The sequence below is a fragment of the Actinorhabdospora filicis genome (genome assembly GCF_030269765.1).
Classification (GTDB): Bacteria; Actinomycetota; Actinomycetes; order Mycobacteriales; family Micromonosporaceae; genus Actinorhabdospora; species Actinorhabdospora filicis.
Genome location: NZ_BSTX01000005.1, coordinates 1 through 111,365, shown reverse-complemented (window position 1 = coordinate 111,365; position 111,365 = coordinate 1). Strand labels below are relative to the sequence as shown.

General features: G+C 71.2%; 115 protein-coding genes, 2 tRNA genes and 3 pseudogenes (1 of these 120 running past the window's edge). 62 read left to right on the top strand and 58 right to left on the bottom strand.

Features of this window, described 5'->3' with window-relative positions; genetic code table 11:
• The 3 genes from QSK10_RS29620 to QSK10_RS29610 all read right to left on the bottom strand — a co-directional run.
• Positions 1–81 carry the 5' portion of a macro domain-containing protein gene (locus tag QSK10_RS29620; protein WP_285666629.1) on the bottom strand. The gene continues 537 nt to the left of window position 1, outside the view, so only the first 81 of its 618 coding nucleotides appear in the window; the start codon lies at positions 79–81; the stop codon falls past the left edge of the window.
• Between the two features lie 120 nt (positions 82–201).
• Positions 202–2,589: a phosphoketolase family protein gene (locus QSK10_RS29615; RefSeq protein ID WP_285666627.1), complete on the bottom strand. Its 2,388-nt coding sequence runs from the start codon at positions 2,587–2,589 to the stop codon at positions 202–204.
• A 1,489-nt stretch (positions 2,590–4,078) separates the two neighbouring features.
• Positions 4,079–4,480, bottom strand: coding sequence for a hypothetical protein (locus QSK10_RS29610; RefSeq protein WP_285666625.1), 402 nt, complete (start codon positions 4,478–4,480; stop codon positions 4,079–4,081).
• A gap of 201 nt (positions 4,481–4,681) precedes the next feature.
• Here QSK10_RS29610 and QSK10_RS29605 point away from each other — a divergent pair, with 201 nt between their 5' ends.
• Together QSK10_RS29605 and QSK10_RS29600 are read left to right on the top strand one after the other, a co-directional pair.
• Positions 4,682–4,963 (top strand): hypothetical protein, encoded by a 282-nt coding sequence (locus QSK10_RS29605; protein WP_285666623.1) that lies wholly within the window; start codon positions 4,682–4,684, stop codon positions 4,961–4,963.
• Positions 4,960–5,769 (top strand): SAM-dependent methyltransferase, encoded by an 810-nt coding sequence (locus tag QSK10_RS29600; RefSeq protein ID WP_285666622.1) that lies wholly within the window; start codon positions 4,960–4,962, stop codon positions 5,767–5,769. Before QSK10_RS29605 ends, QSK10_RS29600 begins: the two co-directional genes overlap by 4 nt.
• Before the next feature lies 1 nt (position 5,770).
• Here QSK10_RS29600 and QSK10_RS29595 read toward each other — a convergent pair whose 3' ends face one another.
• Positions 5,771–6,424 (bottom strand): class I SAM-dependent methyltransferase, encoded by a 654-nt coding sequence (locus QSK10_RS29595; protein ID WP_285666619.1) that lies wholly within the window; start codon positions 6,422–6,424, stop codon positions 5,771–5,773.
• A gap of 144 nt (positions 6,425–6,568) precedes the next feature.
• On the opposite strand from QSK10_RS29595, the gene QSK10_RS29590 reads away from it, so the two are divergent.
• Positions 6,569–6,694 (top strand): hypothetical protein, encoded by a 126-nt coding sequence (locus QSK10_RS29590; protein ID WP_285666617.1) that lies wholly within the window; start codon positions 6,569–6,571, stop codon positions 6,692–6,694.
• Here the strand turns inward: QSK10_RS29590 and QSK10_RS29585 are convergent.
• The gene (locus QSK10_RS29585; protein WP_285666613.1) at positions 6,676–7,041 is read right to left on the bottom strand and encodes a VOC family protein; all 366 of its coding nucleotides are present in this window, start codon (positions 7,039–7,041) and stop codon (positions 6,676–6,678) included. The genes QSK10_RS29590 and QSK10_RS29585 overlap by 19 nt on opposite strands.
• Before the next feature lie 80 nt (positions 7,042–7,121).
• Between QSK10_RS29585 and QSK10_RS29580 the strand changes: the two genes are divergently transcribed.
• Both QSK10_RS29580 and QSK10_RS29575 read left to right on the top strand, forming a co-directional pair.
• Complete coding sequence (locus tag QSK10_RS29580; protein WP_285666611.1) at positions 7,122–8,321, top strand: DUF4253 domain-containing protein; 1,200 nt, start codon at positions 7,122–7,124, stop codon at positions 8,319–8,321.
• A gap of 27 nt (positions 8,322–8,348) precedes the next feature.
• Positions 8,349–9,785, top strand: a complete 1,437-nt coding sequence (locus QSK10_RS29575) for a nucleotidyl transferase AbiEii/AbiGii toxin family protein (protein ID WP_285666610.1) — start codon at positions 8,349–8,351, stop codon at positions 9,783–9,785.
• A gap of 162 nt (positions 9,786–9,947) precedes the next feature.
• Here the strand turns inward: QSK10_RS29575 and QSK10_RS29570 are convergent, their stop codons facing one another.
• Entirely contained in the window at positions 9,948–10,388 is a 441-nt protein-coding gene (locus QSK10_RS29570; RefSeq protein WP_285666609.1) for a polymorphic toxin-type HINT domain-containing protein, read from the bottom strand.
• Between the two features lie 349 nt (positions 10,389–10,737).
• On the opposite strand from QSK10_RS29570, the gene QSK10_RS29565 reads away from it, so the two are divergent.
• Entirely contained in the window at positions 10,738–12,267 is a 1,530-nt protein-coding gene (locus QSK10_RS29565; RefSeq protein ID WP_285666608.1) for a sensor histidine kinase, read from the top strand.
• A 12-nt stretch (positions 12,268–12,279) separates the two neighbouring features.
• Here the strand turns inward: QSK10_RS29565 and QSK10_RS29560 are convergent, their stop codons facing one another.
• Together QSK10_RS29560 and QSK10_RS29555 are read right to left on the bottom strand one after the other, a co-directional pair.
• Positions 12,280–12,594 carry a DMT family transporter gene (locus QSK10_RS29560; RefSeq protein ID WP_285666606.1) on the bottom strand — a complete coding sequence of 105 codons (315 nt, stop codon included), beginning with the start codon at positions 12,592–12,594 and terminating at the stop codon, positions 12,280–12,282.
• 29 nt (positions 12,595–12,623) lie between these two features.
• Positions 12,624–13,007: a DMT family transporter gene (locus tag QSK10_RS29555; protein WP_285666604.1), complete on the bottom strand. Its 384-nt coding sequence runs from the start codon at positions 13,005–13,007 to the stop codon at positions 12,624–12,626.
• A gap of 92 nt (positions 13,008–13,099) precedes the next feature.
• Here QSK10_RS29555 and QSK10_RS29550 point away from each other — a divergent pair, with 92 nt between their 5' ends.
• Complete coding sequence (locus QSK10_RS29550) at positions 13,100–13,531, top strand: MarR family winged helix-turn-helix transcriptional regulator (RefSeq protein ID WP_285666603.1); 432 nt, start codon at positions 13,100–13,102, stop codon at positions 13,529–13,531.
• Between the two features lie 162 nt (positions 13,532–13,693).
• Here the strand turns inward: QSK10_RS29550 and QSK10_RS29545 are convergent, their stop codons facing one another.
• A complete protein-coding gene (locus QSK10_RS29545; RefSeq protein WP_285666602.1) occupies positions 13,694–14,287 on the bottom strand; it encodes a hypothetical protein in 594 nt (197 codons plus the stop codon).
• A 180-nt stretch (positions 14,288–14,467) separates the two neighbouring features.
• On the opposite strand from QSK10_RS29545, the gene QSK10_RS29540 reads away from it, so the two are divergent.
• The gene (locus QSK10_RS29540; RefSeq protein WP_285666601.1) at positions 14,468–15,241 is read left to right on the top strand and encodes an SGNH/GDSL hydrolase family protein; all 774 of its coding nucleotides are present in this window, start codon (positions 14,468–14,470) and stop codon (positions 15,239–15,241) included.
• A gap of 112 nt (positions 15,242–15,353) precedes the next feature.
• The gene (locus QSK10_RS29535; protein WP_285666600.1) at positions 15,354–15,845 is read left to right on the top strand and encodes a pyridoxamine 5'-phosphate oxidase family protein; all 492 of its coding nucleotides are present in this window, start codon (positions 15,354–15,356) and stop codon (positions 15,843–15,845) included.
• On the opposite strand, the gene QSK10_RS29530 is transcribed toward QSK10_RS29535, so the two are convergent.
• Positions 15,835–17,232 carry a type VII secretion protein EccB gene (locus QSK10_RS29530; RefSeq protein WP_285666599.1) on the bottom strand — a complete coding sequence of 466 codons (1,398 nt, stop codon included), beginning with the start codon at positions 17,230–17,232 and terminating at the stop codon, positions 15,835–15,837. The two genes, QSK10_RS29535 and QSK10_RS29530, sit on opposite strands and share 11 nt — an antisense overlap.
• A gap of 100 nt (positions 17,233–17,332) precedes the next feature.
• Between QSK10_RS29530 and QSK10_RS29525 the strand changes: the two genes are divergently transcribed.
• The 5 genes from QSK10_RS29525 to QSK10_RS29505 are packed head-to-tail and all read left to right on the top strand — an operon-like array spanning position 17,333 to position 25,968.
• Positions 17,333–20,713 carry a hypothetical protein gene (locus QSK10_RS29525; protein ID WP_285666597.1) on the top strand — a complete coding sequence of 1,127 codons (3,381 nt, stop codon included), beginning with the start codon at positions 17,333–17,335 and terminating at the stop codon, positions 20,711–20,713.
• Between the two features lie 10 nt (positions 20,714–20,723).
• On the top strand, positions 20,724–21,053 hold the full coding sequence (locus tag QSK10_RS29520) for a WXG100 family type VII secretion target (RefSeq protein ID WP_285666595.1): 330 nt from the start codon (positions 20,724–20,726) through the stop codon (positions 21,051–21,053).
• 46 nt (positions 21,054–21,099) lie between these two features.
• The gene (locus QSK10_RS29515) at positions 21,100–21,408 is read left to right on the top strand and encodes a WXG100 family type VII secretion target (RefSeq protein WP_285666593.1); all 309 of its coding nucleotides are present in this window, start codon (positions 21,100–21,102) and stop codon (positions 21,406–21,408) included.
• A gap of 15 nt (positions 21,409–21,423) precedes the next feature.
• Positions 21,424–21,714, top strand: a complete 291-nt coding sequence (locus tag QSK10_RS29510; RefSeq protein ID WP_285666591.1) for a WXG100 family type VII secretion target — start codon at positions 21,424–21,426, stop codon at positions 21,712–21,714.
• 9 nt (positions 21,715–21,723) lie between these two features.
• Entirely contained in the window at positions 21,724–25,968 is a 4,245-nt protein-coding gene (locus QSK10_RS29505; protein ID WP_285666589.1) for an FtsK/SpoIIIE domain-containing protein, read from the top strand.
• Here QSK10_RS29505 and QSK10_RS29500 read toward each other — a convergent pair.
• The 8 genes from QSK10_RS29500 to QSK10_RS29465 form a co-directional block, all read right to left on the bottom strand.
• A complete protein-coding gene (locus tag QSK10_RS29500) occupies positions 25,949–28,156 on the bottom strand; it encodes a hypothetical protein (protein ID WP_285666586.1) in 2,208 nt (735 codons plus the stop codon). The two genes, QSK10_RS29505 and QSK10_RS29500, sit on opposite strands and share 20 nt — an antisense overlap.
• A complete protein-coding gene (locus tag QSK10_RS29495; RefSeq protein WP_285666584.1) occupies positions 28,153–28,476 on the bottom strand; it encodes a hypothetical protein in 324 nt (107 codons plus the stop codon). Before QSK10_RS29495 ends, QSK10_RS29500 begins: the two co-directional genes overlap by 4 nt.
• A gap of 17 nt (positions 28,477–28,493) precedes the next feature.
• The gene (locus QSK10_RS29490) at positions 28,494–29,069 is read right to left on the bottom strand and encodes a hypothetical protein (protein WP_285666582.1); all 576 of its coding nucleotides are present in this window, start codon (positions 29,067–29,069) and stop codon (positions 28,494–28,496) included.
• Positions 29,069–29,362: a hypothetical protein gene (locus tag QSK10_RS29485; protein WP_285666580.1), complete on the bottom strand. Its 294-nt coding sequence runs from the start codon at positions 29,360–29,362 to the stop codon at positions 29,069–29,071. The genes QSK10_RS29490 and QSK10_RS29485 overlap by 1 nt, the downstream gene beginning before the upstream one ends.
• 123 nt (positions 29,363–29,485) lie before the next feature.
• Complete coding sequence (locus QSK10_RS29480; protein WP_285666578.1) at positions 29,486–30,208, bottom strand: TetR/AcrR family transcriptional regulator; 723 nt, start codon at positions 30,206–30,208, stop codon at positions 29,486–29,488.
• Positions 30,209–32,116: 1,908 nt separating this feature from the next.
• Positions 32,117–32,374 carry a hypothetical protein gene (locus tag QSK10_RS29475; RefSeq protein ID WP_285666576.1) on the bottom strand — a complete coding sequence of 86 codons (258 nt, stop codon included), beginning with the start codon at positions 32,372–32,374 and terminating at the stop codon, positions 32,117–32,119.
• Positions 32,375–32,559: 185 nt separating this feature from the next.
• A tRNA-Ala gene (locus tag QSK10_RS29470) sits at positions 32,560–32,632 on the bottom strand.
• 16 nt (positions 32,633–32,648) lie between these two features.
• Entirely contained in the window at positions 32,649–32,780 is a 132-nt protein-coding gene (locus tag QSK10_RS29465; RefSeq protein WP_285666574.1) for a DLW-39 family protein, read from the bottom strand.
• A 174-nt stretch (positions 32,781–32,954) separates the two neighbouring features.
• Here QSK10_RS29465 and QSK10_RS29460 point away from each other — a divergent pair, with 174 nt between their 5' ends.
• The gene (locus tag QSK10_RS29460) at positions 32,955–33,203 is read left to right on the top strand and encodes a hypothetical protein (RefSeq protein WP_285666572.1); all 249 of its coding nucleotides are present in this window, start codon (positions 32,955–32,957) and stop codon (positions 33,201–33,203) included.
• On the opposite strand, the gene QSK10_RS29455 is transcribed toward QSK10_RS29460, so the two are convergent.
• The 4 genes from QSK10_RS29455 to QSK10_RS29440 form a co-directional block, all read right to left on the bottom strand.
• Positions 33,190–33,894, bottom strand: coding sequence for a hypothetical protein (locus tag QSK10_RS29455; protein WP_285666570.1), 705 nt, complete (start codon positions 33,892–33,894; stop codon positions 33,190–33,192). The genes QSK10_RS29460 and QSK10_RS29455 overlap by 14 nt on opposite strands.
• 264 nt (positions 33,895–34,158) lie before the next feature.
• The gene (locus QSK10_RS29450) at positions 34,159–34,962 is read right to left on the bottom strand and encodes a HEAT repeat domain-containing protein (RefSeq protein ID WP_285666568.1); all 804 of its coding nucleotides are present in this window, start codon (positions 34,960–34,962) and stop codon (positions 34,159–34,161) included.
• 1 nt (position 34,963) lies between these two features.
• Complete coding sequence (locus tag QSK10_RS29445) at positions 34,964–35,698, bottom strand: SecDF P1 head subdomain-containing protein (RefSeq protein ID WP_285666566.1); 735 nt, start codon at positions 35,696–35,698, stop codon at positions 34,964–34,966.
• A gap of 68 nt (positions 35,699–35,766) precedes the next feature.
• Positions 35,767–36,165, bottom strand: coding sequence for a winged helix-turn-helix transcriptional regulator (locus QSK10_RS29440; RefSeq protein ID WP_285666562.1), 399 nt, complete (start codon positions 36,163–36,165; stop codon positions 35,767–35,769).
• Between the two features lie 81 nt (positions 36,166–36,246).
• Between QSK10_RS29440 and QSK10_RS29435 the strand changes: the two genes are divergently transcribed.
• A complete protein-coding gene (locus QSK10_RS29435; protein WP_285666561.1) occupies positions 36,247–37,053 on the top strand; it encodes an NmrA family NAD(P)-binding protein in 807 nt (268 codons plus the stop codon).
• Here QSK10_RS29435 and QSK10_RS29430 read toward each other — a convergent pair.
• Positions 37,050–37,415 carry a DUF6228 family protein gene (locus QSK10_RS29430; RefSeq protein WP_285666559.1) on the bottom strand — a complete coding sequence of 122 codons (366 nt, stop codon included), beginning with the start codon at positions 37,413–37,415 and terminating at the stop codon, positions 37,050–37,052. The genes QSK10_RS29435 and QSK10_RS29430 overlap by 4 nt on opposite strands.
• Before the next feature lie 75 nt (positions 37,416–37,490).
• Here QSK10_RS29430 and QSK10_RS29425 point away from each other — a divergent pair, with 75 nt between their 5' ends.
• Together QSK10_RS29425 and QSK10_RS34220 are read left to right on the top strand one after the other, a co-directional pair.
• The gene (locus QSK10_RS29425) at positions 37,491–37,643 is read left to right on the top strand and encodes a DinB family protein (RefSeq protein WP_285666557.1); all 153 of its coding nucleotides are present in this window, start codon (positions 37,491–37,493) and stop codon (positions 37,641–37,643) included.
• A pseudogene (locus QSK10_RS34220) lies at positions 37,631–37,678 on the top strand (hypothetical protein); the annotation flags it as partial. The gene QSK10_RS29425 and the pseudogene QSK10_RS34220, both read left to right, overlap by 13 nt.
• Here the strand turns inward: QSK10_RS34220 and QSK10_RS29420 are convergent.
• The 10 genes and pseudogenes from QSK10_RS29420 to dnaA form a co-directional block, all read right to left on the bottom strand.
• Entirely contained in the window at positions 37,675–38,184 is a 510-nt protein-coding gene (locus QSK10_RS29420; RefSeq protein ID WP_285666555.1) for an SHOCT domain-containing protein, read from the bottom strand. The pseudogene QSK10_RS34220 and the gene QSK10_RS29420 sit on opposite strands and share 4 nt — an antisense overlap.
• Positions 38,185–38,294: 110 nt before the next feature.
• Positions 38,295–38,371, bottom strand: a tRNA-Ile gene (locus tag QSK10_RS29415).
• 55 nt (positions 38,372–38,426) lie between these two features.
• Positions 38,427–39,020, bottom strand: a complete 594-nt coding sequence (locus QSK10_RS29410) for a DUF3566 domain-containing protein (protein ID WP_285666553.1) — start codon at positions 39,018–39,020, stop codon at positions 38,427–38,429.
• 7 nt (positions 39,021–39,027) lie between these two features.
• Positions 39,028–41,508, bottom strand: a pseudogene (gene gyrA, locus QSK10_RS29405) (DNA gyrase subunit A); the annotation flags it as partial.
• Between the two features lie 66 nt (positions 41,509–41,574).
• Positions 41,575–43,539 (bottom strand): DNA topoisomerase (ATP-hydrolyzing) subunit B, encoded by a 1,965-nt coding sequence (gyrB, locus tag QSK10_RS29400; RefSeq protein ID WP_285666551.1) that lies wholly within the window; start codon positions 43,537–43,539, stop codon positions 41,575–41,577.
• A gap of 228 nt (positions 43,540–43,767) precedes the next feature.
• The gene (locus tag QSK10_RS29395) at positions 43,768–44,196 is read right to left on the bottom strand and encodes a DciA family protein (RefSeq protein WP_285666549.1); all 429 of its coding nucleotides are present in this window, start codon (positions 44,194–44,196) and stop codon (positions 43,768–43,770) included.
• On the bottom strand, positions 44,186–45,337 hold the full coding sequence (gene recF, locus QSK10_RS29390; RefSeq protein ID WP_285666548.1) for a DNA replication/repair protein RecF: 1,152 nt from the start codon (positions 45,335–45,337) through the stop codon (positions 44,186–44,188). The genes QSK10_RS29395 and recF overlap by 11 nt, the downstream gene beginning before the upstream one ends.
• A 55-nt stretch (positions 45,338–45,392) precedes the next feature.
• Positions 45,393–46,271: a phosphogluconate dehydrogenase (NAD(+)-dependent, decarboxylating) gene (gnd, locus tag QSK10_RS29385; RefSeq protein ID WP_285666547.1), complete on the bottom strand. Its 879-nt coding sequence runs from the start codon at positions 46,269–46,271 to the stop codon at positions 45,393–45,395.
• Positions 46,272–46,288: 17 nt separating this feature from the next.
• Positions 46,289–47,431: a DNA polymerase III subunit beta gene (gene dnaN / locus QSK10_RS29380; protein ID WP_285666546.1), complete on the bottom strand. Its 1,143-nt coding sequence runs from the start codon at positions 47,429–47,431 to the stop codon at positions 46,289–46,291.
• 504 nt (positions 47,432–47,935) lie between these two features.
• Positions 47,936–49,480 carry a chromosomal replication initiator protein DnaA gene (gene dnaA / locus QSK10_RS29375; RefSeq protein ID WP_285666545.1) on the bottom strand — a complete coding sequence of 515 codons (1,545 nt, stop codon included), beginning with the start codon at positions 49,478–49,480 and terminating at the stop codon, positions 47,936–47,938.
• A gap of 491 nt (positions 49,481–49,971) precedes the next feature.
• Here dnaA and rpmH point away from each other — a divergent pair, with 491 nt between their 5' ends.
• From rpmH to rsmG, 6 genes are read left to right on the top strand one after another with little or no spacing between them, the layout of a single operon-like run.
• Positions 49,972–50,109 (top strand): 50S ribosomal protein L34, encoded by a 138-nt coding sequence (gene rpmH / locus QSK10_RS29370; protein ID WP_184791248.1) that lies wholly within the window; start codon positions 49,972–49,974, stop codon positions 50,107–50,109.
• A 38-nt stretch (positions 50,110–50,147) separates the two neighbouring features.
• Positions 50,148–50,498, top strand: a complete 351-nt coding sequence (gene rnpA, locus QSK10_RS29365) for a ribonuclease P protein component (RefSeq protein ID WP_285666544.1) — start codon at positions 50,148–50,150, stop codon at positions 50,496–50,498.
• A complete protein-coding gene (gene yidD / locus QSK10_RS29360; protein WP_285666542.1) occupies positions 50,495–50,755 on the top strand; it encodes a membrane protein insertion efficiency factor YidD in 261 nt (86 codons plus the stop codon). Before rnpA ends, yidD begins: the two co-directional genes overlap by 4 nt.
• 9 nt (positions 50,756–50,764) lie before the next feature.
• A complete protein-coding gene (yidC, locus tag QSK10_RS29355) occupies positions 50,765–51,718 on the top strand; it encodes a membrane protein insertase YidC (protein WP_285666898.1) in 954 nt (317 codons plus the stop codon).
• Positions 51,719–51,732: 14 nt separating this feature from the next.
• Complete coding sequence (locus tag QSK10_RS29350) at positions 51,733–52,239, top strand: Jag family protein (protein WP_285666541.1); 507 nt, start codon at positions 51,733–51,735, stop codon at positions 52,237–52,239.
• 56 nt (positions 52,240–52,295) lie between these two features.
• Positions 52,296–52,895 carry a 16S rRNA (guanine(527)-N(7))-methyltransferase RsmG gene (gene rsmG, locus QSK10_RS29345; protein ID WP_349497714.1) on the top strand — a complete coding sequence of 200 codons (600 nt, stop codon included), beginning with the start codon at positions 52,296–52,298 and terminating at the stop codon, positions 52,893–52,895.
• Positions 52,896–52,970: 75 nt separating this feature from the next.
• On the opposite strand, the gene QSK10_RS29340 is transcribed toward rsmG, so the two are convergent.
• Positions 52,971–53,687 carry a DUF4253 domain-containing protein gene (locus QSK10_RS29340; protein ID WP_285666537.1) on the bottom strand — a complete coding sequence of 239 codons (717 nt, stop codon included), beginning with the start codon at positions 53,685–53,687 and terminating at the stop codon, positions 52,971–52,973.
• A gap of 364 nt (positions 53,688–54,051) precedes the next feature.
• Between QSK10_RS29340 and QSK10_RS29335 the strand changes: the two genes are divergently transcribed.
• The 5 genes from QSK10_RS29335 to QSK10_RS29315 all read left to right on the top strand — a co-directional run bounded on the left by QSK10_RS29335 (position 54,052) and on the right by QSK10_RS29315 (position 59,017).
• A complete protein-coding gene (locus QSK10_RS29335; RefSeq protein ID WP_432705380.1) occupies positions 54,052–55,182 on the top strand; it encodes a ParA family protein in 1,131 nt (376 codons plus the stop codon).
• Positions 55,182–56,249, top strand: coding sequence for a ParB/RepB/Spo0J family partition protein (locus QSK10_RS29330; protein ID WP_285666534.1), 1,068 nt, complete (start codon positions 55,182–55,184; stop codon positions 56,247–56,249). Before QSK10_RS29335 ends, QSK10_RS29330 begins: the two co-directional genes overlap by 1 nt.
• Positions 56,250–56,493: 244 nt before the next feature.
• On the top strand, positions 56,494–57,000 hold the full coding sequence (locus QSK10_RS29325; protein ID WP_285666532.1) for a GNAT family N-acetyltransferase: 507 nt from the start codon (positions 56,494–56,496) through the stop codon (positions 56,998–57,000).
• 599 nt (positions 57,001–57,599) lie between these two features.
• Complete coding sequence (locus QSK10_RS29320) at positions 57,600–58,142, top strand: GNAT family N-acetyltransferase (protein WP_285666531.1); 543 nt, start codon at positions 57,600–57,602, stop codon at positions 58,140–58,142.
• A 332-nt stretch (positions 58,143–58,474) separates the two neighbouring features.
• A complete protein-coding gene (locus tag QSK10_RS29315) occupies positions 58,475–59,017 on the top strand; it encodes a hypothetical protein (protein ID WP_285666529.1) in 543 nt (180 codons plus the stop codon).
• Here QSK10_RS29315 and QSK10_RS29310 read toward each other — a convergent pair.
• Positions 59,004–59,975 (bottom strand): D-alanine--D-alanine ligase family protein, encoded by a 972-nt coding sequence (locus tag QSK10_RS29310; RefSeq protein ID WP_285666527.1) that lies wholly within the window; start codon positions 59,973–59,975, stop codon positions 59,004–59,006. The two genes, QSK10_RS29315 and QSK10_RS29310, sit on opposite strands and share 14 nt — an antisense overlap.
• Positions 59,972–61,246 (bottom strand): aminotransferase-like domain-containing protein, encoded by a 1,275-nt coding sequence (locus tag QSK10_RS29305; RefSeq protein ID WP_285666526.1) that lies wholly within the window; start codon positions 61,244–61,246, stop codon positions 59,972–59,974. The genes QSK10_RS29310 and QSK10_RS29305 overlap by 4 nt, the downstream gene beginning before the upstream one ends.
• Positions 61,247–61,313: 67 nt before the next feature.
• On the opposite strand from QSK10_RS29305, the gene QSK10_RS29300 reads away from it, so the two are divergent.
• Positions 61,314–61,964 (top strand): GNAT family N-acetyltransferase, encoded by a 651-nt coding sequence (locus QSK10_RS29300; RefSeq protein WP_285666523.1) that lies wholly within the window; start codon positions 61,314–61,316, stop codon positions 61,962–61,964.
• A 32-nt stretch (positions 61,965–61,996) separates the two neighbouring features.
• Positions 61,997–62,290, top strand: coding sequence for a 4a-hydroxytetrahydrobiopterin dehydratase (locus QSK10_RS29295; RefSeq protein ID WP_285666521.1), 294 nt, complete (start codon positions 61,997–61,999; stop codon positions 62,288–62,290).
• A 310-nt stretch (positions 62,291–62,600) separates the two neighbouring features.
• Here QSK10_RS29295 and QSK10_RS29290 read toward each other — a convergent pair whose 3' ends face one another.
• The gene (locus tag QSK10_RS29290) at positions 62,601–63,125 is read right to left on the bottom strand and encodes a PadR family transcriptional regulator (protein WP_285666520.1); all 525 of its coding nucleotides are present in this window, start codon (positions 63,123–63,125) and stop codon (positions 62,601–62,603) included.
• A gap of 80 nt (positions 63,126–63,205) precedes the next feature.
• Between QSK10_RS29290 and QSK10_RS29285 the strand changes: the two genes are divergently transcribed.
• On the top strand, positions 63,206–63,967 hold the full coding sequence (locus QSK10_RS29285) for an alpha/beta fold hydrolase (RefSeq protein WP_285666518.1): 762 nt from the start codon (positions 63,206–63,208) through the stop codon (positions 63,965–63,967).
• Positions 63,968–63,999: 32 nt separating this feature from the next.
• On the opposite strand, the gene QSK10_RS29280 is transcribed toward QSK10_RS29285, so the two are convergent.
• The 8 genes from QSK10_RS29280 to murJ all read right to left on the bottom strand — a co-directional run bounded on the left by QSK10_RS29280 (position 64,000) and on the right by murJ (position 71,948).
• On the bottom strand, positions 64,000–64,638 hold the full coding sequence (locus QSK10_RS29280; protein ID WP_285666517.1) for a class I SAM-dependent methyltransferase: 639 nt from the start codon (positions 64,636–64,638) through the stop codon (positions 64,000–64,002).
• A 72-nt stretch (positions 64,639–64,710) separates the two neighbouring features.
• Positions 64,711–65,034: a thioredoxin gene (trxA, locus tag QSK10_RS29275; RefSeq protein WP_285666897.1), complete on the bottom strand. Its 324-nt coding sequence runs from the start codon at positions 65,032–65,034 to the stop codon at positions 64,711–64,713.
• Between the two features lie 53 nt (positions 65,035–65,087).
• A complete protein-coding gene (trxB, locus tag QSK10_RS29270; protein ID WP_285666516.1) occupies positions 65,088–66,026 on the bottom strand; it encodes a thioredoxin-disulfide reductase in 939 nt (312 codons plus the stop codon).
• A 737-nt stretch (positions 66,027–66,763) separates the two neighbouring features.
• Positions 66,764–67,150, bottom strand: a complete 387-nt coding sequence (locus QSK10_RS29265; protein ID WP_285666515.1) for a hypothetical protein — start codon at positions 67,148–67,150, stop codon at positions 66,764–66,766.
• 313 nt (positions 67,151–67,463) lie between these two features.
• Positions 67,464–68,171, bottom strand: coding sequence for an RsmA family anti-sigma factor (locus tag QSK10_RS29260; RefSeq protein WP_285666514.1), 708 nt, complete (start codon positions 68,169–68,171; stop codon positions 67,464–67,466).
• Entirely contained in the window at positions 68,168–68,776 is a 609-nt protein-coding gene (sigM, locus tag QSK10_RS29255; RefSeq protein WP_285666512.1) for an RNA polymerase sigma factor SigM, read from the bottom strand. Before sigM ends, QSK10_RS29260 begins: the two co-directional genes overlap by 4 nt.
• Before the next feature lies 1 nt (position 68,777).
• Positions 68,778–70,214, bottom strand: coding sequence for a protein kinase family protein (locus tag QSK10_RS29250; RefSeq protein WP_285666510.1), 1,437 nt, complete (start codon positions 70,212–70,214; stop codon positions 68,778–68,780).
• Between the two features lie 111 nt (positions 70,215–70,325).
• Positions 70,326–71,948, bottom strand: a complete 1,623-nt coding sequence (gene murJ, locus QSK10_RS29245; protein ID WP_285666509.1) for a murein biosynthesis integral membrane protein MurJ — start codon at positions 71,946–71,948, stop codon at positions 70,326–70,328.
• 65 nt (positions 71,949–72,013) lie between these two features.
• Between murJ and QSK10_RS29240 the strand changes: the two genes are divergently transcribed.
• On the top strand, positions 72,014–73,414 hold the full coding sequence (locus QSK10_RS29240; protein ID WP_285666508.1) for a CCA tRNA nucleotidyltransferase: 1,401 nt from the start codon (positions 72,014–72,016) through the stop codon (positions 73,412–73,414).
• Positions 73,415–73,471: 57 nt separating this feature from the next.
• Positions 73,472–73,855 (top strand): hypothetical protein, encoded by a 384-nt coding sequence (locus QSK10_RS29235; protein ID WP_285666507.1) that lies wholly within the window; start codon positions 73,472–73,474, stop codon positions 73,853–73,855.
• A 134-nt stretch (positions 73,856–73,989) separates the two neighbouring features.
• Here QSK10_RS29235 and QSK10_RS29230 read toward each other — a convergent pair whose 3' ends face one another.
• Positions 73,990–75,321, bottom strand: coding sequence for an FAD-dependent oxidoreductase (locus QSK10_RS29230; protein WP_285666506.1), 1,332 nt, complete (start codon positions 75,319–75,321; stop codon positions 73,990–73,992).
• 10 nt (positions 75,322–75,331) lie between these two features.
• Positions 75,332–75,766 (bottom strand): hypothetical protein, encoded by a 435-nt coding sequence (locus QSK10_RS29225; RefSeq protein WP_285666505.1) that lies wholly within the window; start codon positions 75,764–75,766, stop codon positions 75,332–75,334.
• A gap of 102 nt (positions 75,767–75,868) precedes the next feature.
• Here QSK10_RS29225 and QSK10_RS29220 point away from each other — a divergent pair, with 102 nt between their 5' ends.
• A complete protein-coding gene (locus QSK10_RS29220; protein ID WP_285666504.1) occupies positions 75,869–76,345 on the top strand; it encodes a MarR family winged helix-turn-helix transcriptional regulator in 477 nt (158 codons plus the stop codon).
• Here QSK10_RS29220 and QSK10_RS29215 read toward each other — a convergent pair.
• Positions 76,342–76,614 carry a hypothetical protein gene (locus tag QSK10_RS29215; RefSeq protein WP_285666503.1) on the bottom strand — a complete coding sequence of 91 codons (273 nt, stop codon included), beginning with the start codon at positions 76,612–76,614 and terminating at the stop codon, positions 76,342–76,344. The genes QSK10_RS29220 and QSK10_RS29215 overlap by 4 nt on opposite strands.
• Before the next feature lie 98 nt (positions 76,615–76,712).
• Here QSK10_RS29215 and QSK10_RS29210 point away from each other — a divergent pair, with 98 nt between their 5' ends.
• A complete protein-coding gene (locus tag QSK10_RS29210; RefSeq protein ID WP_285666502.1) occupies positions 76,713–77,837 on the top strand; it encodes an MFS transporter in 1,125 nt (374 codons plus the stop codon).
• Between the two features lie 42 nt (positions 77,838–77,879).
• Here QSK10_RS29210 and QSK10_RS29205 read toward each other — a convergent pair whose 3' ends face one another.
• Both QSK10_RS29205 and QSK10_RS29200 read right to left on the bottom strand, forming a co-directional pair.
• Entirely contained in the window at positions 77,880–79,058 is a 1,179-nt protein-coding gene (locus tag QSK10_RS29205) for a peptidylprolyl isomerase (protein WP_285666500.1), read from the bottom strand.
• A complete protein-coding gene (locus QSK10_RS29200) occupies positions 79,043–80,359 on the bottom strand; it encodes an MFS transporter (protein WP_285666499.1) in 1,317 nt (438 codons plus the stop codon). Before QSK10_RS29200 ends, QSK10_RS29205 begins: the two co-directional genes overlap by 16 nt.
• Before the next feature lie 108 nt (positions 80,360–80,467).
• Here QSK10_RS29200 and QSK10_RS29195 point away from each other — a divergent pair, with 108 nt between their 5' ends.
• From QSK10_RS29195 to QSK10_RS29185, 3 genes are all read left to right on the top strand, one after another.
• A complete protein-coding gene (locus QSK10_RS29195) occupies positions 80,468–80,947 on the top strand; it encodes a methylated-DNA--[protein]-cysteine S-methyltransferase (protein ID WP_285666498.1) in 480 nt (159 codons plus the stop codon).
• A 56-nt stretch (positions 80,948–81,003) separates the two neighbouring features.
• Positions 81,004–81,498 carry an SDR family NAD(P)-dependent oxidoreductase gene (locus tag QSK10_RS29190; protein WP_285666497.1) on the top strand — a complete coding sequence of 165 codons (495 nt, stop codon included), beginning with the start codon at positions 81,004–81,006 and terminating at the stop codon, positions 81,496–81,498.
• A gap of 176 nt (positions 81,499–81,674) precedes the next feature.
• On the top strand, positions 81,675–85,217 hold the full coding sequence (locus QSK10_RS29185; RefSeq protein ID WP_285666496.1) for a hydantoinase B/oxoprolinase family protein: 3,543 nt from the start codon (positions 81,675–81,677) through the stop codon (positions 85,215–85,217).
• 66 nt (positions 85,218–85,283) lie between these two features.
• Here the strand turns inward: QSK10_RS29185 and QSK10_RS29180 are convergent, their stop codons facing one another.
• Positions 85,284–86,249: a helix-turn-helix transcriptional regulator gene (locus QSK10_RS29180; protein WP_285666495.1), complete on the bottom strand. Its 966-nt coding sequence runs from the start codon at positions 86,247–86,249 to the stop codon at positions 85,284–85,286.
• Between the two features lie 123 nt (positions 86,250–86,372).
• On the opposite strand from QSK10_RS29180, the gene QSK10_RS29175 reads away from it, so the two are divergent.
• From QSK10_RS29175 to QSK10_RS29130, 10 genes and pseudogenes are all read left to right on the top strand, one after another.
• Positions 86,373–86,642, top strand: a complete 270-nt coding sequence (locus QSK10_RS29175) for a DUF2630 family protein (protein WP_285666494.1) — start codon at positions 86,373–86,375, stop codon at positions 86,640–86,642.
• 45 nt (positions 86,643–86,687) lie between these two features.
• Positions 86,688–87,158, top strand: coding sequence for a hypothetical protein (locus tag QSK10_RS29170; protein ID WP_285666493.1), 471 nt, complete (start codon positions 86,688–86,690; stop codon positions 87,156–87,158).
• Positions 87,159–87,206: 48 nt separating this feature from the next.
• On the top strand, positions 87,207–87,983 hold the full coding sequence (locus tag QSK10_RS29165) for an MOSC domain-containing protein (protein ID WP_285666492.1): 777 nt from the start codon (positions 87,207–87,209) through the stop codon (positions 87,981–87,983).
• A complete protein-coding gene (locus QSK10_RS29160; RefSeq protein WP_285666491.1) occupies positions 87,980–88,507 on the top strand; it encodes a DinB family protein in 528 nt (175 codons plus the stop codon). The genes QSK10_RS29165 and QSK10_RS29160 overlap by 4 nt, the downstream gene beginning before the upstream one ends.
• 139 nt (positions 88,508–88,646) lie before the next feature.
• Positions 88,647–88,928 carry a hypothetical protein gene (locus tag QSK10_RS29155; protein ID WP_285666489.1) on the top strand — a complete coding sequence of 94 codons (282 nt, stop codon included), beginning with the start codon at positions 88,647–88,649 and terminating at the stop codon, positions 88,926–88,928.
• 80 nt (positions 88,929–89,008) lie between these two features.
• Positions 89,009–90,862, top strand: a complete 1,854-nt coding sequence (gene dnaK / locus QSK10_RS29150; protein ID WP_285666488.1) for a molecular chaperone DnaK — start codon at positions 89,009–89,011, stop codon at positions 90,860–90,862.
• Positions 90,859–91,368 (top strand): annotated as a pseudogene (grpE, locus tag QSK10_RS29145) (nucleotide exchange factor GrpE); the annotation flags it as partial. The gene dnaK and the pseudogene grpE, both read left to right, overlap by 4 nt.
• 211 nt (positions 91,369–91,579) lie before the next feature.
• Entirely contained in the window at positions 91,580–92,743 is a 1,164-nt protein-coding gene (gene dnaJ / locus QSK10_RS29140; RefSeq protein WP_285666487.1) for a molecular chaperone DnaJ, read from the top strand.
• Positions 92,744–92,763: 20 nt separating this feature from the next.
• Entirely contained in the window at positions 92,764–93,165 is a 402-nt protein-coding gene (locus QSK10_RS29135; protein WP_285666485.1) for a heat shock protein transcriptional repressor HspR, read from the top strand.
• 258 nt (positions 93,166–93,423) lie between these two features.
• Positions 93,424–93,930 (top strand): hypothetical protein, encoded by a 507-nt coding sequence (locus QSK10_RS29130; RefSeq protein WP_285666484.1) that lies wholly within the window; start codon positions 93,424–93,426, stop codon positions 93,928–93,930.
• Between the two features lie 744 nt (positions 93,931–94,674).
• Here the strand turns inward: QSK10_RS29130 and QSK10_RS29125 are convergent.
• The 3 genes from QSK10_RS29125 to QSK10_RS29115 form a co-directional block, all read right to left on the bottom strand.
• The gene (locus tag QSK10_RS29125) at positions 94,675–95,340 is read right to left on the bottom strand and encodes a hypothetical protein (protein WP_285666482.1); all 666 of its coding nucleotides are present in this window, start codon (positions 95,338–95,340) and stop codon (positions 94,675–94,677) included.
• A 146-nt stretch (positions 95,341–95,486) separates the two neighbouring features.
• A complete protein-coding gene (locus QSK10_RS29120) occupies positions 95,487–95,888 on the bottom strand; it encodes a VOC family protein (protein ID WP_285666480.1) in 402 nt (133 codons plus the stop codon).
• Positions 95,889–95,944: 56 nt separating this feature from the next.
• Positions 95,945–97,414 carry an alkaline phosphatase family protein gene (locus QSK10_RS29115; RefSeq protein ID WP_285666479.1) on the bottom strand — a complete coding sequence of 490 codons (1,470 nt, stop codon included), beginning with the start codon at positions 97,412–97,414 and terminating at the stop codon, positions 95,945–95,947.
• Between the two features lie 304 nt (positions 97,415–97,718).
• On the opposite strand from QSK10_RS29115, the gene QSK10_RS29110 reads away from it, so the two are divergent.
• From QSK10_RS29110 to QSK10_RS29055, 12 genes are all read left to right on the top strand, one after another.
• Complete coding sequence (locus QSK10_RS29110; protein ID WP_285666896.1) at positions 97,719–98,435, top strand: GntR family transcriptional regulator; 717 nt, start codon at positions 97,719–97,721, stop codon at positions 98,433–98,435.
• A 152-nt stretch (positions 98,436–98,587) separates the two neighbouring features.
• Positions 98,588–99,700 carry a TIGR03364 family FAD-dependent oxidoreductase gene (locus QSK10_RS29105; RefSeq protein WP_285666478.1) on the top strand — a complete coding sequence of 371 codons (1,113 nt, stop codon included), beginning with the start codon at positions 98,588–98,590 and terminating at the stop codon, positions 99,698–99,700.
• The gene (locus tag QSK10_RS29100) at positions 99,694–100,338 is read left to right on the top strand and encodes an HAD family hydrolase (protein WP_285666476.1); all 645 of its coding nucleotides are present in this window, start codon (positions 99,694–99,696) and stop codon (positions 100,336–100,338) included. Before QSK10_RS29105 ends, QSK10_RS29100 begins: the two co-directional genes overlap by 7 nt.
• 9 nt (positions 100,339–100,347) lie before the next feature.
• Positions 100,348–101,379, top strand: coding sequence for a 2-aminoethylphosphonate ABC transporter substrate-binding protein (locus tag QSK10_RS29095; protein WP_285666474.1), 1,032 nt, complete (start codon positions 100,348–100,350; stop codon positions 101,377–101,379).
• Entirely contained in the window at positions 101,376–102,374 is a 999-nt protein-coding gene (locus QSK10_RS29090) for an ABC transporter ATP-binding protein (RefSeq protein ID WP_285666472.1), read from the top strand. Before QSK10_RS29095 ends, QSK10_RS29090 begins: the two co-directional genes overlap by 4 nt.
• On the top strand, positions 102,367–103,146 hold the full coding sequence (locus tag QSK10_RS29085; RefSeq protein WP_285666470.1) for a 2-aminoethylphosphonate ABC transporter permease subunit: 780 nt from the start codon (positions 102,367–102,369) through the stop codon (positions 103,144–103,146). The genes QSK10_RS29090 and QSK10_RS29085 overlap by 8 nt, the downstream gene beginning before the upstream one ends.
• Positions 103,146–103,949, top strand: a complete 804-nt coding sequence (locus tag QSK10_RS29080) for an ABC transporter permease subunit (protein ID WP_285666469.1) — start codon at positions 103,146–103,148, stop codon at positions 103,947–103,949. Before QSK10_RS29085 ends, QSK10_RS29080 begins: the two co-directional genes overlap by 1 nt.
• Before the next feature lie 26 nt (positions 103,950–103,975).
• Positions 103,976–104,470: a GNAT family N-acetyltransferase gene (locus tag QSK10_RS29075; protein ID WP_285666467.1), complete on the top strand. Its 495-nt coding sequence runs from the start codon at positions 103,976–103,978 to the stop codon at positions 104,468–104,470.
• On the top strand, positions 104,467–105,240 hold the full coding sequence (locus tag QSK10_RS29070; RefSeq protein WP_285666466.1) for a pentapeptide repeat-containing protein: 774 nt from the start codon (positions 104,467–104,469) through the stop codon (positions 105,238–105,240). The genes QSK10_RS29075 and QSK10_RS29070 overlap by 4 nt, the downstream gene beginning before the upstream one ends.
• Before the next feature lie 30 nt (positions 105,241–105,270).
• Entirely contained in the window at positions 105,271–105,828 is a 558-nt protein-coding gene (locus QSK10_RS29065; RefSeq protein ID WP_285666465.1) for an EF-hand domain-containing protein, read from the top strand.
• 105 nt (positions 105,829–105,933) lie between these two features.
• Complete coding sequence (locus QSK10_RS29060; protein ID WP_285666464.1) at positions 105,934–106,590, top strand: TetR/AcrR family transcriptional regulator; 657 nt, start codon at positions 105,934–105,936, stop codon at positions 106,588–106,590.
• Positions 106,587–107,033 carry an acyl-CoA thioesterase gene (locus QSK10_RS29055; protein WP_285666463.1) on the top strand — a complete coding sequence of 149 codons (447 nt, stop codon included), beginning with the start codon at positions 106,587–106,589 and terminating at the stop codon, positions 107,031–107,033. Before QSK10_RS29060 ends, QSK10_RS29055 begins: the two co-directional genes overlap by 4 nt.
• On the opposite strand, the gene QSK10_RS29050 is transcribed toward QSK10_RS29055, so the two are convergent.
• Entirely contained in the window at positions 107,011–108,054 is a 1,044-nt protein-coding gene (locus tag QSK10_RS29050; RefSeq protein WP_285666462.1) for a hypothetical protein, read from the bottom strand. The genes QSK10_RS29055 and QSK10_RS29050 overlap by 23 nt on opposite strands.
• A gap of 68 nt (positions 108,055–108,122) precedes the next feature.
• The gene (locus tag QSK10_RS29045; protein ID WP_285666461.1) at positions 108,123–109,091 is read right to left on the bottom strand and encodes an ArsR/SmtB family transcription factor; all 969 of its coding nucleotides are present in this window, start codon (positions 109,089–109,091) and stop codon (positions 108,123–108,125) included.
• A 56-nt stretch (positions 109,092–109,147) separates the two neighbouring features.
• Between QSK10_RS29045 and QSK10_RS29040 the strand changes: the two genes are divergently transcribed.
• On the top strand, positions 109,148–109,861 hold the full coding sequence (locus QSK10_RS29040) for a M50 family metallopeptidase (RefSeq protein WP_285666460.1): 714 nt from the start codon (positions 109,148–109,150) through the stop codon (positions 109,859–109,861).
• 9 nt (positions 109,862–109,870) lie between these two features.
• On the opposite strand, the gene QSK10_RS29035 is transcribed toward QSK10_RS29040, so the two are convergent.
• Both QSK10_RS29035 and QSK10_RS29030 read right to left on the bottom strand, forming a co-directional pair.
• Entirely contained in the window at positions 109,871–110,287 is a 417-nt protein-coding gene (locus QSK10_RS29035) for a hypothetical protein (RefSeq protein ID WP_285666459.1), read from the bottom strand.
• A gap of 17 nt (positions 110,288–110,304) precedes the next feature.
• Positions 110,305–111,365 (bottom strand): hypothetical protein (locus QSK10_RS29030; protein WP_285666457.1); only part of this gene is annotated, 1,061 nt, incomplete at its 5' end.

Sequence of the window (111,365 nt, the reverse complement as noted above, 5' to 3'; positions counted from 1 at the left end):
CGCGGCCCGGGTCCAGGCTTCGGCGGTGCGGTCGTCGACGGCGACGAGGATGACATCGGGGCGGGTCTGGGCACGGGACATCGGACGACCGTACCTCCCCGTCCCGCGCCGCCGTCTCATCGCCGGAAGCGCCGCGGGGCGGCCCGAAGGCCGCCCCGTAACCCTTTCGCACATCCGTTCGTTATCCGAGGTGAGGGCCGATCACCGCGCAGGCCACACCCAGTCCCGGATCTCGGGTGCGTCCTCGCCGTACTCCCTCGTGTACTGCCTCGCCCTCTGGCGGGCGTCGTACATGCGTTGCCGTAGCGCGGCTTCCCTGACGGCCAGGCCCGGTACGCGGTCGATGACGTCCATGACCAGATGGAACCGGTCGAGGTCATTGAGCATGACCATGTCGAAGGGCGTGGTCGTGGTGCCCTCCTCCTTGTAACCACGCACGTGGATGTTGTCGTGGTTGGTCCGGCGGTAGGTCAGCCGGTGGATCAGCCACGGGTAGCCGTGGTAGGCGAAGACCACCGGCTTGTCGGTGGTGAACAGCGCGTCGAACTGCGCATCCGGCATCCCATGCGGATGCTCCTTCTCGTCCTGAAGGCGCATCAGGTCCACGACATTGACCACCCGCACGCGCAGCGAAGGGAGGTTCTGCCGCAGCAGGTCCACCGCGGCCATCGTCTCCAGGGTGGGGACGTCACCCGCGCAGGCCATCACGACGTCGGGCTCGCCCTCGTCGTTGCCGGCCCACTCCCAGATGCCGATGCCCCGGCGGCAGTGGGCCATGGCCTCGTCCATGTCCAGCCACACCGGCTGCGGCTGCTTGCCGGCGACCACCACGTTCACGTAGTGGCGTGAGGCCAGGCAGTGGTCCATGGTCGACAGGAGGGTGTTGGCGTCCGGTGGCAGGTAGACGCGGATGACCTCGGCCTTCTTGTTGACCACGTGGTCGATGAAGCCGGGGTCTTGATGGGAGAAGCCATTGTGGTCCTGGCGCCACACGTGCGATGACAGGAGGTAGTTCAGCGACGCGATCGGGCGCCGCCACGGGATGTCCAGGGTGGACTTGAGCCACTTGGCGTGCTGGTTGAACATCGAGTCCACGATGTGGATGAACGCCTCGTAGCTGGTGAACAGCCCGTGCCGGCCGGTCAGGAGATAGCCCTCCAGCCAGCCCTGGCACAGGTGCTCGCTCAGGACCTCCATCACCCGGCCGTCGGGCGCGAGGTGATCGTCTCCGGGGACGATCTCGGCGACGAAGGCGCGGTCGGTGACCTCGAAGACCGCGCCGAGGCGGTTGGAGGCCACCTCGTCGGGCCCGAAGAGGCGGAAGCGGTCGGTGTTGGCCCGCATGACCTCGCGCAGCCATTCGCCGAGGACCTTGGTGGACTCCGCCGAGGTCCCACCGGGCGCGGGCGCGGCCACGCCGAACTTGCGGTAGTCGGGCAGCACCAGCGGGCGCAGCAGCACGCCGCCGTTCGCGTGCGGGTTGTCGCTCATCCGGCGATGGCCCGCGGGCACGGCCGTGCCGACGCGTTCGACGGGAGCGCCCGAGGCGTCGAAGAGCTGCTCGGGACGGTAGGAGCGCAGCCACGCCTCCAGTTGCGCCAGGTGCGCGGGGTTCGTCCGCACGCCCGAGAGCGGGACCTGGTGGGCGCGGAAGGTGCCCTCGACCTGAATCCCGTCGACGGTGTTCGGGCCGGTCCAGCCCTTCGGGGTGCGCAGGATGATCATCGGCCAGCGCGGCCGGGTCACCGTCGGCGTCGTCCGCGCGTGGTGCTGGATGACCGAGATGTGGTCCAGGCACAGGTCCAGGACCGTCGCCAACCGCTGGTGCACCGTGGCGTGGTCCTCGCCGATCTCGGCGCGCACCAGGTGCGGCTCGTAGCCGTAGCCGCGCATGAGCGACATCAGGTCCTGCTCGGGGATCCGCGCCAGCAGCGTCGGGTTGGCGATCTTGTACCCGTTCAGGTGCAGGACCGGCAGCACCGCCCCGTCCCGCGCCGGGTTCAGCAGTGTGTTCGACAGCCAGGACGCGGCCAGCGGCCCGGTCTCGGCCTCACCGTCGCCGACCACGCACAGCGCCAGCAGGTCCGGGTTGTCGTAGACGGCCCCGTAGGCGTGCATGAGGGAGTAGCCCAGCTCGCCGCCCTCGTTGATCGAGCCCGGCACCTCCGGCGCCACGTGGCTGGGGATCCCGCCCGGGAACGAGAACTGCCGGAACAGCTTCCGCATGCCCTCGGTGTCGCGGGTGATCGCCGGATACCGCTCGGTGTAGGTGCCCTCCAGCCACGTGTTCGCCACGATCGCTGGCCCACCGTGCCCCGGCCCGGTCACATAGATCGCGTTCAGGTCCCGCGCCTGGATCACCCGGTTCATGTGCGCGTAGAGCAGGCTCAGGCCCGGGCTCGTCCCCCAGTGCCCGAGCAGCCGCGGCTTGATGTGCTCCGGCCGCAACGGCTCGTGCAGCAACGGATTGTCGAGCAGGTAGATCTGCCCCACCGTCAGGTAGTTCGCCGCGCGCCACAACGCGTCGACCCGCGCGAGCTCATCGGCGGTCAGCGGCGTGGCGGAGCGCGACGCGTCGGTCGTGGTCATGCGGACGGGTCCCTTCGTGCGGCCATATGCCGTCACTCTTACCCAGGGCGGGCGAGTTTGAGAGCTTTTCGCCCGAACTCGGGAACCGGCCCGGAGATCGACCCGACGGCCAGCCCGACGGACGCCCCGACGGCCCCGCCCTCTGATCGGCCCGCCAGCGCGGCCCGGCGGGCACAGGGGCGGGCTGGGCGGGGGGCCGGGCAGGCGGGCACGGTTCGCCGCCGAGCGGAGACATGCGGCCGACGGACCACGGCCCCGGCTGAGGAGGTGGGGTGCGGGGTGGCGGGCTGGCGGGTGGCGCGGGTGGCGCGGGTGGCGCGGGTGGCGCGGGTGGCGCGGGTGGCGGGCACAACTCGCCGCCGGACGACCGCGATACGGCCGACAAGACGGATCACAGCGGCACGGGCGGAGCGCGTGGGACTGACGGTGGGACTGGCGGTGGCGGTGGCGGTGGCGGTGGCGGTGGCGGTGGCGGTGGCGGGCACAACTTGCCGCCGGGTGGCGGCGATATGGCCGACGGCGGGGCGGGCGAAGTGGGTGCGGGCAGGCGGGCAGGCGGGCAGGCGGGCAGGCGGGCAGGCGGGCAGGCGGGCAGGCGGGCAGGCGGGCAGGCGGGCAGGCGGGCAGGCACAACTCGCCGCCGATCGGCGGGGATACGGCCGAGGGGCCACGATGGCATGGGCAGGTCGCTGGAGCGTGGGCACGTGTGGGCAGACGAGCAGCGGCGGGTGAGCCGGGCGAAGCGCGCATGACCTGCCGCCGGGCGACCCGAGAAGCGGCGAGCGGTGACCGCCATCGGTGCGTGGTCTCGTCGTGCCTCCGGCCTCTCACTCCCGCAGGCCTGCCACGGCCCGCTCGGCCGCAGGGACAGCACGCGCGAGGCGAACCGGCTCACGATGCGGGGTGTACGTGCCGCGCTCAGCTCGCGGTACTTGCGAGCGACGCCGGTGAGGAACGTGAGATGAGTCGGGGACGGCGCGCTCGGGCCTCAGGCCATGTTCAGCGCTCGGCTCATGCCCGTGACGCCCTGGGAGAACCCCGAAGTGGGTGTGGCACGGACCCGGCCCCGCCAGCGCGAGCAACAGCGCGCACGCGAACGGCAATCGTCCGGCGACCATCCCATCGCCGCCCGCACCGGCCGGGACCGTTGGCGCACATGATGCGGCAGGGATCCGGCGGCGAGGCGGGGTTGTGGGTCGGCACGCCGCCCACCGCACCACCTCGGGATCGCCGCTCGACCTTGGGGCCATCGATGCGCTCGGCGATCCGGAGCGCCCACGCATGTGCGACGTAAAGCCCACCTCGCGGCCCGGGCCGCCAACACCGGGCGACACGGGCAGCTCCCGCGCTCGCGCCGCCTCGGCGAGCGCCGTGGGCAGGTGCTCACCGCACAGTGAGGGTGCGGCCGGGGCCCGCGAACGTGTTTCGCCCCCGTGCCGTTCGGCACGGGGGCGTGGTCGCTCACTCGATCACCCGGTCGCGGGAGGCCTTACTCTCCCGCGTCCAGGGCCGCGTTGATCTTGCCGATCATCGACTCCAGCGGCGCGGTCACCCGGCCGGCGGTGGCCGCGTCGATGGCGGTCCGCAGGATGGCGCGGAATTCGGCGGCCTGGGTGGGGTCCTGGGCCTTGAGCAGGCGCACGGCTCCGGTCAGGGCGGGGAGGACCTGCTCGGCGTAGGCGGCGACGGACTTGCCCTCGGGCTTGGCGGCGCGGCGCTTCTCGGCGAGCACGTGGCCGATGGGGCCGGTGGTGGAGAAGAGGGCCAGGTAGCCGTCGGCGGCGATCTTGCCGGGGCCGGATCCGATGCTCGCGGCGGCGAGGAGGTCGATGGCGCCGTAGGCGGCGGTCTGGACGGTGGTCTTGTCCTGGGCGGTGAGGTTGATGCTCATGTCGTTCGCTCCTTGGAAGGTGTTGCCGTTCGTTGGTATGCGGCAACTATCGGAGGCGCTGCTGACACGGGACGGTCGTCGCGCTGACACCGCGTCTGACACGGAACCGCCACGGGAGGGCACGCCGAAATCGGCTGGACCATCCGCCGATTCCGCCGTTACCTTGGGACCAAGGTCCCAAGAACCCCTGAGGAGACGGTCGTGGACGACATCGAGATCGAGCGCGTGCAACTGGGCGTCCGGATGGAGAAACGCCTGGTCAAGGTGCTCAAGGGCCTCGCCGAGTTCGAGGAGATCGGGCTCGGCCAGCTGCTGGAGAAGATCGTCCTGCACTCCTTCGAGCCGGTCCCCGGCCAGGAGGGCGAGGCCTCGGCCAGTCCGCACGGCAAGCGGGCGCTGGCCGCCATCGCCGATCTGCGCCGGGTCTACGGCCTGGACGCCGACGTGCACCAGTCGCGCCGCTACCGCGAGGACCGGGCGTGAGCGGCGCGCGGAACATCGGCGCGCTCACCCGCGTGTACAGCGACGTGACGTGGCGGGTCTACGAGGAGCTCGACCGCTCCCTCGGCCCGCGCGGCCCGGACTGGCTGTTCGAGCTGGCGGGCCGGTACCTGCATCCCGGGGCGGTGATCATGGACGCCGGCTGCCGCGACGCCGGGCACCTCATCCGGCTGGTCACCGAACACGGCGCGACCGGCGTCGGCGTCGAGCCGGTCGCCGTGCACGCCGAGTGGGCCCGCGCCGCCGTGCGGGACGCGGGGCTGGCGGAGCGGATCGACATCCGGCACACCACGATGGACGCCACCGGGCAGCCCGACGGCAGCGTGGACCTGATCTGGTGCCGCGACGTGCTCCCGCAGGTGGACCCGCTCGTCCCGGCGCTGCGCGGGCTGGCCCGGGCGCTGCGGCCCGGTGGGCACCTCATCGTCCACACCACCGTCACCACCGCCCTGCTGCGCCCGGACGACGCGGCCATGCTCGCCCGGCACATGGGGGTGGTGCCGGCCAACCTGTCCGAGGACACCCTGACCGCCGGGTTCACCGCCTCCGGCCTCGCCGTCGCCGAACGGGACGAGATCGGCTCGGAGTGGCGTGAGCACGCCGAGGAGCGGCACCGTCCCGCCTCGACCGCGCTGCTGCGCCTGGCCCGGCTGCGCAGGCGGCGGGAGGCGATCGCGGCCGAGCACGGCGAGGACGTCTACCGCCACGTCGAGGCCAACCTGCACTGGGACGTCCTCCAGCTCCTGGGGAGGCTGTCCCAGGTCGTCTACGTCCTGCGCGCGGCCTGACCTACCTCTTGCGCGCCCGCACGGCGAAGGTCGCCGGAGTGGGCTCGCCGCCCTCGGAGAACTCCTCCACCGTCAGCCCTGCCGCCACGAACGCGCGCAGCAGCCCCGGCATCGTCAGGTGCGTGGCGCCGACCTTGTCGCGGACGCCCTCGCTCGTCCACGACTTCTTCGTCCACGCCCCGTCGAGGTAACCGGGCTCGATCACCACCGCGGCGGGGTCCTTCCGGTCGGCGAAGGCGCCGCAGAAGCACGGGTGCACGCCCACGTGCACGAACACGCCACCGGGGCGCAGGACGCGGGACGCCTCGCGCAGGACGGCCGGGTAGTCCGGCACATCGGTGTGGATCATGACCGCCACGGCGGCGGGCAGGCTCCCGGACGCGAAGGGCAGGCGCGTGGCGTCGCCGCGCGCCGCCGGGAGGCGTCCGGGCGTGTACCGCAGCATGCCCGCCGAGAGGTCCACGCCGACCGGCGTCCAGCCCAGGCCGCGCGTGACCGCCGCGCGGGCGCCCGTCCCGCAGCCGATCTCCAGGCACGGCCCCTCACCCGGTCCGAGCAGGCGCCCGAGCTGGTCGTTCACACCGATGAGATCGGGTCCGGCGAGGAACTCCGTCTCGTACCAATCCGCCACGTCGTCGTAAAGCGCGCTCGTCATGGCGCGACGCTACCCGCGCCCGGTTCATGCCCGCCAAGGTCAACTTCGCGGTTTCCGGTGATCATGGCCGGTTTCGTATACTTTGTCGGCGGTGAACGTGAAGCAGCCACCGACACGAAGAGCCGTTAACGAAGGGAGTGCCACATGACCTGGAAACGCGTGCTCCGGCTGGCCGTCATCGCGCTCGCCGGTGGACTGCTCGCCGGGCTCGTCACAGGCGTCCTCGTCACGCGAACCCACCCGGAGTCGGTCTACTCGGTCGTCCCGTGAAGCACGTCGATCACGCAGAACCGGTTGCCCTCGGTGTCGGCCAGGACGGTGAAGTCGGGGTCGGGTGGGTACTTGCCCCAGTCCACCGTGGACGCGCCGAGCTCCAGCAGCCGCGCGATGTCCTCTTGCGGCGTCTCGGAGTAGATGTCGAGGTGGACGCGCGGGTACGCCTGCACGGGCGTGTCGCTGAGCCCGATGGCCAGCTGATGCCCCTCGCCCGCACGCGGCTTGAGGACCGCCCACGTCTCGTCCGGTTCGTCCCTGGGAACATAATCGAGCGCGGCGGCCCAGAAGGCCGTCGCCCGGGACACGTCCTGCGCGCCGATCACGACGGATCCGATGTGCATGGCCCCAGACTCGCACGACGGTGTCCAATTCGGAGGCCCATGTTGCGTCCCGTCACACCCAGCGGGCAAGATTCGACATTGTGGGACTCCTACAGAGGCTCTTCGGGCGACAAGAGGACGGTGACAAACCCGCCGCGGCGGAGGACACCGCTCCGATCGCCGCGGACGACGCCACCGCCCGCCCCGCCCCCGACGGCGGCGTCCTCGGCGACGCCGCTCCACTGCCCGAGCCCGCCGACGAACCACCACCGGCCGAACCCGTCGACGAGCCCCGCGAACCGATCGAAGAGGAAGCGGAGGAGGAGCCCGTGCTCCTGACCGCACCACCCGAGGGCGACGAGGAAGACGTCCCCCTCGCCACCGTCCTGCCCTTCCGCGGCACGACCGTGGACGAGGACGAGCCCGCCGACGAGACGCCCGCCCCCGAAGCGCCCGTCGTCCCCGAGTTCCCCGACCTGTTCACCCCCTCGCGTCCCCGCCGCGAGCTCCTCGGCATCGAGAAGCCCGCCGCGCCCGAACCCGAGCCGGACGAGACCCCCGCCCCTCCTCCGGAGGTCCTGCCCGCCGACACCTCCGGCTCACCCCGCGCGGCCCTCCGCGCCGCCGGTGTCGCCGTCCCCCCGATGCACCTCGTCACCACCCGCGGCGACGCCCGCCTCTGGGCGTTCCCCGTGTCCGACACCGAGGCCCTGGGCTGGTGGCTGGAGATCCGCCGCGTCCACGACCGCACCGGCTGGCTGCCCGTCCTCCTCGGCGCAGCCGAAGGCTGGCTCGACGACGCCGAGAGCGTCCTCCACGAAGGCGATGACGAACTCGCCCGCCTCGCCGAGATCGACGTGGAGGAACTCCTCCGCACCAAGGCCGCCGAGGCCGGCGAACCACCCCGCGGCGTGGCGACCCTCCCGACGCGCGGCGACTCCGTCTTCACCGTCGCCAAGGCCCCCGGTCTCCTCGGCCTCGTCCAGGCCGAACACGGCTGGCAGGTCCCGGCGCTGCTGCCCTGGGCCGGCTCGACCAACTGGGAGATCTTCGGCGCCGAACACGCCGCGATCCTCCGCCGCTGGGACGAGTACGTGGACGTCGAGGTCGTCGCCATGTCCTGGGACGTGCTGGAGCTCTACGTCGCCGAACCGCCCACCGACCCGCAGGAGGCCCTCGCGCTGGCCGGTGAGGTCTACGCGTACTGCCCCGACCTGCTCGCGGCGGGCGTGCCCACATTGGACGACCTGGCGCAGCACATGGTGAAGAGCAAGGCCTGGTACTTCAGGTGGAACGACTGAGGTAGACGGGTGGGTAGCTTTGGGGAGGTGCCCGAACACCTCCTCGAACTCGCCGTCGACTCCTGGCACGGCGAGACCCGCGCCTTCGCCGCCGAACGCGGGCTCACCGCCGTCCACATCGAGCTCGACCGCGCCTTCCGCGCCGAGCACCTGGTCGTCCGCGAGACGATGACCGGCGGCCTCGCCGACGCCTCCGCGCGCCTCGGAGAGCTGGCGGCCGCGCTGTCCCCCATCACCTACGGCGGTGTGAGCAGCCGCCTGTTCACCACGTCCACCGGCGACGGCCCCGGCGACTGGGAGCACCGCCTCGCCGTGGCCCTGCCCGACGAGAGCGTCGCGACCATCCTCGACCTCACCGACATCGCCGCGCGCCACGACGCCCGCCTCTGGCGCGAGGACGGCGTCGCCGGACGCGTGGTCGTCGCCCGCCACACCCGCATCGGCCGCGCCGAATCCCACCGCCGGTTCACCGCGCTGCTCGCCGATCTGGGCGCCCACGACGTCCTCGACGCCCGCGCCTGGCACGTCAGCCGCCCGCAGTCGCTGATCGGCACCCACCTGCGCTGGCACGTGCCCACCGGCGACCGTCCCCGCATTCCGGCCACGAGCGTCGCCGCCGGCACTCCCGGTGTCCCCGCCACCTACCTGCCCATCCCCGGGGTGGAGCACCGGGCGGTCTTCGACCCCGCCCTCAAGCAGTTCCCGGAGGCTTACCGCCACGGCGAACCCGGCTTCACCGACCCGGACCTCGCCGGACGATGGCGCGCCCACCGCCGGGCCGCGCTGGCCCACGTCCTGGGCCTGGTGGCCACGAGCGACCTGGCGGACTCCCTGGTCCTGCGCGGCAGCGCCGCCATGCGCGCCTGGTTCCCCGAAACGGCGCGCGAACCCGGCGACCTCGACTTCGTGGTGATGCCCGCGTCCCGCGAGGCCGGACCCGAGCTGCTGGACGCGCTGCGCGAGGCCGTCCGCGCGAACCCCGGTCCCGGCCTGGACGGCTCCCACGCGCCGATGGAGGACATCTGGACCTACGAACGCGCCGAGGGAAGGCGCGTGGTCTTCCCGGTTCGCGCGGAGGGGCTGCCGGAATCGCGCGTCCAGGTCGACGTGGTCTTCGGCGAGAACCTCCCCATCCCGCCCGAACCCCTCACCGTGGACGGCGAGACCCTCTGGGCGGCGACGGCCGAACTCTCGCTGGCCTGGAAACTCCAGTGGCTGCACACCGACATGTGGCCGCAGGGCAAGGACCTCTACGACGCGGTTCTCCTGGCCGAGCACACCACCGTGGACCACGGGCTCGTGCGCGACCTGCTGCGTCCGGAGCTCGGCGAGCGCGCCGACGCGTGGACGCCGGTGTCGGTCCTGGGGCTCATGCCGGACTGGCCGAACCTGCGCGACGAGGATCCGTCGGTGCCGGGTGAACTGGACGGCTGGCTGCGGCGGCTGGCGCGGGCGCTGGCCTAGCCTCCCACCACGCGGTCTTCCCTCTCCCCGCAGGAGCAGACCCAGGTCTGCACCAGCGGTCCCTGCACGACGCGTTCCCCCATCGGGCTCTTCACCCGCTGCGGTTTCCGGTGCACCGCACCGGCCTTCTCCATGTGCCCGCCGCAGGCCGGGCAAACAACGTCATCCCCCATCCCCCGATGTTCCCCCGAAAAACGGTGTGTTGTGTACCAAAACCCCCGGTACGCCCGCGAAAAAGGTCGCGGTCCCGGCCACGGTGAGGTTCCGGACGCGAAATCGCCCGCGGGAGGCCACCGCCGAGGTCACCGCGACGGCCTCGCCGTCGGAGGTGAGCAGCACCGATCCGGCGGCGAGCCAGCGGGCGGCCACGAAGCCGTCGGAGACCGTCCAGAAGGGGTGCTCCAGTGAGACGGACACCGTGCGCCCGGCCAGTTCCAGCGTGACCAGCCGGGTCACCGTCCGGTCCACGACCGTGCGCACCGCCTGCGGTCCGTGCGTTCCGCGCCAGGGGTCGTAGCCGATGACGGTGTCGCCGACGGCGAGGGCCCGCAGGGGTGCCGTGCCCGAGGGGGTCTGCACGGTCGTGGAGAGGGTGAAGCACATACCCGCACTCTGGCGGACGGGCGTTCCGGCGCGAAAACCAGGGAGGTGCGATAGAAAGGACCCAGAAAGCGGTGTGGCCCCTCTACCCCGGCACGGTAGAGGGACCACACCTCCGCGTCCACGCCATAGACGGGCACGGAACGCCCTCGGCCGAGGGCGTGCGAGTGGGCAAAGATCGCGGAGACTCTTGCCTTGTCTCTGCTCAAAAGCATCCCCTGTTAACAGTGCAGCCGGGAGGTACTTTCGTCCGGTCCCCCCGGCCCGAATGTCTTGAGTGGACCAAGCCCGGAGAGTATCCTCCCGATCACGCAGGTGGCACAAGGCCTTCATTCTCCGTAACATCGAGACCGTGGACGCGGCTGCGCTTTCCCTCGACGTGCTGCTGGAGGAGTTACTGCGGCGCGTCCGTGAGGTCACCTACGGCAGAGAGCGGCTCTCGGGTCTCCTGGACGCCGTGGTCGCCGTCGGCGCCGACCTCGAACTCCCCGCGATGCTCGACCGCATCGTCACCTCCGCCTGCAAGCTCGTGGACGCCGGTTTCGGCAGTCTCACCGTCGACGGGCCGGACGGGACGGTCGCGGCGGTGCACACCTGCGGCCAGGACACCGGGCGCGGCGGCAGGGGCACCGGTGGGCGGCTGGAGGTGCCCGTCAGTGTCCGGGAGCGCGCGTTCGGCACGCTGAGGCTGGCCAATGACACCGACTTCAGCGAGGACGACGTGCGGGTCGTCGGCACCCTCGCCACCGCCGCCGGGATCGCCATCGAGAACGCCCGGCTCTACGACATCAGCCGCCGCCGGCTGTGCTGGCTGGAGGCCGCCGCCGAGATCACCGACCTGCTGCTGGGCGCGGTGGACCGGCGCGCGGCGCTGCGGCTGGTCGCCCAGCGCGCCCGGGAGACGAGCCGCGCGGCCCTGGCGCTGGTGGTGGTGCGCGATCCGGACGACATGAGCCAGGTCGTGGTCGAGGTCGCCGACACCGGATCGGGCGAGCTGCCGATCGTCGGGGACCGCGTCCCGCTCACCGAGGACGCCCTGGGCATGGTCATCACCCGCCGCATGCCCGCCCAGGTCGCGGATCTGGCCACCGTGTGCGCGTGGCCGACGCCCTTCGAGTCGGGACCGGCGCTGCTGGTCCCGTTGTCCACCAGCGAGACCGCCTACGGCGCGCTCATCGTGATCACCGACGCGACCTACTCCTCGGCCGAGATCGGCCTCCTGGAGGCCTTCGCGGGGCAGGCGGCGCTGGCGCTGGACCGCGCGCGGGCGCAGCAGGACCGGGCGCAGCTGGCCGTCCTGGAAGACCGCGACCGCATCGCCCGTGACCTGCACGACGTGGTGATCCAGCGGTTGTTCGCCACCGGCCTGCACCTGCAGAACGTGGTGCACCTGACGCGTGACATCGCCGTCGTCGACCGGGTCAACTCGGCGGTGGACAGCCTGGACGCCACCATCCGCGACATCCGCGCCAGCATCTACGCCCTGCACGGCGGCGGTTTCGGGGATCTGCGGCTGGGCGTCCACACCGCCGTCGAGGCCGCCTGCGACGGGCTGGGCTTCCGGCCGACGGTGACGCTGGCCGGGCCGGTGGACGCGGCGGTGCCGGCGACGGTCCGGCCGGAGCTGCTGGCGGCGCTGCGGGAGCTGCTGTCCAATGTGACCAGGCACGCCCGGGCGTCCGAAGTGGAGATCGCCGTGGTGGCCGACGGCGAGTCGGTGGAGCTGGTGGTGCGCGATGACGGTTCGGGCCTCGGACACGCCCGTCCCCGCGGCGGCCTGCTCAACCTCGCCGAACGCGCCCGCAAACTGGGGGGCATGTTCCGCGTGGAGGCGGCCGAACCGCGGGGGACACGGGTGACGTGGCAGGTCCCACTCCTGTGAGCGGACCGTGGTCTAGGCGGCGACCCGCAGGAGGATCACTCCGCCGATGATCGCCAGGAACGACACGATCTTGCCGCCGGTCAGCTTCTCCTTGTAGATCAGCGCGCCCAGCAGGACGGTGCCGATCGAGCCGATGCCGGTCCAGATGGTGTAACCGACGCCGACGTCGAGCCCCTTGAGGGCCAGGCTGAGGGTGAAGATGCCACCGGCGGCGGCCAGGAGGGTGAACACCGAGGGCCACAGGCGGGTGAATCCCTTGGTGGCGTTGGTGCCCAGGGCGAAGGCGATCTCGAAGACGACGGCGATGGCGAGGTAGAACCAGGACATTGGGGGGCTCCTGAGGGGGTGGGAAGGGGTCAGACGGTGACGGGTTCGGCGGTCTTCTCGGTGACCTCGGCCGTGACGGGCGCGGCGGTCTTCTTGGCGCGTCCGGACAGCTTCAGTCCCAGGACTCCGGCGATGATCAGGACGAAGGCGAGGACCTTCCACGCGGTCAGGGACTCGTCGAAGATGATCGTGGCGAAGATGACGGTCCCGACCGAGCCGACGCCGGTCCAGATCGTGTAGCCGACGCCCACGTCGAGGGTCTTGAGGGCCAGGGACAGGAAGAAGATCCCGCCCGCCGCGGCGGCCGCGGTCAGCAGCGAGGGACCGAGCCGGGTGAAGCCGTGCGTCGCCTCGGTGGCCAGCGCGAACACGACCTCGAAGATCGCCGCGATGCCCAGGTACAGCCATGCCATGACGATGACTCCTTAGATGTACATGCAACTTGTTGATGAAAGTATGTACGTACAAGTAAGCTGGCGTCAAGCCGAGATCCGAGGAGGCTGCTATGACGGACGACACGCCCCGCGCCAAGGGGTTCCGCGACGACCACCTGTGGCGCCGCGTCACCGCGCTGCACGCCCGCGTCGAGCAGAAGCTGTCCACCGCGCTCCAGCGCGGCCACGGCCTGGGCCTGTCGGAGTACCGGGCCCTCGGCGACCTGGCCGCCAACCCCAAGTCGGAGCTGCGGATGCAGGAACTGGCCGACGGACTGGGCCTCAACCAGTCCTCGGTCACGCGCCTGGCCGGGCGGCTGGAGACCGCCGGGCTGACCGTCCGCGACCTGTGCGCCGACGACCGGCGGGGGGTCTACGCGGTGCTCACCGAGGCCGGGCGCAAGCGGTATGAGGACGCGCGCGGCACCTACGAATCGGTGCTGGGCGAGGCGCTGGACGCCGAGGACGCCGGCCTGGTGAAGGCGCTGCGCGCGGTGGGGTGACCCGGTAATACAGCGGCCGGCGGTGAGGCCGACGGCCGGAAAGGCAGCGGCCGGCGGTGGGAGTACCGCCGGCCGTTCGTCGCACGATGATGCGGGCTGACCACCACCGGTGCTGCCCCCAGACTCAGGGCTACCGGGTGGTACCGCGAGGGTCTTTAGTCCTCACCTGTCATTGAGGTTCTTGAACTGCGGCGGCTCGAAGGGCGGCGGGTCGTAGCGCGGCGGCTCCATCGACGGCAGCGAGGCGTCCTGGGGACGGACCTGCTGCGGCACCTGCGGGGCGTGCGGACGGTCCTCCGGCTTGCGGAAGAAGTCGCGCGCCGAGGCGCCCAGGAGCGCGATCCCGGCGATGGCGTAGGCGGCGGTGTCCAGCAGCGACAGGCCGGAGTAGAAGCCGAGCAGGCCCTCCGACTTCACCGCGGTGGTCACGCCCGGCAGCGCCAGGGAGCCGAAGAGGCCGCACGCGACGACGCCCGCCAGCGCCGTCCAGCGGGCCGGCTTCAGCGACCACGGCGTCCCCTTGAACACGAAGAACGCCATGACGCCCAGCCAGACCAGGGTCACGCCGCCGACGATGAGGCCGGGCGTGGCGGTCATCTTGTCGAATGGCTTGAGCAGGAAGTTACCGGGTCCCGCCTCGCCCGCGACCTTCTGCATGCCGCCGACGACGAGGTTCAGCACTCCCGCCGCGAGGAACGCGATCGCCGCGACGGCGATGCGCGTGGGCCGCTTCGGTTTTCCGAGGAAATGGGTCACCGAGGCCTCTTCGGGCCAGCCCTCGTACATAGCCGTCCTCCGGGGTAAGGGGTGAGGTCTTGTTCACATGATGCCAGGCCCCGGCGAGGAAGCCCGCGTCACTCATGGGCCGAGCCCGTGGCGGCCCGTTTCGGCGAGTGCAAGACTGGTCCGTCCTGTGGCGCGGTGAGGAGGATGTCGATGCGTTGGAAGAGCTTCTTGGCGATCGGTGACAGCTTCACCGAGGGCATGGACGACGCCTTGCCGGACGGCACTTACCGCGGCTGGGCGGACCTGCTCGCAGAAAGCATGGCGGCGGCCGATCCGGACTTCCGGTACGCGAACCTGGCGGTGCGCGGGAAGCTCTTCGACGAGATCGTGGACGAGCAGGTGCCGGTGGCGCTGCGGGCCGCGCCGGAGCTGGTGTCTTTCGCCGGTGGCGGCAATGACGCGCTGCGGCCGAACTTCAACCCGCACACCTTGGGCTCGCGGCTGCACGAGGTGGTGCGGATGCTGTCGGCGATGTCCTCGACGGTCGTGCTGATCACCGCCGCCGACGTGACGCATTCGCTGCCCGCGCGGCGGTTCCTGGGCCCGCGGGTGCGGATCCTGAACGACGCGATCCGGCGGGTGGCCGAGCGGCACGACGCGATCCTGGTGGACCTGTGGCCCGACCCGGCCTTCCACGACCGTCGCATGTGGAGCGTGGACCGGCTGCACCTGTCGGAGCTCGGTCATCAGCGGGTGGCCGCGCTCGTCCAGCAGGCCCTGGGCATCGACCCCGAGCCGTCGTGGATCAAGCCGATGGACCCGGTCCCGCCGCCCGGCTGGTTCGCCTCGCGGCGGTCCGACGCGGCCTGGGCGAAGGTGCACCTGGCACCCTGGATCAAGCGGCGGCTGGTGCGCGAATCGTCCGGGGACGAGGTGGCGGCCAAGCGGCCCGAACTTCGACCCTGGAGTGACGGTGTTTCTTAAGGCCATCGGCTGCCTGACCTTGATGATCCTGGCGGCCTGGATGCTGGGGATGTGGCTGCGCAAGCGGCGTTGATGCTTGCGCGGCGGGTTTCGGTCCGCTTGGATCGAACCCATGTTCGATTCTGATCCCGTTCCCGAGCGTCCGCTGGCGCCCGCCTCTTACGGCTTCCCCGACGATCCCGCGCAGCGGCTGCCCTGGCGGCACGCCGAGGAACGGCTCTCGGCGGCCCGGCACTACTGGCTGTCCACCGCGAGCGCGTCCGGCGTCCCGCACGCGACCCCGGTGTGGGGGGTGTGGGTCGAGGGCGCGCTCTACTTCGACGGCCCGCCGACCACCCGGTGGGCGCGGAACCTCGACGAGAACCCGCGCCTGACGGTGCATCTGGAGTCGGCCGAGGACGTCGTCATCGTCTCCGGCCGGGCCGAGGACCTCACCCTCGACGAGCGCCTGGGCGGTCTGGTGGTGGCCGCGTGGGACGCCAAGTACGGCCGCTTCGCGCCCGATCCGGTGGGCGACGGCGTCCGGCGGCTGCGGCCGAGCCGGGCCCGGGCGTGGTCGGACTCCGGCCTCGGCGACGGGACGGCCTGGACCCTCACGCGCTGAGCGTGCGCAGCTGCGGGCCGGTGCCGAAGGCGTCCAGCCAGGATCCGGCCAGGTAGGTGATCTGGCCGGAGTTGTAGCCGAGGGCCTGGGCGGCGGCGAGGTCGGCGACGGGGTACTTCTTGCCGCCGGAGATGAGGAACAGGCCGCCGACGCTGCCGCCGTCCACGCGGTAGGCGAGGGTGCGGTCGATGGTGTTGTTCGCCTTCTCCATGATCTCGGCGTCGGTGTGGACGGCGATGTTGGGTTCGGAACGGCCGAGCTTCTTGGCGATCCCGGTGAGGGTGGCCAGGTCGGTGACATGGGCGGCGTTGTTCAGGGCCTGGTAGTACTTGCCGTTCTTGGCGTGCTTCCAGTAGAGGACGGTGCCGTTGTTCAGGGACGGCGGCTCGGGCGCGCCGGTGATGCCGATCGGCTCGCCGTGCGGGAGCGCGGCGTAACCGGCGTCGTCGAGGGGCGCGGCCGTGGGCGGGCGCCCGCCGGTGAGCAGCAGCAGGCTGGCCTTGTTGGCGACCTGGCGCAGGGCGCCGCCGGAGGTCACGTAGGTCTTGCCGGAGTAGGAGTAGTACTTGCCCGACTCCACCGGCGTCTTCCCGTCCTGCGGCTTGGGGCTGGAGCCGGGCGAGGTGCCCGGGGACGGCGACTGGCCCGGCTTCGGCGACTCGCCCGGGGCGGCCGAGGCGCCGGGATCGGTGCCGGGCGCCTCGCCTTCGGGTGAGGAGCTCCCGGAGGCCGCGGCGGGCTTGACCGGGTCGGCGTCGGACGGCCGGGTCAGCCACCACGACAGGCCCGCCACCACGGCGACGGCGATCACCGAGGCCAGGACGGCGGTGCGCCAGCGGCCGGGCTTCGCGGGCTCCTCGGGCAGCTCGGCGGGCGGCTCGAACTCCGCCTCCACCGGCACGACCGGGACGGGCTTGGTGCGCGACATGAAGCGGCCCAGCCCGGCGCGCTTGTGGCCGGTCCGCACGCTCACGCCGAGGACGCCCAGGTCCAGCACGCCGTCGTCGCCCAGCCGCCAGTGCCACACGGCCTCGTCGGGATCGCCGATGACCAGCGCGGCCGGATCGTCCAGGCGGGCGCGCAGCTCCTTGGTGAGCTCCTCGGCGGCGTGGCCGGTGATGGACAGGCACGCCGGCAACGCGGCCTCGGGGACGTAGACCTCGCCCTCGCCGGACGGGCCCAGGCGCAGCGCGGGCGGGCCGGTCCCGTCATCAACTCTTTCGGTCCACCAGCGGTCCGGCTCCAGCTCCCGCCAGCCCTCCGGCAGCGCCACCGTCGAATGCGGCAGCAGGCGGACTTCGACGCTGGACTCGCCCACGAGGACGGTCAGAACCTGCGCGGGATCGCCGATCGCGGCCAGCGCGATCCGGGCTGCGGTGTCGGGCATGTCCACGGATACGCGCCACCGGGGTTCACGGTTCAACCCCGTGAACCTTTCTCCGATCACGCGCGTACCCATGCGCGGCGGATCAAGGTGAGGAGCGGCGGTGCCCAAGCGCGACGACAGTTACGGGGGTGGCGGCTACGACGTCCCCGACTACGAGGCCGGTGATCCCGACCGGATCGCCAAGGTCGCCACCGAGTACCACTCGGTCGGCAAGGACGCCGGGGACGCCTACACGCTGCTCATGGGCGCCGACGGCATCGTCAGCGGGCAGAGCGAGACCCTGGAGAAGCTCAAGAAGCTGCTGAAGAACCTGCCCGACCAGCTCGGCAAGGCCCGCGACTCCTACAACGAGGCGGCCGGCGCGCTGGACGTCTACGTCCCCAACCTGCGCGCCATCCTGCCGGAGATCCAGCGCAAGCAGACCGCGCTCACCACGGCCGAGAGCGGCGCGAGCGGCGACCCGCAGAACACCTCCCTCGCGGCGGCCCTCAGCGCGGCCACCAGCGATCTCCAGGGCAGCAAGGACGCCCTGGAAACCCACGCGAAGACCTGCCGCGCGGCCCTGGACACCGCCGCCGAGAAGGCGATCCCGGAACGCAACTTCTGGCAGAAGCTGGCCGACTGGTTCCAGGACAACCCGCTCGCCGAGATCCTGCTGGGGCTGCTGTCGGCCGTCCTGATGATCTTCTGCCCGGTGGCGGGCCTGCTGCTGGCCGGATTCCTCACCGCCGTGCAGATCGTGAAGATGGCCGTCACCGGCGAATGGAACTTCGTCGACCTCTTCTTCAGTTTCATCGGCTTCATACCCGGCGGGAAGATCCTCGGCTTCCTGCGCTCGGGCCTCAAGGCCATGATGCCGCTCGCCAAGGGGATGCTCACCGGGCTGCGGCTGACCGGCAAGATCGGCGGCGGCATCGCCGACGGGATCCTGGCCGTCAAGAACGGCATCGGCAAGATCGCGGTGACCGCGCTGAACAAGACCCGCGAGGTGGTCACCAAGATCAAGTCCGGGATCACCGTCAACCCGAAGATGAGCCCCTACCTGGCCTTCGGCGGGCGCGTCCTCTACAACGGCGCCCAGGACTTCACCGTCGAGTTCATCGCCGGGGCGCTCTCGGCGTGGTCGACGGGCAAGCCCATCGACTGGAAGTCGGTGGCGATCGGCGCCGGTATCGGCGGCGGCACCGGCTTCGCCGCCGGTGGCCTGGCGGGCACCAAGCTCGGCGTGGACCTGAAGAACTCGGTGGTCAAGTTCGACAACTGGGGCAAGTTCGGCGCCGACGTCAAGAGCGCCTTCAAAACCGGCTTCACGGTGAAGATGGACGTCCCGCCGCCCAGCATCAACCTGAGCGGGCACGGGTCCATCACGATGCCCGACGGCGGCCTCAACCTCAAGATCGGCGGCGTCTCCGGCACGTTCAACACCGGCGGCATCCCCACCGTCAAGGTGGACGGGTTCACCGGCATCGCCTCGATGCCCGGCTCCACGTCCTTCAGCAAGGGCCTGGACAACACCGGCGGATTCCTGAACGTCACCCCGACCTCGATCCGCAGCGTCGGCGAGCACGGCGCCCTGAACCTGTCCACGACGCCGAATCTGACCACGATCGGGCTCGGCGGCAGCATCATCTCGATCGACTCCGGCGGCGTCCATCTGCCCGGCGGCGGCCCGGTCCCCCTCACCCACACGCCCCAGAACATCGGCGGATTCCAGGTCAGCGGCGGCAACGGGCACGTCTCAGTGGTCTCCCCCGACGGGCAGCGGATCGAGGTCGGCGGCGGCATCACCGAGTTCAGCAACGACGGGACGACCGTCCACCTCGGCAACAACGAGGCCACCGTGCTCACCCCCGACGGGCACGGCGTCAACGTCGGCCACGACTCGATCACCGCCATCGACGGCAACAGTGAGATCTCCATCCGGCCCGACTCGATGACCGTCGACACCAACGGCGTCCAGACGCTGCACAAGGACGGGACCGGGACCAGCTTCACCACCAGCACCAAGACCGGCGCGACGGTCGTCCACACCGACGGGGCGACGAACCTGAGCCTGGACGGCATCGGGGTCGACCGGAACTTCGGCGCGGGCACCACCGACGTCACGATCAACGGCGCCACCTACCACCTCGGCGGCGACGGGACGTTCACCGCGCCCAATGACCACCCGGGCGTCAACGTGACCCGCGGGAACGGCGGCACGACCCTCAACCTCGACGGCCACAGCGTCTTCGTGAAGAACGACGGCACGGTCACCATCGAGAACACCGCGACCAACTGGACCACCACGGTCACCCCGAACGGCAAGGTCGCCGAGCTCCACAATGGACGCGCCGGGGACTGGAACTCGCATGGCCAGCAGGGGAACTACACCGCCGACACCCCGCGCGGGACGCACGTCACCCGCGACGGCGACACCGTCACCGTCAACCCGGGCGGGCCGTCCAAACCCAACGGGAACCCCAATCCGGGACCGGTGGTCACCCACGTCCGCGGGGGCGACGGGCACGGCTCCAACTACAGCCAGGGCGGGCAGCGGATCTCGCACACCCCCAACGGCGGCCACGGGGCGGTGACCATCGAGGGCGGTGGCGGCGTCCGGGTCGAGCGGCCCTCCACCTGGAACCCGTTCGGGGACGGCAAGGAGACCACGAACATCCACTTCGGGCCCGGCCAGAACGTCAAGGTGAAGATCGACCCGCCGACCTTCCGGGTCGGGCTCAAGGACGTCGACGTGCACGTCACCGACCTGCGCGGCGACAAACTCGCCCCCGACGCCGTCGCGCCCAACGGCACCAAGACGTGGAACGTCGACGGCGGCACCATCACCCTCGACAAGTCGGGGAACCTCACCGTCGACGCGGGCGGCAACAAGATCACCGCCGATCCGCAGGGCACCGTCGTGACGAAGACCGGCGACGTGACGTCCACCATCAACTTCAAGGACAACGAGGTCCGCACCGACGGCGGCGGCTGGACCACCCGGCTGGACAACGACGGGTCCATCGAGACCAAGAACGGCACCGACGGGTGGGTGACCTCCGTCAACCGCTGGGGCGAGGTCTCCGAGCAGCCGAACCACCGCAGCCCGTGGCACGACTGGGATTCCTCCTGGGGCGGCCCGCGCGGGGAGAAGGAATGGCTCTACGAGAGCCTCGCCGGGGTCGTCAAGGGCGTGCTGTCCAACGCGGCCAAGGCCGGTTACACCATCAGCCAGGGCGGCGACGTCGGCCAGACCCTCGGCCGCGCCTTCGCCTCCGTCGGGCACGGCTGGGCGCGCGGCTTCTCCGAGAGCCAGATCGGCAACCGGGGCATGTTCCCCAAGGACGGCCTGGACGAGTGGGTGTGGAAGGCGGGCTCGAAGACCCTCGACGCCGGTTACGGCAAGCACATCGAGCTGGACCTGAAGGACACCCCCGGGTACGCGACCTTCCCGCCGGTCAAGGACTTCATCCTCCACCTCAAGTCCCTGCGGCCCTAGGAGTCTGCGGATGCCCAACTACGACGTCAAGGACATCACGCTGTTCGTCGACTCCGCGCAGGTCGACGCCACCGCGAACCTGATGCGCCAGCGGATGCAGGCCATGACCGACCAGCTCGGCGAGGTCCGCCGCTCCATCGACCACCTCTGCAAGCAGGGCGGCTACCGCACGCCCTCGGCCGAGGCGGAGTTCCTGCCGATGGTGGAGACCTTCATGAAGGGCGCCACCGAGATGACCAACGCCGTCGGCGGCATCGGGGAGTACCTGGACGCGGTCGTGAAGTACTTCAAGGAGGCCGACGACGACCTCGGCGGCGCCCTGGACGGTGACAAGAAGTGAACCGAACGATCACCGCGCCCGTACCCCCGACCGTGAAGGAGGACTGATGGCCGGCCCGGTCTACCACATCATCGGCGGCGAGGTCGGCGCCAAGGCCCGGCAGCTCCTGGCCCGCCACGAGCACATGATCGCCCAGATCAACGACGCGCGCGGTGAGGTCGCCTCGCTCATCGAGCACGGCTACACCACGCCCGCCGCGCGCGAGAAGTTCTCCCCCTTCTTCACCCGCTTCGCCGACGGCGCCGCCCAGACCATCGACGGCCTCACCGGCATCGCGGAGTACCTCAAGATCGTCGTGGACGCCTTCGGCGAGCTCGACGCCAATCTCGGCACCGCCTTCGACAAGAAATCCTAGGAAAGGGAAAGCATCATGCCCGAGTTCTACATCGACTCCGCCGAGACCGAGTCCACCTCGGCGTCGCTGCAGTCGAAGTTCCACGACCTGGTCAACACCATCAACATGGCCAAGTCCGATGTGGACGCCCTCATCGCCAACGGGTACAAGACCCCGGCCGCCGAGCAGAAGTTCGGGCCCTACTTCGCCGAGTTCCACCAGGGCGTCCAGAAGGTCCTGGAGGGCCTGGACGGCATCAGCCAGTACGTGAAGGCCGTGGGCACCGCCTTCGAGGGCACCGACACCGAGCTGGCCAAGAACTTCTAAGGACCTTCCTTGCTCCTGCGCCTGACCGTCCGCTCCTCGGACACCGAGACCGAGGCCCTCGTCGAGGCCGATCCCGCCGCCACCGTCGCCTCGGTGGCGGCGGGACTGGCCGACGCGGCGGGCTCGGCCCACACCGCCCTGTTCGTGGGCGATCTGCCCGCGCTGCCCGACGTCCCGTGGAGTGAGGCGGGGCTGCGGGACGGGATGCGTGTCGGGCTGGGCGCGCCGGTGCGCGCCGAGCCGCGGCGGCCGGGGACGGTGGAGCTGGCGGTGACGTGCGGGCCGGGCGCCGGGCTGGCGCACCGGCTGCGGCCGGGCGAGTACCGGGCGGGGGACGCGCCGGGCGTGCACGTCCCGCTGCCGGTGCCGGAGTTCCGGCTGCGCATCGACCGCTCGGGCGAGTGCGCGGTGCGGGTGAGCGCGGAGGCCTCGCTCGACGAGCGTCCACTGAAGACGGACGAGTGGACGAAGTGGCCTTATGCCACACCGCTGAACCTGGGTGGCGATCACCGGCTGGAGGTGGCGCCGCTGCCGGCGCCGGACGCCGCCGTGCGGCCCTCGGAGGACGGCTTCGGGCTGGACTTCAACCGTCCGCCGCGGCTGCATCCGCCGGACCGGACCACCCGGTTCCGGCTTCCGTCGCCGCCGACGGCGCCCGAGGGCCGGGGCGCGCTGCCGATGCTGCCCATGCTGCTGGTGCCGCTGGTGGGTTCGGTGGCGATGGTGGGCGTGACGAAGAACTACCAGTTCCTGTTCCTGGCGCTGCTGGGGCCGGTGGCGATGCTGGGGAACATGCTGCTGCAGAACCGGCAGGGCTGGAAGCGGTTCAAGCAGCAGCAACGCAAGTACGAGGAGACCAAGCGCCGCATCGAGGACGACGCCACCCTCGCGCTGCGCGCCGAGCGGGCCGCGCGCCGGGCGGCGCATCCGGACCCGGCGGCGGTCCTGCGCACCGCGACCGGCCCTTATGGACGGTTGTGGGAGCGCCGCCGCCGCGATCCCGACTTCCTGTCGCTGCGGGTGGGCCTGGCCGAGCTGCCCTCGGAGGTGGTCCTGGAGGACCCGACCCGCGACGAGCACCGGCGCAAGGTCACCTGGCGCATCCCCGACGTCCCCGTCGCGCTGCCGGTCCGCGAGCACGGCGTGGTGGGCCTGGCCGGGGAGTACGTGGACGAGCTGGCGAGCTGGCTGGTGGCGCAGGCCGCCGCGTGGCATTCGCCGACGGACCTCCAGATCTACCTGCTGGCCGGGCAGGGCGGCGAGAAGCGCTGGTCCTGGGCGTCCCACCTGCCGCACGTGCGCCACGACCGGCCCGGCTTCGGGCTGACCCGGATCGGTTCGGACGCCGAGAGCCTGGGCCGCCGCGTCTCGGAGCTGGGCGCGCTCGTCCAGCAGCGGGGGCAGCGCGGCGCGCCGCCCGGGGAGCCGGAGGTCCTGGTCGTGCTGGACGGCGCCCGCCGCCTGCGCGCGCTGCCCGGCGTCATCGACCTGCTGCGTTCGGGCCCGGCGGTGGGCGTGCACTTCCTGTGCGTCGACACCGCCGTCCGGGAGCTGCCGGAGGAGGCCACCGCGGTGGTCATCGCCGGTCGCGACGGGCTGGAGGTGCGGCGGATGAAGGTGGACACCATCACCGGCGTGCTGGCCGACGAGCCCGCGCCGGGCTGGTTCGACCGTTTCGCCCGGGCCCTGGCGCCCGTCCGCGACACCGGCGGCGACGAGGAGGACGTGCTGCCGGGTTCGGTGCGGCTGCTGGACCTGCTGTCCCTCGAACCGCCCACTGTGGACGGCGTGAATGCCCGCTGGGCGCTGTCCGGCGGCGGCACGACCCGCGCGGTCATCGGCGCCACCATGGACGGCGACTTCGCCATCGACCTCGACCGCGACGGCCCGCACGGGCTGATCGCGGGCACCACCGGCTCGGGCAAGTCCGAGCTGCTGCAGACGATCGTGGCGTCCCTGGCGGTGGCCAACCGGCCCGACGAGCTGAACTTCGTGCTGGTCGACTACAAGGGAGGCTCGGCCTTCGCCGAGGCGGCCGCGCTGCCGCACACCGTCGGCATGGTCACCGACCTGCACCAGTTCGAGGCGACCCGCGCCCTGTCGTCCCTGGGCGCCGAACTGACCCGCCGCGAGCACGTCCTGGCCACCGTCGCGGCCAAGGACCTGCCCGACTACCGGCGCAAACGCGGCGAGTCCGATCCACCCCTGCCCCGGCTGCTGCTGGTCATCGACGAGTTCGGCACCCTCGCCCGCCAGCTGCCCGACTTCGTGTCCGGCCTGGTCAACCTCGCCCAGCGCGGCCGGTCCCTCGGCATCCACCTGCTGCTGGCCACCCAGCGACCGGCCGGGGTCGTCACCGGCGACATCCGCGCCAACACCAACCTGCGGATCGCCTTGCGCGTCACCGATCCCGCCGACTCCCGGGACGTCATCGACGCCCCCGACGCCGCCGCGATCGGGCCCTCCCAGGCCGGGCGCGGCTACGCCCGCCTCGACTCGTCCTCGCTGCTGCCCTTCCAGACCGCCCGCGTCGGCGGACGCCGCCCGGCCGCCACATCCTCGGTCGCCACGGGCGCGCCCGTCGTCCGCGCCCTGACCTGGCGCGACCTGGGCGCCTCGGTGAAGGTCGCCTTCGACGAGCGCGAGCTGATGGCCGAGACCGACCTGAAGGCCCTCGTGGAGGCGATCACCGCGGCCGCGTCCTCTTATGAGGCACCGTTCCGGCCGTGGCTGCCGCCGCTGGCCACCGGGCTCACCCTGGCGTCCCTGCCCGCGCCCGAGGGCCGCCGGGTCGCCTACGGCCTCATCGACCTGCCCGCCGAGCAGGAGCAGCGTCCACTGTGGTTCGACCTGGACCGCGACGGGCACCTGCACCTGGTCGGCTCGCCCGGATCCGGCCGCACCCAGGCCCTGCGCACCCTCGCGGGCGCGCTGGCGGCGCTGCCGCCCTCGGCCGTCCAGTTCCACGGGATCGACTGCGGCAACGGCGGACTGCTCGAACTGACCGCCCTCCCGCACACCGGCGCCATCGCCCAGCGCACCGAGACCGACCGCGTCGTGCGCCTCCTGGAGCGCCTGACCACCGAGGTCGGCGAGCGCCAGAAGCTGATGGCCCGCGCCGGCGCCGCCCACCTGTCGGAGCTGCCTTCGGCGCCGGCGCATCTGGTGGTGTTCATCGACCGCTGGGAGATGTTCCTGCAGACCTTCGCCGGCTTCAACCACGGCGAGCCCGTGGAGACGGTGCTGGACCTGCTGCGCGAGGGCGCCAGCGTCGGCGTGCACATCGTCATCTCCGGTGACCGGTCGCTGTCCGCGGCCCGCTTCTCCGCCACCACACCGGATCGCCTCGTCCTGCACCAGTACGACCGCGGCGATTACGTGACGGCCGGGTTGCAGGGCAAGCGCGTCCCCCTCGACATGCCGCCCGGCCGCGCGATCCGCGTCGCCGACCACGCCGAGATCCAGCTCGCGCTGCTCACCGGGGACGCCTCAGGCCCGGCGCAGGGCGCGGCCCTGCGCGAGCTGGCGTCCCGGCACGGCGTCCCGTCGGTGCGCCCGTGGGCGGTGGACGCCCTGCCGGACGTGCTGTCCTTCGACGCGGCCTGGGACTACGTGCCGCAGGGTTCTCGCAACGGGCTCTACGCCCTGGCCGGGATCGGCGGCGACTCGCTGTCGGCGGTCGGCGCGGACCTGTCGGTGACGCCGACGTTCATGGTCGCCGGACCGCCGCGCTCGGGACGTTCGGGCGCGCTGCTGGTGGCGGCTCGTTCCCTGCTGGCGCAGGGCGCGCAGCTGCTGCTGGTGACGCCGCGTCCGTCGCCGCTGCGGTCGCTCTCCCACGAGAACGTCGTCGGCGTCCTGGACGGGCCGAACCCCCCGGTGGAGGAGTTCCGGGCGCCGCTGGCGCGGATGACCGCGCCGACGGGCGTGGTGATCGTGGACGACGCGGACCTGTTGCTGCACGCCGATGTCGGCGCCGATCTCCAGCGCATCGCCAAGGGCGGCGCGGGCCAGGGCTGGGCGCTCATCGCGGGCGGGACGACGGAGGCGCTGCTGGGGTCCTTCCACGGCTGGCAGGTGGACATGCGGCGGAACCGGCAGGGGATGGTGCTGTCGCCGCAGGCGCAGTCGGACGGCGAGGTGGTGGGGATCCGCGTGCCGCACGGGGTGGTGGGGCCGAGGGTGATCCCGGGGAAGGGGCACGTGCACCTTGGGGACGGGAGGCTGGTGACGGTCAGGGTTCCGGTGAGCTAGCGAGCGCGAGCGTGATGCCCTCGGACGTGAACGCGACGACCACCTGGCCGTCCTCGACGGCCTCCCGCAGCCCGGGCCTCGCGTGCCACGCCATGGCCGGGTCCTCCGAGGGATGCAGCTTCTCCATGGCCCGCAGGGTGGCGGCGAGCGACGCCAGATTCGCCTCGGCGGCCCGCCGGTCCCCGATGTCCATGTCCATCATGGTCACCAGGAAGATCGCGTCGGCGAGCACGGACAGGAACACCCCGGGGCCGTCGGCCATCCCGGGTGCCTCTCGCATCACCCGCAGCGCCAGCTCTCTGGCCTCCTCCGGGCGCCCGAGCAACATGAGCTCACCCGCGTGGACGATCGCGTGCCGCATGTACGTGACGCCCGGGCCGTTCCCTTCCCGCTCGTCCCGCGCGGCGTACCCGCGCAGTACCTCCCCGCTCAGCGCGATGGCCTCCTCCTCGGCGCCGGTCTCCTTGAGGATCCGCGCCCGCCAGCGCAGCGCGTCCAGGTCGTCCGGGTCGTCGCCCATGGTGTGGACGGCCTCCGCCTCGGCCGAGAGCGCCATGGCCGCCGCCCGGTCGGTGCGGGACACGATCACCGCGTAGAAGGCGAGAGCCCGGTGGAGCAGAAGGCGCACATGCTCGGTGGGTTCCCGCTCCCACGCCTCCCGGAGGTTCTTCACGGCGACGCGGGCGTGCCCGGCGGCCTCGTCCGCCCGGCCGGTGCCGGTCAGGACACTCGCGAACATCATGTGCGCGGCGGCTTTGGCACTGGGCGGCTGGCGCGACAGCCAGGGGCTCCCCACCAGCCTGGCGAGCAGCGCGAACTCGACTGCCTCGAAGCGGAGATCGAAGTGCGGGAGCACCTGGAGCAGCGAGGCGAACAGGGGCGGCGCCTCATCGTGGGTGTGCGACACCAGGCGGAGCGCCACCGGGGCGTCCACCGTCAGCACGAGTTCGGGCTCGGCGGCCAGGAGCGGGTACAGCAGACCGGTCGCGCAATGCCGCCATCGTGCCGCGACCTCGATGAGCACGGTGAGCGCATGGCGGACCGTGGCGGGATCGGCGAGGATCGCCTCCACGACCTGTGCGGTCCAGGGCCTCCCCTTGACGCCCTCGCCGGGCAGCAGCAGCGCGAGGAAGTCCTCCCCGAGCCGGTCGGGCAGCAGCGGCCACAGGACGCGCGAGGCGTCCCCGCCCGGGTAGAGGAAACCGTGGTCGCGCAGCACCGCCGTGGGGTCGTGGACGCCGGCGGCGGCCAGGAGCCGCCCGGCCTCCCCGGCGCTCATCGGCCCGGCCAGCGTCGCCAGGCAGACCGCCCTCTCCATCACCGCCGGTGGCGTGCTGAAGTCCCCGGACGCCAGACTCTGTTTCCAGGCGTCCTTCTCGCGGTCGAGGAGGAACATCGAGAGCCCCCGCGGTTCCCCGTGCACGGCCGCCAGGGCCGCCATGTGGACGGTGAGGACCTCGGCGAAGCGGTCGCCGTCGAGCTCGGGCGCGTCCCCGGCCGGCTCCGGGACGCCCAGCCGCGCCGCGAAGGCCGCGCACGCGTCGGCGAACACGCGCCGCCGGTCCTCGGGCGTGTCGGCGAGGGGCTCCAGCTCGTGGCTCTCCACCGTCACGCCCTGCCGGCGCAGCTCGTGCTCGGGCAGCCAGCCGTCCGGGCGCGAGAGGAACAGCATCCGCACCGGGACCTCGGTGGCGAGGTGGTCGTCGACGAGGGTCGCCAGGTCCTCGGTGGACCAGCGCTCGGAGTAGTCGACGACGAGCAGCAGCCCCCGGAAGTCCTCCGGGGCGACCGGGGCGGTGCGCCGGATCCGCCCCTTCTGGCTGCCCTGCCGGGCGTGGAGGCAGAGCCACTCGCGGCTCTCCCGCGCGAAATGCGCGGCCAGCCGGGTCTTGCCCTGCCCACCGGGCCCGTGCAGGAGCAGCACCGACACGCCCGGGACGTCGTCACCGTCGCGCCACGCGCGCAGCCGCGCCAGGTCCGCTCGCCGCCGGGGCTCGTCGAAGGGCACGACCTCGTTGGCGGCGTCCAGCAGCTCACTGGGCCGGACACCGCCGGTGGCGGGCGGGAGCGGCCACGGTCCGCAGCGGTAGGCCTCGCGCTCGACGGCGAAGGTGACGTGGTCGGCGCGCAGGATCTGGTTGATGTCGCGCCCGGCGTACACGCCCTGGAGGAGCTGGCGGGCCCTCACCGGTCGTCGCCCGTACGGAAGTCCCCGGCCTCCTCGACGCGGTTGATGTCACGCCCGGCGGTCGCACCTTTGCGCGGCGCGCCCTTGCCGGTCGAGAAGTTCTTCACCCTGCCGACCTGGTTGATGTCGCGCCCGGCCGTCCCCTCGACGGACTGACGCGGTCCCAGCAGCGGCAGCACCGCCGCCACCAGCGCGGCCACGCCCACGAACAGGCTCAGCACGCCCGCCCAGCCCACCGCCCTGTCGAAGCCCTGCGCCGCGAGGAACACGCCCAGGCCGACCAGCACTAATCCGCCCCCGGCGGCGACCCACCCCTTCATCCTTCGATGATGCCGCTTCACCGCTCCCAGCGGAAGGTGGCGGTGATGGTCTCGAACAGCGTGAGCAGCGCGTCCTTGTGCGGCAGGTTCGGGCTCGCGCAGCTGACCACCAGCACATTGTCGGCGTCGGGCACCGGGATGAACGTGTGCGTGACCACCGCGCGGACCTTCGCGTCGTCCCCCACCGCGATGTCCTCGGTGCCCCGCACGCGCGGGACGACGCCCACGTCCTCGATGTCGAGCGTGCCCAGCTCACGCCCCGGTTTCGACGTGAGGCCGCTCAGCAGCGACCGCGCGTCCCCACCCGGCGGGCGCAGCGAGAACACCATCGTCTGCGCCAGGAACAACCCGTCGTCGTAGACGGCGGCGGTCCCGGCGGCGAACTTCGCGCCGTGCGTGCGCGCGTGGTCGCCCATCGCCGCCAGCTTCTTCATCAGCTGGTCGGCGGAGTGCCGCGAGCCCGGCGGGACGCGGTCCTTCAGGCTCCGGCGCAGCGCGGACAGCTGCTCGCCGGTCAGGTCGAACTCCGTCCAGTCGCGCGGGACGGTCAGCCGGAAGCCGGTGGGCGCGTCCCGGACGAAGGGCGCGGGCACTACTTCTTCTCGCTCAGCGCGTCGCGGAGGGCGTCCTGGAGCTGCTTGTCGGTGCCCTCGAAGGACTCGATGATGTACTTCAGCGCTTCCAGCGTGGTCTTGATGTTCTTCTTCGTCTGGTAGTGGCCGTCCTTCCACTTGTGGTTGAAGTGGCTCAGACTGCCCGAGATGACACCCGAGGCGGCGATGTCGGAGCTCAGGCCCCGCTCGTCGAGCGTGCCGAAGCGGTCCCGCACGCGGGTGAGCAGGTCTTGCAGGTCCTTGTAGTCCTGCAGGTCGAAGCGCACGGCCATGGCGTCCTCCGTCTCCGGTTCTGGGAGGAGTACGCGCGTGGGGGGTGGGGGGTTCACTTGAGACGGGTCACGCCGGCCGGCCCGCCCTGCCCGCCTCGCCCGTCCCGCCCGTCGCGGCCCGGCTCAGGTCCGGGCGGCCACGTAGGCGTGCACGCCCGCGACCATCGTCCGCAGCCCGAAGGTGAGGTCCTGCGAGCCGCTCCACCCCTGGCGCGGGTTCCCCGCGAACATCTCCAGGAACAGCTCGTACATGACCGGCAGCCGCGCGTGCGTCACGACCGTCCCCGCCACGTCCAGGTACCCCCGCACTCCCGGCGCGTGCTGCTCCACGGCCACCGCCGCCTGCCCCCGCACCGAGGCGAGGACGAACATGCCCAGCGACAGCACCTCGCCCGCCGCGAGCCCGGAGTCCCGCAGCGTCGACAGCAGCGCCTGGAACCACCGGAGCTGATTGGGTCCCACCGGCGGAATCGGCGCCGGCGCCTTGAGCAGCCACGGGTGGGCCATCAGCACGTCCCACATCGCCAGCGCCCACACCTCCAGCCGCTCCCCGAGCGTGGCGTCGCCCTGCACGAGCGGCGGCTCCGCCGGCGTCACCGCGTCCGCCAGCAGCTGCACCAGCACCGCCTTGCTGGGGACGTACGTGTACAGCGCGTTCGCGGTAACGCCCGCCTCCTCCGCCACCCGCTGCATCGAGAGCGCGGTCCACCCGTCCCGCTCCGCGACGGCCACCCCCGCCCGCACCACATCCGCGAGCGCGATGCGCTGCCGCGGCCCCCTCCGCTGACGCGGAGTGACGTCACCCCAGAGGAGGTCGACGGCCTTGCGGAGTTCGGCTTGTTCCACCGGGACATGGTAGAGCCGCGTGAGGTCGAGGCGACGGATCGTGATCCGGCGGAGTGGCGGACCACGCCCGGCCCGACCTGCCACTCCGCGACCGGGGCGGGCGGCTCCTGCTGGGACCAGCCGAGGCCGCCGGGGCCGACGGGGCGCGGTCTCCAGCACCGAATCGGCGATCCTGTACGACGTACAAGATTCACCCCACGCCCGAAAACCCACCCGAGAAATCCTGCACGCCGTACAGAATTCGGAGCCCTTTCCCGCGCCGCGCAGGCGTACGGGGCCGCCCCGTCGCGGCGACGGCGCGGCCCCGTGAACCCGACGGCGCCGCGCCGAGACCCCCCCAAAAAAAGGCCGCGCCGCACCGGACCAGCGCCGCCACCCCACGGCACCGCGGCACCGCAGCGCGCCGGCCGCGCCGTCGAGCACCGCATCGGGCGGCGCCGCACCACGCCATGCGGAGGCGCGCCGTGGCACCGACGGGGCCGCGCCACTGAGTGCGACGCCCCACGGGGCAGCACGTGCGGGCTCCGCCATGGGACCGGCGCCGAGCCGAGCGGCGCCGCACAGTCGGGCGCACCCTCGGACGCACCGCATCGGGCCGCGCCGTTGGGGTGGCCACGGTGCGGCGTCGCGTCGAACGCCGCCCCGAGTGGGCCCGCACCGCCGAGCGCCGCACCGAGCGGGGCGGCCCGTACGCCTGCGCGGCGCCCGAAAGGGCTCCGCGGTGGCCTCGGGGAGCCGCGCCGCGACCTGGCGCCGACACACCGCCCCGTCGCGCCGTCAGGGCAACACGCCACCACGCCGCCGGCCCGTCACGCGCACATCGCCGCGCCTCCCCCACGCCGCACCCGATCTCCAGGGCACCGCAGCGCCCTCACCCCACGCCGCACCCGATCTCCAGGGCACCGCAGCGCCCTCACCTCGGGCCGCCCAGGCCGACGAGGCTGCCCCCGCCCGCCATCACGAGCTGTGGAACCACCCCGGCCATGCCCACCCGGTCGCGCCGTCGTGCGCACCGGCGTCACGCCGTGGCCCGTCACGGAGCCAGGGCACCCAGGCCTGCGCCGCCGCACCGCCGCGAAGCACGGGGCCGCGCCGTGATGAGTCGCTGCGCCCCGTCGCGGTGGCTGCGGCGCCGCGCCGTGGCGGCAACGAGGCCGCCCCGTCAGGACCCACCGAGCCGCCCCGCCACCGGCCATGGGGGTGGGGTCACGCCGTCACGTAGCCCGGGGCGCGGAGCACGGGGCCGCGCCGCGCGGGTTGCGGGGCCGCGCCGTCACGAGGCCCGGGGCGCGGGTCGCGGAGCCGCGCCGCGCGGGTTGCGGGGCCGCGCCGTCACGAGGCCCGGGGCGCGGGTCGCGGAGCCGCGCCATGAGGGTTACGGGGCCGCCTCGTCGTCGACATGAGGCCGCGCCGCGAGAGTTACGGGGCCGCCCCGTCATCGACACAGGGCCGCCGTCACGAGACCTGGGGTGCGGGGTGCGAGGCCGCGCCGTGAGGGTTGCGGGGCGGCGCCGTCGTGAGCACGGGGCCGCGCCGTGGCGGGCACGGGGCGGCGCCGTCGTGGTTACGGGGCCGCGCCGTCGCCAGGGGCCGCGCCGCGCCGTCGTGGCGCGTTGAAGCACTGTTTCCGCTGGTTACACTCCTGATCGACGTACAGAGTAGGGCGTACACCGAATGCGGCGGGCGGGGAACTCTTCACGGCCTACTCTGTACGCCATTTAGGTAAGGCGTCCAGGATGCTGGCGGCCACATCGCACCGGCGCGCACCTTCTCCGAGCGGCGATCTCACCGCCGCACGGCGTCCACATCGCACCTCGCCGCGATCACGGGCTCCCGGGCGGACCTCACACCTCGGGGCGCGCGCCCCGAACCACCCGCCGCGGGTGCGGGCCACAGACCACCCTCTCGCTACTCGCGGGTCGGCTCCAGCTCGATCCACGCGTGGCCCGGGATGGTCGCTCGCCACAGGTCGGCGGTCACCTCGGCTTGGCGGGGGTCGTGGAACAGGTGGGCGCGCCAGGAGCGGGCGCGGTGTTCGACGTACCAGTGGCCGCGAAGGCGGCCGAGGGTCACCAGGTGTTCGCCGTTCACCGTCCGCCAGGCCCGTACGGGGCGGCGTGCCGGGTCGGGCCGATCGAGCCGTTCACCGTTCTCCACGGCGAGCATCTTCGCACATTCGTTCTAATCGATCCATGCGGCTCCCCGGAGAGGGTTTCATGTGTCACCGGGGACTCTGTACGGCGTTCTCTGTAGGACGTACAGCTCTCTGAGCTGGGGTGATGTGCTTCCCGTCAAGGAGCGCAGAGGCCGGTGCCACCCCGTGATGGGGTGACACCGGCCTCTTCAATCAGTGGAGACTAGGGGACTCGAACCCCTGACCCTCTGCTTGCAAAGCAGATGCTCTTCCAGCTGAGCTAAGTCCCCATGGCGCCGAAGCGCGTTAGCGAACGTCCTCGGCGGGCGTGGTCGCCTCGTGCCAGAGCGCGCGCTCCTCGCCGGCGGCCCTGACCTTCTTGACCACGATCGCGGCGACGGCCACAACGCCCGCCACCAGCAAAAGCTTCTTCCACATCGGCAAGTCCCCCTATAGGAATCCGTGCTGCCGCTGAATCGCGGTAAAGCATACCTCCGGCCCGCGCGCAACCTCCGCAGCCGTACGGGGTCCGGTGGCGGTGGACACCTCGGGCGAAACCATGACGCGGGACGCTCCGACGCGGCACGATCAGGAGGCGAGAGGAGACCGTCGATGAACCACATGGGCCGAGGCCCCGATGACATGGGCGACGACGAGCAGGAGACCGACACCTCCGAGTGGGAGCGCTTCATCGAAGACCCGCCCGAGGACATGGTGATCCGCGCCGAACCCGACGGCGGAGAGATAGGCATCACCGAATGGATGCCGATGGAAACGCGTCCCGGGGACGCCCGCCGCGAGGCCGAGGAGGCCGATCCGCGCTCGGCGGAAGAGGCGGCGGAGCACGTCATCGGCGAATGACGCCGCGCCGGCGGCCCGCCAGGAGCATCACGCCCCCGGCGGCCGCGGCGAGCAGCCCGACGTGTGTGCGGGGGTCGAACATGACCCCCGCGAAGGCGGCGATCCCCGCACACGCCGCGGGGAGGATCGCCACGGCGAGCTTCTCCGGGCGCAGGCCCGGCATGAGCGCCGGGAAGACCGTGACGGACGCGCCGAGGGCGAGCATGAGCGGCCAGTACGCGTCGGCCGAGGGCCACGTGCGCGTCCAGAAGGCCGACGCGTACGCCGCCAGCACGCCGGTCAGCCCGGCCGCCGCCGCGCCGCCCGTAACCAGCCCGGCCGCCCACGCCACCGGGCGCTCGTCACGCACCCTCGGGAACGGGGCACGCGTGTGCAGCCACACGACGACGCCCACCACGGCCACCAGCGGCAGCCACAGCCATCCGCGGGCCACCACCTCGCCGATGACGCGCCGGGAGTCCTCGTCGACCGCGCGGCAGAGGATGAACGACTCCTCGTCGAGCACGCGCTCGTCGGTGGACATCGCGGTGAGCGGCAGCGGGAGCACGGCGGCCGGTGACCCGAACCCGATCACCCAGTTGCGCCCGGACACCCCCGCCAGGGTCATGGCCGCCGCGTACAGGGCCACCATCAGCGAGACCCCGACGGTGCTCCAGCCGCGATAGGGGCCGGCGAGCCCGTCCGCGGTCATCCAGAACGCCCAGGGCGCCATCGTGGCCGCGAGGAGGTTCGGCTGCGGCCACCAACATCGCCGCCAGCATGCCCGCAGCGAGCAGCAGCGCGGACGCCGCGTACGCGAAGAGTTCGGCCCGCACCGCCAGGCGTACGCCCGCGATGACCGCGACCCCGCCGCTGCCGATCATGGCCCGGGGACGCGCCCACACCGCCGGATCGGGCCCGCGACGGACCGGGGCGGGCGGTGGTAGAGGCTGGGCCGGGCACCCGCCCCAGGCGGTCAGGCCGCGTCCTCCTCCGTCCGGTCGCCTTCCTTCGGCCGGAGTCCCCGTCGTTCGAGCATGTACTCGGCGGCCTCGCGGACGCCGTCGACCTCATCGGAGGCCATCCGCTCGATCAGCTCCACCGCGCCCGGCGTGCGCCAGAAGCCCACTGCCCACGCCAGGTACTCGCGGACGCGGGGGTCGGGGTGCTCCGCCAGCCGCCGGACGCGTTCGACGGGCCCGCGGCGCTTGGCCGCGTACCAGTCGAGGACGGGCAGCAGGTCCTCGGCGGAGTCACCGGCGGCCTCCAGCCGCTCCAGCAGGACGCGGGGAGCCGGTGCGGGGCCGTCGAGGGGGTGGGGACGCCGCTCCACCAGCCGCCGCGAGCCGTAGGTGCCGCGTGGACGGCACCCGAAGCACACGCACGGCGCGACTCCGTGCGCGTCGGGTTTGTAGCGCCAGCCGACGCCCTGGGGGACGTCGCGGACGGCGTGGATCTCGCGCGGGCCGACCTTGCGGTCGATGACGACCTCCCAGCCGCGCGCCTCGGACAGGCCCGCGATGCGCGCGACGGCCTCCGCCGCCGTCGCGGGCCGGGGGGTGTCGTTGTAGCGGCCGACGGTGACGGGTTCGGCGTCGGGGACGCGCAGGTGGACCGCGACCATGCCACGCCGGGGCGTCCAGCGGGCCAGTTCGCGCGTCCACTGGTAGGTGAGCGTGAACGAGGGCAGCACCGGGAAGCAGTAGACGGGCCCGCGCAGCCCGGCGCGGCGGATCCGCTCGGCGTTGACGCGCGCGGTCAGGTGCACGAACAGGGCCATGTCAGTTCCACACCGCGTCGCGCAGGCGGTCGGCGAGCCCGACGGCGAGGTCCTGGCTGAAGTTGGCACTGATCTCGGCGTTGCCTCCGGTCATGGCCTCAAGGATGACGGGTGCGGTCAAGATCTGGTCGCCGAGGATGATCGCGACCTGCTTCTGGACGGCCCGCGAGGTCAGGTCGGCCCATCGTTGCGTGCCGGCGGTGTTGAAGGTGAGGGTGACGATCCAGCCGTTGCCGTTGGTGGCGAAGGACGCGGCGACGTCGGCGAGGTCGCCGCCGTTCATCGCGACGGGCCCCAGGAGGTATTTCTGCTTCTGGTCGCAGGCCACGGCCGCCTGCTCGGGCAGCTGGGCGTCGCGGTGGTCGAGCTGGGCGCAGCTCACGTAGGGCACGTTGAACTGGACGGCGGCGGGCAGCAGCGCGATCTCGGCGGGCGAGAGCTGCGCGAAGGGCGCCAGGACGCCCATGGACTGCGGGTCGACGGCCGGGTAGGTGAGGCTCTGGGCGAGCGCGGCGGCGTCCGGGCCGACCTTCGCCCACACGGCGTCCAGGGTGGTGGCGGTGCCTTTCAGGGTCTCGCCGGGGACGTCCTCGACGGTCTGCTCGACGACGCGGAACTGCAGCGCGCCGGGGTCGCGGACGGCCTCGGGCCACTGGAAGCGCGCCTCGGGCGGGGCGCCGCAGGCGGTCAGGACCAGCGCGAGCCCGGCCAGCAGCGGCGTCACTCGGTACTTCATCTGGGTGCCCCCTCGGCGTCCACAGTGCCCTTTTGGCACGGTACCGAGCCGGTGGGACACGCGCCAGGTCAGTCGGTGTTCCGGGCGTCCCAGCGTTCGCGGGCCTCGGCGATGACGTCCTTGTGGTCGCGGGACCAGTCGGAGAGCGCGAAGACGGCCCGGGCGAAGCTGCGGCCGATGTCGGTGAGCGCGTACTCGACCTGCGGGGGGATCGTGGCGTAGGCGGTGCGGCTGATCATCCCGTCGCGCGCGAGGCGGCGGGTGGTCACCGTCAGCATCCGCTGCGAGATGCCCGGGATGGCCCGCTGGAGCTCCCGGAAGCGCCGGACGCCCTTGGACAGCTCCACGATCACCAGGACGGTCCATTTGTCGCCCAGGCGGTCCAGGACGTCCCGGACGCCGCAGTCATCGTCGCCACACGGACCCAGGTGTGCCTGCGGGGTTACCGCGGTGTGCCCGACCGACATTGAAGTGCCTCCTTACGCCGGGGCGTTCAAGTGCCCATCCTGGTCCATGTAGTGAACGATCTTCAAGAAAGGACCACCCCCATGATCCTGGTCACCGGAGCCTCGGGCGCGCTCGGCGGGCTCATCGTCAAGGCCCTCGCCGGGCACGACGTCATCGCGGGCACCCGCGGGGAGTGGGCGGGTCCCGGGCCTTCGCGCCGCGTGGACTTCGACGACCCCGCGTCCCTGCCGGCGGCGTTCGAGGGGGTGTCGACCCTGGTGTTCGTCTCGGCCGGTTACGCCGAGGACGACGTCGTGTTCGCGCGGCACAAGGCGGTCGCCGACGCGGCGGCGCGGGCGGGCGTCCGGCACGTGATCTACACCAGCCTGACCGGCTCGGCGTCGTCGATGAGCATCGCGCTGGCGCACCGGTACACCGAGAAGGTGCTGGCCGGGGCGCCGTTCGCGGTGACGGTCCTGCGCAACGCGCTCTACGCCGAGCTGCTGGCCGGGCTCGCCGCGCCCGCGCTGGAGTCGGGCGTCCTGCCCGGGCCGCTCCGCGACGGCCGCGTGCCCCTGGTGGCCCGTGAGGACCTCGCGGAGGCCGCCGCGCGCGTCGCCGTGGACCCCGCGCCGCACGCCGGGCGCGTGTACGAGCTGGACGGGGTGGAGGAGCTCGGGCTGGAGGACCTGGCCGCGCTGCTGCCTGGGCTGCGCGACGGCGAGTCGCTGGGGGCGCTGCGGGAGTCGCTGGCCGGGTTCCCGGGGTACCAGTCGGGGCACACGGTGTCGATCTTCGCGGCGATCTCCGGCGGGCTGGTGACGCGCGGCGAGTCGGACCTGCCGGAGCTGCTGGGACGCGAGCCGCGCCCGGTCCGGCCGGTCGTGGCGGCGGCGCTGGGGAGTTAGCGGGCGAAGAACGCGCGGAGATCGCGGGCGAGGGAGAGCATGGCCTCGCCCGCGTCGTGGGTGGTGTGGGCGGTGACGGACCATTCGAGGTCGTCGTAGTGCCCGTCCTCGACCGTCCAGGTCAGCTCGACGCGGCCGGGCGAGCGGTGGACGGCGGTCACCGCGAGGGTCCCGTCCCGCCAGGCGCGCTCGCCGGGCCAGCCGCGGAAGTCGTCGGCGAGTCCCTGGACGAACGCGGCCAGGGTGGGTGTCGGCACGCAGGGCGTGCGCACGGAGAGGCCGTCGGTCTCGATCCGGATGAGGAAGTCGGCGGCGGGCTGCCCGGAGAACCTGATGGCGTTCCCGATGCGCACTTCGTCCATCGCGACAGTCTGCACGGTGGCCGACTTCGCGCGAAACTGTTTCGCACGACCTGGACCGCCCCCGAATTCGCTCGCGTGGACGAGCCCTTCGGCGCCGGTGAGCGCGCCATGCTCGACGGGTTCCTGGAGTGGCAGCGCTCGTCCCTGCTGCGCAAGTGCGCCGGGCTCACCGGTGAGCAGCTGGTCCGGCGGGCGAGTACGCGCGCCACTGCGGGCACGCCGATCTGATCCGGGAGGCGATCGACGGGGTGACCGGTGCCTAGAGCCGCCGCAGCACCTCGGCCCGCTTGCCGGCGTACTCGGCGTCGGTGATGAGCCCGCGCGCGTGCAGGTCGGCGAGGCGCTGGAGGACCGCCTCGGGGCTGTCGGCGGCGGGCACGGCGGACGGGGGCCCGCCGATGACGCCGCGGGCCGCGGCGACGAAGTGGGGTCCCTCCTTGCGGTCGACCTTGTCGACCGCGAAGCCGCCGACGCGCGAGTAGACGGAGAGCGTGCCGCGCAGGACGTTCATCCGCCAGTCGACGCCGGTGATGTCGGCGAGGTCGATGCTCTCCGGGTCGTCGTCACCGGCGATCAGGAGCAGCCGCCGCCGGGTGAGGATGAGGGCGACCTCCTCGCCGCCGATCGTGCCGGCGGTGATGGCGAGGAAGCCCTCGTCGGGTTCCATGCCGTCGAGGACCGTGCGCGCGGCCTCCTCGCCGAGCGCGAGGGCGAGGAGCACGGCGAGGCCGATGGATTCGGCGAGCGCGGGGTCGTCAGGCGTGGACATGCGTCCACTGTGGCGTGGGTCACGGGGGGTTGTCTTCGGATGATCGGGCAGGCGAGGTCGCCGGGCGAGCGAAAGGGCCGGGCCTCGTGAAGAGGCCCGGCCCTTTTGTCTGGTGGGGCTAGCTGGAATCGAACCAGCGACCCCAGAGTTATCAGCTCTGTGCTCTAACCGACTGAGCTATAGCCCCAGACGCGACGAAGCGAAACTATACCGGGTCGCCCCGGGCCTCGTCGCGCGGGTATCTACTCCTTCTCCGAGAGCGTGAGCTCGATGCCGCCGACGAGGTCGGCGCAGACGTTGTAGACGAATGCGCCGAGGGTCGCCATGGCGGTGAAGAGGACCATGTTGACCACGCCGAGCAGGGCCGATACGCCGATGACGCCGCGGGCGGTGAACTTGAAGCCCTCGCCGCCGTCGTCGGAGCCGACGAGGGAGCCGACGAGCTCGTTGAGGCTGGTGAACACGCCCATCGAGTCGAGTGCGATGTACAGGACCGTCGTGGCGACGATCAGCACGATGAACAGCACGAGGGACACGGCGAAGGAGAACTTCATCACCGACCACGGGTCGATGCGCTTGAGGTGCAGCCGCGCGCGCCGGGGGCCCCGGGCGGCGGCGGCGGACACCGCCTGCCGGGCCGCCTTGACCGCCTCGGCGACCTTGGCCGAGGAGGAGGTGGGCGGCGCCGACGGGGGGGTCAGCGCGTCGGGGGAGGTCGGGGGTGGCGTCATGCCGGGCGGCCGGGTGAACTTGCCACTCGGCGTCTCGGCCACCTCAGGCCCGCCCACGTGGGCTCGGCCGACCGCGGCCGGGCCGTTCGCCTGCGTGTCCGTCATGCGTTAAGTCCTGTTCGTCCGGCTCGTCCGCGCTGCGAGCGATAGCCACCAAAGTAACGCCTTCCGGCAGATCCATCAGCTTGACGCCCATGGTGTTTCGATCCCGTGTCCGCCGGACGGGCTTGACAGGCGTACGGATCACGCCCCCGTTGGAGGTGATGGCGAAGAGCTCGTCGTCCGGGAGGACGCTGAGCGCGCCCACCAGGCCGCCGCGGCGCTCGGTGATCTTCGCCGTCAGCACGCCCTTACCCCCTCGGCCTTGACGCGGGTACTCGTCGACCGGGGTTCGCTTGGCGTACCCACCTCCGGTGGCGACGAGGATGTCCATGCCCTCGCGCACCACCTCCATGGTAAGGAGCACATCGCCATCGGTGAAGCGCATCCCGATGACGCCGGACGTGGCGCGCCCCATGGGACGCAGGGCCTCGTCGGTGGCCTGGAAGCGGATCGCCTGGGCGTTGCGGCTGACCAGGAGCAGGTCGTCCTCGGGCCCGATGAGGGCCGCGCCGACCAGCTCGTCCTCGCCCTTGAGGTTGATGCCGATCACGCCGCCGGTGCGGTTGGAGTCGAAGTCGGAGAGCTTCGTCTTCTTCACCACACCGTCGCGGGTGGCCAGGACCAGGTAGGGCGCGACCTCGTAGTTCGTGATCTCGATGACCTGGGCGATGGTCTCGCCCGGCTGGAACGCGAGGAGGTTCGCCACGTGCTGGCCGCGGGCGGTGCGGGACGCCTCGGGGAGCTCGTAGGCCTTGGCGCGGTACACGCGGCCCTTGTTGGTGAAGAACAGGACCCAGTCGTGGGTGGAGCACACGAAGAAGTGGCTGACGATGTCGTCCTGGCGCAGCGCGGCGCCCTGGACGCCCTTGCCGCCGCGGTGCTGGGTGCGGTAGGCGTCGACCTTGGTGCGCTTGGCGTAGCCGCCGCGCGTGATCGTCACCACCACGTCCTCGCGGGCGATGAGGTCCTCCATGGAGACCTCGCCCTCGAAGGGCACGATCTTCGTGCGGCGCTCGTCGCCCCAGCGGGCCACGGTCGCCTGGAGCTCGTCCTTGATGATCAGGCGGACGCGCTCGGGCCGGGCGAGGATGTCCTCCAGGTCGGCGATCTTCGCCTCGATCTCGGCGAGCTCGTCGATGATCTTCTGCCGCTCCAGGGCCGCCAGGCGCCGCAGCTGCATGTCGAGGATCGCGGTGGCCTGGACCTCGTCGACGTCGAGGAGCCGCTGGAGGCCGGTCTTGGCCTCGTCGGCCGAGGGCGCGCGCCGGATGAGGGCGATGACCTCGTCGAGCTGGTCGAGGGCCTTGTGCAGGCCGCGCAGGATGTGGGCGCGCTCTTCGGCCTTGCGCAGGCGGTACTGGGTGCGCCGGACGATCACGTTGACCTGGTGGGCCACGTAGTGGCGGATGAACTGCGCGAGGTTCAGGGTGCGCGGCACGCCGTCGACCAGGGCGAGCATGTTCGCGCCGAAGGTCTCCTGGAGCTGCGTGTGCTTGTACAGGTTGTTCAGGACGACCTTGGCGATCGCGTCGCGCTTGAGCACCAGGATCAGGCGCATGCCGGTGCGGCCGGAGGACTCGTCGCGGATGTCGGCGATGCCGGTGAGCTTGCCCTCCTTGACCAGCTCGGCGACGCGGAGGGCGAGGTTGTCGGGGTTGACCTGGTAGGGCAGCTCGGTGACGACGAGGACGGCCCGGCCCTTGGCGTCCTCCTCCATCTCGATGACCGCGCGCATGCGGATCGAGCCGCGGCCGGTGCGGTAGGCGTCCTCGATGCCGCTGCGGCCCACGATGAGGGCGTGGGTCGGGAAGTCGGGGCCCTGGACGAGCTTGATCAGCTCTTCGAGGGTCTCCTCCTCGCCGACCTCGGGGTTGTCGAGGCACCAGTAGACGGCCTCGGCGACCTCGCGCAGGTTGTGCGGGGGGATCTTGGTGGCCATGCCGACCGCGATGCCCTCGGAGCCGTTGACCAGCAGGTTGGGGATGCGCGCGGGCAGGACGAGCGGCTCGGTGGTCTTGCCGTCGTAGTTGGGCCCGAAGTCCACCGACTCCTCGTCGATGTCCCGCATCATCTCCATGGCCATGGGATGCAGGCGCGACTCGGTGTAACGCATGGCGGCGGCGCCGTCGTTGCCGGGCGAGCCGAAGTTGCCCTGGCCGTCGACGAGCGGGTAGCGCAGCGACCACGGCTGCGCCATGCGCACGAGGGTGTCGTAGATGGACGCGTCGCCGTGCGGGTGGTACTGACCCATCACGTCGCCGACGACGCGGGAGCACTTCACGTACCCCCGGTCGGGGCGGTACCCGCCGTCGTACATGCCGTAGAGCACCTTGCGGTGCACGGGCTTGAGCCCGTCACGGACGTCCGGCAGCGCCCGGCCGACGATGACGCTCATCGCGTAGTCGAGGTAGGACTGGTGCATCTGCACCTCTACGCCGACCGGCGAGATGCGCCCGCTCGACTCCTCTTCCGACACGGTGGTCTCCGACACGGTTTACCTCTCCGAGAGCACTTGCGAGAAACTGTGGATAAGTCTGTGGATACTGTGGACAACCCGCTAGATGTCCAGGAAGCGCACGTCCTTGGCGTTGCGCTGGATGAAGTTCCGCCGCGACTCCACGTCCTCGCCCATCAGGACGCTGAAGAGCTCGTCGGCGGTTGCCGCGTCATCGAGGGTGACGCGCAGCAGCGAGCGCGTCGCCGGGTCCATCGTGGTCTCCCACAGCTCGTGGTAGTTCATCTCGCCGAGACCCTTGTAGCGCTGGATGCCGTCGAACTTGCGCGGGTCGGGCTTGCCGGCGGCGATGCCCATCTCGATGAGGCCGTCGCGCTCCTTGTCGGAGTAGGCGTACTCGACCTGGTCGCCCTTGCGGTTCCACTTGATCTTGTACAGCGGCGGCTGGGACATGTACACGTGCCCCATCTCCACCAGCGGCCGCATGAAGCGGAACAGCAGGGTGAGCAGCAGCGTGTTGATGTGCTGTCCGTCGACGTCGGCGTCGGACATCATGATCACCTTGTGGTAGCGCAGCTTCTCGATGTCGAAGTCATCGTGGATGCCGGTGCCCAGCGCGGTGATGATGGCCTGGACCTCGTTGTTCTTGAGGACCTTGTCGATGCGGGCCTTCTCCACGTTCAGGATCTTGCCGCGGATGGGCAGGATGGCCTGGGTGCGCGGGTTGCGGCCCTGCTTGGCCGAGCCGCCGGCGGAGTCGCCCTCGACGATGAAGACCTCGGACTCGCGCGGGTCGGTCGACTGGCAGTCGGCCAGCTTGCCCGGCATCGAGGAGGTCTCCAGGAGGCTCTTGCGGCGGGCCAGCTTGCGGGCCTGCGCGGCGGCCTTGCGGGCCTGCGCGGCGGCGGAGGCCTTGGTGATGATCGTCTTGGCCTCGGCGGGGTTGCGCTCGAACCAGTCGGCCAGCCGCTCGTTGACGACCTTCTGCACGAAGCCCTTGACCTCGGTGTTGCCGAGCTTGGTCTTCGTCTGGCCCTCGAACTGGGGCTCGGCGAGCTTCACCGACACGATCGCGGCCAGGCCCTCGCGGATGTCCTCACCGGACAGCCGGTCGGCCTCGCTCTTGAGGAGCTTGCGCTCCACGCCGTACTTGTTGACGATCGAGGTCAGCGCGGCCCGGAAGCCCTCTTCGTGCGTGCCGCCCTCGTGGGTGTTGATGGCGTTGGCGAAGGTGTACACCGACTCGCCGTAGGACTCGTTCCACTGGAGGGCGATCTCGGCGGACATGCCGGCCGCCTTGTCCTCGGTCTCGAAGTGGACCACGGACTTGTGCAGCGGGTTCTTCGTCGCGTTGAGGTGCCGCACGAAGTCGGCGATGCCCTCGTCGTAGCGGAAGGTGACCTCGCGCGGCTTGTCGTCCTCGAAGTACTCCGGACGCTCGTCGCGCAGGATGATCGTCAGGCCGCCGGTCAGGAAGGCCATCTCCTGGAGGCGCCGGTAGATCGTCTCGAAGTTGAACGTGATCGTCTCGAAGATCTCGGCGTCGGGCCAGAAGGCCACCGAGGACCCGGAGGTGCTGGTCTTCTCACCCTTGACCAGCGGCGAGGGCTTCTGGTTGGTGTAGTCCTGGCGGTAGACGTCGCCGTTCTTGTGGATCTCCAGCGCCATGCGCGTCGACAGCGCGTTCACCACCGACACGCCCACGCCGTGCAGACCACCGGAGACGGCGTAGGTCTTGCTGTCGAACTTGCCGCCGGCGTGCAGGATCGTCAGCGCGACCTCGACACCCGGGATGCCCAGGGTGGGGTGCGGGTCGACCGGGAAACCACGGCCGTTGTCGATGACGCGCACGCCGCCGTCTTCGAGGATGGTGACGTTGATCGTGTCGCAGAATCCCGCCATCGCCTCATCGACGGCGTTGTCCACGATCTCCTGCACGAGGTGGTGCAGACCGCGTTCACCGGTGGAGCCGATGTACATACCGGGCCGCTTGCGGACGGCCTCAAGCCCCTCCAGGACCTGGATGGAACCTGCGCCGTATTCGTCCTTTTTCGCGGCAGCGCTCACCGAGAACCCACTTTCTTCACGAGTCGTCAGTAACGGTCGGTGACTTCAAGGGAACGCACCGACCGCCACGGGCCGACTCGCCCCGGCACTCGATGGAGTGTTACCCGAACCCGCCAGCCCGTCTCGATCCTACTTGCCCCCTGCGACAGGAATGGCACCGCACGCCCTCTCATAGGGCCGTGTGGCGCCGAAAACCCCCGTCGCCGTAGTCCCCCACTCACCCCAAGGTTACCCGGACGTGTCGCGCGACCCTGGAAATCGTACGCGGCGCGGCCCGAAATTGCGGCGCGTCTGCGTCGGCCCGTGCACCCGCACCCGGGTGACCAGGCCGTGGCCCAGGTCCTCGGCGATCTTCTTCAATATCTGGCCCTGGAACAGCCGCAGCTGCGTCGCCCAGGCCGCCGACTCCGCCTCGACCACCAGCTCCTTCTCGGCCAGGCTCACCGGGTGGCAGTGCGCGGCGATCTCGGCGCCGACGATGGCCTCCCAGCGCCCGAACACGCCGTGATGGGCGGCCGGCTGCTGCCAGCCGCGGTCCTTCAGCAGCTTCGCCAGCAGCGCCGCCAGGGGCTGCGGGTCGCGCTTGTCGGGTCCCGGGCCGGTGTAACCGGCGGACTTGCGGCGGGGGCGGTAGGGCAGCCCATCCTCATACGACACGGCGGACCTCGCCCTCGGCGACGTCGTAGCGGGCACCGGTGAGCGCGGCCGGGACGTCCCCGGCCACCGCGCAGGTGACCAGGACCTGCGCGGCGCCGTCCAGCAGCTCGGCGAGCCGGTCGCGGCGGGTGGCGTCGAGCTCGGCGAACACGTCGTCGAGGATCAGCACCGGCTCGATGCCCTCGGCGCGCAGCAGGTCGTAGGACGCCAGCCGCAGCGCCAGGGCGTAGGACCAGGACTCACCGTGGCTGGCGTAGCCCTTGGCGGGCAGGTCGCCCAGCTGGAGGGCGATGTCATCGCGCTGGGGGCCGACGAGGGTCGAGCCGCGGTCGATCTCGGCGTCGCGGGCGGCGGCGAGGGCATTGAGCATCTTGGCGGTGATCAGCTCGCGGTCGGCGGTGAGCGTGCCGCGCTCGTCGTCCAGCGACGACTTGTAGGCGACGGCCGCGCGGCCCTTGCCCTGGCTGACCGCGTCGTAGGCCTTCGTGACGTAGGGCGCCAGGGCCTCCACCAGCGACAGGCGCCCGGCCAGCAGCTCCGAGCCGTACTCGGCGAGCTGCTTGTCCCAGGCCTCCAGGGTCCGCAGGTCCCCGGAGTCGGAGGCCTGGCGGCGGCCGGTGACCTTGCGCGCCAGGTAGGCGGTGCGCAGCAGCGTGTTCCGCTGCTTGAGGACCCGGTCGTAGTCGGCGCGGACGCCCGCGTAGCGCGGATGACGCGCGACCAGCAGGTCGTCCAGGAAGCGGCGGCGCTCGGCGGGCTCGCCGCGGATCAGCGCGAGGTCCTCCGGCGCGAACAGGATCACCCGCAGCGCGCCCAGGATGTCGCGGGCCCGGGGCAGCGGCTGGCGGCCCAGCCGGGCGCGGTTGGCCTTGCCGGGGACCAGCTCCAGCTCGGCGATCAGCTCGCGGCCCTCGTGGGCGATGAGCGCCCGCAGGATCGCCTTCTCGGCGCCCGCCCGCACCAGCGGCGCGTCGGCGGACACCCGGTGGCTGCCCAGGGTCGCCAGGTACCCCAGGGCCTCCACGAGGTTGGTCTTGCCGGCCCCGTTGGGACCGACGAGGACGCTCGGTCCCGGCTCCAGGTCGACCACGACGTGCGGGTACGACCTGAAGTCGATGAGCTCAAAGCGACGAACGTGCACCGTGCTCCACTGTTCTGTGCCTATCGCGTCCTCGCCGGCCTTCGCGGAGAGGTCTTTACTCGGCCTTCTTGACGGCGTGCCCGCCGAACTGGTTGCGCAGGGCCGAGACGGCCTTCATCGCCGGGGAGTCGTCCTGCCGGGACTCGAAGCGCGCGAACAGCGAGGCCGAGATCACGTGCAGCGGGACGGCCAGGCGGATGGCCTCCTCGACGGTCCAGCGGCCCTCGCCGGAGTCCGAGGAGTAGCCGGAGATGTCGGCCAGGCCCGGGTCCTCCTCCAGCGCGCGGTCCAGCAGGTCCAGCAGCCAGGAGCGGATGACGGTGCCCTCGCGCCAGGACTTGACCACGGCCGGGACGTCGGTGACGACCTCGGAGGCCTCCAGCAGCTCGTAGCCCTCGGCGTAGGCGTGCATCAGGCCGTACTCGATGCCGTTGTGAACCATCTTCGCGTAGTGCCCGGCGCCGACGCCGCCCGCGTGCACGAAGCCGAACTCGCCCTCGGGCTTGAGGGCCTCGAAGATCGGCATGAGCCGGGCGATGTTCTCGTCGGACCCGCCGACCATCAGCGCGTAGCCGTTCTTCAGGCCCCACACGCCGCCGGAGACGCCGGCGTCGACGTAGCCGACGCCCTTGGTGGCCAGGAGCTCGGCGTTCACCTTGTCGTCGGTGAAGCGGGAGTTGCCGCCGTCGATGACGATGTCGCCCTCGGAGAGCAGCTCTCCGAGGGCCTTGACGGTGTCGCGGGTCGGGTCACCGGAGGGGACCATGATCCATACCGCACGGGGGCCCTCCAGGGCCTTCACCAGGCTCTCCAGGGAGTCCACATCGGAGATCGAGGCGTCGCGGTCGTAACCGACGACGTCGTGACCGGCGTTGCGCAGGCGGGTGCGCATGTTCCCGCCCATCTTCCCGAGGCCGACGATGCCGAGCTGCATGGTGGTCCTACTTTCGCTTAGTTATCGAACCGCAAGGGCTGGAGCAGGTACTTGTAGCCCTCGATCTCGATGACCTCATCGTCGTCGCCGGGGGCCGCGCCGGTCAGCACGACCGGCTTCATCGGGTCTGTGAACGAGAGTACGGCCGTCTGCGCGTTGATGGCGGACAGACCGTCCAGCAGGTACTGCGAGTTGAAGGCCACCGTCATCGGCTCACCGTCGTACACGCAGTCCATCGCCTCGCTCGCCTTGGCGTCCTCGGTGCCGCCCGCCTCGACGACGAGACCGTCGGCGTCGATCCGGAGCTGGATGCGGGTGTCGCGCTCGGCGACCAGGGCCACACGGCGGGACACCTCCACCAGCTCGGCGGCCGTCACGCGCAGCTTGGCGTTGTAGGCGGTCGGCAGCAACGACCGTAGCTTAGGCAGCTGGCCGTCCAGAACGCGGCTGGTGGTGTGCCGGTTCTGCACCGAGAAGCCCACCAGGCCCGTGCCGCCGCCCTCGGTGGGCATGGCGATGGTCACGTCGCCGCCACCGGCGCCGAAGCTCTTGGCGGTGTCCGAGAGCGCCTTGGCCGGGATCAGCACGGTCAGGTTCACGTCGTCGTCGACCGGGGACCAGTCCAGCTCGCGGACGGCCATGCGGTAGCGGTCGGTGGCCAGCAGCGCGAAGCTGGTGCCGGTCATCTCGACCTGGACGCCGGTCATGGTCGGCAGGGTGTCGTCGCGACCGGCGGCCACGGCGACCTGGCTCACGGCGGTGGCGAACACGTCGGCGGGGATCGTGCCCACGACGCCGGGCATCGCCGGGAGCGCCGGGTAGTCCTCGACCGGCATGGTCGGCAGGGTGAAGCGCGCGCTGCCGCAGGTGATCTCGGCGTGGCCGTCGACGGCGGCGAACTCCACCGGCTTGGCCGGCAGCGCCTTGACGATCTCGGCCAGCAGTCGGCCGGAGACCAGCGCGGTGCCCGGGGCGTCGGCCTCAACGCCGACGGTGACCTGGCTGGAGATCTCGTAGTCGAACCCGGAGATGGTCAGGGCCCCGTCCTCGACCTTCAGCAGCGCACCGGCCAGTACCGGCACCGAGGGGCGGGTGGGCAGGCTCTTGGCGGTCCAGGTGACCGCGGTCGTCAGCGCGTCGCGTTCGACTCGAAATTTCATGCTCTCTCCTTGCGAGTGGTGCCGGGGCTGTCAGGCCCGGCCAAGCGAGTTTTCCACACAGCGACTGTTGTATGGATTCCTCTATAGGTAGATACCGTCGTCGTGTTCGGTGCTGTGGATACTGTGGAAAACCCTCGTTTTCCCAGCTCACCCCGGCTGACGGCCTGTGGACGTCCTGTGGAGGCACCTGGGGAAAACCACCCCGTTCATCCACAGGTTCGGCTCTCCACAGAGTTGTCCACATTCGTCCACAGCCCCGTCCACAGGGTTGCACACAGGTTTTCCCCAGGTTGTGCACACGTGGAAACGGACTTTTCCACAGAGTTGTCCACACCTCGTGCACAGGCTGTGGACACAGGCGTGTCTCCTGTGGAGGGCGCTGTGGACGAACTCGCTGAGCTGCGAAAACGTCTGTGGACAACTATCCGAGAGTTGTTCACATCCTGTGGACGAGGTGTGGACAACAGAGTGGCGAAGGGGTCTGACACGTCGGGGCCCGCGGGGTCAGTTCTGCTGCTTGATCCGGTTGGTCAGCTCGGCGATCTGGTTGTACAGGGTCCGCCGTTCGGCCATCTGCTTGCGGATCTTGCGGTCGGCGTGCATGACCGTGGTGTGGTCACGGCCACCGAAGGCCTGCCCGATGCGCGGCAGCGAGAGGTCGGTCAGCTCACGGCACAGGTACATGGCGACCTGGCGCGCGTTGACCAGGACGCGCGAGCGCGAGTGCCCGCACAGGTCCTCGTTGCTGACCGAGAAGTAAACCGCGGTGGCCTTCATGATGTCCTCGGCCGACACGTCCGGCGGGCCGTCGTTGTCCGGGATGTAGTCGGACAGGACCTGCTCGGCCAGGCTCCGGTCGATCGGGGCCCGGTTGAGGCTGGCGAAGGCGGTCACCCGGATGAGGGCGCCCTCCAGCTCGCGGATGGAGTGCTGGATGCGGCTGGCGATGTACTCTAGGGCGTCCGGCGGGGCGTCCAGGCGCTCCTGGGCGGCCTTCTTCTGGAGGATCGCGATGCGCGTCTCCAGGTCCGGCGGCTGGATGTCGGCCAGCAGGCCCCACTCGAAGCGGGTGCGCAGACGGTCTTCGAGGGTCGACAGCTGCTTGGGCGAGCGGTCGGAGGTGATGACGATCTGCTTGTTGGCGTTGTGGAGGGTGTTGAAGGTGTGGAAGAACTCCTCCTGCGTCCGCTCGGCGCGCTCCAGGAACTGGATGTCGTCGATGAGGAGGATGTCGACGTCGCGGTAGCGGCGCTGGAAGGCCTGCCGCTTGTCGTCGCGCAGGGAGTTGATGAAGTCGTTGGTGAACTCCTCGGTCGACACGTACCGGACGCTGCGGGCGTTGCCCAGCCCGGTGGCGTAGTGGCCGATGGCGTGCACGAGGTGCGTCTTGCCCAGCCCGGAGTCCCCGTAGATGAAGAGCGGGTTGTAGGCCTTGGCGGGCGATTCGGCGACGGCGACCGCGGCGGCGTGCGCGAAGCGGTTGGAGGAGCCGATGACGAAGGTGTCGAAGTTGTACTTGGCGTTCAGCCGCGAGGCGTTGGCCGGTACCGAGGACGTGTTCTGCGCCCCCACCGGGCGCTGCGGCATCGGCGAGCGGTCGGCCGGCGAGGTGTCGTCGATCGGCGACGGGGGCGCCACCGGCGGGACGTAGACCGGGGGCTCGGGCTGGCGCGGGACGACCGGCGGGGCCGGCTCGATCGGGGCCAGGTTGTGCACGGGCGCCTGCGGGTGCGGCTGGGGAGGCAGCGGCAGCGGCGCCTGCTGGGGCGCGGGCTGCTCGTCGGGCGCGGGGGGACGCACGGTCACCGCGATCTGCACCGGGCGGGCCAGGTGGTGCCCGAGCGCCTCGGTGAGCGTGGTCCGCAGCCGGGACTCGAAGGCCTCGCGCGCGAACTGGTTCGGCGCGGCGATGATGACGGTGTCCTCGAAGAGCCCGAGGGGCTGGGTGAGGCGGAGCCAGGCGCGCTGCTGCGCCGACAGGCCCGAGCCGCTCAGTTCTTCGGCCACCAGCCGCCAGACGACGGTGAGGTCGATTGAAGCGGTCGGCATGCCATCGGTCGTGTCGCCTGCCACGGCGGTCCCACCCCCATGATCGTGATCGGTTATCCACAGGTTATCCACAGGCTGTGCACGACCTGTGGGGTGTGCCGCCTCTGTGAACTCCGCCCCGAAAAAAATCGGGCATATCACGACACAATGGTGCGGCGCAGTCGGTTTCGAGTATGGAAGCGATGCCCGGATGACCCGCACGCAGCTGGCACGCTAGTCTCTGGCGGGCCTGTGCACAAGCGTTGTCCACAGGTGCCTGTGGATTATCGCCGCGTGGTGGGGACGTCGCTCCACCCGGCCCCGAGTTGCCGCTTCCAGGCGACCCAAGTACTGTTGACCGGCCGTATCCGGGCTGTCGCATGCCCATTGGTACGCTGGTGCAGCCACGCGCGTGAGCCGCCCCGGTATCGATGGGTGTCACGCCCCGGCGCGTCAGACGACCGGCTCAACTCCGAGCCGGACCCCGCAATACCGAACTTGGAGTCCCGACCGTGAGCAAGCGCACCTTCCAGCCGAACAACCGCCGCCGCGCGAAGACCCACGGCTTCCGGCTGCGCATGCGCACCCGTGCCGGGCGCGCCATCATCGCCCTGCGTCGTCGCAAGGGCCGCGAGCGCCTGTCGGCCTGACGCCCCGGCGTTCACCAGACTTTTGAAGAGGCCCGCTCGTGCTGCCCAAGGCCGCGCGGCTGCGGAACCGCGCTGACTTCTCCGCCACCATGCGGGGACGTCGCGCTGCTCGCGGCGCGGTAGTCGTCCACCTCAAGCAGGGAGACGGCGCTCATGGGGCACGGGCGGGTTTCGTCGTGTCCAAGGCCGTCGGCGGCGCCGTGGTGCGCAACCGCGTGAAGAGACGGCTCCGTCACCTCGTCGCCGAGCGGCTCCCGGCATGGACGCCCGGAACCGACGTGGTGGTAAGGGCACTCCCCCTCGCCGCGGAGCGCGGTTACGCCGAACTCGCCGCCGATCTGGACGCGGCGATCGCGCTGGCCCGCAAGCCCCGGGAGCGTCGCGGATGACCATGGCCCGGCTCCTGTCGCTGCCCATCGTCGCGTACCGTCGATGGATAAGCCCGGCACTGCCGGCCCGCTGCCGCTTCTACCCGTCCTGTAGCGCTTACGCCTTGGAGGCGGTCGAGACGCACGGGGCGGCGCGAGGGTTCCACCTGGCGGTCCGCAGGCTGCTGCGCTGCCACCCGTTCCACCCGGGCGGTTACGACCCGGTCCCTCCGGCTAGGGGGCGCAGCGCCACCGAGCCTGAGCAGAAGGAGTACTAGGTGTCGGGCATCTTCCCGCTCGAATGGCTCTATTGGAGCATTTCGTGGCTCCTGCTGAGCTGGCATTCCCTCTGGGACTCGATCCTGCCCGACGGCCGCTTTCTCGGCACGGACTGGTCGTGGATCCTGGCGATCATCTTCCTGGTGATCACCATCCGGATCCTGGTGTTCCCGCTGTTCGTCAAGCAGATCAAGTCGCAGCGGGCCATGCAGGCGCTCCAGCCGAAGGTCAAGGAGCTCCAGACCAAGTACAAGCACGACCGCCAGGAAATGCAGAAGCAGCTCATGGAGCTGTACCGCAAGGAGAAGGCCAACCCGCTCATGGGCTGCCTTCCCATCCTGCTCCAGTCGCCGGTGTTCATCGGTCTGCTGCACGTCCTGCGCCGCGTGCACCCGGGCAACACCCAGAAGACGCTTTACGGCTGGTCGGCCGATCAGTTCGACAGCTTCCTGGACTCGCGCCTGTTCAACGCGCCGATCTGGTCCTCCTTCCGCACCGCCGCCGACCAGCTCACGTCGGTCGGCAGCAGCCAGGTCACCGTCAAGATCGTCGCCTCCGTCCTGATCGCGACGATGGTCTTCACGACCTACATGACCTCGCGTCAGATGATCCTCAAGACCGGCTGGGCCGAGGACCGCCAGCAGAAGATGATGCAGCGCCTGATGCTCTACGGCATCCCGGCTACGCTGCTCATCTCCGGCGTGATGTTCCCGCTCGGTGTGGTCCTGTACTGGGTGATCTCGAATGGATTCTCCCTCGGTCAGCAGATGTGGGTGCTGCGGAAGTATCCGCCGCCCAAGATGGCGACCTCCGGGGGCAAGACCACCGGGAAGCCGGGCTCGAAGGCGGCCGAGAAGGCCCGCGTCGAGGCTGAGAGCCGTCAGAAGGAACTCGCGCCCAAGCCCGGCGCGCGCCCGGCCAACCCGAAAAAGGGCGGCACCCGCAAGGGTGCCGGGAAGTAAGAGAGAGGCAGCACGTGGCTGACACGACCACAGAAGTTGCGCAGTCCGGGGCCGGGGTGGACACCGATGCCTTGTTCCAGCAGAGCGAGATCGCGGCCGACTACGTCGAGGGCCTCCTCGACATCCTCGACCTCGACGGGGACATCGATGAGCTCGTGAAGGACGACCGTCCCATCGTGGAGGTCGTCGGAGCGGGCCTGACCCAGCTCGTCGGACCCGCCGGCGCCACCCTGGAGGCCCTCCAGGAGCTGACCCGCCTCGCGGTGTTCCGCAAGAACGGCGAGCACAGCCGGCTCATGCTCGACATCGGCGGCTTCCGCGCCACCCGTCGCAGCGAGCTCCAGGCCCTCGCCAAGAAGGTCGCCGACGAGGTCGCCCAGTACGGCAACCCCGTTCGTCTCGACCCGATGAACGCCTTCGAGCGCAAGTGCGTGCACGACGTCATCAACGCCCGCAAGGACGTGGTGAGCGAATCCGAGGGTGTCGAACCCGACCGCCGCGTGATCGTGAGCCCGGCTTGAGTTCGGCCGAACCGACCCCGAACGGCCCCTCCCTCGCGGAGGGGCCGTTCCTCGTGGTGGCCACTTCTCTCTTCGGCGACCGGCTGCCCCTCGCGGAGGCCTACGCCGAGCTGCTCGCCACCGACGGCGTCACGCGCGGCCTGATCGGGCCGCGCGAGGTCCCGCGCCTGTGGGACCGGCACCTGCTGAACTGTGCGGTCCTGGGTGAACTGATCGACGAGGGGACGGCGGTGATCGACGTGGGCTCGGGGGCGGGCCTGCCCGGAATCCCGCTGGCCATCGCGCGCCCGGACCTCCAGCTGATGCTGGTGGAGCCGATGCTGCGCCGGACCACATTCCTGGAGGAGGCGGTCGCCGCCCTCGGGCTGGACAACGTCACCGTCTTCCGTGGCCGGGCGGAGGATTGCGACGTCGCCGCGCCCGTGGTGACCGCCCGCGCGGTCGCCGACCTCGGCAAGCTGAGCCGCTGGTGCCTGCCCCTGGTCGCGCGCGGCGGCGAGCTGCTGGCCATGAAGGGCGGCTCGGCGCAGGAGGAGATGACCGAGCATGCCCGCGCGATCCGCAAGGCGCGCGGCGGCGAGCCGGAACTCGTGCTGTGCGGCGTGGGGATGCTGGAGCCGCCGACGACGGTGGTGCGGGTACCGCGCCGGGGGTAGGGGCTGGTTTTCGCTTTTTCGCTTAACGGCGGTCGGGTGGGGATCCGGCCGCCGTTTCGTGTGCGGTGGGACGGGTCAGTCCCACCAGAAGTGCCAGCGGGTGGAGGCCGCGAGGCCCGGCCCCTGGACGGTGTGGTCCGGGCAGAAGGCCAGATGCTCACCGGCCACGCGGACCGGGTCGGCCGGCGGGACGGCCAGACTCACCCACAGTTCGGCGAATCCGGCGGCGACCACACGGGCACCGTAGCGCCGCTCCCAGTCGGCGAGGATCGCGGTATAGGGCGCGAAGTCGGCCCCGTAGTTGGCCGGGCCCGACCATCCCGCGGACGCCAGCGCCTCGGCGGCGCTGCGTCCCCGGGCCAGCACGAGCCTCAGCGGCTGACGCACGGCCAGCAGCTCCTCCGCCAGCTCGTCCTCCGAGCGGTCGGCCGCCTCGACGGCGAACGACTCCCCCGCTGCTGTGCCGGGCCACGCGCGCCCGTCGCCGCGGCGTTCCCACCATCGCGCGAGTGTCGCGGCCGGGTCGTGTGCGGCGGGTGAGCTCGTGTCGTCGGGGAAGCACTCCCCCGATCCCCACGGGCGGAACGGTTCGCGGGGGTCGTCGTCGAGTGGGGCGGCGAGTACGGGCGCCAGGCCGGTGGCCGCGCGGGTGGCGACCAGGTCGCGCCAGAGGGAGATCCCGATCGGCCCGTCCGAGAGCCAGTGCGACTCACTCCCGTCGCCCTCGTCGCCGTGGATGATCCGGCCGGGCGGGAGCGGCACGGGGTGGGCGGCGAGCAGATCAGCGAGCATCCCGGGAATGTAGCCGATCCCCGCGACGGGCTTGCGCGGTCGCCCAAACCCTTGCGAGGCGGGCGATCCGGCGATGTTTCACGTGAAACACACTCTCCTCCCGAGCCCTCATCGCGACCGCTCCCCTGCTCCGCCGGTCGCCGTTTCACGTGAAACATGCGCGGCTTCAACTCGCGTATCGGATACCCGGGTGTCGGATGGCGACGGTGCACCGAAGCCTCGTAGTCTGTCGTGGCATGCGCGCGCTCGTTTCACGTGAAACATCGGCCGCGCGCGTGTCGTGTCCTACGCGACGAGGGTGTGGATGATGTCTGAAGATGCGACCCCGCTGGGCGGCAATTCGAGCCATCGGCGGATCCGGGAGATGCTCGACGCCGCTCAGGCCGCCGGGAAGTCATCACATGAGGCTGCTCCTTTAAGAGTCGACAAGCCGAGGCGAGAAACGACCGATCCGGGGGAGCGAGAGATGCGGCAGATCTACACCGACGACGAATCAGAACGCAGAGCCAGCAGAGTGGGCCCCGGCGGGGTGTACCCGCAGAGCCGGGGCGGGCGGCACGCCAATGAGGAGAAGGCCGCCGCCGCCGCGCTGCCGTCCGGGCCGCGGAAGCCCGCGGAGGAAGAGGACGACCTGCCGCTCGCCCTGGAGGCGAAGCGCGCGGTGAAGGTCCTGAACCCGGGTGGGGACGTGCTGATGCCGCGTCCGCCGCACTGCCGGATCATCGCCGTGGCCAACCAGAAGGGCGGCGTCGGTAAGACGACCTCGGCGGTGAACTTGGCTGTATCCCTTGCGCTGCATGGGAACCGGGTCATGGTGATCGACCTCGACCCGCAGGGGAACGCGTCCACGGGCCTCGGCGTCGAGCACCACACCGAGGTGCCGAGCATCTACGACTCGCTCATCGAGAGCGTGCCGCTGAACGAGGTCGCCGCGTCCGTCGAGGGCATCCCGAACCTGTGGTGCGTCCCGGCGACCATCGACCTGGCCGGCTCCGAGGTGGAGCTGGTGTCGATGGTGGCGCGCGAATCGCGGCTGCGGATGGCGATCGAGGGCTTCGAGCAGGAGCTCGACTACGTCTTCATCGACTGCCCGCCGTCCCTCGGACTGCTCACCGTCAACGCGATGGTGGCCGCGGCCGAGGTGCTCATCCCGATCCAGTGCGAGTACTACGCCCTGGAGGGACTCGGCCAGCTCCTGCGCAACATCGAGCTCGTCAAGGCGCACCTGAACCCGCACCTGCGCGTCTCCACGATCCTGCTGACGATGTACGACAGCCGCACCAAACTCGCCGACCAGGTCGAGCAGGAGGTGCGCGGGCACTTCGGGGACACCGTCCTCAAGTCCGTCGTCCCCCGCAACGTGCGCGTGTCCGAGGCGCCGGGCTACGGCCAGTCGGTCATGACCTACGACCCCGGATCGCGTGGCGCGACGAGCTACTTCGAAGCCGCCGAAGAGATCGCCGTTCGCGGCGCCGCGATGGGAGGCGAGCGCTGATGGCTCCTCCGAAGCGACGTGGGCTCGGCCGTGGACTCGGCGCCCTCATCCCCACCGACGTCTCCGAACTGACCTCCGAGGCGCCGCCCGCTCCGGCCCCGGTGGCCGTGATCGACAAGCCGCCGGTTCCGGCGCAGGTCGATGTTTCACGTGAAACGGTGCCGCCCGCCCCCGTGGTGCAGGCGCCGCCGGCCGAGGACGAGACGCCGGGCCTGTCCCCCGTCCCGGGCGCGAAGTTCCGGGTCGTCCCGCTCGACGCGATCGTGGTCAACCCGAAGCAGCCGCGTGAGGTCTTCGACGAGGAGGCCCTGGAGGAGCTGAAGGCGTCCATCCGCGAGGTCGGGCTCCTCCAGCCGATCGTCGTGCGGCCCTACATCCAGGAGACCGAGGAGGGCACCCTCTCCCGCTACGAGCTCATCATGGGCGAGCGGCGGCTGCGGGCCTCCCGCGGACTCGGGCTGGAGTCGATCCCGGCGATCATCCGGGACACCCGCGACGAGGACATGCTCCGCGACGCCCTCCTGGAGAACATCCACCGCGCGCAGCTGAACCCGCTCGAAGAGGGCGCGGCCTACCAGCAGCTGCTGGAGGAGTTCGGGGTGACGCAGGAGGAGCTGTCCCGCCGCATCGGCCGCAGCCGCCCGCAGATCTCCAACACCATCCGCCTGCTGAACCTGCCGGGCCCCGTGCAGCGGCGGGTGGCGGCGGGCGTCCTGTCCGCCGGGCACGCCCGCGCGCTCCTCGGTCTGGCGACCTCCGAGGCACAGGAGGCGCTCGCCAAGCGGATCGTCGCCGAGGGGCTCTCCGTCCGGACCACCGAGGAACTCGTCCAGCAGGCCGATGTTTCACGTGAAACGGAGACCGGTGGGGCCGCCCGCCGGAAGCCCCGGGTCAACGCGCCCGGCGTGGACGATCTGGCGAACCGGCTCGCGGACCACTTCGAGACCCGCGTGAAGGTGAACCTCGGCCAGCGCAAGGGACGCATCACGATCGAGTTCGCGACGGTCTCCGACCTGGAGCGAATCGTGGACATGATGCGCCTCGATCAAGAGAAGGCGGCGGAGTAGCTCCCGCGCCGTTTCACGTGAAACAACGCCGAAGGGCCGGACGAGCGTCCGGCCCTTCGGCGTTGCCGATTGATTCTCCACATGAGAGGATCAAGGTTCCTGCGAACCGAAGGAGGTGACGCCGTGGCTTCCCACATCAGTCACCCGGGCGTCCTCCGCCATCGGAGTCCCGCCGCCGCCATCTGAGCGCGGCCGCGCGTGCCCGGGACCGATGTCCCGTTACGACGCGAAGAAGGAACCACATTTGATCGAGAGCTCTCTCGGCACGCCCTTGCGTGTCGTGCTGAATGGTGACCAGCCGCGCCCGGCCCTTCTCCCGAAGGACGTCACCATCGCCACCTTCAACCCGAACCACGATGCCCGCGGGCTCTACCGCGCCCACCGCGCCTGCCACCCCGATGCCGAACCCGACCTGGCGGACTGGTGGAGCGAGCGCGTCGACGACCCCCGCTCCCCCTTCGAACCGAGCCTCTGGCTCGTCGCCCGGCTCGACCGCGTGGTCGTCGGCTTCGTCGTGGCGACTCCGCGCCCGTTCCGGGGGCGGGACGTCGCCGCCCTCCGGGACCTCGGGGTGGTGGCCGAGCACCGCCGCCGGGGCATCGGGGCCGCCCTCATCACCCGGCTGTTCATCGCGGCCGAATCGGAGGGCCTGGCGGTGGTGACCGCGACCGCCCTGTCGGAGGAGTCGGCGGGACTGTTCCGGGCGACGGGGTTCACGCCGCGCTCCAAGAGCGAGCACCGTTTCACGTGAAACACGGTGGGCACCGCCTCCTTTCGTGGGAGGCGGTGCCCACCGCCGCGCATGGGGTGGGCGGAGGGTGGTGGATGGAGCTCCGGATTGAGCGCTGGATAAAGAGGTATGGCACGCCGGACGGAGATGGCGCTCCGAGCTCGGCGGAACGGTGCGCCGAGTCGACGGGTGGCCCAGCGGCGAGAGGCGACAGCGGTCGGTGGTGGGTGGTGGGTGCGATGGGCGGCGTGGGGCGGCGTGGGGCGGGCCGTGCGATGTTTCACGTGAAACGGCGAACGGGACCGAGACGGAAGGCGTGGCAGGGGCCGAGGCTCATCGAGGCGGACGTGAGCAGGCTTCACGATCCCTGGGTGCCGGGGGTGCCGGGGGTGCCGGGGGTGCCGGGGGTGCCGGGGGTGCCGGGGGTGCCGGGGGTGCCGGGGGTGCCGGGGGTGCCGGGGGCGTCCGGTGTCCCGCTTCGCGCCCGAACGTCCGGCGCATGACGCCCGGGTGACATCTCGGCCCGTTTTCGGCCCTCCCCAGGCGTGTGAGCTGTGATCTTGCCCGGAATGTGGGATTGCCGCTTCCATCACAGGCGGTGATGGGTCACGCTTGACGGCGTGTCAACACCGACCTTGACCGGAGAGATAGGCGTCCTCGTCGATCCTCCCGTGACCGCCGAACTCGTCAATGAGTTGACCGACCTGTGGGTCCGAGTCACCAACGCGGGAGGGTCCGCGGGCTTCGTCGCCCCGGTCACCGTGCCAGAGGTCCGACCAACCACCGTTTCCATCCTTTCGCGAGTCATCGACGGCACCGACACACTCGTCGCCCTCACGGAAGGAGAAACCATTGTCGGCTGGACCGTTCTCGCATCCAACGACAGCCCGCCGCGACAGGGGTGGCGTACTCTCCGGCACGTCCAGGTGGATCCCGACCGGCAGGGCGCCGGGCTCGGTGGCCGCCTGCTGGCCGCGGTCGACACCGTGGCGCGCAGTGTGCTCGACCTTGAGGCGCTCAGCCTGAAGGTCCGCACCGGCACCGGCGCGGAGGAGTTCTACCTCCGCCACGGCTTCGTGGAGGTGGGCCGGCTGCCGCGGGCGGTCCGCATCAGCGCGGGCGATTATCGCGACGACATCATCATGTGGCGTCGGCTGAAGTAGCCGACGTCCATCGAGGCAGACCGACGAGCGGGCCGGGGTGATCCCCGGCCCGTTTCGCGTGTCCGGCCGAGCTCATGCGACGGGACGGGCCGTGTTTCACGTGAAACATGCGACGTCCGGCGACCACCCCGCCAGCCCGCCCTGACGCCCGTACGGCCCCTCGTGGCGGCCACCTCTCCACTCGAACGAAGCCTCCGTCCCGGACCCTCTCGTGGCCTCTCAGGGGGCCGGGCGCTCCCCGGTGGACTCCCGGCCGGCATGAGTCCATTTAGGTCCCCGGTTCGTCCACTTCACCCCTGTCCCTCCTCGCCCGGGCCCGGTACGGTGCCTGTGTGGCAGGGGTAGAGCGCTCCAAACTTCCAGACTTCGTGCAGTGGCCGTCCTTCCCGTTCACCGGCGAGATCCGGCTGAAACCCTTCGAGGCGTCCGCGGCGGTCGAGCCGCCCAGACGCGGTGAGGACCCGGCCGACTGCCCGTCCTGCGCCGCGGGCGACGCCGACTACCTGTGGACCGACGACCGGTGGCGGGTCAAGGCCCTGCCGAAGCCCGGCGGGCTGCCGATGGTCCTCATCCTCGAAACCCGCAGCCACCTCGATCTCGGTGACCTGTCGACGATGCACGCTGCCGAACTCGGCGTGCTGACCGTGCGGCTGGAGCGGGCGATCCGCTCGCTGGACGGCGTCGCGCGCGTCCACGTGGCGCGGTGGGGCGACTCGGCGGCGCACCTCCAGGTGTGGTTCCTGGCGCGCCCGTACGGCGCCCTGCACCTGCGGGGGCCGTTCATGACGATGTGGGACGACATCCTGCCGCCGGTGGACGAGCGGAAGTGGCGGGAGGACCTGGAGTTCCTCGCCGCCTACCTCAATGACGCTTGATCGCCCGCTCGACGAGGGACGCCAGTAGCTGGCCGAGACCGATCCCGGCCGCGCGGGCGGCGTGGGGAAGCAGCGAGGTCTCGGTCATGCCGGGCGCGACGTTCGCCTCCAGGAACCAGGGCGTGCCGTCCTCGGCGACCATGAGGTCGACGCGGGACAGGTCGCCCAGGTTCAGCGCGGTGTGGGCCGCGACGGCGACCTCGGCGACGCGGGCGGCCACCTCGTCCGACAGGCGCGCGGGGCAGTGCCAGGTGGTGGCGCCGGCGTTGTAGCGGGCCACGTAGTCGTACTCGCCGCCCTTGGGCGCGATCTCCACGGCGGGCAGGGCCACGGGCCCCTCGCCGAGGTCGACGATGCTGACCGCGACGTCCACGCCGGGCACGAACCGCTCGATGAGGGCCACGTCGCCGTAGGCGAACGCCGCCATCATCGCCGCCGGGAGGTCCGCGGCGTCGGTGACGCGCTGGACGCCGAGGCCCGAGCCGCCCTGCGAGGGCTTCACCACGAGCGGGAGGCCCATGCGCTGGGCGATGCGGTCCAGCAGCGCCGCCGCGCCCAGGTCGGAGAAGGTCTCGCGGGGTAGCGCGATCCAGTCGGGGGTGGCCAGACCGGCCTCGCGCAGCAGCGTCTTCGCGCCGGGCTTGTCCCAGGCACGGCGGGCTGAGGTCGCCGAGGGCCCGACGTAGGGGACGCCCAGGAGCTCCAGGACGCCCCGCAGCGAGCCGTCCTCACCGGGCGCGCCGTGCAGCGCGAAGACCACGGCCTCCGGCGGGTCCTTGGCCAGCGAGGACAGCAGGGACGCGTCCACATCGGCCAGTTCGGCGTGGACGCCGAGTTCGCCCAGGGCGTCGGCGATGCGGCGCCCCGAGCGCAGGGACACGTCCCTCTCGTAGGAAAGGCCGCCGGCGAGGATGAGTACTCGCGCGTCGGCCAGTGCTGCGGCGGGTTCGCCGGTCATGCGTCGTCCGTCCTCGGTGCGGCGCCCTCGAAGGTCTGGGAGAGCGCGGACTGCTCGCTGATCACGTCGGCGAGCCTACGCACCCCCTCGCGAATGCGGTCGGCCGGTGGGAAGGAGAAGTTGAGGCGCATCTGGCCGCGTCCCGAACCGTCGGCGTAGAAGCCGGTGCCGGGGACGTAGGCGACGCGCTGCTGGAGCGCGCGCGGCAGCATCGCCTTGGAGTCGAGGCCCTCGGGCAGCTCGGCCCACACGAACAGGCCGCCGCCGGGCTTCGTCCAGCGCATCCCGGCGGGCATGTAGTCGGTCAGCGCCGACAGGAGGGCGTCGCGGCGAGAGGCGTAGAGCTCGCGGAAGGTCTTCACCTGCTCGCGCCACGGCATCGCCGTCAGGTAGCGCACCACCGCGCCCTGCGCCAGGGCGCTCGGGCACAGGATCGCGGCCTCGGTGGCCAGCACGATCTTGTCGCGGACGGCCGGCGGCGCCAGCACCCAGCCCACGCGCAACCCGGCGGCGAAGGTCTTGGAGAACGTGCCGACGTAGAAGATGCCGGAGCGGCGGCGTGCGCGCAGCGGACGCGGCGGCTGGCCCTCGAAGCCGAGGGCGCCGTACGGGTCGTCCTCGACGACGAGCAGGTCCGCGGCCTCGCAGATGTCCAGGACGCGCTCGCGCCGCGCCTCGGTGAGGGTGACGCCGGTCGGGTTCTGGTACGTGGGGACGGTGTAGAGGAACTTGGGGCGCTTCCCGGCCTTCGCCAGGACCGCCAGGGTCTCCTCCAGGGCCTCGGGGATGAGGCCCTCGTCGTCGACGGGGACGTGCACGACCTGGCACTGCGCGGCCTGGAACACCCCGAGCGCGCCGACGTAGGTGGGTCCCTCGGCGATGACGACGTCACCGGGGTCGCAGAAGACCCGGGTGAGCAGGTCGAGGGCCTGCTGGGCGCCGACGGTGACGACCACGTCGTCCGGCGACGCGCCGGAGGACAGGTCGATGCCGGAATCGGCCATGACCATGCAGATGGCCTCGCGGAGGGCGACGTCGCCCTGACCGGGGCCGTAGAGCAGCGCCTTGGCGCCGTCGGTGGCCAGCATCTCGGCGAACATCTCGCCGACGTCACCGAGCGGAAGTGCTGCGGTGTAAGGATTCCCGCCCGCGAGTGACACGACTTCGGGTCGACTGGCGACGGAGAACAGAGCGCGGATCTCGCTCTGTGCCATGCCGTGGACCCGCTGCGCGTACCTATCCGTGTAATCGTCGAGCGTCGTACCTGACACGGCACCTCCTGCGCGGGCGTAGAGATCTGCCATGTTACCGGCGGATCAGCGAATACCATAGGTGACGATGTCACGCCGAATAGTGAGCTTGACGCTCGATGTGCTTGAGGACCTGCCGCGCCGCTGCCGTGGCTGCGTCTTCTGGGAGCTCGACCCCGTCGCCGCCGAGCAGGCCTGCGATGGTGGCGACGCCGGTTTCGAGAAGGAATTGTGGGTCTCGGCGGCCCTCCTGGAATGGGGGGCGTGCGGCCGGGTCGCCTACGAGGGCGACACACCGGTCGGTTTCGTGCTGTACGCGCCGCCGTCCTACGTGCCGCGCGCGGCGGCGTTCCCGTCCGCGCCCGTCTCGGCCGACGCGGTCCTGCTGACCACCGCGCACGTCCTGCCCGAGTACGCCGGACGCGGGCTCGGCCGCGAGCTGCTCCAGGCGGCGGCGAAGGACCTGGCCAAGCGCGGCATCAAGGCCATCGAGGTCTTCGGCGACCAGCGCGGCGAGGAGCACGCGTGCGTGGCCCCGGCCGACTTCCTGCGCTCGGTGGGCTTCAAGACCGTCCGCGCCGACCCGCACTACCCGCGGCTGCGGCTGGAGCTGCGCACCGCCCTGTCGTGGCGCGCGGAGGTCGACCGGGCCCTGGACCAGCTGCTGGCCACCGCCGGTTCGGTGCTGTCCTCGGCGCCCAAGGGCACCTACGACCCCGTCCGACGGTCGCCGGGATAGCTTTTGTCGCACCCGTCCCATATGGTCGGGTCATGAGCGGCATTCTGGCACCTGAGGAACTCACCGAAGCGCTGAAGCGGCTCCCCGGCTGGAGCGGCGACGGCGAGGGCATCGAGCGGACGGCCGAGCTGCCCGGCTTCGCCACCGCGATCGCGGTGGTCGACCGGGTGGCGGCCATCGCCGAGCAGCTCGACCACCACCCCGACATCGACATCCGCTGGCGCACCCTGACCTTCCGCTGCTCCACGCATTCGGCGGGCGGGGTGACGGCGAGGGACCTCGACCTGGCCGCGCGCATCGAGGAGGTGCTGGCCGGCGTGAGCTGAGCGCGGGGTCGCGCGCGGGCACACCGGTCTCGGACGATGCGCGCGTGCTTTCCGTTCGTGTGAACGACACGGCGGTGGCGTCACTCGGCCCGCTGGACGGGCTGGGCCCGGCGCCGGGGCTCGCGCTCGGGCCGGGCGTGCGCGGGCCGGTGGGGGTCCGTCCGGTGCGGTGCTGCGTCGGGGCGGGCAGTACGGCGGCGCCTTCCGCTTCCACCGGGTGCGGCCCGGTGAGGACGGTCCGGGTGGGCCGATCGATGGGCAGCGGCGCTTCGACGGGAGCCTCATCCCCGGTTGTGGTGGAGGAGGCGGGCTAGCCCGCCAGCTCGGCCAGGGTCTCGCGCAGCCAGGCGATCTCGGTGCGGCTGGTGGCGGTGGCGATGGTGAACAGCCCGCGCCGGAAGGGGTCGTCGAAGTCCCCGGCGCGCAGGGGCCGGTCGCCGTCCCAGAAGAACGAGGCGGGCTGCGTCAGGAAGGTCAGCCGCCGCCGCAGGACCATCGCCTGCTGTGCCGGGTCGTCCAGGTGCCGCAGGAAGGCCAGCACGGTGAACCAGCGGTTCTCGTCGGTGATGAACAGCTCGTCGGGCCTGCGCAGCCGCTGGAACAGCTCGGCGCGGCCCTTGGCGGTCAGCACGAGCATGTGCCGCGGGGCGGCGACCTGGCCGGGTTCGAGCTCGCGCTCCAGGTAACCGGCGGCCTCCAGGCGCTTCAGCAGCGGGTACAGGGTTCCGTCGGCGATGGGGCGGACGTGCCCGGTGAGGGCGGCGATCTTCTTGCGCAGCTCGTAGCCGTGCAGGCGCTCGTCGTAGAGGAAGCCGAGGGCGGCGAGTTCCAGCATGGGCTCACGATACCCCCTTGACGAGATACCTAGTGATCTAGGTATAGTCCCCGGAGCACCCCACCCCTGAGGAGACACCGATGCGCGCCATCCCGTTCCGTCCCGACGGCTCATCGATCCGCTACGTCGAGATCCCCGGCGACGACGCTCCCGCGCCCCGCCTGTACCTGCACGGACTCGGCTCCAGCTCGCCGTACTACTACGCCGCGGCCGTCGCCCATCCCCTGCTGGCCGGGCACCGCTCGCTGCTGCTGGACCTGCCCGGGCACGGCGCCAGTGACGCGCCGGGCGACTTCGGGTACACCCCCGAGGACCACGCCGACGCGGTCGCGGCCGCGCTGCCGGAGGGCGCCTACGACGTCATCGGGCACTCGATGGGCGGCTCGGTGGCCATCATGTTCGCCGCGCGGTATCCCGAGCGGGTGCGGCGGCTGGTCGCCGTCGACGCCAACCTCGATCCGGCGCAGGTGCCGCCCCCGCCCGGCGCGCTGCGGATCTACGGCTTCACCGAGGAGGAGTTCCTGAACGGCGGACGCGAGGTGGTCCTGGGACGCGCCGGGGCGCACTGGGCGTCCACGATGCGGATGGCCGACCCGGTGGGGCTGTACCGATCGGCGTGCGGGCTGGCCCTGCGCACCGGGCTGCCCTCGATGCGGCAGACCCTGCAGGACCTGGACTGCCCGCGCGCGTTCGTCTACCCCGCCGCCGACGGTGAGCTGAGGGGCGAGGACGCGCTGCGGGCGTCCGGTGTGGACGTCGTCGCGGTACCCGACTGCGACCACAACATCATGCTGGACAATGTGGACGGGTTTGCCGAAGCCCTGGCGAAGGCATTGGGCTAGTACTGCGCTGAAGCCGTGGCGAAGGCCCTGGGCTAGGCGACCCGGTCCATCACCAGGACGCACTGCGGCGTCTTGTTCGGTTCGCGCATCTCCTCGCGGAGCCGCACGTAATCGACGAAACCCGCCTCGCGCATGGCCTTCAGGACCACCTCGGGGTCGTGCCGCCAGGAGGTGTAGCCCAGATCGGTGTGGTCGTAGGCCTCCTCGATGCGGCGGGGCACGCCCTCGCCCTGCTGGAAGCCGAGCATCAGGTGCCCGCCGGGACGCACGACCCGGGCGAACTCGGCGGCGACGGCCGGGAGGTCCTCGGGTGCGATGTGGATGATCGAGTACCAGGCCATCAGGCCGTCCACACTGGACGACTCGATGTCCAGCGCGGTCATGGTGCCGACCTCGAAGCGCAGGTGCGGGAAGTACCCGCGGGCGACCCGGACCATCTCCGGGGAGAGGTCGACGCCGAAGACCTTGACCCCGAGCGCGTCCAGGCGTCCCGAGGCGCGGCCGGTGCCGCAGCCGACCTCCACGACCTGACCGTCGCCGATCAGTGTGGAGAACAGCTCCATCGAGGCGCGCTCGACGGGCAGGATGCCGATCTTCTCGTTGACCAGCGTGCCGTAGGAGTCGGCGACGATGTCGTAGGCGCGGCGTACTTCTTCGGTGTGGGAGGACATCCGGCGATCATAGGGAAACGGCGGCCCCGAAGCGGGACCGCCGTTCACTCGAAAGACTCGCGACAAGGATGTCTAGAGGGCCTTCTCGATGAGCCCGCGGATGACGCCCTTCGGCTTGGCGCCGACGATGGCGTCCACCGGCTGGCCGCCCTTGAACAGCATCAGCGTCGGGACGGACATGACCTGGTAGTTGCGCGCGGTCTCGGGGTTCTGGTCGATCTCCAGCTTGACCACGGAGACCTGCTCGCCCAGCTCACCGGCGAGCTCCTCCAGGACCGGGGAGACCTTGCGGCACGGACCGCACCACTCGGCCCAGAAGTCGACGAGGACGGGCTTGTCGGCCTGCAGCACATCGCTGATGAACGACTTGTCGGTGACGACCTTGGTGGCTCCCACGGTCATGCTCCCATCAGAAGAAAAAAGTTCGGTGGACTTACCCAGCCCTAGGGCTAGTTCTGGTGCTCGAAAGCGGCCACGTAGCGCTCGGCGTCGAGAGCGGCGGCGCAGCCGGTGCCGGCGGCGGTGATCGCCTGCCGGTAGGTGTGGTCGACGAGGTCGCCGGCGGCGAAGACGCCGGGCACGTTCGTGGCGGTGCCGGGGGCGGCGACCGTCACGTAACCCTCGTCGTCGAGGTCGACCTTGCCGCGGAACAGGTCCGAACGCGGGTCGTGGCCGATGGCGATGAACACGCCGGTGGCCTCCTTGGTCCGCGTCTCGCCGGTCTTGACGTCCCGCAGGACCAGACCGGAGACCTTGCCGTCGGTGCCGAGGATCTCGTCGACCGTGGAGTTCCACTCCACGGTGATCTTGGGGTTGTTCAGAGCCCGCTCGGCCATGATCTTGGACGCGCGGAACTCGTCGCGGCGGTGCACGATGGTGACGGTGCGGCCGAACTTCGTCAGGAAGTTCGCCTCCTCCATCGCCGAGTCGCCGCCGCCGACGACCACGATGTCCTGGTCGCGGAAGAAGAACCCGTCGCAGGTGGCGCAGGACGACACCCCGTGGCCGAGCAGGTCCTGCTCGCCCGGGACGCCGAGCGGACGCCACGCCGAACCGGTCGCCAGGATGACGGCGCGGGCCTGGTGGACCTTGCCGCCCACGGTGACCTTCTTGACGTCGCCGTCGAGGTCGACGTCGGTGACGTCATCGGTGATGAACTCGGCGCCGAAGCGTTCGGCCTGCTTGCGCATGTTGTCCATGAGGTCGGGACCCAGGATGCCGTCGGCGAACCCGGGGAAGTTCTCGACCTCGGTCGTGGTCATCAGCGCGCCACCGGATTCCGCGCCCTCGATGACGAGCGGCTTGAGGTTGGCGCGCGCGGTGTACACCGCGGCGGTGTAACCGGCGGGACCGGACCCCACGATGATCACGTTGCGGATGTCGCTCACGGAATGCTCCTTGACGTTCGGGCGCCCGAGTTGGTCGGAGAGTACTGACCGGGCAACGTCATGGTACGGAGAAGACATTCCCGATGGGCAGCCGCCGTAACCGAGGCGTTGGTCACGCCGCTGCCGGACGGCGCGTCTAGCTGCGCGCACATCACCCGCGCGGCCTCGGACCATACGGGGGTGGGGTGTGTCGCGACCCTAGAACGCCGCCGATTCAAGAGTGACCCCCGGCGAGTCGCCCCGGCGAGCCGAGGTACCCGGAAGTGGGGCGGGACACGGGGGTGACGAGTTGGGCGAAGCGGACGGACCGGTCCGAGCGGTGGACGGGTGGGCGAAGGGGCGGCGGGAGGGCGCGATGGAGGCGCCGCCGGGGCCCGGGAGTGGCGTGGGAGTTCGGTGAACGGCGGGAGGGGCGGGGCGAGGGTTTGGGACGGGCCGCCCAGCCCACCGGGCGCGGTGGGCCTCGCACGCCTTGCGTCCGTGTGGCCGTCCGGGTGCGGTGTCGGGCAGCGGGCTGGAGCTTCGCGGGCCCGCCGGCACCGCCTCATCTCCCCGAAACGGCGGAAGCCCCGCCCGATGGCCCGGGCGGGGCTTCGTCGCGGTGATGTCCATGTACTCGGGCTCTGTGGACTCAGGCTTTATGCACTCAGTCGCGAAGTACCCGGTCTCAGCGGTGTACGCCGTGTTCTTCATGTCGTGCGCTCACGCGGTGCGTTCTCTCGGTGAACGTCGCGGGGTCAGCGTCGGTAGCCGCCCTTGCGGAAGTCGTACTGGCGGCCGCGTACGGCCAGGTCGCGGGCGCGGGGGTCGTGCTTGTGGCGGCTCTTCGCGACGGCGACGGCGAGAACGGAGGAGCGGGTGGTGCCGTTGGTGCTTCGCATCTGGATCTCCATCTGAGCGGTGGTGAGGGCGGTGGGGGTGACGGCGGTGGCCACGGAGAGGGCCGGGATGAGAGTGGTGCGCTGCGCGTTCATACGGATCTCCTTGTTCGGGGCGGTGCGGGTGGCAGAGGCGGTGCGGACGGCGGTGGCGCCGATGGTGCGGGTCGTGCCGCCGTGCGTGCCGGTCGTGATCGAGCGGCGGTGGTAGTGGTGCTGCGCGGGGTACGCGGTGGGGTTTCGCAACCTGACTCCTTGACTGGCTCAACTTGGAACGAGGCTAACTTTAGGTCGCACCCATCTAATGTGTCAAGCACAAGTTTGTGTTTGACCTAAGAAATTTTGAGGCGACCGCTAACCCGGCACTGAGCTGCGGAAATGCCGAAGGCGGCGCCGAAGCGCCGCCCTGGGTCATGGAGAACGGGTGCGAGGAACGAAGGAAGAAGAGGTGTGGAGGGCCGTCGCCCGGCCTGAGGGGTCAGGCGGAAGGCGGCCCAAGGGGTCGGACCGGGGCCTGCTTACCCCCTAACCCGGGGGCAAGAGTGATGAGGGGTGGGCCTCAGGCCGCGACCGTGTACAGCTCGTCCGGTCCCGCCACGCCGCAGTCGGCGCCGACGGCCACGAAGCGCTCCGCTCCGTCCGAGGTCACCCGCACCACCAGGGCCGGGGTGCCTTTGAAGTAGCCGAAGTCGGCCAGGGTCACGCGGCCGGGGTAGGCGCCGAGGATCGCGGTGAAGCAGTCCTCGCGGGCCGAGGGGGACGACGAGAGGCGGTCCAGCACGGGATCGGTGGACTTCTCGGCCATCGAGGCTCCCGAGCCCACCTCGCGGAGGGTCGACTCGGTGTAGTCCTTGCCGGAGCGCAGGACGCGCGGCCCGCCCTCGTCGGGGCCGCCGTTGAGGCCCTCGGTGCCGTCCTTGACCGCCGACGTGGGCGCGGGGGACTCGCGGCGGGACTGGGGTGAGGCGGCGCTGGAGTCACCGGCGGTGTCCTGCTGCTGGCCGCGCCAGAGCGCGGTCGCGCCGACGGTGAGCCCGGCCAGGACCATCACGCCGGTGGTGAAGGCGACCACGAGCCGGGGCCAGCGGCGGCGGCTCGGGCGTGTCGCGGGGCCGTCCGAAATGAGAGCGGGAGGCGCGGCGATCTCCGCCGCCAGCGCCAGGTCGAGGCGGGTGATCAGCTCGGCCGGCATGGGCGGGGTCGCGTCCGCGAGCAGCCGCAGGTCGGCGCGTACCGCGTCGGCCGCCCGGTCCGGTGACTCCGTCATCCGCCGCTCTCCTCTCGCCCGCCGTGAACTCCCGGTGTTGTCGATGGGACGGCCGGATCGGCGTCCGGGTTCCGCAAATGCCCCAGCATCTCGGCCAGCCGGGTGCGACCTCGCGCACACCTGCTCTTCACCGTGCCCTCGGGCACGCCCAGGATCGACGAGGTCTCCCCCACGGGGTAGCCCATCATGTCGACCAGGACGAGGGCCGCGCGCTGGTCGAAGGGCAGCGCCGACAGGGCCTGCTCGACGGCGAGGGTCGTCGCCACGTGCGCCGGGTCGCCGTCGGGCGCCACCGGCTCCGGGCCGCCCTCGGGCAGCGGGACGGTGGCGCGGACCTTGTTGCGGCGGACCCGGTCCAGGCACGCGTTGACCACGATCCGGTGCAGCCAGGTGGTGACCGCCGAGTCGCCGCGGAACTTCGCCGCGCCCCGGTAGGCCGAGATCATCGCCTCCTGGAGCGCGTCGGCGGCGTCCTCGGGATGCCCCAGGGTGCGCAGGGAGACCGCCCACAGCCGCTCGCGGTGACGGCGGAAGAGCTCGCCGAAGGCCTCACGGTCGCCGATGAGGTGGCGACGCAGGAGTTCGGCGTCCGACGGCTCTTCCATGTCAGTTCGCGTACACGGTGATTTCCTGGACGGTGGCCTGGAAGGTGCCATCGCCCTTGGGGCCGAGCTTGCCGATCCACACCATCAGGTAGCGGGTCTTCGTCCCGGGATCGGGCGCGAACCGCACGGTGGCCTTGTCGTTGACCTTGGGACCGTCGAGGGTGGTGAAGTCGTCGATGATGCCCTTGGTGTCGGACACGTCGGTCCCGGCGCGCAGGGAGATCTCACTGCCCGTCTGTCCCAAGTGGACGATCACCTGGGTGATCTCGCGTTCCTCGCCGAGGTCGATGAGCAGGCCCATGCCCGGCTGGCTCTCCGGGATGTTGCCGAAGTTGGGCTTGGTGTACCAGTTGGTGTGCCAGCTGGTCTTCGGGTCGCCGTCGACGGTCTTGGGGATGTCGCCCTGCTGCTCGTTCTCCGAGTTGGGCTTGATGAGCTTGACCTTGTCGCCGGACAGCTGGAGCTCCTGCGCGGCGGTCGTCTTCGCCGAGGACGAGGGATCGGCGACGACCCCGCCGGGGTTTCCACCGGCCGGCTCGCCGTCCGGGAGCAGCTTGGTGACCACCAGCAGCGCCAGCAGCGCCACCACGACCATGCCCGCGATGCCGTAGGCGAAGCGCTTGCCGACCGGGCGCGAGACCGTCCCCTCGGGGGAGGAGTCGGGTTCGGTGACGAACTCCAGCGCGCCGGTTCCCTCGGTGCCCTCCAGGCGGCTCAGCTCGTCGACGAGCTCGGCGGCCGTGGGCGGGGACTCCGACGGGTCCAGCAGTTCGGTGGTGAGCCGGTCGAGGTAGCCGGGGACGCCCGGCTTGGCCTCGGCGGCGGGGAGGATGCGGCCGCTGTCGTCGCGACCGGCGTCCGGCAGGATCGCCGGGCCCGGGACCTCGCGCGGCCACAGGCCGGTGAGGGCGCAGTACAGGGTCGCGCCGATCGCGCGCACGTCACCCGTCTGGGTGGCGGCGGCGCCACCGCGGGGGTCGGAGAGCACGACCCGGTCGTCGTCGGAGAGCAGGACGGTGCCGGGGTGCACGTTCCCGTGCGCCACTCCTGAGGCGTGCACCGCCGCGACGGCCTCGGCGACCGCGAGGGTCAGCGAGATCGCGTGGTTGGCGTCCAGCGGGGAGTGGATGACGATGTCGCGAAGTGAGCGGCCCTCGACCCACTCGCGGACGATGTAGGCGCGATCGCCCTCGTCCACGGCGTCGTAGACGCCGACGATGTGCGCGTGGTTGACGCGCGAGGCGGCCACCGCGGCCGTGAGCATCTCCTGCGCCTCTTCCCCACCCGGCGTCCGTAGGACGACGGTGACGGGACGGGCGAGCAGGACATCGGTGCCGCGCCAGACCTGACGGCCGGTCGAGTCATCATTGATGTGCTCGTCGAGCCGGTAACGGTCGGCGAGAAGTTCACCCACCGCGGGCGCACCGACCTGTGCCACTTCTGGTCCCTCCTCGGTCTGGCGGCCTGCGGACTCTAGACAGCCTAATGTGCCCGGCCCCGGACGCCTATAGGCGAGGTCCGTTCTACTACTCCGGTACGACGACGAACGCTATCGGCCGAGTTTGCCTTTCACCAGACCCACGACGTCGGTGACCTCTTTCGTCTTCAGCATCACCGCGACGACCAGGTAGACGACCGCCAGGACGCCCCCGCCGACGATCAGGTTGATGACCGCGTCGACCTTGCCGGAGACCATGTCGTTCGGCAGCACCAGCATCGCCAGCCAGGCCGCCACCGAGCCGGCCGCGGCGGCGACGGTGAGCTTGACGAGCGTCCCGAAGATGCGGCCCATCCCCAGCGGCCCCAGGCTCCGGCGCAGCAGGACCGCGCCCAGGAACGCGGCGACCACATAGGACACTCCGTTGCCGACCATGAGCCCCTGCGCCACCATCGTGGCCGGCAGCAGCGCGAAGGTCAGCAGGTACACCCCGACGCGCATCGCGACGGACGGGATGTTCAGCAGCGCCGGGGTCTTGGTGTCCGGCATCGCGTAGAAGGCGAAGGTCTGCAGCTGGCTGATCGCGAAGGGCATCAGTGAAAGGCCCGCCACCGCGGTCACCAGGCCGGTGGTGACGGCCTGGTCGTGGGTGAACTGGCCCCAGCCGAACAGCAGCGGCGCCAGCGTCGTCCCCAGCACGATGAAACCGCCGGTGGCCGGCAGCAGGATCACCGCGGACAGCCGGACGCCCTGCGAGAGGTAGGCCGCGACGTCGGCCTTGCGGCCCTCGGCGGCGGCCTCGGACATGCGCGGCATCAGCGCGGTGATGATCGAGACCGCCACGATGCCGTGCGCCATCATCATCAGCAGGTAGGCGTTGTTGTAAATGGCCGGGCCGGCGGCGTCCTTGTCGTTGGCCGAGACCTCGTTCAGGATGCGCAGCACCGCGATCACCGAGACCTGGCTGACCGCGACGTAGCAGAACATCCAGCCCGACAGGCGGGCGATGTGGCCCAGGTGCAGCGCGCGGAAGTCGAAGCGGAACTTCATCTTGAAGCCCACGCTGCGCAGCGCCGGGAGCAGCCCGAGGACCTGCACGACGATGCCGAGCGTCGTCCCGCCGCCCAGGACCAGGATCATCGGGGCGGTCATGTTCTCGGGGATGATCGCCACCGCGCCGAACATCACCATGAACAGCACGCCGGTGCCGATGATGACGAGGTTGTTCAGGATCGGCGCCCACATCGGGGCCGCGAAGTGCCCGCGCGTGTTCAGGATCGCCGCCAGCACCGCCGCCACGCCGTAGAAGAAGATCATCGGCAGCATCAGGTACGACAGGTCGGTGACGAGGCCGGTGTTCTCCTTCGTCAGCGCCTTGGCCAGCAGCGGCGCGCAGGCCACCACCAGGACCGTCGCCGCGCTCAGCAGCAGCACGATCAGCGTCACGAAGCGCTGCGTGTAGGCCTCGCCGCGGTCGGCGTCCTCCTTGCGGGCGCGCACCAGCAGCGGCACCAGGACGCTGGTCAGGATGCCGCCGAGGAGGAACTCGTAGATCATCTGCGGGAAGAACTGCGCGGTGGCGTAGGCGTTGCCGACGGCCGCGCCGCCGATCGCGGCGGCGATCACGGCACTTCGGCCGAAACCGGTCAGGCGGCTCACGATCGTCCCGACCGCCATGACGGCGCTGCTGCGGACGACGCTTCCGCCGGTCTCGGTGCTGGTCGCCTCGGCCATACGAATGTCTCCCCGAATGGGTCGGATAGGCTTTCCGATCGATGTCAGACCGTATCGCTACCGCCGTGCCCAGTGTCCCCCCGGTCGCCGATGAACTCGGCCGGGCCTTCGCCGACGCCGGGTTCGAACTGCACCTCGTCGGCGGCTCCGTGCGGGACGCGCTCCTGGGCCGCGCGGCCTGGGAGGACCTGGACTTCGCCACGTCCGCGCGCCCCGAGCAGACCCTGGAGCTGCTGGAACGCCTCGGCACCACCACTTGGACGACCGGCGCGGCCTTCGGCACGATCGGCGCGATGTTCCAGGGCGAACGGGTGGAGGTCACCACGTTCCGGGCCGACCAGTACGACCGGGTGTCGCGCAACCCGATCGTGGCCTACGGCGACACCCTCGAAGACGACCTGCGCCGCCGCGACTTCACCGTCAACGCCATGGCGGTCTCGGTGCCCGAACACGTCTTCAGCGACCCCTTCGACGGCCGCGGCGACCTCGCCCGGCGCGTCCTGCGGACCCCCGCCACGCCCGAGGAGTCCTTCGCCGACGACCCGCTGCGGATGCTGCGCGCGGCCCGCTTCGCCGCGCAGCTGGAGTTCGAGGTCGACGCCGACGTCCGCGCGGCGATGACGGCGATGTCGGGCGACCTGTCCCGCATCACCGCCGAGCGCGTCCGCGACGAGTTCGTCAAGCTCATGGGCGCCGCCGACCCCGTCCTCGGGCTGCGGCTGCTGGTGGACACCGGGCTCGCCGAGGTGTTCCTGCCGGAGCTGCCCGCGCTCAAGATGCAGATCGACGAGCACGCCCAGCACAAGGACGTCTACGAGCACACCCTCACCGTCGTCCGCAACGCCGTCGCCCTGGAGGACGGCGCGCCCGACGTGGTCTTGCGCATCGCGGCACTACTGCACGACATCGGCAAACCCGACACCAAGGGCATGGGCACCGACGGCCGCGTGACCTTCCACCACCACGAGCTGGCCGGTGCGCGCATGGCCAAGCGCCGCCTGCGCGAGCTGAAGTTCCCCAAGGAGCAGATCACCGCGATCGCCCACCTGATCGCGCTGCACCTGCGCTTCTACGGCTACGGCCGCGGCGAGTGGACCGACTCCGCCGTCCGCCGCTACGTCACCGACGCCGGTGACGAACTGGCCCGCCTGCACAAGCTGACCCGCTCCGACGTCACCACCCGCAACAAGCGCAAGGCCGCCCGCCTCGCCGCCGACTACGACGCGCTCGAAGAGCGCATCGCGCGCATCGAGGAGGAAGAGGACCTCGCGCGCGTGCGCCCCGACCTCGACGGCAACGAGATCATGCGGCTCCTGGGCGTACCGCCCGGCCGGGTGGTCGGCGAGGCGTGGCAGCACCTGAAGGAGATCCGCCTGGACCGCGGGCCGCTGTCGCGCGACGAGGCGGAGGCGGAGCTGTGGCGGTGGGCGAAGGAGCGGGGAGTCCTGCCCGACGCGGGAGAGTGACCGGTCGCCGGGCGGCTCGCTGACCGGGCGCGGACACCGAGTCGTTCGCCTATGCGCGTGCTCGATGAGCCGACGCGACGGCGGCTGTTCCGGGTGCTCTGCCACCGATGGTTGGCCGACCGCCTCGGCGAGCTGCCGGACTGGAGCCCGGTGGAGTCGGAGGACGGGCGGCTCAAGCTGCCCGGGCCCAAGACCGGGGACCGGTCGGGCCGCGTCATCCGGCCGCGCCGGATCCTCGCCACCGCCGCCCCCGCGGGGTGGAGCGTGATGTCCCGTCGCGGCGTGCTCGCCGCCGGCCCAGACCGTGACCGGGAGGCGCTCTGGCACCGCGAGGTCCCGGAACTGGTGGTGGAGGTCGAATTCGCCTTCACCCGGGCCGGCGCGCGCGTCGAGAAGCCGGTGATCTACGCGCGGGCGGGCGTGCCCTCCCGGCCCGCGTGACCGATCTTTCCGCCGGTCGTTAGATCGGTAGGACGCCGATGATCTCGGCGTCCGGCACCGCCGCCGTGACAGCGTCGTCACGACGGCGGCCCCGGCATCGCAGTCCGTCCCCGGTCACTCCACCGGTCACTCCACTATCGGTCCTCGGCGACCATTCCCCGGTCGGCGCTCATCGCCGCCAGGAACTTGCGCTTGAGCGCCGGAACGCGGTTCACCACGCGGAAGAACGTGCGGTTGACCGCCAGCAGCACGCGCCCGATGACGGGCTTGTGCACGAGGTCCCTTCCGTTCAGCCCGTACTGCGCGAGCGATTCCTTCACCCGCCGCATGCCGTAGGGCAGCATCTCGGCCTCGTAGGCGCCGATCGCCTTCACCACATCGGTTCCGGCGCCGGTGAGGGCGCGTTTGAGCAGGACCGCGTCGCGCAGGGCGGTGTTGGCGCCGACGCCCTTGCCGGGTGTCATGGTGTGGATCGCGTCGCCCAGGAGGGTCACGCGGGTCGGTGTCCACGGCTCGACGGGGTCGGTGGTGCGGATGCGCAGGGCGAAGCAGCTGCCGGGGTCGGAGTGGCCGATGAGTTCGCGCAGGTCCGGCGACCACTTCTCCGTCATGCCCAGGGCCAGGCGGACGAGGTCCTTGCCGCGCATGCGGGTCACGTCGGCGGGGAACTTGTCGGCCGAGGCCGACAGGCCCCAGTTGAGGTAGTCGCGGGTGTTGTCGTAGAGCAGGCCGGGCCAGTTCTCGATCAGCTCGCGGTCGCTGCCGCCGATGCCGTCCTTCACGGTGCCCTCGGCGTCCCAGGGGAACTCCATCGAGTGCAGGATCATGAAGGAGCCGCGCGGGGCGAGCAGCATCGACACGCCCGTGAGGGCCTCCTTCGGCAGCAGGGCGCGGGTCTGGGGTGTCGAGGGCAGTTTCGCCGCGATCGCCACCACTCCCGAGTCGCGGACGGTGACGTGCGGCAGGTACTGCCGCCGGACCGGTGAGTTGGCCCCGTCGGCGCCGACGAGGACGTCGCCGGTGGCGGTGGTGCCGTCGGTGAAGTGGGCGGTGACCGAGGAGCCGTCGGTGGTGTAGCGCTCGAAGGTCCTGCCGTAGTGGACGACGTCGTCCATGCCGGAGAGCAGGACCTGCCGCAGCGTCATGCGGGACACCGAGTGCTCACTGTTGGCGGGATCGGTGTTCTGCGGCAGGTCGAGGGAGACGAGCTCGGTGAGCTTCTCGGTGTAGGCGTTGAAGTGGCGCGGGGCGCGGGCGCAGGTGGCGATGAAGGTGTCGAACAGCCGCGCCGGCAGGCACTCCTGGAGGGCCCGGGCGCCGTCGGGGTCGATGCCGACGCGGTAGCCGTGCAGGCCGTCACCGCGGGTGCGGTCGCGTTCGTAGACGGCGACGGAGACTCCGGCGTTCTTGAGCCCGTGCGCGAGGGCCATGCCCCCGGTGCCGGCGCCGATGATGATGACGTGCACGGCGGTCTCCCTAGATCGAGGCGGCGGGGTCGTGGACGGTGACGGCGGTGCCTTCACGGCGTGCGCGGCGGACGTCGTCGACCCAGGCGCGGGAGAACATCGAGAACAGCACGGCGGTGCCGCCGCGGTTGACGCGGACCTCGCCGTCGGCGACGGTGCCGACCAGGCGGACGGTGCGCGTCCCCTCGCCGGTGGGCGCCTCGTGGTCCTTGACCTTGCCGCGGCCGGTGAAGCGCAGGTCCCAGCGGTCGACGACGGCGCCCTCGGGCAGCAGCAACCGCACGACCGAGCGGCGGGCGTCGAGGCGGACGGTGATGTCGCCGGTGATGCGGGGCGAGCGCAGGTCCAGGACGGCGAGGGCGCCGTCGGCGCGGAGGTCGAAGTCGGTGGCGTCGGTCCAGTCGCCGAGTTTCTTGACGACGGTGTTGAAGGCGGCGATCTTCATGGCGGTCTCCTTGATCCGGATGGATGTCTCGACTACCGTGTATCTCGAATGTCGAGGTACTTATAGCTTGAAGGTCGAGATACTCGAATGTCAAGAGATTCCGTGGAAGAACTTCGCGGTGAGCTGTCCGCCGAGGTCCAGGCCTCGCAGTCGGCCGTGGACGACTTCGACTCCGCCGCCGCCGTCGTCCTCGGCGTCAACCGCACCGACCTGCGCTGCATGGAGTACCTCACGCAGGTGCAGACCGCCGCGCCCACCGAGGTCGGGGCGCAGCTCGGGCTGAGCACGGGCAGCGTGACGGCGATGCTGGACCGGCTGGAGAAGCTCGCCTACATCACCCGTACGCCCGACCCCGGGGACCGGCGGCGCTCCATCGTCCGCGCCACGCCGCTGTTCATGGAGCGCGCGATGCCGCTGTACATGCCGATGGTCGAGGAGGGCGGGCGCAACATCGAGCACTACGACGCCGATCAGCTGCGCATGCTCATCGAGTTCATGCGGAACATCCGTGAGCTCTACGAGCGCCAGGTCGTGCGCGTGCGCGGGGTGGAGCCGTTCGTGAAGCGGCTGCGGGGCTAGAGGATCGCCTCGGCCAGCGCCAGCCCGAACATCGGGCCGCCCATGCCCGCCAGGACCGCCGAGGGGTAATCGCCGCGGCGGGTCAGGATCGTGCCCGCGACCGCCCCGGCGAGCCAGAGCGCCAGGAACACCACGGTGGCCAGGGGCGTGCCGGCGATGCCGGCGGCCTCGCCCAGCAGGATGAAGCCGCCGGGCAGGTAGGCGAGCAGCACGGTCCAGTTGACCAGGATCGTCACGCCGCGCGAGAGGTCTCCTTGTGGGGTGGCCATGTGCGTACGCTACGCCACCGACGTCCCTTGTGGACACCCCGAGTGTGACGAGCGTCAAGTTGAACCTGACACCCGTGTCAAGGCCGATGGTCGACGGCATGCGACTCCCGATCGGCGGCCTGGCCGCGCTCACCACCGCAGCGTTCATCACCGTGGTCACCGAGGCACTGCCCGCCGGTGTGCTGCCCGAGATGGCCGGGGACCTCGGCGTCTCCGAGTCGGCCGCCGGGCAGGCGGTCACCGTCTACGCCGTCGCCACCGCGCTGTCGGCCATCCCCCTCACCGCGCTCACCGCGTCCTGGCGGCGGCGGACGCTGCTGCTCACCGGCGTCGGCGGGTTCGCCGTGGCCAACACCGTCACCACCGTCTCCCCCTGGTACGCGCTGACCATGACCGGGCGGCTCTTCGCGGGGATCGCCGCCGGGCTGGTGTGGGCGCTGCTGGCCGGATACGCCCGCCGGATGGCCCCCGGGCGCGAGGGACGCGCCATCGCCATCGTCATGGCCGGCATCCCCCTCGCGCTGTCCCTGGGCATCCCCGCCGGGACGTTCCTGGGCGGCCTCGTCGGCTGGCGCGTCACGTTCGGGCTGATGACCGCGGTCGCGGTGGTGCTGCTGGGCTGGATCGCGCTGGCCGTCCCCGACTTCCCCGGTGAGGCGCGCGGGCAGAAGATGAGCTGGCGCGTCCCGCCCGCCGTCTACGCCGTCCTGGGCGTGATGGTGGCGTTCGTGCTCGCCCACAACGTGCTCTACACCTACATCGCGCCCTACCTCAGTGAGATCGGCATGGGTGGCTCGACCGACCTCGTCCTGCTGGTCTTCGGGATCTCCTCGATCGCCTCGATCTGGCTCACCGGGCTGTTCATCGACCGCCGCCTGCGGGCCCTGACGATCGGCGCGACGCTGCTGGTGATCGCCGCCGCCGTCCTGCTGCTGGTCGGTCCGGTCTACGCCGCCACCGTCCTGTGGGGACTCGGCTGGGGCGGTATCCCGACGCTGCTCCAGACGGCCGCCGGACGCGCCGGAGGCGACCGCGCCGACGCCGCCCAGACCATCCTGGTGGCCCTCTGGAACGCCGCGATGGCCGGTGGCGGGATCGCCGGTGGCGTCCTGCTGGACGGCATGGGCGCCAGGGCCTTCCCCTACGCCGTCCTCGGGCTGCTGGTCCTGGTGCTGGCCGTGCTCATCCCGGCCCGGCGGGCCTTCCCCCGCGTCACCGCGTGAAAGAAGAAAGGCGGCGGGCCGAGAAGCCCGCCGCCTTCGGCGTCAGTCGCGCCCGAAGGGCACACCCGGCGATCGTGAGGACCGCGGTGAGGCGCTCGGCGAACCCGGCCGCGGGCTCGTCCCCGGCGACAGGCTCCCGCTCGGCGGCGGCGACCCGGCCGGGAGACCCGACGGGCTCAGCGCGCTCTGCACCGTCACCGCCAGGATCGTCACCGGCTGCGGCGGCGGACCGGCGTAGGCCTGGCCGCCCCCGCCGGCCGCGATCGAGTCCAGCACCGCGAAACCGTCGATGACCTGCCCGATCACCGTCAGGTTGTTCGTGGGGATCGACTGGCCGCGCACGAAGGCGAACTCGCCGCCGGACAGCCCGTGAGTGTCGTTGACCAGCGCCAGCGCGTCGGCGACCGGCTGATCGGAGAACGGGTGCTCGCCCCGGACCCGGTAGCCCGGCCCGCCCTGGCCGGCGGCCTCGCCGCAGCGCAGCACCAGCGTCGGCTCGGTCACCGCCGTCGTCATGTCCGGGCAGGCCTTGGCGGAGTAGTAGCCGCGCGCGGCGAGGTTGGCGAAGGACGCCGTCCCGCAGGGCGCGAGATCACCGAACAGCAGCGCGGTGACGGTGCCGAGGTTGGTCTGGACGACCACGGTCTGCCGCTGCGGGGTCTGCCCGAAGACCGGCTCGCCGCCACCGCCGGGCAGCTCGTCGACGGTCCGCAGCTCGCAGGGGCCGGTGGCCTCCCCGAGCGCGCCGGACGGGCCGTCCTCGGCGGACGGCTTGAACAGCACCCAGCCGACGAGCGCGGCGGTGCCGAGCAGCGCGACGACGATGATCATGCCGATGATGGCGTTGCGGGGTCGTCCCGGGCTCTCCCACGGGGGCGCGTCGGCGGGGATCGGCGGCGGCGAGGACCGGCGCGGCGCCTCACGGGCGGCCTCGCGGGCGGCCTCGTCTTCGGCGGCGGCCTGCGCGGCCGCGGCCGACTTGGCGTCCTCGTCGGGGGTATCGGTCTCGGTTGGAGGGGCATCGGCCGCGTCGGGGTCGACGGGCTCGCCGTCGACGAGGGTCTCGCCGACCGGCGTCACCACCGTGTCCGCCACCGGATCGGCGGCGTCACCGCCCTCGCGCGCGGGCGCCGATTCCTCGACGGCGCGCCTGGCCTCCCCCGATTCTGGACCGGCGTTCTCGGCCTTCGCGTCTTCGGCGGGCTTCAGTTCGTCGTCCACGAAGGTCGATCGTAGGGAGTATGCCGCCGGGATGCCAGGGCGTACCCCGCCGCGAGGAGCAGATAACCGCCCGCGATGGCCACGATCATGGCCAGCGAGTGCCCGTCCTCGGGCAGCAGCACCGCCCCGGCCAGCAGACCCAGCACCCAGCAGACATTGAAGAAGGTGTCGTTGACGGAGAAGACGCGTCCCCGGTAGTTGTCGTCGACGCGCAGCTGCACCGAGGTGTCCACCACGATCTTCAGGCTCTGGGACCCGATGTTCAGCACGAATGTCGCCGCGATCAGCAGCGGCTGCGAGAACGGCGGCCCGAACACCGCGATGTCCACCGCGACCAGCACCAGGATCACGATCACCCACGCGCGCGGCCCGAACCGGCGCGTCAGGTACGGCGTGATCATCGCGCCGATGAACCCGCCGGCCGAACCGACCACGACCACCGCCGCCAGGGCCGCGATGGCCTTCTTGTCCTCGTCACCGGCGTCGAAGTAGACCCGGAACAGCTGGAGCGTGGCGATCGTCAGGACGCCGTAGAGCGCGCGGTAGGCGCCCTGCGTCAGCAGCATGTACGCCGCCCCCCGGCGCGACCACAGGTGCTTCGCCCCGGCGGCCATGCCGCGCGTGATCGAGGCGATCTCGGCGCCGATCGAGCGGTCGGCGTGGCGCTCGGAGGCGTCGGGCCCCAGGGCGTCCACGGTGAACGAGGACCGCGCGATGAGCCCGGCGGCGATGTACCCGATGATCGCGATCGCCGAGATGAGACCGTTGTCGGCGGTGGAGTTGCCGATCAGCAGCCGCATCGAGGCCGCCACGCCCAGCCCGGTGGTGTAGGCGATGGTGCCCAGGGTCGGCGCGATCGAGTTGGCGGTGACCAGGTTCTCCGGGGTCACCACGTGCGGCTGCGAGGCCGACAGGCCCGACAGCACGAACCGGTTGACCGCGATGACCAGCAGCGCGCCCACCGCGTACAGCCACTGGTTGGAGTCGGTGGCGATCAGCAGCGCCGTCGGCACCACCAGCACCGCGCGCAGGATGTTGGCCTTGAACAGCACGTTCCGGCGCGACCAGCGGTCCAGGAACACGCCCACGTACGGGCCCAGCACCGAATACGGGATCAGCAGCAGCGCGAAACCGAGGGCGACCGAGATGGCGTTGGTGCGGTTGTTCGGGTTGAACAGGATCGAGGAGGCCAGCCCGGCCTGGAAAAAACCGTCGGCGATCTGACTCGTCAGACGCGTGGCGAGGAGCCTCCGGAAACCGCTTTCCCGGAAGACGGCGCGAAGGTGCCCCTCGGTGTGCATTGAGCGAGCCTACGTGCTCCCGGTGTCATTTCACCTCCCACGCCGCAGATCGGTTTCATGACAGCTCGTGTTCGTCGTAATGTCACACCCGTGCGCCACACTGCTCACATGCGCTGGACCACCGTCACCTCTCCCATAGGCGAGTTGAGGCTGGCCACCGACGGGACCGCCCTCACCAACGTCTCGACCATGCCCGGCAACCCGGTGCGCGGCGAGCGCTCCGACGACGACCCGATCCTGCGGCTGGCCGCCGCCGAACTCGCCGGCTACTTCGCCGGGACCCGCACCGAGTTCGAGGTGCCCCTCGCCCTGGCCGGCAGCGACTTCGAGCGCGCGGTGTGGACCGAGGTGCTCGCCATCCCCTACGGCGCCACCGCGACCCACGCCGAGATCGCCGCGCGCGTCGGCCAGCCCAAGGCCGCCCGCGCGGTCGGCCTGGCCAACTCCCTCAACCCGATCGCGATCATCGTCCCCGGCCACCGCGTGGTCGGCTCCTTCCCCGGCCGCTCCACCGGCACCGACGTCACCGAGCTCCTGCTGGAGCTGGAGGCGCGCGCCGGTGTGGTGACGGAGTTCAAAGCGGCCTGACGTTGGCCGCCGTCACACCACCGGCGTAGGTTCGGCCGGTGACAAAAGTGGCGGTTGTGACTGGCGCGGCCTCCGGCATCGGGCACGCCGTGGCGAGACGGCTGGCGGAGCTCGGCATGGCCATCGCGGCCGTGGGGGCCGCCGGTGAGGAAGACGCCTGCGCGGAGACCGCGGCCTGCATCTCCTGGGACGGCGGGCGCGCCATCGCGCTGACCGCCGACGTGGACGACGCGGCGGCGATGGCCTCGGTGGTCGCGCGAGCGGCGTCCGAGCTCGGCACGCCGACGGTGCTGGTGACGTGCCCGGAGGCGGCCGAGGCGCTGCTGACCGCGTCCTCGCCGTACCTTCTGGACTCCGGCTGGGGACGCGTGGTGACCCTCATCGAAGGCGACCAGGACGGCCCGGCCGATCCCGGCCTGCCCGGCGTGACGGTCAACGCGGTCACCGGCGTGGGCGCCGGATCGGGACGGGCGGTGGTGCACGTGGTGGAGTTCTTCGTATCGGAGTCGGCGGGCGCGATCACCGGCCAGAGCCTGCGGGTGTCGCCTTAGGACCTGTCCTGCGGGTCTTTGCGGGGCTGCGACGAGCCGATTTCGTCTCTCGCCGCACCGCTCTCCCGGCCACGTACAACACCGGTACGAGGCCGGAAGACCGGCTTGCGAGAAACAAAATCGACACCGTCTCGCACCCACAAGACCCACAGGACACGCCCTAGGAGACTGGACCCATGACCGGCGCCTGGCAGTTCTGGATCGACCGCGGCGGCACCTTCACCGACATCGTCGCGCGCGCACCGGACGGCGGCCTGGTCGTGCGCAAGGTCCCCTCATCCGACTCGGCGGTCACCGACGCCGTCGGCGAACTCCTCGGCACCGCGCCGGCCCCGATCGCCGACCTGCGCATGGGCACCACCGTCGCCACCAACGCGCTGCTGACCCGCACCGGTGAACCGACGGCGCTGGTCATCACCCGCGGTTTCCGGGACGCCGTGCGCATCGGGTACCAGAACCGGCCGGACATCTTCGCGCTGCGCATCGTCCGGCCCGAACCCCTGCACGCCGAGGTCATCGAGGCCGACGAGCGGCTCGGCCCGGACGGGACGGTCCTCGTCCCCCTCGACGAGGACCGGCTGCGGGCGGACCTGGAAGCCCTGCGGGACCGGGGAATCGCCGCGCTGGCGATCGCTCTCATGCACGCCGACCGGCATCCGGCGCACGAGCTGCGGGCCGCCGCGATCGCCCGGGAACTGGGCTTCGCGCAGGTCTCGGCCTCGCACGCGGCCTCACCGCTGATGAGGCTGGTCGCGCGGGCCGAGACCACCCTCGCCGACGCCTACCTCACCCCGGTCCTGAAACGCCACGTCGACCGGCTGGCGGCCGACCTGCCGGGCACGCCGCTGCTGTTCATGCGCTCCCACGGCGGGCTCACCGGCGCCGCCGCGTTCAGCGGGAAGGACGCCCTGCTCTCGGGACCGGCCGGTGGGGTCGTCGCCATGGCGCGCATCGCCGAGCGGGCGGGCGTCACCCACGCCATCGGCTTCGACATGGGCGGCACCTCCACCGACGTCTCCCACCACTCCGGGGAGTTCGAGCGGACCACCGACGCGGTGATCGCCGGAGTCCGGGTGCGAGCGCCGATGCTGGCGGTGCACACGATCGCGGCGGGCGGCGGCTCGATCCTGAGCTTCCGGCAGGGCCGCTACCGGGTGGGCCCGGAATCGGCCGGGGCGGACCCGGGACCGGCCGCCTACGGCCACGGCGGGCCGCTCACCGTCACCGACGCCAACGTCCTTTTGGGACGGATCCCGCCCGCGCGTTTCCCGCTGCCGCTGGACATCACGGCCGTACGGGCGGCATTCGCGGCCCTGTGCGCGAGCATCGGGGACGGGCGCTCGCCCGAGGAGACCGCCGCCGGGTTCCTCGACGTCGCGGTCAACGACATGGCCGCCGCGATCAAGAAGATCTCGGTGCGCCAGGGCCACGACATCACCCGCCACACCCTGGTGACCTTCGGCGGCGCCGGTGGGCAGCACGCGTGCCGGGTCGCCGACGCGCTGGGCGTGCGCTCGATCCTCATCCACCCGCACGCCGGGGTGCTCTCGGCCCTGGGCATGGGTCTGGCCGAGACCACATCGCTGAGGCAGCAGGCGATCGAGGGCCCGCTGGAGGCCGTCCCCGAGGTGCTGGACGCGCTGGCGGCCGCCGCGCTGGCCGAGCTGCCGGGCGCACGCGTCGAACGGCGGGTGCGGCTCCGCTACGAGGGCACCGACACCGTGATCACCGTGGCGTGGACGCCCGACGCGGATGAGCTGGCCCGCGACTTCACCGATCGCTACCGGCGGCGGTTCTCGTTCCTCATGCCCGGCAGGGGCCTGATCGCCGAGGCGGCCGAGGTCGAGGCGTCGCTGGCCCCACCGGCCATCGTGGACACACAGCCCACCGGCACCCGCACCGAGCCGCACGCCTTCACTCCGATGTGGATGGACGGGTGGCGCGACGTCCCGCTGCACCTGCGGGACGAGCTGGCGCCCGGCCACCGCGTACCCGGTCCGGCGGTGATCGCCGAATCCGGTGCCACGACGGTGATCGAGCCGGGCTGGACCGGCGTCGTCACCGCCATCGGGGACCTCGTGCTGACCGCCGGGGGCCGCGACCGGCCGCACCGCCGGGCCCAGACCGGGGCCGATCCGGTGCTGCTGGAGATCTTCGCCGGCCGCTTCACCTCCATCGCCGAGCAGATGGGCGTGCGGCTCCAGGCGACGGCGAACTCGGTGAACATCAAGGAGCGCCTCGACTTCTCCTGCGCGCTCTTCGACGCCGAGGGACGCCTGATCGCCAATGCGCCGCACATCCCCGTGCACCTGGGATCCATGGGCGCATCCGTCGCCGCGGTCCGTGAAGCGCACCCCGACATGGGTGAGGGCGATGTCTTCGCCCTCAACGACCCCTATCGCGGCGGCACGCACCTGCCGGACGTCACCGTCGTCTCACCGGTCTTCACCGGCGGCGCGCGGCCGGACTTCTTCGTGGCCTCCCGCGGCCATCACGCCGAGATCGGCGGCCTGACACCGGGTTCGATGCCCGCCGGCTCCCGCACCATCCACGAGGAGGGCGTGCTCATCACCGACTTCCTCCTCGTCCGAGACGGCGAGTTCCGCGAGGACGCCGTCCGCGAGCTGCTCACCGGCGCGCCATACCCGTCCCGCGCGCCAGAGGACAACATCGCCGACCTGCGCGCCCAGATCGCCGCCAACGCCAAGGGCATCGCCGAGCTGAAGGCCCTGGTCGCCGAGGTGGGCGTCGAGATGGTGCGGGCGTACATGGACCACGTCCGCGCCAACGCCGAGGAGGCCGTGCGGGACGTGGTGACCCGCCTGGGCGACGGCACGTCCCGGTACAGCGGCTCCTACGAGTACAGAGTGGACGACGGCTCGGTGATCGCCGTGCGGGTGGACGTCGACCGCGCGGCCCGGTCCGTCCACGTCGACTTCACCGGCACCAGCCCGGCGGTACCGGGCAACGCCAACGCGCCCGCCGCGGTGGCGCGGGCGGCGGTCCTCTACGTCTTCCGCACCCTCGTGGCGGCCGAGATCCCCTTGAACGACGGGTGTCTGGCGCCGATCGAGCTGACGATCCCGCCCGGCTGCCTGCTGGCCCCGGAGTACCCGGCGGCGGTCGTGGCGGGCAACGTGGAGACCTCGCAGGCGATCACCGGCGCGCTGTACGCGGCCCTCGGTGTGATGGCCGAGAGCGCCGGGACCATGAACAATGTGACCTTCGGCGGCGAGGGCTTCTCCTACTACGAGACGGTCGCCTCGGGATCCGGTGCGGGAGACGGCTTCCCGGGCGCCGACGTGGTCCAGGCGCACATGACCAACTCCCGGCTCACCGACCCCGAGGTCCTGGAGTGGCACTCCCACCGCAAGGGCCGCCCGGTGCTGGTGGAGTCCTTCGCGATCCGCGCGGGCTCCGGCGGGCGCGGCCGCTGGAACGGCGGAAACGGCGCCGAGCGGCGGATCCGCTTCACCACGTCGGCCGAACTGTCCATCCTGGCCGGACGCCGGGTCCGCGGACCCTACGGCATGGCCGGTGGCGCCGACGGATCACCCGGCGACCAGTGGATCGAGCACCCGGACGGCACCCGCACCCCGCTGGCCGGGCGCGACCGCGTCCGGGTCGGCCCCGGCGACGTCTTCGTCCTGCTCACCCCGGGCGGCGGCGGATACGGTGATCCCGAGGCGTACACAGTGGACGATCAACTTGTAGAATGACCCGTCCTCGCAGGGACACGCCGACGGCCGGGGCTCGCACCCCGGCCGTCGCGATGTTCTCAGGGGTCAGGCGGCCGGACGCCCGGCGGCCTTGAGCAGCCGCCCGGCCATCGCGGTGAGCTGGTCCTTGAGCTCCTGCGGCTCCAGGACCTCGAACTCCACGCCGTAGGTCGACAGGTAGGCGGCGGTGCCCTCCAGGTTGTCCGCGCGGCTCTCCAGGACGCAGGAGTTCTCGTCGACCGGCGTCACCGTCCCCCACCGCTCGGGCACCCGCTGCCGCAGCTTCTCGGCCGGCAGGTGCATCAGCACCTTGAAGGGGATCTGGTAGGCGCCCAGGGCGACCTTCCGTCCGATGTAGGCGGACATGTCGTCGTCGGGCAGGTCCCGCGGCTTGAACCGCGGTCCCGTCGGCGTCACCGGCTCGATCCGGTCGACCCGGAACAGCCGCCAGTCCTGCTTGTCGACGTCCCACGCCAGCAGGTACCAGCGCCGCCCCGCCCGCGCGAGCCGGTGCGGCTCGGTGATCCGGTAGGTGGACGTCCCGTCGTGCGAGACGTAGTCGAAGCGCAGCCGGTCGTGGTCCCGGCACGCGTTCGCCAGCAGCGTCAGCGTCCCCGGATCGACCGTCTCGCCCTCGATGTGCACCGGAACCGTGTGCGAGCGGAAGCCCGAGACCCGCGTGCGCAGCTTCGGCGGCAGGATCTGCTCCAGCTTCGCCAGCGCCCGCACGGAGGTCTCCTCCATGCCCGAAACCCCCGCCGACACCGCCGTCCCGAGCCCGACCGCCACCGCGACCGCCTCGTCGTCATCGAGCAGCAGCGGCGGCATCGACGCCCCCGCGCCCAGCCGGTAACCCCCGGCCGTACCCGTCATCGCGTGCACCGGATACCCGAGCTCGCGCAGCTTGTCCACGTCCCGCCGCACCGTCCGGGTCGTGACGTCGAGCCGTCCGGCGAGCTCGTCGCCGGACCAGTCGCGACGCATTTCGAGGAGGGAGAGCAGTTTCAGTAGTCGTGCCGATGTCTGAAGCATGTGTCGAGCCTCCCGGGCCTTGCGGACGAAAGCTGTCCTGAACCAAGATTAGCCCGGAGGTACGACAATCGCATGCCCGGGCATCAGCGCCCACGAGACCGCCCAGACGGCTAGTTTCGAGGCATGACGGACAACGCGGAAGCCGCCGAGAAGCGCATCCTGCACCGGATCGGCGACATGGTCGCCGACGAGAAGCGCCTGCGCGCGCAGATCCAGGCCAGCAAGGGCGAGGAGGAGCACGAGAAGGCCCGCGCCGACCTGCACGCGCTGGAAGTGGAGCTCGACCAGTGCTGGGACCTGCTGCGCCAGCGACGGGCCTTGAGCGAGTCGGGCGGAGACCCGGCGGCGGCGAGGGTCCGGCCGGCGGACGAGGTGGAGGGGTACTTGAGCTGAGTTCCGGCATGGCGGCCGAGGCGGTGGACGTGCGAGCATCCCCGCATGCCGACCGAAGTGCCCGGGACCGCGCCCACGCCCGTCTGGTGCGTGATCGCCAATGTCGTCACCTTCCGGCCGTACGGTGAGGTCCCCGAGGAGGAGGGCGGGCTCGGGCGAGCGCGCGGCCTGCGGATCTTCGCGGGTGGCGCGAAGGTCTACGTGCTGGGCCAGTTCTCCGGTGACGGTGGCGAGCGGGTGAAGGTCATCGGCCGCGCCCGGGGTGGCGGACGGTTCGTGGAGGCGATCGTGCCGCGCAAATGGCTGGCCGACTGGCGGGTGAAGCTGGTGTACGACCCGGCCGCGCTGCGGCGGATCGCGGCCTCGTCGAGCCACCACGAGGGCACCGGCACGACCGAGGAGGATCGCCTCGACTGTGAGTCGTGGGCGCGAAACCACGAGCACTGGGCGCGGCGGGAGCGCGCGGAGGATCCCCGGTGGGTGGCGGGTGGTTTCGAGGAGCCCGATCCGGTCTAGGGAGTCATCGTGGGTGATGGTGGTGGGGCCCGGTGACAAGATCCCCCCATGCACCTCTCCTCCCTCCACCGCTACCCCGTCAAGTCCCTCCTCGGCGAATCCCTCCAGCGAGCCCACCTCACCGAAACCGGCCTCGACGGCGACCGCCGCTACGCCCTCCTCGACACCGCCACCGGCCTCATCGCCTCCGCCAAACACCCCCGCCTGTGGCGATCGCTGCTCACCGCGAAGGCGGAAGGCGACCTCACCGTCCACATCAACGGCCGCGCCTTCACCCGCGAGGACGCCGGCAAAGCCCTGAACGAGCTCACCGGCCGCGACGTCACCCTCATCGACACCCCGCCCGCCACCGCACAGCTGCACCGCGCCGTCCCGGAGAAACTCCTGGACGAGGGCGTCGAAGAGTTCACCACCAGCACCCTCGGCGCGATCCTCCCCGGCACCTTCTTCGACTTCGGCCCGGTCCACGTCATCACCACCGCGACCCTGCGGTCGATCGGCGAGCACGCCGGACACGACATCGCCCCGGCCCGGTACCGCCCGAACCTGGTCATCGACACCGATACCCCGGGCTACCCCGAGGACACCTGGGACGAGATCACCGTCGGCCCCGTCAAACTCAAGGCCATCGTCCCCAGCCCCCGCTGTGTCGTCCCCACCCTCGCCCACGGTGACCTCCCGCCCGACCCCGACGCGATGTGCGTCCTCGCCAAACACCACCGTGTCGAGACCGAGTACGGCGTGTTCGCCACCGCCGGCGCCTACTTCTCAGTACTGGAGCCCGGTGACGTCCGCCTCGGCGACGCCGTGAAAATAGGCGGATGAGCCCCCGCCGCGCCGAGCTGTACGCCGGTGACGAGTCCCGCTTCACCACCGACGCCACCGCCGACGAGCGCACGATCCTCACCGGCATGCTGGCGGCGCAGAGACGCACCTTCGAGATGAAGTGCGCGGGACTGACGGGCGAGCAGCTGCGCAGCAGAGCCGTCGAGCCGTCCACCCTCTCCCTCCTCGGTCTGGTGCGGCACCTGACCGACGTCGAGCGGCGGTGGGTGCGCATGGACCTCGCGGGCGAGGACGCCGGGCCGCTCTACTCGTCCCCGGAGCACCCGGACGGGGACTTCGAGGGCGCCGGGGACGTCGAGGCCGATTGGGACGCCTGGCGCGAACAGGTCGCGTTCACCACGAAGTACATCGAGGCGAACGATCTGGACGCCGGTGGCCGCGACCACTGGCGCGGCCCGCTCACCCTCCGGTGGGTCATCGCGCACCTGATCGAGGAGTACGCCCGCCACCTCGGTCACGCCGACCTGCTCCGCGAGCGGATCGACGGTTCGGTCGGACTGTAACCGCCCTCCCACAATCGGTGCCCTGCGCACGTGCCCGCCCCCCGCGTCGGAACAATCACGCGTCCGAACCCATTTCACCCCGGCGGACGCGTGACCCCGCCACACCATCACCCGTTAGACACGGCGGAGGAAAAGAGACATGCCGCGATCACGCTCTCGCACCACTCGCCCCGGCACGTTCAGTCCCGAAGAACCACCACCGCTCGACGCGCCCGCCGAGGTCGTCGAGGTCGTCGCCTGGCAGATCGCCTCGCGGAACTGGTCGGCGCACCTGCCGGACGCGCTGCTCGGCGTCCAGTGCGAGGCCTGCGGTGAAACCTGGCCATGCGACGCGTGGCACATCGCCGACGGTGTGCTCACCGACTGCCTCACCGCTCGCCCGGACGGCGAAGAGTTGCGCGGGTCTCACTCAAGTTTGTGAGCCGTCGGCTTGACAGTGGGGAACTGCCGAGACAACATTGAGCCTGGTCCACTCAACTTCCAATCAGGGGGAGCTTCACCATGGCACGTGCGGTCGGCATCGACCTCGGGACGACCAACTCCTGTGTGGCCGTTCTCGAAGGCGGCGAGCCCACGGTAATCACCAACGCGGAGGGTTCGCGTACGACCCCGTCCATCATCGCCTTCGCCAAGAACGGCGAGGTGCTGGCCGGTGAGGTCGCCAAGCGGCAGGCCGTCACGAACCCCGACCGCACGATCCGCTCGGTCAAGCGCCACATGGGCGAGGACTGGTCGGTCGACATCGACGACAAGCACTACACCCCGCAGGAGATCAGCGCGCGCACGCTGATGAAGCTGAAGCGCGACGCCGAGGCCTACCTGGGTGAGACCATCACCGACGCCGTGATCACCGTCCCGGCCTACTTCAACGACTCGCAGCGCACCGCGACGAAGGAGGCCGGCGAGATCGCGGGCCTGAACGTCCTGCGCATCATCAACGAGCCGACCGCGGCGGCCCTGGCCTACGGCCTGGACAAGGGCGGCCAGGAGCAGACCGTCCTCGTCTTCGACCTCGGCGGCGGCACCTTCGACGTCTCGCTGCTGGAGATCGCCGACGGCGTCATCCAGGTCAAGGCCACCAACGGTGACAACCACCTCGGCGGCGACGACTGGGACGACAAGGTCATCGCGCACCTGGTGAAGACCTTCAACGGCCAGTACGGCATCGACCTGGCCGCCGACAAGATGGCCATGCAGCGCCTGCGCGAGGCCTCCGAGAAGGCCAAGATCGAGCTGTCGGCCGCGACGCAGACCTCGATCAACCTGCCCTACATCACCGCCGGTCCCGAGGGCCCGCTGCACCTGGACGTCACGCTCACCCGCGCGGAGTTCGAGCGGCTCACCGCCGACCTGCGCGAGCGCTGCCGCAAGCCGTTCGAGGCCGCGGTCAAGGACGCCGGCATCAAGCTCACCGAGATCGACCACGTGATCATGGTCGGCGGCTCCACCCGCATGCCCGCGATCGTCGAGCTCGTCAAGGAGATCCTCGGCCGCGACCCGCACAAGGGCGTCAACCCCGACGAGGTCGTCGCCGTGGGCGCCGCGCTCCAGGCCGGTGTCCTCAAGGGCGAGGTCAAGGACGTCCTCCTGCTCGACGTGACCCCGCTGTCGCTGGGCATCGAGACCAAGGGCGGCATCTTCACCAAGCTCATCGAGCGCAACACCACGATCCCGACCAAGCGCTCGGAGATCTTCACCACCGCCGACGACAGCCAGCCGTCCGTGCTGATCCAGGTCTTCCAGGGCGAGCGCGAGATCGCCGCCTACAACAAGAAGCTGGGCACGTTCGAGCTGACCGGCCTGCCCCCGGCGCCGCGCGGCGTCCCGCAGGTCGAGGTCACCTTCGACATCGACGCCAACGGCCTGGTGAACGTGTCGGCGAAGGACATGGCGACCGGCAAGGCGCAGTCGATGACGATCACCGGGGGCTCCTCGCTGCCCAAGGACGACATCGAGCGCATGATGCGCGACGCGCAGGACCACGCCGAGGACGACCGCAAGCGCCGCGAGGACGCCGAGGTCCGCAACCTGGGCGAGACCTGGCTGTTCAACACCGAGAAGCTCCTGGCGGAGTCCGGTGACAAGCTGCCCGCCGACAAGAAGGAAGAGATCCAGGGCGCGCTCTCCGAGCTGAAGGCCGCGCTGGGTGGCTCCGACACCGAGGCGATCAAGAACTCCACCGACGCGCTGATCAAGGTCTCCCAGGAGGCCGGTGCCGCGATGTACGCCGCGCAGCAGGCCGCGGGCGGCGGCGAGGCCGGTGGCGCGTCCGCCGGTTCGACCGGCGAGGCGCCCAAGGGCGGCGGCGATGACGTCGTGGACGCCGAGATCGTCGACGAGGGCGACAAGAAGTGACCGACGAGAACACCGAAGCCGCCGGGGTGGAGGAGGAGACTCCTTCCCCCGGCGACGCCGGGGCCGAGACCGAGGTCGATGAGCTCACCGCCCTGAAACAGGAGCTGGAGGAGCGCACCGACGACCTCAAGCGGGTCACCGCCGAGTACGCCAACTACCGCAAGCGCGTCGACCGCGACCGCAAGCTGGTCGCCGACCAGGCCACGATCTCGGTCGTGACGGGTCTGCTGCCGGTGCTGGACGACCTGGACCGGGCCCGCTCGCACGGCGACCTGACCGGCCCGTTCGGTTCGGTGGCCGAGCAGCTCACCGGCGCGCTGACCAAGCTGGGGCTGACCGCGTTCGGCGAGAAGGGCGACGCCTTCGACCCCAACCGGCACGAGGCCGTGGCGCACCTGCTGTCGCCGGACGTGTCCGAGCAGACGTGCATCGACGTGATGCGGCGCGGGTACGAACTGGGCGACCGCCTGGTCCGCCCGGCGCTGGTCGCCGTCGCCGACCCGGACCCGTCGGCGGCCAAGCCCGCCGAGGAGCCGGCCGAGGCCACCGAGTCCGCCGGGGAACCGGCGGTCGCGGAGGAGAGCGGCGGCGAGCAGGAAGCGGCTACTGTCGGCGACGGCGCCGGCGAGACGCCTTCGGAAGAGACGGCTCCCGAGGCCGAGAAGCCCGAAGGCGACAAGTAACCCGGCACCGATCGACGAGAGGGGGAGGCGTCCGATGGTCTCGCGAGACTGGATGGAAAAGGACTTCTACAAAGTTCTCGGGGTTTCCAAGGACGCCCCCACCGCCGACATCAAGAAGGCGTACCGGCAGCTGGCCCGGGACCTGCATCCCGACCACAACCCGGACAATCCGAAGGCGGAGGAGCGCTTCAAGGAGGTCAGCGAGGCGTACAACGTGCTCGCCGACGACAAGAAGCGCAAAGAGTACGACGACATGCGCTCCCTCCTGGGCGCCGGTTCGTTCCGGCGGGACGCGCGCATGGGCGGGGCGCAGCCCTTCGACCTGTCCGACCTGCTCGGGAACGCCTCGCGCGGCGCGGGCATGGGCGGCGGTGGCTTCGGGGGCGGCGACTCCTCCGGCTTCGGCGACCTGTTCGGGAACCTCTTCGGGCAGGGCCGCCGCCGCGGTGGCCCCTCGAAGGGCCGCGACGTCGAGGCCTCGGTGACCCTGAGCTTCTCCGACGCCGTCCTAGGCACCACTATCCCGCTGACCCTGCGCGCCCCGGGTGTCTGCGACACCTGCCACGGCAACGGCGCGGCCCCCGGCACCACCCCGGAGACCTGCGGTACCTGCCATGGCCTGGGCATGGTGACCACGAACCAGGGCGCCTTCAGCTTCTCCGAGCCCTGCAAGGACTGCCAGGGCGTGGGCACGATCGTCAAGGACAAGTGCCCGGAGTGCAAGGGCACCGGCGGCGTCACCAAGACCCGCACCATGACCGTGCGCATCCCTGCCGGTGTCCACAATGGACAGCGCATCCGGCTGGCCGGGCGCGGTGAGCCCGGCGACCGGGGCGGCCCCACCGGCGACCTGTACGTGATCATCGTGGTGACCCCGCACGAGTTCTTCGAGCGCCGCGAGGACGACCTGACGCTGCGGCTGCCGATCAGCTTCGCCGAGGCCGCCCTCGGGGCCGACATCCGCGTCCCCACTTTGGACGCCCCGATCACCATGCGCGTCCCCCCGGGCTCGCCCTCGGGCCGGGTCCTGCGCGCCCGCGGCCGCGGCGTCCCGCGCCGCGATGGCACCACCGGCGATCTGCTGGTCACACTGGAGGTGGAGGTGCCGGCCACGCTGTCGCCCGAGGCCAGGGAGACCGTGGAGAAGCTCGCCACGCAGCTACCGCCCGCCGACCGGCACGAGCTCGGCGCCGACTGAGGAGATGAGGTGACGCCGTCATGACCGATCACGAGATCACCGCCGACTCCAAGGTGCTGGTCATCTCGGTGGCCGCCAAGATGGCCGGGATGCACCCGCAGACCCTGCGCCAGTACGACCGGCTCGGCCTCGTCGAGGCCGCCCGCACGCCCGGCGGCGGGCGCCGCTACAGCGTCCGCGATGTCGCGCTGCTGCGGGAGATCCAGCGACTGTCCCAAGAGGACGGGGTGAACCTGGCCGGCATCAAGCGGATCATCGCGCTGGAGAACCAGGTCAGCGAGCTCCGCGTGCAGGTCGGCGAGCTGCTGGAGCACCTGGGTGAGGCGCGCCGCCATCTCGACGAGCTGCACGCCCTCGCCGGTCCCTTCGCCATCCGGCGTCCCGGGACCGCGCTGATGCCGTGGCCGCTGCCCCAGCGTTAGGCGCCGGGGATGGCGCCTTCGCGCCGTACCCTCGAAACATGACCCGACCCGCTTGTGGCGAATGCGGCAGTGTCGACGACGAGAACTCCACCCACTGCGCCTGCGGCGCGCGGTTAGCCCGGGCCCCGGAGCGTCCCGAGGGCACGTTCGTGGTTCCGTTCACAGTGGACTGCGCGGCCGCGGTGTCGCGCTGGACCGCGAAACGGTGGATGGCGCCCCGCTCGATCCGGCGCGGCCGACCCGGGCACCGCCGCGCGGATGGCGGAGATCGCCGACTGGCCGGCGAAGAGCGGGCTCGTCTCCGATCCGTCCCGGTTGGACGAACACGTGGTGCTCTGCGCGGGCTGTGGTGAGGCCCTGAGCTGGGAACGGGTGCGCGAGGGCGCGTCCTTCCTGATCCCGTTCGATGTGGACGGACGTCGGGCCGTCGCCGACTGGGTCAAGTCCCGGTGGCTGGCGCCGGAGCCGCTGCGGCGGGGGCCGCACGAGCCGGTCGCGCTGCACGTCCCGGTCTGGTCGGTCTCGGCGCGGACGACCACCCGCTACCGGGGCGAGCGCGGGGTCTGGCACGAGCGGGTCGAGCGGCACACCCAGAACGTCGACGGGCGGGACACCGAGCGCGAGCACACCGTGCGGTCCCGGTCCTGGGCTCCGGTGGGCAGCTCCTTCGACCTGCCCTTCCATGACATCCGGGTCCCGGCGGTCGATCCGGTGACCGCCAAGGTCCTGGCGGAGCTGGGTGAGTGGCCCGACGCGGTGGCTTGATACGTCCTGTGTAGATGGATGGATGATCGCGGAGTTGGTGTCGGTGTCGGCCGAGGAGGCGGTGCGGGTCGCCGAGGCGTGGATGCATCGCGAGTCGGAGGCCAGGGCGCGGGAGCTGATCGGGGGGTGACTCGGTGCGTGTTCGTGAGCGGGACATGCTGGTGAGTTGCTCCTTGGCCAGCCTCGTCGTGCCTCTCCCCCTGCCGCGTCCCATTCCATCCCCGCGCTGATCGGTCGGGTTGCTGCCTGCGGATCTTCCGTCGTTCGGCCTTGGTGACGGTGAACGAGGAACCTGGGGGTGTCAAGACGGTAGAGCGTGTCTTGACACCCCCAGAACCCTCGTTCCAATGACCCGTCAGGCCGCACGCCAGAAGATCCAGCTCTCGAAGGAAAGGTTGTGCGGGGCCTGGTCTGGCGTGGCGGGCAGGTTTGTCGGCTGCGGCTTAGGTCAAGTGCCCTACCCTGCTGCGCATCGCACCCGGGTTGTGACATCGTCCCCGGTTCTCGTCTCGGGCGGGGTTCGCCCATCGCTGGCGTGCCCACTCCGCCAGGACTTCGTCTTGCCCTCACTGCACTGGGCTTCGCGTTGCACCCGGCTTGTTTACCGTCTGCCGCCCTGTCTCGGGCTGGCTTCACCCGTCGTCGGGTGGGTGGCTCGGCCTTGTTTTCGTCTTGCGGGTTGCCTGATGGGGGACGGCCCGGGTTTCTCCGGGCCGTCCCCCACCTATCGGTCCTTCGGGCTTCTCAGACCAGGACGTCTGCGGCGACCTTGTCCCTCTTCAGTAGGACCACGGTGGCGCCCACGATCCAGATGAAGCCGGGGAAGCGGGCGATGGGGAGCAGGTAGGCGGCGGTCTCGGTCATCAGGCTGGCGACCGAGAGGATGCCCGCCACTCCGACGATGGCGCCGAGCACGGTGAGCCAGCTGGGAATGGTGCGGCTCTTGGCGAGGCCGAGGGCGGCTGTGCCGATCATGAGGCCGAGGGCGGCGACGTGGCCGGGGCCGCCCGTCAGGAACGACAGGTCGTGGACGAGGCGGGCGGCGGGGGCGCTGGTGAGTACGTCCGGGCGGACCGCGACCCATTCCAGGAGGGCCGACATGGCCAGCATCAGGGAGGACACCGCGCCGGCGGACTGGACGATCGCGGCGTGGGCGACGTTGTCGCGCTGGCGGAGGCTTTCGGCGAGGCGGGCGCTGAAGACCAGGAGGGCGAGGGCGGAGATGAGCTGGGTGAGGCTCATGATCTGGGCGGCGTCGCTGTTCTTGGACAGCCAGTCCAGGATGACGTCCTGGTCGAGGAAGGGCGAGGGGTAGGCGCCGTCGCCGATGGCCAGGGCGGCGATCATGCCGACGAGGAAGGCCATCACGACGGGGATTCCGGCGAGGATGAGGCTGCGTCCGGTACGCATTGGGGGGCTCCTTGGGTCGCTGTTTATACCCAGAAGCCTTCCGTGAGCAGGGCTTTTCGTCGTCGCACGTGGGCGGTAACCGTGATGGGCACGTGCGGAGTGGGTGGTGGGGTGGGCCTACTCCCGGGAGAGTAGGCCCACCTTGGCTACTGGAGGGCCGACGGGTCCATCCAGAGGACGCTCCACTCGTGGCCGTCGAGGTCGGCGAAGCCGCGGGAGTACATGAAGCCCTGGTCCTGCGGTTCGCCGGTGGCGCGGCCACCGGCGGCGAGGGCCGCGTCGGCGATGCGGTCGACTTCGGCGCGGCTGGCCACGCCGAGGCCGTTCATGATCTCCACGGTCGTCGTGGTGTCGGCGATGGCGCGGGAGGTGAAGGTGCCGAAGAACTCCTCGCGCAGCAGCATCACGACGATGGTGTCGGAGATGACCACGGCGGAGGCGTTCTCGTCGGTGAACTGCGCGTTGATCTCGTAGCCGAGGGCGGTGTAGAAGGCCTTGGCGGCGTCGAGGTCCTTGACCGGCAGGTTCGGGAAGATCATCGTGTCCATGTGCATTGATCCTGGTTCATCCCGGGGACGCGCGCAGGCGTTTCGGCGCGCCCGGATCAGCTCACGCGGACGTCGTCGAGGACCCAGTACCAGTTGTTCACGCCGGTCAGCCGGAAGCCGATCTTCACGTTGGTCGCGCCCGCGGGGACGGGGAGGGTGATGGTCTCGGCGCCGTTGACCGAGTCGGCGGTGTAGGTCCTGGCGACCACGGCCGCGCCGCCGTCCCAGCCGGCCAGGACGTAGCCGCGCTGACCGGCCTCCTGGCGGTACCAGTGGGTGAGGTCGAGGCGCACCGAGGAGCCGGTGACCGCGCGGACCGGTGTCCACAGTGTGGAGTCCCAGGTCTTGCCGGTGGCGTTGGACGTGTCGGCCCACTCGTCGGAGTCGGCCACCGCGATCGTGCCGCGCCCGCGCACGAAGGTCTCGCGGGACTGGCCGCGCTGCGCCGAGGACCAGAAGGCGTCGGAGGCCAGTGACCAGCCGCGCCACTCGGTGACGCCACCGGTGGGCATGGCCGAGTTGTCGCGCGTCCATCCACTGGGGAGGGACGCCGACCAGCCGAGCACCGAGGACGGGATGCTCTCGGCGACCGCCGGTCCCAGCGGCACCGTCTCGAAGGGGTCGGCGGACACGTCGGTGACCGGCCGTCCGTCCAGTGTCGACGGTCGCGGGACGCCGAGGTGCGCCAGCGCGGTGTAGGCCGAGTCCACCAGGCGCGTGGTCTTGGGCGCGGACGCGGCGGTGATGCCGTCGCCGGTGGCGAGGATGAACGTGGATCGCTCGTCGAGGCTGTCGCCGCCGTGGCCGCCGGTGGCGAGGTGGCCGTGGTCGGTGGTGACCATGATCCGCCAGGACTCCGAGGAGCGGGTGACGCGCGCGTTGACCGCGGCGACCAGGCGTCCGACGTAGCCGTCGATGCGCGCGATCTCGGTCAGGTAGGCCTGCGAGCCCGAACCGGAGGAGTGCCCGACGATGTCGAGCTGTCCGAAGTAGACGAAGGACGCGTCGGCGCGGTCGTCGCGCAGGTGCGCCTCGGACCGGGTGGCGATGGTGGCGTCGTGGGTGACGTAGCCGTCCCGGTCGCCGTCCAGGACGAGCTTGCGGTCGATGCCGTCGCCGAGGATGTGGTCGTCGATGGCCTTCCAGTCCAGCGCGGCATAGGTGTCCAGCGCCGGGTTGGCCGCCTCGGCCCGTGAGAGCCAGTCCGGGTGGGAGGCCAGATCGTTGCCGCTGAAGGAGTTGTCGCGCACCTTGTGCTTGTCGGGCCAGACCCCGGTGAGGATCGTCGACCAGCCCGGCCCGGACGAGGTGGCCGCCATCGGCTGCGCGTACAGCAGGCTGCGGCCGTCGACGCCCGTCCGCTGCATCGCCTTCAGGTTGGGCGCGTTGGCGGCGGCGATCTTGGTGGAGAGGAACCCGTCGATGCCGATGACCAGCACCTTCGGTGTCACGGCGGCGGCCTGGGCGGGAACGGGGGTTAAAGCGGCCGCCAGCAAAGCGGCGGACACGGCGAGAGCGCGTCGCATGAGACGTCCCTTCGATTGGTACGGACCTGTTGCGAATCAGTCATTCAAGCGCGTGTGAACACCGGCGCGGCCATATCGGGCGAATCGATGAACACCGGGAGGCCGCCCCGATGTGTCACCTGTCACACCGAATCGCCGTTTCACGCCCTGTTCACCGAATCCGCGACCCGAACGGCCCCGCGACCAGCATCGCGACCCTCGACGGAGGGGACGGGCGGAGAAAAGCTCCGCGCGCCAACACCGGCTCGTAACCCGGTGTTCCTAGGCTGGCGGCGTGTTGGCGAGTGGACCGGTGCGCGATGGCGTGCCCGAGCACGGCAGAGTGCCCAAGTACTACGCGGTCAAGGCACGGCTCCTGGCGTTGATGCCCGAGCTGGGCCCGGACGCCCCCCTGCCCCCCGAACGCGAACTGGCCGCCGACTACGGCGTCAGCCGCGCCACCGTCCGGCAGGCGATCTCGGAACTGGTGCTGGAAGGCCGCCTCGCCGCCCGCCAGGGCCGGGGGACGTTCGTGGCGGCCCCGAAACTGATCCACCCCCTCGACCTGGTCAGCTACACCGAGGCCGTCCGCGCCATGGGCCGCACCCCCAGCCGCATCCTGGTCACCAAGGAGCGCGTCACCGCCGACGCCGGAACCGCCACCGTCCTGGGCGTCGAGGAGGGCACCGACGTCCTCCACCTGGAACGCGTCCTGCTCACCGACGGCGAACCCACCGGCCTGGAATCGACGTACCTGCCGGCGGCCCGCTTCCCGGACCTCCTGGACACCTTCGACCCGGCCGGATCGCTCTACGCCTGCCTCCAGGACGAGCACGGTGTCGTCTTCGCCGAGGCGGAGGACCAGATCGAGACCGCGCTGGCCTCGCCCAGGGAGGCCCACCTGCTCGGCACCAACCCGGCCCTGCCGATGTTGCTGCTGCACCGGGTGTCCTACGACCCGGAAGGCGCGCCGATCGAGCGGGTGAGGACGCTGTACCGGGGCGACCGCATCGGATTCCGGGCGCGGCTGCGGGCGGGCTGAGGAGCTCGTCGCGAAGGCCCGACCTCCGAAGATCACGGTAAGGTAACAGGTCCGAACCTTTTGGAGCCGTTAACCCGCCGCTCACCATTCCCACACGCGCCCGTCCCCCACCCCCTTGAAGCTGGCCACCGTCAGCGAACAAGGGAGCTACATTGCGCATCATCATCGTGGGCGCCGGAGCCCTCGGCACGATGCACGCCTTCGAGGCCGTCGCCCGGGGCCACGAGGTCGTCCATCTGGAACGCGAGCGGGAAGCCCGCGGCGCCTCGGTCCGCAACTTCGGGCTCGTCTGGGTCTCCGGACGCGCCAACGGCACCGAGCTGGAGACCGCGCTGCGGGCCCGCGAGCTGTGGGAGCGCATCGGCAAGGACGTCCCCGGCGTCGGTTTCCGCGCCATCGGCTCGCTCACGGTGTGCCGGACGCCCGCCGAACTCGCCGTGGCCGAGCACGCCACCGCCCACGGCGGCGAGCGCGGCTTCACCCTCCTCGACCCCGAGCGGGCCCGCGCCGTCAACCCGGCCCTGCGCGGCGACTTCACCGCCGCCCTGCACTGCGCCACCGACGCGGCCGTGGAGTCGCGGGTGGCGCTGCCCGCGCTGCGCGAGCACCTGCTGAAGTCGGGCCGCTACACCTTCCTCGCCGGACGCGAAGTCCGCGACGTCAAGGCGGGCGAGGTCCGCGACGACCACGGCGACACCCACACCGGCGACCACGTCGTCCTCACCACCGGCGCCTGGCTGGGCGGCCTCGTCCGCGAGCTCGCCGGTGAGCTGCCGGTCCGGCGCGTGCGGCTGCAGATGATGCAGACCGAGGCGCTCGCCGAGCCGCTGACCACCGCGGTGGCCGACGGCGACAGCTTCCGCTACTACCCCGGCTTCGACTCCCCCGCAAGGGATCGGATGGCGGCGGTGCAGAAGCAGCCGGAGATCGCCGCCGCGCACAAGATGCAGCTGCTCATGGTCCAGCGCCTCGACGGCGGCCTGACCATCGGCGACACCCACGAGTACGACGAGCCCTTCGCCTTCGACGTCGTCGAGGAGCCCTACGACCACCTGGCCGCCACGGCCGAGGCGATCCTGGGCCGCCCGCTGCCGCGCGTCCGCCGCCGCTGGGCCGGGGTGTACGCGCAGACCCTGGCCACCGGCGAGATCGTGCACCGCCAGTCCATCGCGGACGGCGTCCTGCTGGTCACCGGACCGGGCGGGCGCGGCATGACCTGCTCGCCCGCGATCGCCGAGACCAGCGCGGAGGCCCTGGGATGGTAGAGCTCGCCGTACTCGACATGGCCGGGACCACCGTCGCCGACGACGGGCTGGTCGAGGCCGCCTTCCTGGAGGCCGTCGCCGGACGGTCCGATGTGGACGAGATGCTCGTCCACGTCCGCGCCACCATGGGCGAATCGAAGATCACCGTCTTCCGGCACCTCTTCGGCGGTGACGAGGACGCCGCGCAGGCCGCGAACCTGCGCTTCGAGGTGGCCTACGCGGGCCACCTCGGCGCGGTGACGGCGATCCCGGGCGCGGCCGAGACGATCACCGCGCTGCGCTCGGCGGGCGTCAAGGTCGCGCTGACCACCGGCTTCTCCCGGCCCACCGCCGACGCGATCCTGTCCGCGCTGGACTGGACCGGCCTGGCCGACCTCAGTCTCGTCCCGGCCGAGGCCGGGCGCGGGCGCCCCTTCCCCGACCTGGTGCTCACCGCCGTCCTGCGGCTGGGCGCCACCGACCTGCGGCAGGTCGTCACCTGCGGCGACACCACATACGACGTGCTCACCGGGCTGCGGGCGGGGGCGGGGACCGTCACCGCCGTCACCACCGGCGCGCACGACGCCACCGCGCTGAGCGCGGCCGGCGCCCACCACGTCCTCTCCTCCGTCACCGCACTTCCCTCCCTCGTTCTCTAGGAGACCCCGATGCGCAGACGCGCACTCCTTTCCGTGGCCGCCCTCGTTCCCCTCGCCGCGCTGACCGCCTGCGGCGGCACCGGCGCCGCCGAGTCCTCCGGCGACAAGACCGTCACCGTCTACTCCGTGGACGGCCTCGCCGACTGGTACACCCCGCAGTTCGCCGAGTTCACCAAGCAGACCGGGATCGCCGTCCAGCTCGTGGAATCGGGCTCCGGTGAGGTCGTCTCCCGCCTGGCGCAGGAGAAGGCGAGCACGCAGGCCGACGTGGCCGTCACACTGCCGCCATACATCCAGAAGGCGGCCGGGGACGGGCTGCTGGCCGATTACAAGGTTCCCGGCTCGGAGCTGACCACCGGTGGCGCGGCCAACTACACGCCCCTGGTGAACAACTACCTGTGCTTCATCTACAACCCGGAGAAGGCCGGTACGGCACCGTCCACGTGGGACGATCTGCTCGACCCGCGCTTCAAGGGCAAGCTCCAGTACTCCACGCCCGGTCAGGCCGGGGACGGCACGGCGGTGCTGATCCAGCTCCAGCACGTGCTGGGCAAGGAGGGCGCGCTGGCCTACCTGAAGAAGCTGGAGGCCAATAACGTCGGCCCGTCCTCCTCGACCGGCAAGCTCCAGCCGAAGGTGTCCAAGGGCGAGATCCTGGTGGCCAACGGCGATGTGCAGATGAACCTGGCGTCCAAGAACAACGACGGCTCGGCCTTCGACCTGTTCTTCCCCGCCGACGCCACCGGCAAGCGCTCCACCTTCGCCCTGCCGTACTACATGGGCCTGGTCAACAACGCGCCCCACGGTGACAACGGCAAGAAGCTCATGGAGTTCCTGCTGGGCACGCAGGCCCAGTCGCAGGTCTCCGCGCAGGCCTTCGGGATCCCGGCCCGCAGCGACGTGAAGGCCACCGACGCCAACGCGGTGACCGTGCAGAAGGTCATGGAGGGCGTCGAGGTCTGGCAGCCCGACTGGAGCGCGATCATCGCCGCCATGGACGCCGACATCGCCGCCTACCAGTCCGCGGTGGGCAAGTCTTGACCGCGATCGGCCTGTCGGACGTCACCGTCCACTACGGACGGACCGAGGCGCTGTCCCGGTTCTCCCTCGACGTCGCCGTCGGGGAGACCGTGGCGCTCCTCGGCCCGTCCGGGTCGGGGAAGTCCACCGCGCTCAAGGCGGTCGCCGGGTTCCTGCGCCCCACCTCCGGGACGATCCGCCTGGACGGCCGCGACGTCACCGCCCTCCCGCCGCACAGGCGCGGGGTGGGCGTGGTCGTCCAGCAGTACGCGCTGTTCCCGCACATGAAGGTGGCCGAGAACGTCGCCTTCGGCCTGGCCGGAATCCCTCGCGCGCAACGCAAGGAGCGCGTGGCGGAGGTCCTGGCGATGGTCGGCATGTCCGCCTACGCCGCCCGCCGCCCCCGGGAGCTGTCCGGCGGGCAGCAGCAGCGTGTGGCCATCGCCCGCGCGCTGGCCAACCGGCCGCGCGTGCTGCTGCTGGACGAGCCGCTCTCGGCGCTGGACGCCGCCCTGCGCGCCGACATGCTCGGCGAGCTCCAGCGGCTCAAGCGCGAGCTGCCCGAGACGGCGATCCTCTACGTCACCCACGATCAGGGCGAGGCGCTGGCGCTGGCCGACCGGATCGCGGTCATGAAGGACGCCCGCCTGGTCGACGAGGCGGCCACCGCCGAGCTGTACCACCGTCCGCCGTCGGCTTTCACCGCGTCGTTCCTGGGCGCGGCGAACCTGATCCCGGGGTCCATCGTGGACGGCCGTGTCGCGGTCGGGGACGGCGCGGGCTACGTGTGCGTGCGCCCGCACGCCGTCGGCGTGGCCGCGCCCGGTAGCGGGCTGGCGGCGACGGTGACGGGCGTCCAGTGGCGGGGCGCGACCTACCGCGTCACCCTCGCGCTGTCCGATGTGGAGGCGGAAGTCCGCGCGGACGTCGCCTCGCTCGACGGGCTGCCCGGCGTCGGCGAGCCCGCCTCGGTCGTCCTGCCCGCCACCGGGCTGACGGTGGTCCCCCGTGACTAGGCGCGCCTGGTGGCTGGCGCCGCCGTTGCTGCTGGTCGCGGGCTTCTTCCTGTACCCGCTGTACTTCGTGGTCCGCGAGTCGCTGACCGGCGACGCGTGGTCGCGGGTGGCCTCCTCGGGCCGGTTCCTGGACGCCCTGGGCACCACCGTGATGGTCTCGCTGGCCGCGACCGCCGGATGCGTCGTCCTGGGCACGTTCCTGGCGCTGGTGCTGGCCTTCACGCCGTTTCCCGGCGCGGGCCTGGTGACGCGGCTGGTGGACACGCTGCTGGCGTTCCCGTCGTTCCTGATCGCGCTGGCCTTCACGTTCCTCTACGGCTCGGCCGGGATCGTCAACGCGGCCGCCGGGCGCGAGGTCATGGGCGGGTTCCTGTACTCGCCGTGGTGCGTGATCGCCGCCGAGATCACCTTCTACACGCCGTTCGTGATGCGGCCGCTGCTGGCGTCCTTCAAGCACTTCCCGCGCGAGCAGCTGGACGTGGCGGCGTCCCTGGGCGCGCGGCCGTGGCGGGTGTTCCGCCGGGTCGTGCTGCCCGAGGCCTGGCCCGCGCTGGGCGCGGGGGCGTCCCTGACGTTGCTGCTCACCCTCAACGAGTTCGGGATCGTGCTGTTCATCGGCGCCAAGGACGTGGAGACCCTGCCGATGCTGGTGCACTCCTTCGGCGTGGTCACCTTCGACCTCCCCGCGGCCTGCGTGGTCGCCGTCATCGAGGTCGCCCTGTCGCTGTCGCTGTACGCGGTCTACCGCCGCGCCTTCGGTGGAGGTCGCTGATGCTGGTCTGGTCCCGGGGCGGGCGCGTTCTACTGTGGACGATATTCGCGCTGGTCTTCGTGCCGGTCGTGCTGGCGCCGCTGGCGGTGCTCGTGCTGGCCGCCTTCGCCGCCGACTGGAACGGCGTCCTGCCCGGCGCCTACACCGGCGCGCACTTCGGCGAGGCCCTGTCCGGCGAGGAGATCTCCAGCCTCTCGGTGAGCCTCCAGACGGCGTTCCTGGCCGGGACGGCCGCCGTGCTCACCGGCACGTGGGGCGCGCTGGCCGTCCGCGCCGCTCCCCGCGCCCTGCGGCGGATCGCCGACGCCGTCCTGCACCTGCCCGTCGCGGTGCCCTCGGTGGTCGTCGGGCTCGGGCTGCTCACCGCCTTCAGCCGCCCGCCGATCGCGCTGAACGGCACCATGTGGCTGGTCGTCATCGCGCACTTCGTGCTGGTGCTGGCCTTCGCCTACTCGACCGTCTCGGCCGCCCTCGACCGCACCGACCCGGCCTTCGCGCTGGTCGCCGGCTCGCTGGGCGCGTCCCCGTGGCGGGTGCTGTGGCGCGTGCGGGTCCCGATGCTGCTGCCCTCGATCGCGGCCGCCGCCTCGCTGTCGCTGGCCCTGTCGATGGGCGAGGTCGGCGCCACGATCATGGTCTACCCCGCGTCCTGGCGGCCCCTGTCGGTCACCGTGTTCACCCTCACCGACCGCGGCCGGGTCTTCCTGGCCTCGGCCGAGACCGTCGTCCTGCTCGTGGTGACGGTGGTGATCCTGGCCGGGCTGGCCGTGGCGACGCGCCGGGGTGCGGCGAAACAACGCTGACACGACCCGCGGGTATCGTCGCGGCGGTGATCACCCGACTCACCCCCTCTGAAGTGCGCCTGCACGCCCCCGCGCTGGGCGAGGTGCTCGCCGACGCGGTGGGCGGCGGCTCGTCCGTCGGCTTCGTCGCGCCGCTGTCGGCCGAGGCGGCCACCGCGTTCTGGGCGGAGTCCGAGGGCCTGGACGTGTGGGCGGCCTGGGACGGCGACCGGCCGGTCGGCACCATCGCCCTCGCCCGCGCCACCACCGCCAACGGCGCGCACCGGGCCGAGGTCCGCAAGCTCATCGTCCACCGCGACGCCCGCGGGCGCGGCCTGGCGCGTTCCCTGCTGAAGGCGGTAGAGGAGCATTCCCGTCATACCGGGGTGAGATTGTTGGTCCTGGACACCGAGACCGGCAGCCCCGCCGAGCGGCTCTACGCGTCCGAGGGGTGGACGCGCGTGGGCGAGATCCCCGGCTTCGCGCTCTCGGCCTCGGGCGTCCCGTCCGCCACCACGGTCTTCTTCAAGGAGCTCGCATGAGGGTCCTGAGCGCCGACTGCGCCCAGTGTTTCGGGCTGTGCTGCACCGCGCCGGCCTTCCAGAAGTCGGCCGACTTCGCCATCGACAAGCCCGCGAACAAGCCCTGCCCGAACCTGCTCACCGACTCCCGCTGCGGCATCCACGCCAAGCTGCGCGACTCCGGTTTCCGCGGCTGCACCGTCTACGACTGCTTCGGCGCCGGGCAGCGGCTGGCGCAGGAGACCTTCGGCGGCCGCGACTGGCGCACCGACCCGTTCCGGCGGATGCTCAAGGCCTTCCCGGTGATGCGGGACCTGCACGAACTCCTGTGGTACCTGCGCGAGGCCCTCGCCGCGGCGCCCACGCTGCGCGAGGAGATCGAGGCCGCCTACGAGACGACGGACGCCCTGGCGTCCGGCACGCCCGAGCAACTGTCGCAAGTGGACGTCAACGCCGAGCGGGACCGGGTCAACGCGATCCTGCGCCGGGCCTCGGCCGTCGCGCGCGGTGGTGGCCAGGACCTGGCCGGGTCCCAGTTCTTCGGCTCCGACCTGCGCGACGCGAAACTGGTGGGCGCGTCCCTGCGCGGCGGCGTCCTCATCGCCGCCGACCTGCGTGGCGCCGACCTGACCCGCGCCGATCTGACCGGCGCCGACCTGCGCGACGCCGACCTGCGCGGCGCGAACCTGTCCGGCGCGCTGTTCTGCACCCAGGCGCAACTCGACTCCGCGCGCGGCGACGGCCGCACGAGGCTTCCCAAAGGGCGCACCCGCCCGGGACACTGGGCGTAGTTTCCGCCCAGCCGTCCGTAAGGAGCCTCAGTGGAGCATTCGGCAGACCTCGACCGTTTCCTCGCCCGCCGCTTCCAGACCTACGACAGAGACGGTGACGGACACATCCAGCGCGAGGACTTCACCGGCTCGGCCGAGGCCATGGCCGCCGAGTTCGGTCTCGCCGAGGACGACCCCCGCCGCGTCCGCCTGCTGAACCTCGTCACCCGCCTGTGGGGGCACCTGTCCACCGTCGCCGACACCGACTTCGACGGCCAGATCAGCCTGGAGGAGTACCGCGACGCCTTCGCCCTCGGCCTCCTGGAGACCCCCGAGACCTTCGAGGCCGGGTACGTGCCCTTCCTCGACACGATCCTGGAGATCGCCGACACCGACGAGGACGGCCGCATCGACAAGCGCGAACACCTCCGCTGGACCGGCGCGCTGATGGGCATCGCCCCCGACATCGCCGGCGGCGTCTTCGACCACCTCGACGCCGACGACGACGGATACGTCGGGCGCGGCGAGATCCTCGCGGCGATCCGCGCCTGCTACTTCGACGACGGGCCGGACTCGGCGCGCCACTGGATGCTCGGGCCGCTGGAGTAGCGGCCGCGCGGGCGAGGCCGCCAATGGCCTCGCCCGGGCCCCTCCCCGGTGTGACCCGTCCGACACCTACCCGACCGATCGGTCGGAAACTTGTACGCTCACCCCATGACCCCGTCCGAGGCCACCGACGGCCGCCGCGCGCGCGGCGACCGCACGCGCGCCGCCGTCCTCGACACGGCGGTCGCGATGGCGTCGGTGGACGGCCTCAACGGCATCACCCTCGGGCGGCTGGCCGCCGCGCACGGCGTCAGCAAGTCCGGCCTGTTCGCGCACTGGACCGGCAAGGAGGACCTCCAGCTCGCCATCGTCGAACGCGCCGCCGACCAGTGGACCGAGCTGGTCATCGTCCCCGCCATGGCCGCGCCCGCCGGGGTCCGGCGGCTGTACATGCTCCACGAGCACCGGATGTCCTTCTACGACCGGCGCGTGCTGCCCGGCGGGTGCTTCTTCGCCACCGCCGCGCACGAGTTCGACGACCACCCCGGGCCGGTCCGCGACGCCGTGTTCGGCGCCCTGCGCGCCTGGCTGCGCAAGCTGCGCGCCACCGCGACCGAGGCCGTGGAACTGGGCGAGCTGCGCGAGGACACCGACGTCAAGCAGCTGGCCTTCGAGATCCAGGCGATCGGCGTGGCGGTGGTGACCCACTCGCGGCTGCTCGCCTCGACCTCCGCCTACGAGTACTCGCGCCGGGCGGTCCGCGACCGCCTGCGCGCCCTGTCGCCGACCCCGCACCTCCTCGACCAGTTCGGAGAACAGCCGTGACCACCACCGTCCCCGGCGTCATTGAGACCGCCGAAGTCCACTTCGACGACTTCGATCCAATGGGGATCGTCCACAATGCCCGGTACGGGATCCTCGTGGAGCGCGCCCTCATGAAGTACTGGATCCGCCACGGCTGGTCCTTCGACCCGGGCCGCTCCAAGCTCGGCGACGCCACCCTCGCCGTCCGCGAGGTCTCCATCACCTACCACGTCCCGATCTTCGAGGCCGGGACCGTGGACGTGCACTTCTGGATCGACAAGCTCGGCAGCAGCAGCGTCGTCTACGGCTTCCGCGTCCTGTCGCCCGACCACACCGTCGTGCACGCCGAGGGACGCCGCGTCCAGGTCGCCATCGACCGCGAGACGGGACGCCCGAAGGCCCTGTCGGACCTGCTGCGCAAGGCCGCCGAGCCGCTGCTGGTCAGTTCGCCGCCCGCGTCCTGACGTATTCGTCCAGGATCAGCGTCAGCTCGGTGCTCTCCAGCGCGGCCTCCAGCACGTCCCCGTCGGCGCCTTCGAAGACGACGACGGGGCACGCGGTCTCGGGCCCGTACTCGCGGGTCTCGACGCCGAGCAGCTCACCGGTGCGCGCCACGCGCATCGTGATCGTCCACCGCATCCCCCACAGGGCACGGGTTTCGGCGCCGGAGTAGCGGCAGGTCTTCAGGAACGCGGTCCGCTCGCCGCTCACGCACGCCACGAGCTGGGTGACGCCGAGGCGCCCGGCGAGCCATTCGGCGGGCACGTCGGAGGGCCGCGGGGCGCCCTTTTCGCTGATGTAGACGGGGTGGACGCCGTCGCCGTCGTACCCGGCGGCCTCCGGCAGCCCGGGACCGCCCGCGCACAGTCCATTGAGGTCGGACAGCTGATGTTCCGGGTAGCTGACCCCGGGCCCGGAACCGGCCGAGCCCTCCGGCGCCTGGCGTTCGCGCGGCCCGAAACCGGCCCAGGCGACCAGGGTGACGGCGAGGGCGAAGACGCCGGTGATCAGCGTCCGGCGCAGGATCGGCGTGGTGGCGGGCTTGCCCGACTCCAGCGTGCGGGTCAGCGTCGCGGCGCCGGTGTAGTCCTCGTAGCGGACCAGGAAGGGCGTGCCGTCCTCGTCGGTGAAGGCGAACAGCCTGCGCCCGTTCTCCACGGGGAACGTGATCGCCTCCCACGGGACGGCGTGCGCGCCGCGGCCGATGAGCAGCCCGCCGTCGGCGACCGCGATCGCCTGGGCCTGCGCGCGTTTGGAGCGCGGCGCGATCAACAGCAGCCACAGCAACGGAAGCGCGGCCACGACGAAGGCGATGACGGCCGCCGGCCGCTGGTCGTTGAAGTGGAGGACGAGCCCGGCGACCCCGGCCAGGATCGCCAGTCCGCCCGCGGCCTCGGCGTAGCCGCGATGCACGGGCCGGTGGATGCGACGCACGTGACCGAAGCCGTGCGTCTGGGCCAGCAGGACCAGGTGTGCGCGCTTCACCCCGCCCTCCTTTCAATGGAAGTGTTCCATTGTGGACCGGTTCCGGCAACCGTGCGCCGACCGGCCGATCACCCTACTTCGACGAGCCGCTGTCCCAGTTCGGTTCGCGCGTAGAGGACGTAGCGCCCGGAGCGGTGTCCCTGGACGAGCCCGGCGTCCCGCAACGCCGTGAGGTGCTGCGACGCGCCGCCCGCGGTCAGGCCCAGCCGGCCCGCCAGCTCACCGGTCGCCGCCGGTTCGTCGAGTGTGGACAGCAGTTGCGCGCGCGAGCGTCCCAGCAGCCGCTCCAGAGCCTTGGCCACATCCCGGTTCTCCTTCGCCCACAGCAGGCCGATGCCCCGCGGCCCGTACCGGACCGTCGGCTGCCACGGCGGCGAAGAGACCGAGAACACCGACGGCGCCACGAACGCGCTGGGCGTGAGCAGGATGCCCATGCCGCGCGCCTCGGCGTCCCGCTCGACGAACTTGTGGTCGATGCGCAGCCTTTCGCCGTCCCACGAGATCGCCGGATCGAGGTCGGCGAACAGCCGCCGCACCCCGCCCTCGGCGAGCAGCCGAGCGCGATGCCGGATGTCGGACTCCAGCAGCGACTTGACGCGTCCCCAGTACGGCGCCAGCGCGGTGTCCCAGTACGCGCGGATCGAGGCGACCAGTTCCGCCAGCCCCGCCACCGGGTCCGCGTACAGCGCGTCGAGACGCGCCGAACGCGGCCCCTCCATCATGTCCAAGCCGATCCGCACCCGCTCCGGGCTCGTCGCGGCGACCGTGGCCAGCTCGGTGTCCAGGTCCGGCGCCGAAGAAGTCGGCGGCGGCGCCAGGAACGCCGGCAGGATCCTCGCCGGCACCGGCACCAGGTCATTGAGCAACCGCAGGTCCAGCCCCGGCAGCCTCGGCGCGACCGCCTCGATCCACGGCCGGTGCGGCGACCCCGCCGCCGGCAGCTTCAGCACCCGCACGCTCGCCACGACCTCCCACAGCGGCGAATGCGCGAACCGGACGAAGTCCAGGTCGCGACTCGTGAGCGTCAAGGTCAGCATCCACCGACGGTAGCGGCAACCGGGTAACCTCGGGGACCCGCCGGAGGAGGAACACCATGGGTGACGTGCTGGACAAACTGGTCGCGACACAGCCCACACCACCCCTGTACATCGTGATCGTCACCGCCGTCCTCGCCCTCGGCGTCGTCATCTGGCGGCCCCTCTGGAAACCCGCCCGCAACATCGTCACCATCGCCCACGAAGGCGGCCACGCCCTCATCGCGCTGCTGACCGGACGCCGGCTCCACGGCATCCGCCTGCACTCCGACACCTCCGGCCTGACCATGACCTACGGCAGCCAGCGCGGCCCCTCGGCGGTCTTCACCCTCATGGCCGGCTACATGGCCCCCGCGCTCATCGGCCTCGGCGCCTCGTTCCTGATCTCCCAGGGCCTCATCGTCATGCTCCTCTGGGCGATCCTCGCCCTCCTGGTCGCGATGGCCCTCTTCATCCGCAACGTCTACGGCTGGATCGCCATGATCCTCACCGCCTTCGCCGTCTTCGCCCTCGTCTGGTGGGCCCCCGCCAACGTCCAGACCGCCATCGCCTACGGCGGCGCCTGGTTCCTGCTCGTCGGCTCCGTCCGCCCCGTCGCCGAAACCTGGACCCACCGCCGCAGGCCGGGAGTGGAACGCACCACCGACCCCGACCAGCTCGCGGGCATCACGAAGATCCCGGCGGTGGTGTGGATCGGGATGTTCTACCTGGTGACGCTGGGGAGCCTGGTGCTGGGGGCGAAGAACTTGATCGGGTTCAGTTTTCCGGGGTGAGGGACGGGCTCAGTTCTCGTCGTCGAGCCAGGACGGCGGTGCGTTGTCCTCGGCGCTCAAGCGGTCGTACTCCTCGGAGTACTCCTCGTCGGCGGCCAGATCCGCGTCAGAGGGAACACGCCAGGAGTACGGCGTCATGACCGTGAGCATGTCGGCGATCGCCTCGGCGATGTCCACCGGCACCAGGCCGCCCTGATTCGCGGCGGTGAGGAAGCGCCGGTCCTCCAGACGGCTGTCCAGGAGGATGTCGGCACCCCAGCCGAAGAGCCCGACGCGCATGCCGAGAAAGTCGGCGACGTAGGCGTCGATGATCTCGTACTTCCCCTCGGCGAACCTGACGTTCAGGGCCGCCGATACCGCCTCGCACACCTCCTCGGCGGACGCGGACGTGGTGGTGCGGACGGAGAACTCTAGAACCTTCTTCACGCTGGACGCTCTCATCCTCACTGTGGGCTCTTGCGGAGCACGATCTTGGACTCCCCGATGCCCTTGACGCCGGGGAAGGCGTCGCCGAGCTCCGCGGCGACCCGGTCACTGACCTGGAGGAGCTCGGGCGCGTCGATCGGGTCGCCCGCGATCCAGGACTTGCCCCATCCGCGCTTCCTGGTCTTGATCCGTTCGAACTCCTCGGCGTGCACCACGTACATGTCGACGTCGAAGTCCTTCGGATCGTAGTGCGTCTTGCCCTTGTGCTTGCCACGCCAGCCGGTGACCATGCTGCCCTTGTACTGCACGGGCTGTCCCTTGTACGAGTACTTTCCGACGATCGCCTGGATCTTCGCCTTCTTCTGCTCGAAGTCGGCTTTCCAGATCTCCTGCCCCTGTGCGGTGAAGACGCGCTCGATCTCATGGGGGGCGAGATCGGTGATGCCGGTCTTGGCCGCCCACTTGGTGAGGTTCTGGAGAGCCTCCTGCGCCTCGGAGGTCATGCCGCGCACCTTGGTGAGCTTGTCTTCGGTGCGGACCGAGGAGATGCCGCCGGTGGGTTCCCTTGGCGGGAACCACTGTTTGTAGATCGACCGGAATCGCATCACGTTGATGTGCAGAAACTCCTCGACCCAGGGAAGCACGTTCTCCTGGAAGCGCTTCTTGACATCCGGGTCTTCGATCGACTCCATGTAGACGCGGAAGTTGTCGATGCGAACGTGCGCCTTGCTGAATTTGTTGATGAGATCGTCGGGAAGGTCGGAGGCCATGACGACCTTGGCGTCATCGGTCTCCGGCTTGAACGTAAGGGTGTGCGGCGCACCGGCCATCTGGAAGGACACCTTGACGACCGGGTTCTCCGCCTTCTGGGCGGCCTTGTCGTCCTTGGCGTCGCCGGGTTTGCCGTCCTTCTTCTTGCCGAACTTGTCCTTGAGTTTGGCCCAGATCTTTTTGCCGAAGCCGACGATTTTGCCGACGACCCAGTCGACGGCTTTCATGACGGGTTTGGAGAGTGCCTGGAAGAACTTCTTGACCTTGTCGGCGATCCCGCCGACCCCGAGGAGTGCGGCGAGGAACC

Bases quoted from the DNA above. Each gene is read 5' to 3' on its own strand.
- QSK10_RS29615 (WP_285666627.1), bottom strand. From the start codon at position 2,589: ATGACCACGACCGACGCGTCGCGCTCCGCCACGCCGCTGACCGCCGAT.
- QSK10_RS29610 (WP_285666625.1), bottom strand. From the start codon at position 4,480: ATGAGCATCAACCTCACCGCCCAGGACAAGACCACCGTCCAGACCGCC.
- QSK10_RS29595 (WP_285666619.1), bottom strand. From the start codon at position 6,424: ATGACGAGCGCGCTTTACGACGACGTGGCGGATTGGTACGAGACGGAG.
- QSK10_RS29590 (WP_285666617.1), top strand. From the start codon at position 6,569: ATGACCTGGAAACGCGTGCTCCGGCTGGCCGTCATCGCGCTCGCCGGT.
- QSK10_RS29585 (WP_285666613.1), bottom strand. From the start codon at position 7,041: ATGCACATCGGATCCGTCGTGATCGGCGCGCAGGACGTGTCCCGGGCG.
- QSK10_RS29570 (WP_285666609.1), bottom strand. From the start codon at position 10,388: ATGTGCTTCACCCTCTCCACGACCGTGCAGACCCCCTCGGGCACGGCA.
- QSK10_RS29560 (WP_285666606.1), bottom strand. From the start codon at position 12,594: ATGTCCTGGTTCTACCTCGCCATCGCCGTCGTCTTCGAGATCGCCTTC.
- QSK10_RS29555 (WP_285666604.1), bottom strand. From the start codon at position 13,007: ATGGCATGGCTGTACCTGGGCATCGCGGCGATCTTCGAGGTCGTGTTC.
- QSK10_RS29550 (WP_285666603.1), top strand. From the start codon at position 13,100: ATGACGGACGACACGCCCCGCGCCAAGGGGTTCCGCGACGACCACCTG.
- QSK10_RS29540 (WP_285666601.1), top strand. From the start codon at position 14,468: ATGCGTTGGAAGAGCTTCTTGGCGATCGGTGACAGCTTCACCGAGGGC.
- QSK10_RS29535 (WP_285666600.1), top strand. From the start codon at position 15,354: ATGTTCGATTCTGATCCCGTTCCCGAGCGTCCGCTGGCGCCCGCCTCT.
- QSK10_RS29530 (WP_285666599.1), bottom strand. From the start codon at position 17,232: ATGCCCGACACCGCAGCCCGGATCGCGCTGGCCGCGATCGGCGATCCC.
- QSK10_RS29520 (WP_285666595.1), top strand. From the start codon at position 20,724: ATGCCCAACTACGACGTCAAGGACATCACGCTGTTCGTCGACTCCGCG.
- QSK10_RS29515 (WP_285666593.1), top strand. From the start codon at position 21,100: ATGGCCGGCCCGGTCTACCACATCATCGGCGGCGAGGTCGGCGCCAAG.
- QSK10_RS29510 (WP_285666591.1), top strand. From the start codon at position 21,424: ATGCCCGAGTTCTACATCGACTCCGCCGAGACCGAGTCCACCTCGGCG.
- QSK10_RS29495 (WP_285666584.1), bottom strand. From the start codon at position 28,476: ATGAAGGGGTGGGTCGCCGCCGGGGGCGGATTAGTGCTGGTCGGCCTG.
- QSK10_RS29485 (WP_285666580.1), bottom strand. From the start codon at position 29,362: ATGGCCGTGCGCTTCGACCTGCAGGACTACAAGGACCTGCAAGACCTG.
- QSK10_RS29475 (WP_285666576.1), bottom strand. From the start codon at position 32,374: ATGCTCGCCGTGGAGAACGGTGAACGGCTCGATCGGCCCGACCCGGCA.
- QSK10_RS29465 (WP_285666574.1), bottom strand. From the start codon at position 32,780: ATGTGGAAGAAGCTTTTGCTGGTGGCGGGCGTTGTGGCCGTCGCCGCG.
- QSK10_RS29460 (WP_285666572.1), top strand. From the start codon at position 32,955: ATGAACCACATGGGCCGAGGCCCCGATGACATGGGCGACGACGAGCAG.
- QSK10_RS29455 (WP_285666570.1), bottom strand. From the start codon at position 33,894: ATGACCGCGGACGGGCTCGCCGGCCCCTATCGCGGCTGGAGCACCGTC.
- QSK10_RS29450 (WP_285666568.1), bottom strand. From the start codon at position 34,962: ATGGCCCTGTTCGTGCACCTGACCGCGCGCGTCAACGCCGAGCGGATC.
- QSK10_RS29445 (WP_285666566.1), bottom strand. From the start codon at position 35,698: ATGAAGTACCGAGTGACGCCGCTGCTGGCCGGGCTCGCGCTGGTCCTG.
- QSK10_RS29440 (WP_285666562.1), bottom strand. From the start codon at position 36,165: ATGTCGGTCGGGCACACCGCGGTAACCCCGCAGGCACACCTGGGTCCG.
- QSK10_RS29435 (WP_285666561.1), top strand. From the start codon at position 36,247: ATGATCCTGGTCACCGGAGCCTCGGGCGCGCTCGGCGGGCTCATCGTC.
- QSK10_RS29430 (WP_285666559.1), bottom strand. From the start codon at position 37,415: ATGGACGAAGTGCGCATCGGGAACGCCATCAGGTTCTCCGGGCAGCCC.
- QSK10_RS29420 (WP_285666555.1), bottom strand. From the start codon at position 38,184: ATGTCCACGCCTGACGACCCCGCGCTCGCCGAATCCATCGGCCTCGCC.
- QSK10_RS29410 (WP_285666553.1), bottom strand. From the start codon at position 39,020: ATGACGGACACGCAGGCGAACGGCCCGGCCGCGGTCGGCCGAGCCCAC.
- gnd (WP_285666547.1), bottom strand. From the start codon at position 46,271: ATGCAGCTCGGCATCGTCGGCCTCGGGAAGATGGGCGGGAACATGCGC.
- dnaN (WP_285666546.1), bottom strand. From the start codon at position 47,431: ATGAAATTTCGAGTCGAACGCGACGCGCTGACGACCGCGGTCACCTGG.
- dnaA (WP_285666545.1), bottom strand. From the start codon at position 49,480: ATGCCGACCGCTTCAATCGACCTCACCGTCGTCTGGCGGCTGGTGGCC.
- yidD (WP_285666542.1), top strand. From the start codon at position 50,495: ATGACCATGGCCCGGCTCCTGTCGCTGCCCATCGTCGCGTACCGTCGA.
- QSK10_RS29340 (WP_285666537.1), bottom strand. From the start codon at position 53,687: ATGCTCGCTGATCTGCTCGCCGCCCACCCCGTGCCGCTCCCGCCCGGC.
- QSK10_RS29335 (WP_432705380.1), top strand. From the start codon at position 54,052: ATGCTCGACGCCGCTCAGGCCGCCGGGAAGTCATCACATGAGGCTGCT.
- QSK10_RS29330 (WP_285666534.1), top strand. From the start codon at position 55,182: ATGGCTCCTCCGAAGCGACGTGGGCTCGGCCGTGGACTCGGCGCCCTC.
- QSK10_RS29310 (WP_285666527.1), bottom strand. From the start codon at position 59,975: ATGACCGGCGAACCCGCCGCAGCACTGGCCGACGCGCGAGTACTCATC.
- QSK10_RS29300 (WP_285666523.1), top strand. From the start codon at position 61,314: ATGTCACGCCGAATAGTGAGCTTGACGCTCGATGTGCTTGAGGACCTG.
- QSK10_RS29295 (WP_285666521.1), top strand. From the start codon at position 61,997: ATGAGCGGCATTCTGGCACCTGAGGAACTCACCGAAGCGCTGAAGCGG.
- QSK10_RS29290 (WP_285666520.1), bottom strand. From the start codon at position 63,125: ATGCTGGAACTCGCCGCCCTCGGCTTCCTCTACGACGAGCGCCTGCAC.
- QSK10_RS29285 (WP_285666518.1), top strand. From the start codon at position 63,206: ATGCGCGCCATCCCGTTCCGTCCCGACGGCTCATCGATCCGCTACGTC.
- QSK10_RS29280 (WP_285666517.1), bottom strand. From the start codon at position 64,638: ATGTCCTCCCACACCGAAGAAGTACGCCGCGCCTACGACATCGTCGCC.
- QSK10_RS29260 (WP_285666514.1), bottom strand. From the start codon at position 68,171: ATGACGGAGTCACCGGACCGGGCGGCCGACGCGGTACGCGCCGACCTG.
- sigM (WP_285666512.1), bottom strand. From the start codon at position 68,776: ATGGAAGAGCCGTCGGACGCCGAACTCCTGCGTCGCCACCTCATCGGC.
- murJ (WP_285666509.1), bottom strand. From the start codon at position 71,948: ATGGCCGAGGCGACCAGCACCGAGACCGGCGGAAGCGTCGTCCGCAGC.
- QSK10_RS29225 (WP_285666505.1), bottom strand. From the start codon at position 75,766: ATGAAGATCGCCGCCTTCAACACCGTCGTCAAGAAACTCGGCGACTGG.
- QSK10_RS29215 (WP_285666503.1), bottom strand. From the start codon at position 76,614: ATGGCCACCCCACAAGGAGACCTCTCGCGCGGCGTGACGATCCTGGTC.
- QSK10_RS29210 (WP_285666502.1), top strand. From the start codon at position 76,713: ATGCGACTCCCGATCGGCGGCCTGGCCGCGCTCACCACCGCAGCGTTC.
- QSK10_RS29200 (WP_285666499.1), bottom strand. From the start codon at position 80,359: ATGCACACCGAGGGGCACCTTCGCGCCGTCTTCCGGGAAAGCGGTTTC.
- QSK10_RS29195 (WP_285666498.1), top strand. From the start codon at position 80,468: ATGCGCTGGACCACCGTCACCTCTCCCATAGGCGAGTTGAGGCTGGCC.
- QSK10_RS29185 (WP_285666496.1), top strand. From the start codon at position 81,675: ATGACCGGCGCCTGGCAGTTCTGGATCGACCGCGGCGGCACCTTCACC.
- QSK10_RS29180 (WP_285666495.1), bottom strand. From the start codon at position 86,249: ATGCTTCAGACATCGGCACGACTACTGAAACTGCTCTCCCTCCTCGAA.
- QSK10_RS29175 (WP_285666494.1), top strand. From the start codon at position 86,373: ATGACGGACAACGCGGAAGCCGCCGAGAAGCGCATCCTGCACCGGATC.
- QSK10_RS29170 (WP_285666493.1), top strand. From the start codon at position 86,688: ATGCCGACCGAAGTGCCCGGGACCGCGCCCACGCCCGTCTGGTGCGTG.
- QSK10_RS29165 (WP_285666492.1), top strand. From the start codon at position 87,207: ATGCACCTCTCCTCCCTCCACCGCTACCCCGTCAAGTCCCTCCTCGGC.
- QSK10_RS29160 (WP_285666491.1), top strand. From the start codon at position 87,980: ATGAGCCCCCGCCGCGCCGAGCTGTACGCCGGTGACGAGTCCCGCTTC.
- QSK10_RS29155 (WP_285666489.1), top strand. From the start codon at position 88,647: ATGCCGCGATCACGCTCTCGCACCACTCGCCCCGGCACGTTCAGTCCC.
- dnaK (WP_285666488.1), top strand. From the start codon at position 89,009: ATGGCACGTGCGGTCGGCATCGACCTCGGGACGACCAACTCCTGTGTG.
- dnaJ (WP_285666487.1), top strand. From the start codon at position 91,580: ATGGTCTCGCGAGACTGGATGGAAAAGGACTTCTACAAAGTTCTCGGG.
- QSK10_RS29135 (WP_285666485.1), top strand. From the start codon at position 92,764: ATGACCGATCACGAGATCACCGCCGACTCCAAGGTGCTGGTCATCTCG.
- QSK10_RS29130 (WP_285666484.1), top strand. From the start codon at position 93,424: ATGGCGGAGATCGCCGACTGGCCGGCGAAGAGCGGGCTCGTCTCCGAT.
- QSK10_RS29125 (WP_285666482.1), bottom strand. From the start codon at position 95,340: ATGCGTACCGGACGCAGCCTCATCCTCGCCGGAATCCCCGTCGTGATG.
- QSK10_RS29120 (WP_285666480.1), bottom strand. From the start codon at position 95,888: ATGGACACGATGATCTTCCCGAACCTGCCGGTCAAGGACCTCGACGCC.
- QSK10_RS29115 (WP_285666479.1), bottom strand. From the start codon at position 97,414: ATGCGACGCGCTCTCGCCGTGTCCGCCGCTTTGCTGGCGGCCGCTTTA.
- QSK10_RS29100 (WP_285666476.1), top strand. From the start codon at position 99,694: ATGGTAGAGCTCGCCGTACTCGACATGGCCGGGACCACCGTCGCCGAC.
- QSK10_RS29095 (WP_285666474.1), top strand. From the start codon at position 100,348: ATGCGCAGACGCGCACTCCTTTCCGTGGCCGCCCTCGTTCCCCTCGCC.
- QSK10_RS29080 (WP_285666469.1), top strand. From the start codon at position 103,146: ATGCTGGTCTGGTCCCGGGGCGGGCGCGTTCTACTGTGGACGATATTC.
- QSK10_RS29070 (WP_285666466.1), top strand. From the start codon at position 104,467: ATGAGGGTCCTGAGCGCCGACTGCGCCCAGTGTTTCGGGCTGTGCTGC.
- QSK10_RS29060 (WP_285666464.1), top strand. From the start codon at position 105,934: ATGACCCCGTCCGAGGCCACCGACGGCCGCCGCGCGCGCGGCGACCGC.
- QSK10_RS29045 (WP_285666461.1), bottom strand. From the start codon at position 109,091: ATGCTGACCTTGACGCTCACGAGTCGCGACCTGGACTTCGTCCGGTTC.
- QSK10_RS29040 (WP_285666460.1), top strand. From the start codon at position 109,148: ATGGGTGACGTGCTGGACAAACTGGTCGCGACACAGCCCACACCACCC.